The organism is Paracoccus endophyticus (assembly GCF_003286075.1).
In the GTDB taxonomy this organism is placed as follows: Bacteria; Pseudomonadota; Alphaproteobacteria; order Rhodobacterales; family Rhodobacteraceae; genus Paracoccus; species Paracoccus endophyticus.
On sequence record NZ_QLUV01000009.1, the window covers coordinates 1 to 112719 of the forward strand.

Genomic DNA, 112719 nt, shown 5'->3' on the forward strand with positions numbered 1-112719 from the left:
CCCTATTGCTTCACCTGATTGCGGCGAGGATTTGGCCCGAAAGAACCCTGCACAGGGAAGTATTAGCCGCCTGACACGGTTGTTCAGAGCCGACTAAGGAAGGGGGGCGCGGGACCTGCGCCCGCGCCCCCCTTGACGTGCGGCCCGGCGGGCGGCCTTGGATCAGGCGTCCAGACGGTTCGCCTGCGCCTCGACCGTGGTGGACGGGCCAGAGGTCTTGGCGATCTCGATCCGGCGGGGCTTCAGCGCCTCGGGGATTTCGCGCACCAGGTCGATGTGCAGCATCCCGTCGGCATGGCTCGCGCCCTCGACCCGGACGTGGTCGGCCAGGGCGAACTTGCGCTCGAACGCACGGGTGGCGATGCCGCGGTGCAGATAGGTGCGGCCCTCGTCCTCGGCCGCCTTCTGCGCGGCGACGATCACGGCGCCATCGCGCACATCGACCGACAGGTCGTCGGCGGCAAAGCCGGCCACGGCGATCGAGATGCGATACGCATTCTCGCCGGTCTTCTCGATGTTGTAGGGCGGGTAGGTCGGCGCCGACAGGTCCGAGGTCAGGGCGCGGTCCATCAGGTCCGCAATCCGGTCGAACCCGACCGAGGCGCGATAGAGCGGGGCAAGATCCATGTTACGCATGTGTCGCATCCTTTGCAGCGATGAGAGTTGTGCTGCCCCCCGATGACCGGGCGGGCTTAGGATGTCGGCGCCGGTTGGCCATCCGACGCGAAAAATGTGGTGAGGTGCCCTTGGGGTTTCAAGGGCCGCAATCGCACGATCAGACCGGATCGGGGGCCCAGATCGCAGGGTCGGCCAGCTCGATCGAGTTGCCCGCCGGGTCGCGCAGGTAGATCGACCGGGCACCGTTCGGCCAGCGGAAATCAGCCTCGATCGCGATGCCGCGCGATTCCAGATGCGCGCGCCAGTCGTCCAGCGTCTCGGGCGCGGCGGCAAGGCAGGCGTGGCCCGGACCCACCGCCCCGTGCGGCGGCACGGGCAGGCGCGCGTCGGGGGCGGGCGGGCGCACCGTGGCGTGTGCGTCAAACACCAGCAGCACCTGCGACCGCGGGCTGTCGGCGGTTCTGAAGAACACATGCCGGCCGGGGACGCGGGCGATCACGGCCAGGCCCATCACCCCGGTCCAGAACGCCTCGGCCGCCGCAAGGTCGTCGGCGTAAAGCGCGGTTTCCAGCGTGCCGAGAAGGGGCGGCGTCATGCGGCGGCCCCGGCCGGGATGTCGCCCAGGGCAGGCGGCACCGGCCCGCCGGTCGCCCAGTCCAGCAACTCGACCGTGTGAACGACAGGGATGCGCGTCCCCTGCCCGATCTGGACCATGCAGCCGATGTTGCCGGCGGCGACGGCCTGCGGACCCAGCGCCTCGATCGTGCGGACCTTGCGGTCGCGCAATTCCCCCGACAGCACCGGGTGCAGCAGGTTGTAGGTTCCGGCAGAGCCGCAGCACAGATGGCTGTCGGCCGGCGTGACCACCTGGAACCCGGCGCGCGCCAGCAGCGATTTGGGCGCGGCGACGATGCGCTGGCCGTGCTGCAGCGAACAGGCGGCGTGATAGGCCACGCGCAGCGCCCCAGGGACTGCCGGCGCGCCATGCCCTGTCGGCACCGCCGCCCCCGCGGTGCCCGTGCCGCCCGGCCGCGTCACGGGGGGCAGGCCATGGCCGTCGAGGAACTCGGTCACGTCGCGGGCCAGGCCCGCCACCCGTTCCGCGCCGGCACGGTCCGGGTCATGCGCGAACATATGTCCGTAATCCTTGACCGTCGTGCCGCATCCCGAGGCGTTGATGATGATGGCGTCCAGCGGCTCGGCCGCGTCTGCCGCCAGAAAGGCGCGGATCGCCGCCCGTGCCGTCGCCATCGCCTGCCCTTCCTTGCCCATGTGATGGGTCAGCGCCCCGCAGCAGCCAAGGTTGGCCGGGATCACCACCTGGCAGCCCGCGCGGCGCAGCAGGCGGATCGTCGCGTCGTTGATGTCGGGGTTCAGCGCCCGCTGCGCGCAACCGGTCAGCAGCGCGACCCGCGCCCGGCGCGGCCCGATGGGGTCGAAGGTTGTCCCCAGATCGTCGCGCGTCGGTCCCGCGATGCGCCTTGGCGCCATCGCGATCATCGCCCGCAGCCGGGCGTCCGGCATCAGCCGGGCAAACGGCCGGGCCAGCCGCGCGCCCAGCAGGGCCAGCCGGAACCGTCCCGGATAGGGCACCACCGCCGCCAGCAGCGCGCGCAGCGCCCGGTCGGTCCAAGGCCGGTGGTAGGTGTTCTCGACATGCACGCGGGCATGGTCGATCAGGTGCATATAGTCCACGCCCGACGGACAAGTGGTCATGCAGGCCAGGCAGGACAGGCAGCGGTCGATGTGCAGCGCCGTGCGGTCGTCGGCGGCGCGGCCCGATTCCAGCATGTCCTTGATCAGGTAGATGCGGCCGCGCGGGCTGTCCAGCTCGTCGCCCAGGACCTGATAGGTGGGGCAGGTCGCGGTGCAGAACCCGCAATGCACGCAGGTCCGCAGGATGCCGTTCGCCTCGGCGATCGCGGGATTGGCCAGCTGTTCGGGGGTGAAGGCCGTCTGCATCTAGGGTCTCCCGGAAAACAGGCCGCGCGGGTCGAACTGCGCGCGCATCTGGTCGTTCAGCCGCTGCACGGCCGGACCCGGTGCGGGAACGGTGCGCGCGGGCGCCCCGTGCACGCGGACGGCAAAGGCCCCCGCGGGCAGGTCGGGCGGCATCCAGTCGGACGGCGCCTGCGCCCAGATCAGCGCCCCGCCCCAGTCCAGCGCCACCGCGCCGGGCAGCGCGCCCACCAGCGCGGCCGCCTGCGAGGGGCGGCAGACGATCCGCCAGACCGCGCCGGTGCCCAGGCTTGCCAAGCCGCCGGGCATCTGGCGCAGGGCCGTGAAATCGGCGTTGCCCGCCTGCACCTCGACCGTGCCGAATGGCGCCAGCCGCTGCGCCAGCGTCTCGGCGCGGATGGCGACCGATCCGGCCAGCCCCTCGACCCGCAGGACGGTCCGCCCGGATGGCAGCACCCCCGCCCCTGTCACGTCCCACGGCCCGGTCAGCGCGGCGGTCATCGCGGCGACGGCGCGGGCAGGGTCAAGGTCCGAAAGGCTCAGCGTGGCGCAGGCCGGGGGCACCGGCTGGGTCTTGAACGCGACCTCGGTCAGGACGCCCAGCGTGCCGCGGCTGCCCGCCATCAGCTTGACCAGGTCATAGCCGGTGACGTTCTTCATCACGCGGCCGCCGTTGCGGACGATGTCGCCGCGCCCATCGACAAAGGTCACGCCGATCAGGCTGTCGCGGGCGGCCCCGTCCTTGACCCGGCGCGGGCCACTGGCGTTGGCGGCCGCGACGCCGCCGATGGTCGATCCCGGCGCGGCCGGCGGCTCGAAGGCAAGGCGCTGCTGCTCGGCCGCCAGCGCCGCCTCGACCTCGGCCAGCGGCGTGCCGGCGCGCACGACGATGGTCAGCGCCGCGGGTTCGTACAGCGTGATGCCGGTCAGCCCGGCGGTGGACAGCCGCGTGCCGCCCCCCTCGCCCGGCAGCAGCCTCGTGCCGCCCCCTACGACGGCCAGCGGCCCGCTTGCGCCCCGCATGATGTCGGCCAGCGCCTTTTCGGACGCGGGGACCTGCGCGCGGGCGTCGTCAGGCGGCATTGCGGCGCCCTTCGCGGCGGCTGGCCGATGTGGCCAGCGGGAAGACCTTGGCCGCGTTCAGCAGCCACAGGGGGTCGAACACGTCCTTGACGCGCATCTGCGCCTGCATGTCTGTGTCCGAGAACTGGGCGCCCATCAGGTCGCGTTTTTCGACGCCGACGCCATGCTCGCCGGTCAGGCAGCCGCCCACCTCGACGCACAGCCGCAGGATGTCGGCGCCCAGCGCCTCGACCCGCTCCAGATCGCCGGGGCGGTTGGCGTCGAAGATGATCAGCGGGTGCATGTTGCCGTCGCCCGCATGAAAGACGTTGGCGACGGGCAGGCCGGCCGCGTCCGACATCTCGGCGATGCGCCTCAGCACCTGCGGCAGGGCGCTGACCGGGATGGTGCCGTCCAGGCACATATAGTCGCCCCTCTGCCCCATCGCGCCGAAGGCCGACTTGCGGCCCAGCCAGATGCGGCGCGATTCGTCCTCGGACTTGCTCTCGCGGAACTCGACCGGGGCAAAGCGCAGGGCGATGTCGCGGATCAGCGCCAGCTGCTCGTCGATCTCGGGGGGCGTGCCCTCGACCTCGACGATCAGCAGCGCCTCGCAATCGGGGTATCCGGGGTGGGCGAAGTTTTCGGTCGCGACGATGCAGGGGCGGTCCATGAACTCGATCGCCACGGGCAGGACGCCCGCGCGGATGATGGCCGCGACGCAGGCGCCGGCGGTTTCCGACGAATCGAACCCGATCAGCACCGGGCGCGCGCCGGCGGGCTTGGGCAGGATGCGCAGCGTGGCTTCGGTGACGACCCCAAGCTGGCCTTCGGACCCGCAGATCACGCCCAGCAGGTCCAGGCCCGGCGCCTCGCCCATGGGGCCGCCCAGCTCGACCACGGTGCCGTCTATCAGCACGACGGTCGCGCCCAGCAGGTTGTTGGTCGTGACGCCGTATTTCAGGCAATGCGCCCCGCCCGAGTTCATGCCGATGTTGCCGCCGATGGCGCAGGCCAGCTGCGACGACGGGTCGGGGGCATAGAAGAACCCGGCGTCGTCCACCGCGCCCGACACCGACAGGTTCGTGCGCCCGGCCTGCACGCGGATCAGCCGGTCGCCGTAATCGACCTCGAGCACGGCGTTCAGCCGCGCCAGCCCCAGCACCACGGCGTCGGCCGTGGGCATCGAGCCGCCCGCCAGGCTGGTCCCGGCCCCGCGCGGCACCACCGGGACGCGTTCGTCATGGCAGACGCGCAGGACGGCGGCGACCTCGGCCGTCGTGGTGGGCAGGGCCACGGCCAGCGGCGGGCAGCGATAGACCGACAGCGCGTCGCATTCATAGGCCCGCGCCTCGACCGGGTCGTCGATCACGGTGCCCGCGCCGACTGCCCGGCGCAACCTTGCCACGACGGCCCCGCGGCGGGCGATGACGGCGCTGTCGGGCAAGGGCATCTGCATCGGTGCGGTCCTTGGGTCAGTGCGATCCGGCCAGCATCCGCGCGATCTCGTCCTTGAGCCGGGCGCGTTCCTTGCGCAGGTCCGTCTCGGCCTCGGCCGACATCGGCGTCTGGCGCGATTCCGCACCGGCGACGCGGTCGTTCACGCTGTCATAGTCGTCCAGCAGGCGGGCGAAGTGTCCGTTCGACAGCTTCAGCGCGTGGATGCGGTCGGCAGCGTCGGGGAATTCCTCGTGGATGGCATGAGGGGCAGCCATGGCAATCGTCCTTTCCATTGGCGCACGGTCGTGCGGTCCCCTCAAGGTCTAATCCCGGCGCGGTCCCGTGACAACCGGGCGGCGCGGCGGCCAAGCCGCTGGCCCGAGGGCACGGGCAGGGCTAGATGTCGGGCATGCGCTGGATCACCCCCCTGCCCCTTGGCCTGTCGGCCGCCGACCTTGCCGCGCTGGCGCTGCTGGCGCTGGCCTGGTTCGGCGTGTGCCGGCTGGTCGAGCGTCCGCCCGCAAGCCGGCCGTCGGTGTCGGTCCTGATGAAGCGCTATCGCCGCGAATGGATGCGCCAGTTCCTGCATCGCGACCCCCGCATCTTCGACGGCAACATCCTGTCCAGCCTGCGCGAGGGGACGTCGTTCTTCGCCTCGGCCTGCATGATCGCGCTGGGGGGCGGCATGGCGCTGATCGGCAACACCGATCCGCTGGCCGGCATCGCCCGCGACCTTGAGGCCCAGGAGATTCCGGCCCTGCTGTGGCGGCTCAAGATCCTGCTGATCATGCTGTTTCTGGCCAACGCCTTCATGAAGTTCGTCTGGGCGCACCGGCTGTTCGGCTATTGCGCGGTGATGATGGCGGCGGTGCCCAACGATCCCGGCCACCCCCGCGCGCTGGACCGCGCGATGGCCGCGGCCGAGGTCAATATCCACGCCGCCCGCAACTTCAACATCGGGCTGCGCGCGGTCTATTTCGCGCTGGGATCGGCGGGCTGGCTGGCGGGGCCGTGGGGGCTGATGCTGGGTCTGGCGATCGTCAGCGCGATGACGCTGCGGCGCGAGTTCGCGTCGGGGTCGCGGCAGGCGATCCTGAACGACATGGGCCGCGACGGCTGAACGGCCCGGGTCCGCCGCGGGGCCGCGGCGGCACGGGTCCGCGCGACGGCCATGCCTATTGGTGCCAGCGCGGCTTGCGCCTGTCGAAGAACGCCGCGATGCCCTCGGGCGCCTCGTCGTCCTCCCAGACCGCGACCAGCGCGTCGATGGACCGCTCGATGGCCTGCGGGTCGATGCGCGGACCCAGGGCGCGCGCCAGGCGCTTGGCGGCGGCGACGGCCTTGGGGGCGGTCTGCAGATAGGGGATCACCTCGTCCTCGACCGCGGCGTCCAGGTCCGCGCCATCGACGGCATAGGCCAGCAGGCCCAGCGACACCGCCTCGGCCGCGTCGAACAGGCGCGCCGACATGAAGACGCGCCGGGCGCGATCCTCGCCCATGCGGGCCAGCACATAGGGGCCGATGGTCGCGGGAATCAGGCCCAGCCGCGTCTCGGTCAGGCCGAAGGTCGCGCCGCGCGCGCCCACGGCCACGTCGCAGACCGACATCAGCCCCACGCCGCCGCCGAACGCATTGCCCTGCACGCGCCCGATCAGGGGCTTGGGCAGTTCGTTCAGGGCGTTCAGCATGCCGGCAAGCGCCTGCGCCCCCTGCCGCCGGTCGGCGGGGGCGGCGGCCATCTGCTCGCGCATCCAGTCCAGGTCGCCGCCTGCGCAGAACGACGTCCCCTCGGCCGCCAGCACGACCGCGCGCACGGCGGGATCGGCGCCCAGGCGACCCGCCGCGGCGGTCAGCTCGGCGATCATCTGGGCCGACAGGGCGTTGTGCTTGGCCGCGCGCGTCATCCACAGCGTGGCGATTCCGCGGGCGTCGGTGTCGATTCGAATGGTGTCCATCGGCCTCTCCGTCAGGGCGTGGCGCGCGTTCGGCCAGGGGGCTGCGTGCAGGGACGCGCCGCTGGCTGCCGGCGTCGCGGGGTTGTCATGGGCGCGCAGGGCTGTCGATGGGATCGGCCGGCCCCGGGGCCACCAGCGCGCGCGCCATCGCCGCCGCCTGCCCCAGCACGGCCATGTCCAGCCCGGTGTCGAACCCCCGGGCCGCCAGATGCGCGGCCGTGCGTTCCGTGGCCACGTTCCCGGCCGCGCCGGGCGCATAGGGGCAGCCGCCAAGGCCCCCCACCGCCGCGTCGAAGACCCGCAGCCCGCGTGCAAGGCTTGCGTCGATGTTGTCCAGCGCCCGCCCGGCGGTGTCATGGTAATGTCCGGCCAGCCTGTCCGCCGGCACCTCGTCCAGCACGGCGGCCAGCATCGCGTCGATCGTGTCGGGCCGGCCCTGCCCGATGGTGTCGCCCAGGCTGATTTCGTGACAGCCCAGCGCGTAAAGCCGGCCGGCAAGCCGCGCCACGGCAGCCGGCGGCACCGGCCCGTCGAACGGACAGTCGGTCACGACGCTGACATAGCCGCGCACCGGGATTCCGTCAGCCTGCGCGGCCTGCAGGACCGGGACGAACCGGGCAACGCTGTCCTCGACCGAGCAGTTCAGGTTGGCGCGGCTGAACCCCTCGGACGCGCTGGCGAAGACCGCGACCTCGTCGGCGCGGGCCGCGCGCGCGGCGTGATAGCCGCGCAGGTTCGGGGTCAGCACGCCATAGCGGACGCCGGGCGCGCGCGTGATGCCGGCCATCACCTCGGCCGCATCGGCCATCTGCGGCACCCATGCGGCGGGCACGAAGCTTGTCACCTCGATCCGGCGGAACCCCGCGCGGCCCAGCAGATCGACCAGCGCGATCTTGTCGGCGGCCGGGATCAGGCGGCGCTCGTTCTGCAACCCGTCGCGCGGGCCCATCTCGACGATCTCGACGGTCTCAGTCATCGGGCAGCTCATAGAAGTCGCGGTCGTAAAGCCAGGGCTCGCCCTCTTGCGGCAGGGCGCGCCGGAACGCCGGGCGCTGGGTGCAACGGTCCACATAGGCTTGCAGCGCGGGCGACAGGCGGACAAAGCGGCCCGCCGTCCAGACCGACCAGCCGACGGCGCAATCGACGCCCGAGAAGCCGCCCGCCATCAGCCAGTCCTGCCCCTCGACCGTCTGTTCCACCAGCCGCAGGGTGCGGGCCAGCCGCGCCGTTTCCAGCTTCATCACGGTCAGCGAGCGTGCGCCCGGATCGCGCAGCATCATGTGGCTTTGCGTAAGGTTCGCGATGTGCTGACCGATGGTTTCGGCGAAATGCAGCCAGTCAAGCCAGCCCATCCGCCCCTCGTCCCCCGGTGCCCGCCACAAATCGCGGCCGCGGGTTTCGCACAGGTATTCGATGATGGCGCCGGATTCGTGGATGACGCTGCCGTCTATCTGGATGGCCGGCACCCGGCCCACGGGATGGATCGCGGCGTATTCGGCGGCGCGCATGTCCTTGCTGCGCAGGTCCATTACCCGCAGGCTGAACGGCAGGTCCAGTTCGTTCAGCAGCCACAGGATGCGCATCGACCGCGACAGCGGCACGTGCCACAGGATGATGGCGTCGCCCGCGCCCTCGACCGGGCCGCCGCTGGCCGGGGGCTGTGCGGGAGCCGGGGTCTGGGCGGGGGCCGGGGTTGCGTCCGGTGCCAGGGGGGAATCAGGCATCGTCGTCCTCCAGCCGGATCAGGGGTGCGCCAGCCTCGACCTGGTCGCCGGCGCCCGCCAGCACCTCGGCCACGGTGCCGTCGCGGGCGGCGGTCAGGGTATGCTCCATCTTCATCGCCTCGAGGATCGCCAGCCGGTCGCCCGCCACCACCGTCTGGCCCGGGGTGACGAAGACCGCCTTGACCAGCCCCGGCATGGGCGACAGCGTCAGGCCCCCGCCCGCCGCCTCGGCCTGCCGGTCCAGCGGATCCTGGGGCACCAGCGTCAGGCTGCGGCCGCCGAAGACGCTGACGCCCGCCGGATGCGCGACGATGCGCGAGCGGCGGGGCGAGCCGTTGACCCACCAGCGTTCGCCTTCGTGCGATACGTCGTGCACGGTGCCGTCCAGCGTCACGCGGGCGCGGCCGGGTCCAAGAACCTCGATCGCGGCCTCGCCGCCCTCCCAGGTCACGGTGCGCCTGAGGGGCGACCACAGGGTGATGCCGCCGCGCACGGCGGGGTCGTGCAGCCCCGCCACGCCCAGCGCGGCCAGCGCGCGCGTTTCGGCCGGGGGTTCGGCCTGATCCAGCAGGTCGTCCAGGTCGCGCCCGATCAGGCCGGTATCGACCTCGCCCCGGCGAAAGCCCTCGTGCCGGGTCAGCGCGATCAGGAAGTCGATGTTGGTGACGGTGCCCGCGACCTCGGTATCCACCAGCGCGGTTTCCAGCGCGCGCAGGGCGATGGCGCGGGTCGGGCCGTGGGTGATGATCTTGGCGATCATCGGGTCGTACCACGGGCTGATGCTGTCGCCCTGGCGCACGCCCGTTTCGTTGCGAGCGTTCTTGGCGAACGTCAGGTGGGCGAGCTTGCCCGTCGCCGGCAGGAAGCCGGCCGGCACGTCCTCGGCGTAAAGGCGGGCCTCGAAGGCGTGGCCGGTGATGGTCAGGTCCTGCTGGCGCCTGGGCAGCGGCTCTCCGCTTGCCACGCGCAACTGCCATTCGACCAGATCGACGCCGGTGATCGCCTCGGTCACGGGATGCTCGACCTGAAGGCGGGTGTTCATCTCCATGAACCAGAAGCCGTCGGGGCGCAGGCCGTGGCTGCCGTCCACGATGAACTCGATGGTGCCCGCGCCGGCGTATCCGATGGCCTCGGCGGCGCGGACGGCGGCGGCACCCATGGCGGCGCGGACCTCGGGCGTCATGCCGGGGGCCGGGGCCTCCTCGATCACCTTCTGGTGGCGGCGCTGCAGCGAGCAGTCGCGCTCGAACAGGTGGACGGCGCGAAGGCCGTCGCCGAAGACCTGCACCTCGATATGGCGGGGGGCGGTGACGTATTTCTCGATCAGCACGGACGGGTTGCCGAAGGCGGTCCGCGCCTCGCTCTGCGCCGAGGCAAGGGCGGCGGCGAAGTCCTGCGCGCGTTCGACCAGCCGCATCCCCTTGCCACCGCCGCCCGCGACCGCCTTGATCAGCACGGGATAGCCGATGCGCCCCGCCTGCTCGCCAAGGAAATCCGCGTCCTGGTTGTCGCCGTGATAGCCGGGAACGACGGGAACGCCCGCCTTTTCCATCAGCGCCTTGGCCGCGTCCTTGAGACCCATGGCGCGGATGGCGCTGGCGGACGGCCCGATGAAGACCAGCCCTGCCTCATCGACCGCGTCCACGAACGCGGGGTTTTCCGACAGGAAGCCATAGCCCGGATGGATCGCCTGCGCGCCACTGTCCAGCGCCGCCTGGATGATGACGTCGCCGCGCAGGTAGCTGTCCCGGGGCGCTGCGCCGCCGATATGCACGGCCTCATCGGCCATCGAGACATGGCGCGCGCCCCGGTCGGCGTCGGAATAGACCGCGACGGTCCCGACCCCCAGCTTGCGGCAGGTGTCGATGACGCGGCAGGCGATCTCGCCCCGGTTGGCGATCAGGATCTTGCTGAACATGCGTTCGCCCCGTGTTGCCCGGCCGCACCGGGGGTTTTCCACCCCCGGACCCCCGGAGGATATTTGTGCAAGGAAGAAAGACCTGGGATGCAGCGCATCGTCACATCCTGAACAGGCCGAAGCGCGTGGGCTCGATCGGCGCGTTGAGGCTGGCGCGCAGGCTTAGCGACAGCACGTCGCGGGTCTTGCGCGGGTCCACGATGCCGTCATCCCACAGGCGCGCCGAGGCGTAGAGCGGGTGGGACTGGCGCTCGAACATCTCAATGGTGGGGCGCTTGAACTCGGCCTCGTCCTCGGGCGACCAGCTGCCGCCCTTGCGCTCGATCCCCTCGCGGCGGACGGTGGCCAAGACGCCCGCCGCCTGCTCGCCGCCCATGACGCTGATGCGCGAGTTGGGCCAGGTCCACAGGAAGCGCGGCGAATAGGCGCGCCCGGCCATGCCGTAGTTGCCGGCGCCGAAGCTGCCGCCGACCAGCATGGTGATCTTGGGCACTGCGGTCGTCGCCACCGCCGTCACCATCTTGGCGCCATGGCGGGCGATGCCCTCGTTTTCGTATTTTCGCCCGACCATGAAGCCGGTGATGTTCTGAAGGAAGATCAGCGGGATGCTACGCTGAGAGCACAGTTCGATGAAATGCGCGCCCTTGATGGCGGCTTCGGAAAACAGCACGCCGTTGTTGGCGACGATGCCGACGGGGCAGCCCTCGATGTGGGCAAAGCCCGTGACCAGCGTCTCGCCGAAGCGCGGCTTGAACTCGTCGAAGCGGCTTCCGTCCACGACGCGGGCGATGACCTCGCGGATGTCATAGGGGGTCCGCAGGTCGGCGGGGACGACGCCGAGGATCTCCTCGGGGTCGTAAAGGGGCGGTTCCGGCGACTGCCAGACCACCGTCTGCGGCAGGCGGCGGTTCAGGTGGCTGACGGCGCGGCGGGCGAGCGCCAGCGCGTGGCTGTCGTCCTCGGCCAGATAGTCGGCCACGCCCGACAGGCGCGTGTGCACGTCGCCCCCGCCCAGATCCTCGGCGCTGACGACCTCTCCGGTCGCCGCTTTCACCAGCGGCGGGCCGGCCAGGAAGATGGTGCCCTGGTCGCGCACGATGATCGTGACGTCCGACATGGCGGGGACATAGGCGCCGCCCGCCGTGCAGGACCCCATCACCACGGCGATCTGGGGGATGCCCTTGGCGCTCATCTGCGCCTGATTATAGAAGATGCGCCCGAAATGGTCGCGGTCGGGGAAGACCTCGTCCTGATTGGGCAGGTTCGCCCCGCCCGAGTCCACCAGATAGACGCAGGGCAGATGGCACGCCTCGGCGATCTCCTGCGCGCGCAGGTGCTTTTTCACCGTCATCGGATAATAGGTGCCGCCCTTGACGGTGGCGTCGTTGGCGACAACCATCACGTCCAGGCCATGCACCCGTCCCACGCCCGCGATGACCCCGGCGCCCGGCGCCGCGCCGTCATACAGGTCATGCGCCGCCGTGGCGCCGATCTCCAGAAAGGGCGAGCCGGGGTCGAGCAGGTTCGCCACCCGTTCGCGCGGCGGCATCTTGCCGCGCGCGGTGTGGCGGGCCAGCGCCTCGGGGCCGCCGCCAAGCGCCGCGGCCTCGGCGGCCTGCCGGACCGGGTCCAGCATCGCCAGATGCGCCTGCCGGTTGGCGCGGAAGGCGTCCGACGAGGTCAGGGCCGCCGATTTCAGTTTCATGCCGGGTGCTCCTGTGAAGGCAGGCGGGTGCGGCGTTCTGTCGCAGACGCGCCCACGCCGCCAAGGGTTTGATCTGGATCATATGACGGGCCCGTGAACGGGCGCAGGGCAGCGGCAGACGATCGAACGGGAGAACAGTGATGAAGATGATCAGCCTTGCCGCCCTTGTCGCCGTGCTGGCAATGCCCGCCCTGGCGCAACAGGCGGGTGACTGGACCATCGGCCTTGGCGCGGGCAGCGTCATGCCCAAGGACGACAACGGCACCGTCGCCGCCACCCTGGATGTCGAGGTCGACGACGACATCCGCCCGACGCTGACGGTGGAATACTTCCTGCGCGACAACATCGGGGTCGAACTGCTGGCCGCCACGCCCTTCAAGCATGACGTCAACGTCAAGGGCCTGGGCAAGGTCGGGACGGTCGAGCACCTGCCGCCGACGCTCAGCGTCAACTATCACTGGGACACCGGCTCGGCCTTCAAGCCCTATGCCGGCGTCGGCCTGAACTGGACGAACTTCTGGGGTGAATCGACCACCGGCGCACTGGCCGGCAACGACCTGGACCTGGAACACAGCTTCGGCCTGGCGCTGCAGGCGGGCGCCGACTGGTGGCTGAACGACCGCTCGGCGATCCGCGCGACCGTGCGCTGGATCGACATCGACAGCGACGCTTACCTGAACGGCGACAAGATCGGCGAGGTCGAGATCGACCCCATCGCCGTGCAGGCCGCCTATGTGATGAAGTTCTGAAACGACGGCTCTCGCCGTCAGCAGGGGGCGTCGCCCATCGCGGCGCCCCTTTGCCGTTCGCCGGCGCCGCGATTGCCGCACGGCCGCCATCAGTCCAGCGCCATCAGTTCACGCCCGATCAGCATGCGCCGGATTTCAGACGTCCCCGCCCCGATCTCCATCAGCTTGGCGTCGCGGAACAGGCGGCTGACGACCGAATCGTTCAGGAACCCCGCGCCGCCCAGCGCCTGCACGGCCTGATGGGCCTGCACCATCGCCTGTTCGCTGGCATACAGCACCGCGCCCGCCGCGTCCTGACGCGTGACCTTGCCCGCGTCGCAGGCGCGTGCGACCTCGTACACATAGGCGCGGGCGGTGTTCAGCGCGACATACATGTCGGCGATCTTGCCCTGCATCAGCTGGAACGACCCGATGGGCTGGCCGAACTGGCGGCGCTCGCGGACATAGGGCATCACCTCGTCCAGGCAGGCGGCCATGATGCCGGTGCCGATACCCGACAGGACCAGCCGCTCGTAGTCCAGCCCCGACATCAGGACGCGGACCCCCTTGCCCTCTTCGCCCAGGACGTTCTCGAACGGCACTTCGGCGTTGTCGAAGATCAGCTCGCCCGTGTTCGAGCCGCGCATCCCCAGCTTGTCGAAATGCGGCCCCTGGGTGAAGCCCCTGGTCCCCTTTTCGACGATCAGGGCGGTCATGCCGCGGCTGCCCGCCTCGGGGTCGGTCTTGGCATAGACGATCAGCGTGTCGGCGTCGGGGCCGTTGGTGATCCAGTACTTGCTGCCGTTCAGCACGTAATAGCCGTTCCGCCTGTCGGCGCGCAGCTTCATGCCGACAACGTCGCTGCCCGCCCCTTCCTCGGACATCGCAAGGGCGCCCACATGCTCGCCGCTGCACAGCCTGGGCAGGTACTTGCGCTTCTGCTCGTCGGTACCGTTCAGCTTCAGCTGGTTCACGCACAGGTTGGAATGGGCGCCATAGGACAGGCTGACCGAGGCGCTGGCGCGCGCGATTTCCTCGACGGCGATGGTATGGGCCAGATAACCCATGCCGGCGCCGCCGTATTCTTCGGGGACGGTGATGCCCAGCAGGCCCAGCTCGCCCATCTCGCGCCACAGCGCGGGCGGAAAGACGTTGCTGCGGTCGATTTCGGCGGCCATCGGCCTGACGCGATCCTGCGCCCAGCGGTGCACCATGTCGCGCAGCGCGTTCACATCCTCGCCCAGGTCGAATTCCATGCCACGCGTGAACATCCAGCCCCTCCTCAGGGTTATTGAACGTATGTTCATTTAAAAGGCTTATGCCGCAGCATCACGGCGCCGGTCAACAGAAAGCTTAGCGGCTGATGCGCGGTCTGTCTGCGGCGGCGGGGGCAAGCCCGCCGCGACCGCCCCCGTCTTGCGTGGCGGCGCAGCACTTGCCATAAGCACCGGCGCGGGCGGTTAGCTCAGTTGGTAGAGCGTTTCGTTTACACCGAAGATGTCGGGGGTTCGAGCCCCTCACCGCCCACCATCCTCATGTCAAGCAAGCACTTGGACGCCCGTTTCGCCCGGTGCGCCGAATCACGGTGACGCACCGGCACGGGGTGTCCCACGTCCGCTGGCCGCTTCCGCCTGCGCTGCACCCGTCCCGCCGTCGCAAGGCCAACCGGGTTCCAGCCATCGGGTGTCCCTGCCGGTGGCTGCCCCGGTGTGTGATGCCGGTGCGATACCCGGGCCTGCCCGCTCAGCCGCCCCAGGTGCGGTCCAGCATGGACAGCCAGTTGCGCCAGGCGATCTTCTCGACCAGCGCGGAACCATAGCCGTGGTCCTGCATGGCCCCGATCAGGCGTGGCAGGGCCGCGGCGTCCGGCAGGTCGGCAGGCATCAGGGCGCCATCGAAGTCGGAGCCCAGCGCCACGCCGTCCTCTCCCAGGATCGCCAGCAGGTGGTCGAGGTGCCGCAGCATCGTGTCGAAGCCCTGCACCGGCAGGCGCTTTCCATCCGGGCGCAGAAAGCCGCTGGCAAAGTTCAGCCCGACCAACCCGCCCGACTCGGCGATCTGGCGCAGTTGCCGGTCGGTCAGGTTGCGCGAACTGGGCGCAATGGCGTGCGCGCAGGAATGACTTGCCACCAGCGGCGCATCGCTGAGCCGCGCGACGTCGTCACAGCCCTTTTCGTTCAGGTGCGACAGGTCCAGCATGATCCGCAGCGCGTTGCATTCGCGCACCAGCGCGCGCCCGTCGGGCGTCAGTCCCTCGCCGGTGTCGGGCGAGGCGGGGAACGCGAACGGCACGCCGTGGCCATAGGCGGTCGGCCGCGACCAGACCGGCCCCAGCGACCGCAGCCCCGCCGCGTGCCACAGGTGCAGCGCGTCCATGTCGCGGATCGCCTCGGCCCCTTCCATGTGCAGGACGGCCGCGATCCTGTCCGCCACCATCGCCGCGCGGATGTCCGCGGCGCTGCGGCACAGGCGCAGCAGCCCGGCCCGATCCAGCGCCAGCAGATGCGCCGCCTGCGCAAACGCCTGCGGCAGGGCGGCCGCGTGGGGCACCTGCGGAGGCAGGTCCAGCGCAAAGGGCGGGTTCTGCATGCGCGTCAGCAGCCCGTCCAGGTCGCCGTGCTGCAGGTCGGGAATCCACAAGGCGAACAGCCCGCCGACCATGCCCCCCGCCCGTACGCGCGGCAGGTCCAGATGCCCGGTCCCGTCCCCGTCCCGCCACAGCGCCGCCGCGCGGGGGCCTGCCGCCATCAGCCGCTGGACGAAATCGTTGTGCCCGTCGAAAACCGGAATCATCGCCTGCCTCTCATGCTGCCGGGCGCGACACTGCGCCGGGGGGGCGCGCCGGCACAAGCCGCGCGGTTGCCGGCGCGCCCATGGCCGCCTTGCCCCTTGCACGCGGGGCGCGGCGTGTCATCCTGCACCCACGCTGCAGTGCAGGAGGATTGCCATGCCCCAGATCCGCGCGGATGCGCCCGTGCAGACCGTGATCTGCACCTTCGACGTGACGCCCGGCACCGCGCAGGATGTGCTGGACGCGCTGAACGATGCCTATGTCAGCGTCATCTCGCGCCAGCCGGGGTTCGTGGCGGCGGCCGTTCACCTGAACGATGCCCAGACCCGCATCGCCACCTATTCGCAGTGGCAGGCGCGCACCGACTATCAGGCGATGCTGCGCACGCCCGAGATGCGGGTCCGCAACCGCGCCATCCACGCCATGTGCCGCAGCTTCGAGCCGGTGATGTACGAGGTCGCGGCGGTGTACTGACCCCGGCAGGACTGCCCAGCCGTTCGTTCGATGCGACACCATGGGCGCAGGAGCGGTGAAGGCCCGCTGTTCATTCAGCTTTGGCGTCCTTTCCCCCAGCGCCTCTGCGTCAGAGCGGGGACGAGCGGGGCCCGCCGCGCTTTCCCCAGGATGGTTCGGCAGATCGGAAAGCCCGACCCCGCCGCTGGCCCGCGATTGCTGGACCAAGGACGGCTTGCCGTATTCGTCCGGGCTGACCCGGCATCCGCCTTGAGGGCGTTCCCGGTCATTCCGGAACATCGCAGCAGGAACGCCAAGGCTGATCGGGCCGGACCGACCTGTCTGGCGGACAGGATTCTGCGGCCTGCTGGCCGCCCGCGCCACATCTTTCCTTTGCGGGTCGCTGCCGATGGCAGGGCTTCTGCCTTGCCATGGACCGCCGATGCTGCAATGCAGCATGATCCTTGGGGCCGCAGCAACGCGGGGGGAAACAGTCGTGACCGGACGCATCATCACCGTGGCGCAGCAAAAGGGCGGGTCGGGCAAGACCACGCTGACCGTGAACCTGGCCGTGGCCATGCGCCGGCGGGGCCTGCGCGTGGCGGTGCTGGACACCGATCCGCAGGGCAGCTTGGGGCGGTGGTTCATGGAACGGCTGGACCTGGTCGGCGAGGACGAAGGGCTGGAGTTCTCGACCTCGTCGGCGTGGGGTGCAAGCTATGAAAGCGAGAAGTTGCGGCGGCGCTTCGACGTGGTGCTGATCGACACGCCCCCCAAGATCGAAAGCGACCTGCGCCCTGCCCTGCGGGTCGCCGACCTTGTGCTGGTGCCGGTCGCGTCCAGCCAGGTCGATCTTTGGGCGACCGAGGGCGTTCTGGACCTGGCTGCGCGCGAAAAGCGCCCGGTGCTGGTGGTGCTGAACCGGACGCGGTCGAACACGCGCCTGGGCGCCGAGATCGCGGCCGGCGCGGCCGAGCTGGGCGTCGCCGTCGCGCAATCGCAACTGGCCAACCGCGTCGTCTATGCCGAGACGCTGGGGCGCGGCGGCGCGGTCATCGACGTCGCCCGCTCGCCCGCGCAGGACGAGATCGCGGCATTGACCGACGAGGTTCTGGCCCACGCCGGCGGGCGCTGACGGACAGGCAACAGGGCGGCCGGACAGGCGGGGGCGTCAGGGCGACAGGAATTCGACGCCGGGCAGGGCCGCGATCTGGGCCACGTCCTCCTCATAGGCCTCGGTGATCGCATCGACCAGATCCTGCGTCCAGCCGGCCCCGACCAGCTCGGCGTGGATCGCCTCGGGCCGGGCATGACGGCCCAGCACGTCCGAAAACAGTTCGCGCCGCGCGGCGACGGTCAGGCGCCCCCCCTGGGTCAGCCGGTCGCGCAGCTCGGTCAGGCCCTCGGCCGTCAGGATGTCGCCCAGCACCGACAGCCCCGCCTTCAGCGGCACGTCGGTCGGCATGGTGGCCACGCGGCGCACCGCCTCGGGCCAGATCAGCGGCGTGTCCTCGTAGCACCAGACGATCAGCCGCCGCCCCTGCAACGCCTCGCGGATCGCCTGGACCGACGGGGCCCAGCGCATCCCCAGCGGGTCCACACCGGCCAGCGCGCGGTCGAACGACGGATCGGGCAGGCGCGACACCAGGTGCGGGATCTGCACCGCCGGGTTCTGGATCGCCAGCGACACCTCGACCTCGGCGCTGGGAAACAGGTTGACCAGCGCCCGGATGCGTCCGGCCGCCTGCCCGAAATAGCGCCCGCCCGACAGGCTGCGCGCGGGCGTGCCCAGCAGCGAGGCCTGCGAGATGATCAGCCGGCGGACATCGTCGCCGTCCAGCAGCGCGTCATAGATCACCTCCTCCATCTGCGGCGTGGCCTGTCCCCCCGACAGCGAGGAGACGGCCTCGTCCAGCACGCCCTTCAGTCGGCCGGGGGCCACGACCTCGATGCCGTGGGCCAGCAGCCAGTCGCGGTTTTCCATCAGGGTCTTGATCATCCGCTCGGGCTCGGTGCCGTGGCTGCCGAAATGAAACGCCACCTGCATGTCAGTCCCCTTGCGGTTCCAGGCCCGGTCGGCCGGCGGGCGCAACTTAGCGGCCCGGCGTGGACAGTCAAACCGCTTTGGGCTAGCCCCGGGGCATGACGGACGCACCGGCTTCTCCGCGCCACACCCCCCGCCGCGCCGTTCAGGACCTGCGTCATGGCGCCGGCCTGATGTGGTCGGTGGGCGCCCTTCTGATCGCGGCGCTGGTCATGGCGCCGGTGCTGGCGGTGGCGTGGATGGCGCTGAACCCGGCCGACAACATCTGGCCGCACCTGATCGCCACCACCCTGCCGCGCTATCTGGCCAACACCGTCGTGCTGGCGCTGGGCACGGGGCTGCTGGCCGCCAGCACCGGGGCGGGCGCGGCGTGGCTGGTCACGATGTTCGACTTTCCCGGACGGCGCGCCCTGGAATGGCTGCTGCTGCTGCCGCTGGCCGTGCCCGCCTATATCGGGGCCTATGCGCTGGCGGATTTCCTGGATTATTCGGGTCCCGTCCAGACGGCCCTGCGCGAGGCCGCAGGATGGCAGTCCGCCCGCGACTACTGGTTCCCCGAGATCCGCTCGATCGAGGCCGCGATCGTGGTCCTGGCGGCCGCGCTTTATCCTTATGTCTATCTGCTGGCCCGCACCGCCTGGACAGAGCAGTCGGCCAGCGCCTACGAGGTCGCGCGCGCCCTGGGGACCGGCGGCTGGGGCCTGTTTCGCCGCGTCGGCCTGCCGCTTGCGCGTCCCGCCATCGTCGCGGGCGCGGCCATCGCCATGATGGAGGCGGTCGCCGATTATGGCGTGGTCAGCTATTTCGGTGTCCAGACGCTGAACACCGGCATCTTCACCACCTGGCTCGAAGGGCAGAACGCCGGCGGCGCCGCGCAGATCGCGCTGGTGATCCTGGGGATCGTGGTGGCGCTGTCGCTGGTCGAGCGCATCAGCCGCCGCCGCGCCCGATACCATCAAAGCGCGCGTCATCCCCGCCCCGTGACCCGCCAGCGCCTGCGCGGCTGGCCGGCGGCGCTGGCAACGCTGGCCTGCGTCCTGCCCTTTGCGATGGGTTTCGTTCTGCCGGTGGCGGTGATCGGGCATTATGCGCTGGCCTATCCGCAGGGCTGGTTCCGGCCGGGGCTGACGCAGGCGCTGGTCCACACCCTGACCCTGGGGGGCGGCGCCGCGGTCGCCACCGTCGCGCTGGCGCTGTTCATGGTCTACGGCGTGCGGCTGTCGGGATTGCGGCTGCCGCGGCTGCTGCTGCCCGTGACGACGATCGGCTATGCCGCGCCGGGCGCGGTGCTGGCGGTCGGCATCCTTGTGCCGCTGGCCGCGCTGGACCACCGCATCGCCGATGCCGTCGAGCGGCTGACCGGCGCCGATCCCGGGCTGATCCTGACGGGCACCGGGTTTGCCATCGTGGCGGCCTATATCGTGCGGTTCTTCGCGCTGGGACAGGGGGCGCTGGACGCCGCCTTCACGCGCGTCTCGCCGTCGCTGCCGATGGCCGCGCGGTCGCTGGGGCGCGGCCCGGGGGGCGTGCTGCGCGACCTTTACGTGCCGCTGATGCGGGGGTCCGTGGCCTCGGCCCTGCTGCTGGTCTTTGTCGATTGCTCGAAAGAGCTGCCGGCCACGCTGCTGCTGCGCCCCTTCAACTACGAGACGCTGGCGACGCGGGTGCATGAGAAGGCCAGCCTGGAGGATCTGGGCAACGCCGCCCCCGCCGCCCTGCTGGTCATGGCGGTGGGCCTGGTCGCCGTGGCCCTGCTGGCGCGCACCAACCTGGGCCGGCCGGGACGCTGACGGTCTTGCCGGACGCGCGCGCAGCGCGTATCTGCTGGCCTGCGCCGGTTTAGCTCAGTGGTAGAGCGTCTGATTTGTAATCAGGGGGTCGGGGGTTCAAATCCCTCAACCGGCACCACCTGAATCAATAGCTCATGAGAGTATTGAGGCCGACGATCAGGATAGTTTTCCGGGCAGGGTAACAGGTGGGGTAACAAACAGGGTTACTGACACCCTACCCCGCACAGACTTTGGCAAGAGCGGCGTCAGACTGACAGATAGGCGTCAAGGTCGGCGTGTGCCTTGAGAAGCTCAAACAGCACTCTCATGAACTGGCGGTTCGCGGTCATCCGGGGGGCCTCGTGGTGAGTGCCGCGAGAGAAACGACTTTTGTTCCAAGCTGTGACGTGCCGCTTGAACGAGTCGTCGTCCATCATTTTGGCGGCAACGACGCGACAAACGTTGAGCGAGATAGGGCGTCCCCCTTCGCCGCAAAGGTCAGCGACGGCGGCAACATAATCCCGAACGCTCAGCACATAGGTTGCGAGTTCCAGCGTAAACGGGCCTTCAGGTGGTGCACCGAAGAACACTTCGATGGCGTGAAGCTGCGCCTCGGACGCGAGCGTGGTCATCGTTCCCTCTCTCATTTACACCAACTAGGCACGGCGGTCAGGATTCTGGTAGTCAGTCTCTCTCTTGTCACGCAGTTGCCTCGCGCAGCCGGTCAGGCAAGTCCCGTGCATCTGCAACCGCCTGCGGTCCCCGCGGCCACGTCGCCGGCGTCCCCTCGTCCAGCCACGACAGCGCCGGTCACCACGGCTTGAACGCCGTCCCCAGCGCCCGGGCTGCCTGCGCCCTCACATCCCCAGCGCTGCCTTGTACATGTCCAGGATCGCCTCTTCCTCGGCGATGTCGTCCTTGTCGCGCTTGCGCAGGGCAATGACCTTGCGCATGACCTTGGTGTCATAGCCACGCGCCTTGGCCTCGGCCATCAGCTCTTTCTGGCGCTCGGCCACGTCGCTTTTCTCGGCGTCGAGCTGTTCGTACTGTTCGATGAACTGCCGCAGCTCGCCCGCCGCGATGCCATAGGCCTGATCGTCGCTCATCCGCTGTGTCCCTCTGCTTGACCGAGGCCGTGTCCTAGGGCGTCTTGCCCCATCGCGCAATCGCCGCTAACGCGCGCCGGACCGGACAAGGGCCGGTCGGGCGTGGCCGGATGGAAAAGGAAGACCGCAATGACCGCTTTCGACCTGCTGATCTGGGGGGGTGCCGCGCTGACCGCGGCCGGGCTGATCGGCATCGTGTGGTGCATCGCAGCCGTGGTGGGGGCGCGGCGCGCGGGGGTCGACGACGCCGCCATGCGCGCCCGGATGCAACGCGTGGTCGCCGTGAACATGGCGGCGCTGGCCGCGTCGATGCTGGGGCTGATGGCCGTGGTTCTGGGCATCATGCTGGGGCGTTGACACATTCGACAACTCGAATATATTTCCCCGCAAGCCATGCGATGGGGGGGACCGCCATGCCGACGGACTGGATGCTGGGATTGCTGGGCGGGCTGATGATCGGCGCGGCGGCGGCGGCGTTCCTGTTCGGCGTCGGACAGGTCATGGGCGCCAGCGGGCTGATCGCGGGGCTGCTGTCCCCGGCTTCGGCAGGCCCCGACCGGCGCATCGAGCGGATCGCCTTTGTGGTCGGGCTGGTGGCGATGCCCGCCCTGCTGGTGCATCTTGGCCCCGCGCAGGGGTTTGCGCCGCTGGTCGGCTGGCCGGTGCTGATCCTCGCCGGGCTTCTGGTGGGCTTCGGCTCTCGGGTGGCCAACGGCTGCACCTCGGGCCACGGGGTCTGCGGCGTCTCGCGGCTGGCGCCGCGCGGGATCGCGGCGACCGCAACCTATATCGCCTTCGGCGTGGTGGGCGTGCTTGTCGCGCGCTGGGCGGGGTGGGCGTGATGGCGCGGACCCAAGGTTTGCGGGCGATCATCGCGCTGCTGTCGGGGGCGCTGTTCGGTGCCGGGCTGGTGGTGTCCGGCATGACCGATCCCGCCAAGGTCCGCGGCTTTCTGGACCTGTTCGGGGCATGGGACCCGACGCTGGTGTTCGTGATGGGCGGTGCTGTCGCGGTGATGGCGGTGGCATGGCGGCGGGCCGCGCGGATGGACCTTGCCGCCACCGGCGATCCGATGCCCGGCCCGCCCCCTGCCCGGCTTGATGCGCGACTGTTCGTCGGCTCGATGCTGTTCGGCCTGGGCTGGGGGCTTGCGGGCTATTGCCCCGGTCCGGCGGCGGCGTCCCTGCTGACCGGCGGGATCGGGATCCTGGTCTTCGTGGCCGCGATGCTGGCCGGGATGCGGGCCGCACGCTGGCTTGCATGAGGGCGCTGGTCCAGCGCGTGGCCGAGGCCGAGGTGACGGTCGCAGGCGCGTCCGTCGGGCGCATCGGGCCGGGCCTGCTGGTCCTGGTCTGCGCCATGCAGGGCGACGACGAGGGCCAGGCCGACAGGCTGGCCGCGCGCGTGGCCAGGCTGCGCATCTTCCGGGACGAGGCCGATAAGATGAACCGCTCGGTCCTGGACACGGGCGGCGGCGCGCTGGTCGTCAGCCAGTTCACGCTGGCCGCCGACACCCGCACGGGCAACCGACCCGGCTTTTCCGCCGCCGCCGCGCCAGAGACGGGCGAGGCGCTTTACCTGCGCTTTGCCGCGGCCCTGCGGGACTTGGGCGTTCCGGTGCAGACCGGCGTCTTCGGCGCGGACATGCGCGTGGCGCTGGTCAACGACGGCCCGGTGACGATCTGGCTGGACAGCGCCGTCCGGGGCTGAGCGTTCCTGCGCGCCACGGGTTGACTTTGTCCCCCGGTCAGCCCATCTGTTCCCAGTCGCCGTCCGCTGCCGCGTGAGCAGCCGCAGGTTTCCTGCCAGGGCACGACGTTTCATCTGGTTCCCATGTCACGCAAGGGTCGCCGGCGGGTTTCGTATCTGACCCGCACCCTTACGTCTGTTCCGTCACGGCCCCTGGCCGCGCGGGACCCTGCGTGCGGCCCGATACGGGGGCCGGCGCGCCAAGGAACGAATGATGACAATGACCGACACCCGCCCGGCCCGTCCGGGCAAGCCGCGCTTCGACCGTGCTCCCGCAGCCGATCGCGCGGGCAAGCCGAACTCTCCCGGTTTCATGGCCAAGCGCGGTCCGCGCAAGCGTGGCCCGGCCGAGGCCGAACCTTTTGTCCGCCGCGCCATCCCCGATATGGACACGCCGTTCACCCGCATGGGCATCGACCCGCGCGTGGCGATCAACCTGCCCGACCTGGGGCTGACCGATCCGACGCCGATCCAGGCCGAGGCGATCCCCGCCATCGTCAAGGGCCGCGACCTGCTGGGCCTGGCCCAGACCGGCACCGGCAAGACCGCGGCCTTTGCATTGCCGATGCTGACCCGGCTGCTGGTGGCCGGCAAGCGCGCCGAGCCGGGGACCTGCCGCGCGCTGATCCTGGCGCCGACACGCGAACTGGCGACCCAGATCGCCCGCAACGTCGAATCCTTTGCCCATGGCACCGGCCTGCGCGCCTTTCGCGTGGTGGGCGGCGCCTCGATCAACGTGCAGGTGGACCGGCTGTCGCGTGGCGTGGACATCCTGATCGCCACGCCCGGCCGCCTGATCGACCTGATCGAGCGCAAGGCAGTCCGCTTTGACGACACGCGCTATCTGGTGCTGGACGAGGCGGACCAGATGCTGGACATCGGCTTCATCCATGCGCTGCGCCGCATTGCCAAGCTGCTGCCGCCGGACCGCCAGACGCTGCTGTTCTCGGCCACCATGCCCAAGCTGATGGAGGAATTGGCCGACAGCTATCTGCAGGACCCGGTGCGCGTCGCGGTGAACCCGCCCGGCAAGCCGGCCGAGCGGATCGAGCAGGGCGTCCACTTCGTCAACCAGGGCGACAAGGCCGCGCTGCTGGCCGAGTACCTGGCCAAGCACCCGGGCGAGCTGGCGATCGTCTTCGGGCGCACCAAGCACGGGTCGGAAAAGCTGTACACCCTGCTGCAGAAATGGGGCTTCAAGGTCGACACCATCCACGGCAACAAGAGCCAGGGCCAGCGCGAACGCGCCCTTGCGTCGTTCCGTGCGGAACAGACCCATGTTCTGGTGGCCACGGACGTGGCGGCGCGCGGGCTGGATATCCCGCAGGTCGCGCACATCTACAACTATGACCTGCCGAACGTGCCGGAAAACTATGTCCACCGCATCGGCCGCACCGCGCGGGCGGGCCGCGATGGCCGCGCCGTCGCGTTCTGCGCCCCGGCCGAGGTGGGCGAACTGCGCGCCGTCGAAAAGGCGATGAAGGCCACGATCCCGGTCATCGGGGGCGAGCCGCCGGTCGGCCCCGTGCCTGCGGCCCGCAAGGTCGGCGGCAAGCCCGCGATGTCGGCGGGCCCCGCCCGCAAGCGCCCGGCCCGCCGCCCGTCGCGCGCGCCCAAGTCCGCGCAGCACTGATCAGGATCGGGCGGGGCCGCGTGCCCCGCCCGTTTCCTGTCCGGCAGGTCCCGTGTGAGGGGTCCACGGCCGGTCAGGGACCGGCATCGGCCGGGGGACCGTCGCCGGCAACCCTCGTCGCCGCGCAGTCCTGTTTGCCAGGACAGCGCCACCGCTTTGCCGGAACGGCGTTCAGCAAATCTTTACCTTGGGTGCGGCAGGGTGGGGGCGGCGGCGTTGCGACCGCCGAACCGCTGCGTTAACCCTTCCCAAACAGGTAAAGGACCATTGTCATGCGCGCGATCCTGTCCCGCACCCTGATTGTCGCGCTGCTGGGCCTGGCGCTGCCGCTGGCGGCGCAGACCCCCCCTTCTGCGGGGCAGCCTGACGCCCTGACGGACGCGCTGTCGCAGGCGATGGGTCCGGCAGGGACTGCGGCACCGGCGGGCGACCAGGTGCGCGCCGCCCTGCCGGGGTTCGACACCAACGCCCGGGCGGCATGGGTCTATGACATGTCCACCGGCAGCATGCTGATGGAAAAGAACGCCGATCAGCCCCTGCCCCCCGCGTCGATGTCCAAGCTGATGACCATCTACATGCTGTTCGAGGCGCTGCACGAGGGGCGCGTCGCCATGGACACGCAGTTTCCCGTCTCGACCAAGGCCCGCCAGATGAAGGGCTCGACCATGTTCCTGAACGAACGGGACCGGCCGACCGTCGAGCAGCTGATCAAGGGCATCATCGTGCTGTCGGGCAACGACGCCTGCGTGGTGGTGGCCGAGGGGCTGGCCGGCACCGAGCAGGCGTTCGCCCGCCAGATGACCGAGCGCGGCCGCGCACTGGGCCTGACGCAATCGCATTTCACCAACGCCTCGGGCTGGCCCGACCCCGAGCATCGCATGTCGGCCCATGATCTGGGGCTGCTGGCGCAGCACCTGATCACCGACTTTCCCGAACTCTACAAGAACTTCGCGATCGAGGAATATGCCTTCGACAACCGCGCCCCTGCCAACCGCAACAACCGCAACCCCCTGCTGGGGCTGGGCATCGGGGCCGACGGGCTGAAGACCGGCCACACCGCCGAGGCGGGCTTTGGCCTGGTCGGCTCGGCCGTGCAGGGCGACCGCAGGATCGTGTTCGTGCTGGCCGGACTGGACAGCGAAAAGGCCCGCGCCGAAGAGGCCGAGCGCATCGTCAACTGGGCCTTTCGGCAATTCACCATGAAGACGCTGGTGCCCAAGGGCGAAACCGTGGCCGAGGCGCCCGTCTGGCTGGGCGCATCGGGACGGGTGGCGCTGACCACGGCGGACGGCGTGCGCGTCCTGATCCCCGCCGACGCCGCGCAGGGCGTGACCGCCGAGGCGGTGTTCAACGGCCCGGTCGAGGCCCCAATCACCGCAGGCCAGCGGCTGGGCGACCTGGTCGTCACGATCCCCGGGGCGGTGGAATCGCGCCTGCCCCTGCTGGCGGCAGTCGACGTGCCCCGCGCGGGTGTGCTGGGCCGGTTGCGCGGCGCCGCGCAGCGCCTTGGCAGCCGCGCCATCGTCGCCGTCGGCAACTGAGCGCAGCCGGGCAAGCGTGGTGTTCATCAGCCTTGAGGGAATCGACGGTTCTGGCAAATCGACGCAGGCCCGCCTGCTGGCGCAGCATCTGCGCGCCAGGGGGCACGAGGTCGTGCTGACGCGCGAACCCGGCGGCTCGCCCGGCGCCGAGGAGATCCGCCGCCTGCTGGTCGAGGGGCGCGGCGAGCGCTGGTCGCCCGAAGCCGAGCTTTTGCTGTTCAACGCCGCGCGCCGCGACCACCTGGAACGCACGATCCGCCCGGCGCTGGCCCGTGGCGCTGTCGTGGTCAGCGACCGTTTTGCCGATTCCAGCCGCGTCTATCAGGGTGCAGCGCGCGGTGATCTGCGGACGCTGGTCGATTCCCTGCACGCGCTGGTGATCGGGGTCGAGCCGGACCTGACGCTGGTGATCGACCTGGACCCCGCCCAGGCGCTGGCCCGCACCTCGATGCGGGATGCAGGCGATCACGCCGGGGTGCGGCCGGCGCCGGCGGGCGCTGCTCAGTCGCCCCCCGCCAATGGCCCCGAGGATCGGTTCGAGTCGATGGGGCTGCCGTTTCAGATGCGCCTGCGCGGCGGGTTTCGCGCGCTGGCGGACGAGTTTCCCGACCGCGTGCGGCTGATTGACGGCTCGGGCGACCCGGAGGGGGTGGCGGCCCGCGTTCGCGCCGCGCTGCCCGCGGCCCTGGCATGACGGACGAGACCACGCCCGAGCCGGACCGCGTCCCCGGCGCCCCCCACCCGCGCGAGACGCCGCGCATCTTCGGACAGGACGCCGCCATCGCCGAGTTCACGGGTGCGGCGCTGGCCCACCGGCTGCATCACGGCTGGCTGATCACCGGCCCACGCGGCACTGGCAAGGCCACGCTGGCCTGGACGATCGCGCGCTGGCTGCTGTCGGACGGCACCGCCCCCGACCTGAGCGTATCCCCCGATCACCCCGTCGCACGCCGCATCCTGGCACTGTCCGAGCCGCGCCTGCACCTGGTCCGCCGTGGTGTGGACGACAAGACCGGCCGGCTGCGGTCCGAGATCACGGTGGAGGAGATCCGCCGCCTGCTGACGTTTTTCCACATGAGCGCGGCCGAGGGCGGGCGGCGCGTGGCCCTGATCGACGCTGCCGACGAGATGAACGCCTCCGCCGCGAACGCCGTCCTCAAGCTGCTGGAGGAGCCGCCGCAGGGCGCGGTGCTGCTGCTGGTCGCGCATCAGCCGGCGCGGCTGCTGCCGACGATCCGGTCGCGGTGCCGCACGCTGCGCCTGGCGCCGCTGTCGCCCGACGACATGGCGGCCGCATTGGCCCCGCTGGACGTGGCGGGCGATCCCGCGCGGCTGGCGGCGCTGGCCGCCGGGTCCGTGGGCGAGGCGCTGCGGCTGTCGGGTCAGGACGGGCTGGCGCGGTACCAGCAGATCGTCGATCTGTTCGACACCCTGCCCCGGATGGACCGGCCCCGTGCGGCTGCGCTGGCCGATGCCGCCGGCGCGCGCCCGTCGGCCGAGGGCGATCCCTTCGACCTGACGATGACGCTGCTCGACCGTTTCCTGTCCCGTGCGGCGCGGGCGGGTCTGATGGGACCACCCCTGCCCGAGGCCGCCGACCGCGAGGGGGCGGCACTGGCGCGGCTGTCGCCCGACGACCGCGCCGCGCGCGGCTGGGCCGCGGCCCAGGCGGCGCTGTCGGCCCGCGCCCGGCGCGGCCGGGCGGTCAACCTTGACCCGGCCGCGCTGGTGATGGATATGCTGATGACCCTGGCGCAGGGGTCTGACGCGGGCGACGCCGCGGCCCTAGGATGACGCGATGACCACGACCCTTCCCGCCCTTGTGGACAGCCACTGCCACCTGGACTTTCCCGACTTCGCCGGCGAGCACGGCGACCTGGTCGCCCGTGCCCGCGCGGCGGGCGTCACGCGGATGGTCACGATCTGCACCCGCCTGCGGCAGGAGCCCCAGGTCAGGGCGCTGGCCGAGGCCCACGGGGGCGTGTTCTACGCGGCCGGCACCCACCCGATGTCGGCCGCCGAGGAGCCGCTGGTCACGGTGGACCAGCTGACCGCGCTGGCCGCCCATCCCCGGTTCGTGGGCATCGGCGAGACGGGGCTGGATTACCATTACACCGCCGACGGCGCCGCCATTCAGCACGACAGCCTGCTGGTCCACATCGAGGCCGCGCGCCGCACCGGCCTGCCGCTGATCATCCATTCGCGCGATGCCGATGCGGACATGGCGCGCATCCTGTCACGGGAACACGCGGCGGGCGCGTTTTCCTGCGTGATGCACTGTTACACCTCGGGTGCCGCGCTGGCCGAGACGGCGCTGGGGCTGGGGTTCTATCTGTCGATGTCGGGCATCGCGGCCTTTCCGCGGTCCGCCGACATCCGCGCGATCTTTGCCGCAGCGCCCGTGGACCGCGTGCTGGTCGAGACGGACGCCCCCTATCTTGCGCCGCCGCCGCATCGCGGCAAGCGCAACGAACCGGCCTATGTCGCCCACACCGCCCGCGTCGGTGCCGCGCTGTACGGCCTGACGCCGGCCGAGTTCGCGGCCCGGACCACGGCCAACTTTGACCGGCTGTTCACGCGGGCGGCGGCATGATCCGCGCCACCATCCTGGGCTGCGGCTCGTCGGGGGGGGTGCCCCGGCTGGGTGGGCACTGGGGGGGCTGCGACCCGACGAACCCGAAGAACCGCCGCCGCCGCTGCGCCCTGCTGGTCGAGCGTCCGGGGGCCGAGGGCACGACGCGCCTGCTGATCGACACCGGCCCCGACCTTGTGCCGCAGTTGACGGACGCGGGCGTGGGGCTGCTGGACGCCGTGGTCTGGACGCACCCGCACGCCGACCACATCCACGGCATCGACGACCTGCGCCAGATCGTGCACAACCGCCGCAGCCTGCTGCCCGGCTGGGCCGACGCGCCGACGGCGCACGCCCTGCTGACGCGGTTCCGCTATGTCTTCGAGACGCCGCCGGGGTCGGATTATCCGCCCATCGTGGCGCTGAACGCCATCGAGGGGCCGTTTTCCGTGGATGGCGCAGGCGGCCCCGTGCGGCTGACCCCGTTCACCGTCGATCACGGCGGCGTCCCGGCGCTGGGGTTCCGCGTTCAGGGCGGCGGCGGGGCGCTGGTCTATCTGCCCGACGTGCTGACGATCCCGGAGGACGCCTGGCCGGCCATCATAGGGGCCGAGCTGTTCATCTGCGACGCGCTGCGCTATACGCCGCACCCCAGCCACGCCAATCTGGACCAGGCGCTGGCGTGGATCGAACGGTCGCGCGTGCCCCGCGGCGTAATCACCAACATGCACATCGACCTGGACTACGACGCCGTGATGGCGCGCACGCCGTCGCATGTCATTCCCGCCCATGACGGACTCGTCCTGACGGTATGAGCGCCCTGTTCACCGTCATTATGCCGGTGTTCCTGGTGATCGGCTTTGGCTATGTCGTGGCCTGGCGGCGGATGTTCAGCGCCGAGGCCGTGGACGGGCTGATGCGCTTTGCGCAGAACTTCGCGGTGCCGGTGCTGCTGTTCCGGTCCATGGCGGGCCTGGACCTTTCGGCCAACTTCGACCCGGCGCTGCTGCTGTCGTTCTATGCCGGGGCCTTCGCCTCGTTCTTCCTGGGGTGGGGGGCGGCGCGGCGGCTGTTTGACCGCCCGCCGCAGGATGCGGTTGCCATCGGATTCGTCTGCCTGTTCTCGAACTCTCTGCTGCTGGGGGTGCCGATCACGGAACGGGCTTACGGCGTCGATGCCACGGCAGGCAATTTCGCCATCATCGCGCTGCATTCGCCGCTGCTTTACACCTTTGGCATCACCTTCATGGAGTTCACGCGCGCCCATGGCTCGGGCGTCTCGGCGGGGCGGGTGGCGCTGCGCGCGCTGAAGGGCGTTGCGCGGACGCCGTTGGTGATCGGCATTCTCACTGGGCTGGCGATGAACGTGCTGACGACAGCCGGTCTGGCGATGCCCGAGGGGTTCTGGGGCGGCGTGGACATGATCGCGCGGGCCGCCCTGCCGGCCGCGTTGTTCGGCCTGGGGGGCGTTCTTGTCCGCTACAAGCCCGAGGGGGACGCAGCCACCATCGCCACCTGCTGCGCCTGTTCGCTGATCGTGCATCCGGCGATCACCTGGGGACTGGCGCAGGCGCTTGGGCTGGACACCGCCGCCCTGCGCTCGGCCGTGATGACAGCGGCGATGGCCCCGGGCGTGAACGCCTATCTGTTCGCCAGCCTTTACGGCGCGGCGATGCGGGTGGCCGCGTCCACCGTTCTGGTCGCGACCGCGCTGTCGATCCTGTCGATCTGGGTGTGGCTGGCGATCCTGCCCTGAGGATCGCCCGCAATCGTCATGCGGGCGTCAGGCCCCGCAAGCGTTCGCCGCGCCGCCGCAGCAGCTCGACCGTGGTCAGCAGCGCAATGGAAAAGATCACCAGCAGCGTCGCCACGGCCAGGATGGCGGGGCTGATCTGTTCGCGGATGCCGTTCCACATCTGGCGCGGGATGGTCTGCTGGTCGGGCCCGGCGATGAACAGCACCGCCACCACCTCGTCGAACGAGGTGACGAACGCAAACAGCGCGCCCGAGATCACCCCCGGCAGGATCAGCGGCATCGTGACCTTGAAGAACGTCGTGCGCGGGTTCGCCCCCAGTGACGCGGCCGCCCGGTTCAGCGACTGGTCGAACCCGATCAGCGTCGCCGTGACGGTGATGATGACGAAGGGAATGCCCAGCGTGGCGTGCGCCAGAACCACGCCCAGATAGGTATTGGCCAGACAGCCCGAGTTCGACAGCACCGGCGCCAGCATCCGCCCCAGCGTCGTGGTCGAATCGACGCAGGTCGAGGAGTAGAAGAAGAACATCCCCGTCGCCGTGATGATGATCGGCACGATCATGGGCGAGATCAGCACCGCCATGATGAGACGGCGGAACGGCATCTCGGGCCGCGACAGGCCCAGCGCGGCCAGCGTGCCCAGCACCGTCGCCACGATGGTCGAGAAGAACCCGATGATCAGCGAGTTCTTGGCCGCGCTGATCCATTTCGCGTTCGCCCAGGCGTCCGCCCACCAGCTGGCGTCGCGCGGCGCCTCGCTGCGGACCATGCCAAAGGTCAGCAGGCTGTCGTACCAGCGCATCGAATAGCCGTCGGGATCGAACGACAGCATCTTGTCCGTAAAGGTGAAATACGGCTCGGCGTTGAACGACAGCGGGATGACCACGATGATCGGGGCGATCAGGAAGACAAAGATCGCCACGCAGATCCCGATATAGGTCCAGTGCCAGACCTTCTCGAGCGGCGAGGCATAGGTTGGAAGCGCCATCGGTTCACCCCAGCTTGAGATTGTCGATCCCGACCAGACGGTCGTAGACCCAGTACAGCACCAGCACCCCGCCCAGCAGCAGGGCTGCCAGGGCTGCGGCCATCGACCAGTTCAGCGTCTCGGTCATGTGCATGGCGATCATGTTGGAGATCAGCTGCCCCGACGATCCGCCGACCAGCGCGGGCGTGATGTAGTAGCCGACCGCCAGGATGAACACGAGCAGCGCCCCTGCCCCCAGCCCCGGCAGCGTCTGCGGGAAATAGACCCGGCGGAACGCGGTCCAGCTTGTCGCGCCAAGGCTGCGCGCCGCGCGGACATAGCTGGGGTTGATCGTCCGCATCACCGAATAGAGCGGCAGGATCATGAACGGCAGCAGGATATGGGTCATGGCGATGACCGTGCCGATCTGGTTGTACATCATCGACAGGCGGCCCTGCTCGTCGATGGCGCCCATCCAGACCAGCAGGTCGTTGATGACCCCCTGCTGCTGCAGCAGCACCATCCACGCCGTCGTGCGCACCAGAAGCGAGGTCCAGAACGGCAGCAGGACCAGGATCATCAGCAGGTTCGACCGGCGCATCGGCAGCGTCGCCAGCAGGTGCGCGATCGGAAACCCCAGCAGGAACGTCGTCAGGGTGATCAGCAGCGACAGAACCAGCGTCCGCTGGAACAGCATGACATAGACCTGCTGCTGGGCCGGGGCCATGACGATCCGCCCCTCGTCGTCGCGGGTGCGGTCGACAGCGGCCAGGTAGAAGTTCGACGTATAGGCCGTCGAGGCGTTGCGCATCACACGCCACAGGCGCAGGTCGCCCCATTTCTCGTCGGCGTCCAGCAGGGCGGCCTTGTAGGGCGGCTCGAACCCGCCGCGGGCCTTGCGCCCTGTGGCGGTGAACAGCGACCGTGTCCCCGGCACGTCATAGTTGATGCGCGTGCCCACGATGCCGATGGTCTTGGCCTCGGCCGCGGCGGTCAGATCGGCGGCCAGCGCGGCAAAGGCGGCCTCGTCGGGCTCGGTCCCCGGCGGCGTGTCGGCGAACCATTGCGACACCTGCGGCATGTTGGCCGCAAACCCGTCGTTGTACATGGACCGGTGCAGCATCTGCCCGATCGGCACCACGAAGGTGATCAGCACGAACGCCAGCAGCGGCAGCACCAGCAGAAAGGCACGGCGCCGGGCGCGGCGCGAGCTGATCGCCAGCGCGCGGGCTAGCGGCCGCCCGTCCGCGGTGGTCAGGGCGGCCACGGGAACGGCGCCGGTGGCCCCGGTCACGACGGCGGCATGAGGGTCGAGCGCGGCCATGTCAGGCGTCCTCGCAGATCGGTCGAACAAGGGACGCGGACGGCCATGCGGCCGCCTGCGCGGGCAAGAAGGCAGCCGCCGCGACTGCGCGCCGCGGCGGCGCGTTCGATCAGCCGGACGCCAGCCAGGACCCGAACCGTTCGTTCAGTTCGGATTCGTGGTCGGCCCAGAAATCGGGATCGTCCATGACGGCCGTCTTCATGTGCTCGGAACTGGTCGGCATGTGGGGCGCCATGTCCGTGACGCCGTCCTGGTACAGCCCGATCAGCGCGGTCGAGGACTTGCGCGCCGGGCCATAGCTGATCCACTTGGCCTGGTTCGCCAGCTGCTCGGTTGCGGTGGCGAACTTCAGATACTCCATCGCGGCCTCGGGGTTCGGCGCCCCCTTGGGGATCGCGAACAGGTCCATGTCCATGTACTGGCCGTCCCAGATCACCTCGAACGGCTTTTTCTCGGACACGATCGCGTCGAAGATGCGGCCGTTGTAGGCGGTCGTCATCACCACCTCGCCGTCAGCCAGCAACTGCGGCGGCTGGGCGCCGGCGTCCCACCAGACCACGTCGTCGCGGATCGTGTCCAGCTTGGCGAAGGCCCGGTCCACGCCCTCGGGCGTCCTCAGCACGTCGAACACCTGGTCATGGGGAACGCCATCGGCGACCAGCGCCAGATACAGCGTCCGCTTGGGGTTGCTCGGCAGGCCGCGCTTGCCGGGAAACTTTTCCAGATCGAAGAAGTCGGCCGCGGTGGTCGGCGGATTGTCCGGGAACTTGGTCTTGTCATAGGCGATGACCGTGCCCCAGACGATGTTGGCGACGGCGCATTCCTGCAGGGCGCCGTCCACGAAATCCTCGCGCGCGGGCGTGCCGTCGGGCGCGGGCGGCAGGTCGTCGGGGTTGATCTCGACCAGCGCGCCCTCGTCGCACAGCCGGATCGCATCCGCGACTTCGATGTCGAACACGTCGCCGGTGACGTTGCCCGCCTCGACCTGCGCCTTCAGCGGCACGGCCGGGATGTCGGCGTCGATCATGTTGACCTTGATGCCGGTCTTGGCCTCGAACGGCTTGTTATAGGCCTCGATCTGGCTTTTCGTGTAGGCGCCGCCCCACGAGACGACGTTCAGGGTCTTGCCGTCCTGCGCAAGGGCGGCGCCCGCCAACCCGGTCAGCGCCGTGGTCAGGATCAGAAGCGATTTCATCCTAGTCTCCCTGTGTCTCGACCGTCATGCGGCCGCTTGTGGACGGCCGGGGCACGCGCGGGCACCCCGATCGTCATTCGTCTGCGCCCGCAAGCCAGGCTGCAAAGCGTTCGGTCAGCTCGGCGTCGTGGTCCACCCAGAAGCCGGTGTCGATCGCCAGCGCATTCTTCATGTTCTCGGGCGTCGTCGGCAGATGCGGCGCCATCGGGGTCTTGCCGTCCCGGGCGTAGACCCCGACCAGCGCCTGCGAGGATCGGCGCGGCGGCCCGTAGCTGAGCTGTTCGGCCGCCCGCGCCAGAGGCTCGGGCGCGGTCGTCCAGGCCACGAAGCGCAGCGCCTCCTCGGGGTTGGGCGCGCCCTTGGGGATCATCCATCCCTCGGTCTCGTAGACCTGCCCGTCCCACAGGATGCGGAACGGCCGGTCCTCGTCGATCTGCGCGGCAAAGATGCGCCCGTTATAGGCCATGGTCATCGCCACCTCGCCGTCGGCCAGCAGCTGCACGGGCTGGGACCCCGCCTCCCACCAAACGGCGTTGCGGCGGATCTGGTCCAGCTTGGCAAAGGCGCGGTCCAGCCCCTGCGGCGTGGACAGGGTGGCATAGACCTGATCGGCCGGCACCCCGTCGCCCATCAGCGCCATCTCAAGGGTAAAGCGCGGCTCTTTCAGCAGGCCGCGGCGGCCCGGAAACAGGGTGACGTCGAAGAAATCGGCGATGGTCTGGGGCGCGCCGCCGGGGCGCGAGGCGTCATAGGCGATCACGGTCGCATAGACATCCGTCGGCACAAAGCACGGGCCCAGCGTGCCGGGCAGGAAATCCTGTGCGGCCGGGCTGCCATCGGCGCCGGGCGCCAGCGCCCTGTGGTCGATCGGCAGCGCCAGCCCCTCGTCGCACAGCCGAACCGCATCGGCCAGGCCGACGCTGGCCAGGTCAAAGGTGACGTTGCCCGCCGTCACCTGCGACTTGATCAGCGCGGTCGGGCTTTCGGCATCCACGATGTCCACCGCGATGCCGGTCGCCTGCGTGAAGGGACGGGCAAAGGCCGCCTGCTGCGCCGCGCTGAACTCGCCCCCCCAGCTGAGCACCTTCAGCTCGGCCGCACGACCGGACAGCGGCAGCGCAACCAGCAAGGCGGTCAGGGCAAGGCGACGCGGCAGCGGCATTCGGTGCGGTGATCCCTTCGGGGCAAAGACGGCGGCGCGCAGGGACCCTGTCCTGCGCGCCGCCATTCGTCAGTTCGCCAGCCAGGCGTTGAAACGCTCGTTCAGCTCGCCGTCGCGGTCCACCCAGAACTCGACGTCGGTGGACAGTGCGTTGGTCAGGTTCGCCTCGGTCGTGGGCAGGTTCGGCGCCATCTCGGTCTTGCCGTCCTTGAACATGCCGACCAGCGGCTGGCTGGACTTGCGGGGCGGACCATAGCTGATCTGCTCGGCGGCGCGTGCCAGCGGCTCGGGGGCGGTGGTCCAGGCGACGTACTGCTTGGCGTTTTCCAGGTTGGGCGCGCCCTTCGGGATCACCCAGCCCTCGAATTCATAGACCTGGCCGTCCCACACGATCTTGAACGGCTTGTTCTCCTCGACCGCGGCGTTAAAGATGCGGCCGTTGTAGGCGATCGTCATCACCACCTCGCCGTCGGCCAGCAGTTGCGGCGGCTGGCTGCCGGCGTCCCACCAGACGATCTGGTCCTTGATCGTGTCCAGCTTGGCAAAGGCACGGTCCACACCCTCGGGCGTGCCCAGCGTCGCATAGACATCCGCAGGCGCCACGCCGTCGGCCAGCAGCGCCATCTCGAGGTTGACCTTGGCCCCCTTGCGCATGCCGCGCTTGCCCGGGAACGTCGCCAGGTCGAAGAAATCGCTCAGCTTGTCGGGCTTGGCGTCGGGATACCGGCTTTCGTCATAGGCCAGCACGGTGGCGAAGACGTCGGTCGCGACAAAGCATTCGCCGATGGTGCCCTCGATGAAATCGTCCATCGCGTCCTCGCCCCCGGCCCCCTTGGCCAGCATCGCGGGATCGATCCTCTCCAGCAGCCCCTCGTCGCACATGCGGATCGCGTCGGCGTGTTCGACGCTGGCCACGTCGGCGGTGACGTTGCCGGCCTCGACCATGGCCTTGATCGGGGTCGCGGGGTTGTCGGCATCCGCCACGATCACCTTGATGCCGGTCTGCTCCTCGAAGGGCTTGTTGAAGGCGACCGCGTGCGACGCCCCATAGGCCCCGCCCCAGTCCAGCACGTTCAAGACCTTGTCCTGGGCCGAGGCCGTTCCGGCCAGCCCGATCAGGGCGGTGGTCGTGATCAGAATGCGTTTCATGGACTTCTCCTTGGGAAGGTCAGACAAGATCCAGCGCGCGCGCATCCTGGGGATTCCAGCCGATGCGGATGTGCTGACCGGGGTCCAGCCGTGTCTGGCCCAGGGTGTTGCGGAATTTCATCACGAAGTCGTCGCTGCCGGCGACCTTCATCCGGGCGCGCAGGATGTCGCCCATGTAGATGACGTCACGAACCTCGGCGTCGATGGTGTGGGCGCCCGCGGGCATCATCTCGGGCTTGAACTCGACCCGTTCGGGGCGGATCGAGACCAGCGTCTGCTGCCCCACCTCGCGCACGTTGACGGGGGTCGCGTCGATCAGCTCGCCCGTGGCCAGCCGGACCAGCGCCTTGCCGCCTTCAAGCTGCTCGATGACGCCCGGCAGAGCGTTGTTTTCCCCGATGAACCCCGCAACGAAGCTGTTGTCGGGCTGTTCGTACAGCTGCGCCGGGGGGGCGAGCTGCTGGATGCGCCCGTCGTTGAACACGGCGATGCGGTCCGACATGGTCAGCGCCTCGCCCTGGTCATGGGTCACATAGACGACGGTGATTCCCAGATTGTTGTGCAGAGCCTTGATTTCATACTGCATATGCTCGCGCAGCTGCTTGTCCAGGGCGCCCAGGGGTTCGTCCATCAGGATCAGCTTGGGGTCGAAGACAAGGGCGCGCGCCAGCGCGATTCGCTGCTGCTGCCCGCCTGAAAGCTGCGCCGGACGGCGGGACTTGAAGCGGCCCATCTGCACCATGTCGAGCGCCCGCACCACGCGGCTTTCGCGCTCGGCCTTGCCGACGCCGCGCACCTCGAGCGGGAAGGCAAGGTTTTCGCCCACGGTCATGTGCGGAAACAGCGCATAGTTCTGAAAGACCATGCCGATGCCGCGCTTGTGCGGGGGCACGTCGTTGATGTTGCGCCCGTCCAGCCGGATCTCGCCGTGGGTCGCGGTCTCGAACCCGGCCAGCATCATCAGGCAGGTGGTCTTGCCCGATCCCGACGGGCCCAGCATCGTCAGGAACTCGCCCTTTGCGATGGAAAGGTTCAGGTCTTTGACGACAAGCGTCTGCCCGTCATAGCTTTTCTGCACGTGATCAAAGACGACGAACCCGTCGTTGCCCGATGGCAGTGTCAATGCGCGGCTCCCTGTCGTTTGTCATTTGTCGTTGGTTCTTGCGCGATGCCAGACTATGCGGCGGCAGCACGACGATGCAACGACGATCTGCGACAGTTTGACCGCGCGATTGCGACGACCTTACGGGAAACCCTGCGGCGTCAGCGGCGGGTCCGTGACGCGATGTCCAGGGACATGAGTTGAAACGATTGTATTTGCGCACAATCTCGGCGCGGATCAGCGGTTTCGGCCGCGACACCGGGGGGCTGCACGCTGGCAGGCCTTTTGCCCAGGGATGGGGCAAACGGAAACGGGCGCCCGGCGAGGGGCGCCCGTGTTCATGGTGCGGTCGAAAAGACTCGAACTTTCACTCCGGTTAAGGAACAGCGACCTCAACGCTGCGCGTCTACCAATTCCGCCACGACCGCGATCCGTGACGGGCGTGACATAGCCACGGATCGCGCGCTTGAAAAGGGTTATTCTGCCGCCACCGACGCGGCCGGGACATAGTTCAGCACCGGCGCCAGCCAGCGTTCCGCCTGCGCCAGGGTCATGCCCTTGCGCGCGGCGTAGTCGGCCACCTGGTCGGCCTCGACCTTGGCCACGCCGAAATAATAGGCGTCGGGGTGGGCCAGATACAGGCCGCTGACGGACGAACCGGGCCACATCGCCATCGACTCGGTCAGTTCCACCCCCGTGGCCGCCGTGGCGTCCAGCAGCGCAAACAGCGTCGCTTTCTCGGTGTGGTCGGGCTGGGCCGGATAACCGGGCGCCGGGCGGATGCCGCGATAGGGTTCGGCCGCCAGATCCTCGGGCGCGAAGGGTTCATCGGGGGCATAGCCCCACAGGTCCCGGCGAACGCGCTGGTGCAGCAGCTCGGCCAGCGCCTCGGCGAACCGGTCGGCCAGCGCCTGCAGCAGGATCGCCGAGAAATCGTCGTGGGCGTCGCGGAACGCCTGCAGCCGTGCGCTTTCGTCCCCCGCCGTCACGACGAACCCGCCCACCCAGTCGGGCTGGCCGGCGGGTGCGACGAAATCGGCCAGCGCGACGTTCGGGCGGCCGTCGCGCTTGGTCACCTGCTGGCGCAGCGTGTGCAGCGTGGCGCGCGGGGTCTGCCGCGCCTCGTCGGTCCACAGGCGGATGTCGTCGCCCACCCGGTTGGCGGGCCAGAACCCCACCACTGCGCGCGGCGACAGCCAGCGTTCCGCGATGATGCGGTCCAGCATCGCCTGCGCGTCGGCAAACAGCGCCCGCGCTGCCGCGCCCTGGCGTTCGTCGTCCAGGATGCGGGGATAGACGCCCTTCATCTCCCATGTCTGGAAGAACGGCGTCCAGTCGATATAGCGGGCAATCTCGGCCAGGTCCCAGTCGGCCAGCACCCGCGTCCCGGTAAACGACGGCTGCGGCGCGGCATAGCCGGCCCAGTCCAGCGCCACGGCATTGGCGCGGGCATCGGCAAGCGGCAACCGCGTGCGGTCCGCGTCGCCACGGGCATAGCGTTCAGCCATCGCCTGATAATCCTGCCGCACGTCGCTGACAAACGAGGGTTTTTCCTGCGACAGCAGGTTCGACACGACGCCCACGGCGCGGCTGGCGTCGGTGACATAGACGGTCTGGCCCCGGCGATAGCGGGGATCGATCTTGACCGCCGTGTGAACCTTGCTGGTGGTGGCGCCCCCGATCAGCAGCGGGATGTCGAAGCCCTCGCGCTCCATCTCGGAGGCGACATGCACCATCTCGTCCAGCGAGGGGGTGATCAGGCCCGACAGGCCGATGATGTCCACCTTTTCGGCCCGCGCGGTTTCCAGAATCCTGGCCGCCGGAACCATCACGCCCAGGTCGATGATCTCGTAGTTGTTGCAGGCAAGGACAACGCCCACGATGTTCTTGCCGATGTCGTGGACGTCGCCCTTGACGGTTGCCATCAGCACCTTGCCCGCGGAACTGGACCCGCCGCCGCTCGCAGCCTTCTCGGCCTCCATCCAGGGCAGCAGGTGGGCCACGGCCTGCTTCATCACGCGGGCCGACTTCACCACCTGCGGCAGGAACATCTTGCCCGCGCCGAACAGGTCGCCCACGACGTTCATCCCCGCCATCAGCGGTCCCTCGATCACGTGCAGCGGGCGGGCGGCGGCCAGTCGCGCCTCCTCGGTGTCCTCGGTGATGAACTCGGTGATGCCGTTGACCAGCGCGTGTTCCAGCCGCTTGTCCACGGGCCATTCGCGCCAGGACAGGTCCTTTTCGCGTGCCTTGGCCCCGCCCTCGCCCTTGAATCGTTCGGCCAGCTCCAGCAGCCGCTCGGTCGCCGAGTCGCCTGCCGCGGGGCGGCGGTTCAGGACGACATCCTCGCAGGCCTCGCGCAGCGCGGGGTCGATCTGGTCATAGACGGCCAGTTGCCCCGCGTTCACGATCCCCATGTCCATCCCGGCCTGAATGGCGTGGTACAGGAACACGGCGTGCATCGCCTCGCGCACGGGTTCGTTGCCGCGGAAGCTGAACGACAGGTTCGACACGCCGCCCGAGACATGGACATGCGGCAGCGACTGCCGGATGCGGGCGGTCGCGCCGATGAAATCGACGCCGTAGTTGTCGTGCTCCTCGATCCCCGTCGCCACGGCAAAGATGTTGGGGTCGAAGATGATGTCCTGGGGCGGAAAGCCCTCGGCCACCAGCAGGTCATAGGCGCGCGCGCAGATCTCGACCTTGCGGGTTTCGGTGTCGGCCTGCCCGGTCTCGTCGAAGGCCATGACCACCACGGCGGCGCCGTAGCGGCGGCAGAGCCGCGCCTGATGCAGGAACGCCGCCTCGCCCTCCTTCAGGCTGATCGAGTTCACGACCGGCTTGCCCTGCACGCATTTCAGCCCGGCCTCGATCACCTCCCACTTGGAGCTGTCGATCATCACCGGCACGCGGGCGATGTCGGGCTCGGCCGCGATCAGGTTCAGGAATGCGGTCATGGCGGCGGCCGAATCGATCAGCCCCTCGTCCATGTTCACGTCGATGATCTGCGCGCCGTTCTCGACCTGATCGCGCGCGACCTCGAGCGCGGCGGGATAGTCGCCCGCCGTGATCAGCTTGCGAAAGCGGGCCGATCCGGTGACGTTCGTGCGCTCGCCCACGTTGACGAAGGGGATGTCGTCGGTCTTCACGAACGGCTCCAGCCCGGACAGGCGCAGGCGGGGCTGGATGTCCGGGATCGATCGCGGCGCCTTGCCTGTCACCGCCTCGGCAATGGCGGCGATGTGTTCGGGCGTCGATCCGCAGCAGCCGCCGACGATGTTGACCAGCCTCTCCTCTGCAAAGCCCGCGATCTGGGCGGCCATCTGCGCGGCGGTCTCGTCGTACTGGCCCATCTCGTTGGGCAGGCCGGCGTTGGGATAGGCGCAGATCAGCGTGTCCGCGACCTCGGACAACTCCTTCAGGTGCGGGCGCATGGCGTTTGCCCCCAGCGCGCAGTTCAGACCCACCGTCAGGGGCGCGGCATGGGCCACCGAGTGCCAGAAGGCCGTCGGCGTCTGCCCCGACAGCGTGCGCCCCGACAGGTCGGTGATCGTCCCCGAGATCATCACCGGCAGGCGCAGGCCGGTGTCCGCAAACACCTCCTCGGCGGCAAAGATCGCGGCCTTGGCGTTCAGCGTGTCGAAGATCGTCTCGATCAGGATCAGGTCGGCGCCGCCCGCGATCAGGCCGCTGATCTGCTCGGCATAAGCCACCCGCAGCTGGTCGAACGTGACGGCGCGAAACCCCGGATCGTTCACGTCCGGGCTGATGGAGGCGGTCCGGTTCGTCGGGCCCAGCGCCCCCGCGACCCAGCGCGGCCGCCCGTCCTGCGCGGTGGCCGCGTCCAGCGCCCGGCGCACCAGCCGCGCACCCTCGCGGTTCAGGTCGAAGACCCGCGCTTCCATGCCGTAATCGGCCTGCGCGATGGTGGTCGAGGAAAACGTGTTGGTTTCCACGATATCCGCCCCCGCCAGCGCATACCGCAGGTGGATCGCCTCGATCGCCTCGGGCTGGGTCAGGTTCAGCAGGTCGTTGTTGCCCTGCTGCGGCCGGTCGCTGTGGATATGGCAGCCGCAACCCTGATGGCCGGACCCGCCCAGGAAATCGTCCTCGCCCAGGCCCAGCTGCTGGATCTGCGTGCCCATCGCACCGTCCAGGATCAGGATGCGGTCGCGGGCCGCGGCGCGGATCGCGGCAAAGGCGGGGGACAGCGGCAGGGCGGGCATGGCGGGACCTTTGGAAAAGCGCAGCATCCTGCTCTCTAGCTCGGAACGGCAGGAAAAGTGAAACGCATGATTCTCAGTCGCATCATGCACGCGGCTCATGTTGCGCCCTCTTGCATCCTGTCCGCGCCGGGGGCACGCATGGCCCCATGCTTGCCGAACCGCTTGTCCTGACTGCCAGCCCCGCCGTTGCCGGTGCAGGAGCGGTCGATCCAGAATGGCTGATCTCGCCCGGCCTGACCGCCCACCCCGACGCCGTGGCGTGGATGGAGGCGCGGGTCGCGGCGATCCACGACGGCCGCGCGCCCGAGGCGATCTGGCTGGTCGAGCACCCGCCGCTGTACACCGCCGGCACTTCGGCGCGGGTCGCCGACCTGACCGACCCGGACCGATTCCCGGTGTTCGCGACCGGACGCGGGGGGCAATACACCTATCACGGGCCGGGCCAGCGGGTCGTCTATGTCATGCTGGACCTGAACCGGCGCGGCCGCGACGTGCGGCGCTTTGTCGCGGCGCTGGAGGGCTGGGTCATCGCGGCGCTGGCCGAATTCGGCCTGAAGGGCGAGATCCGCAATGGCCGCGTGGGGGTCTGGATTGCCCGCCCCGACAAGCCCCCCCTGCCCGACGGCACGACGCGCGAGGACAAGATCGCAGCCCTGGGCATCAAGCTGCGCCGCTGGGTCAGCTTTCACGGCATTTCGATCAACGTCGAGCCTGACCTGAGCCATTATGCCGGAATCGTGCCCTGCGGCATCCAGGGCCACGGCGTCACCAGCCTTGTGGACCTGGGCCTGCCGGTCACGATGGCCGACCTGGACCTGGCGCTGCGCGAGACCTTTCCTGTTGTTGCGGCCCGCATGACCCTGCAGGCCCGCGGCTGAGCGGAAACGGGTCCCATCGTCACAATCCCGAAAGCGTGTGATGAAAACCGGGCACTTTTTGACTTTTGCAGTGTTGAGGTGCCAGAGCCCCGTGCTAGCGATGGTGCGCAGGGGGCCGCGAACCCCGACGATCATCCCTTCGCTGCAAAGGACAACGCGATGAAGATCAGCCTTTATGCCACGCTTGCCGTGCTTGCTCTGGCCGTCCCGGCCGTGGCCCAGGATGCCGCCGGCGATCCCGCCAAGGGCGAGAGCGAATTCAAGAAATGCAAGGCCTGCCATATGGTTCAGGCCCCCGATGGCACCGACATCGTCAAGGGCGGCAAGACCGGGCCGAACCTGTATGGCGTCGTCGGCCGCAAGGCCGGCAGCGAGGAAGGCTTCAAGTACTCCGAAGCCCTGATCAAACTGGGCGAGGCCGGCGAGGTCTGGACCCCCGCGGATCTGGAGCACTACATCACCGATCCGAACGCTTACACGCAGGAAAAGACCGGCGATCCCAAGCTGAAGACCAAGATGACCTTCAAGCTGAACAAGAACCAGGCCGACGTGATCGCCTTCCTGGCCCAGCACTCGCCTGACGCGGGCGGCGCTGCCGCGGCTGGCGCCGCCCCTGCGGCCGCTGCCCCGGCGGCGGGCGCTGCCCCGGCTGCCGCGGCTCCGGCTGCGGGCGCCGCTCCGGCCGCGCCTGCGACCAACTGATCGGAACAGGGCCTTTCGGCGCCTGTTAGACTTTGGGCCCCCCGGTCACATCGGCCGGGGGGCCTTTCCATGAGGAAAACCCTGCCGGGCCACATTGCCGCACCGGACTATCTCCGCTAGAACTGGGGGAAGTCCGCCGGTTCAGACGCCGGTTCGGCATCGATTCTGAGGGAGAGCATCGCATGGCTGACGCCGCCGTTCACGGCCACGGTGAGCACCATGACACCCGCGGGTTCTTCACCCGCTGGTTCATGTCCACCAACCACAAGGACATCGGGGTCCTTTACCTGTTCACTGCCGGCCTCGTGGGCCTGATCTCTGTCGCATTCACCGTCTACATGCGGATGGAGCTGCAGCACCCCGGCGTCCAGTTCATGTGCCTGGAAGGCGCGCGGCTGGTGGCCGACGCCTCGGCGGAATGCACGCCGAACGGCCATCTGTGGAACGTCCTGATCACCTATCATGGCGTCCTGATGATGTTCTTCGTCGTCATCCCGGCGCTGTTCGGCGGCTTCGGCAACTATTTCATGCCGCTGCACATCGGCGCGCCGGACATGGCGTTCCCGCGGCTGAACAACCTGTCCTATTGGCTGTTCGTCTGCGGGGTTGCGCTGGGGATCGCCTCGATTCTGTCGCCGGGGGGCAACGATCAGCTGGGGTCGGGCGTGGGCTGGGTGCTTTACCCGCCGCTGTCCACCACCGAGGGCGGCTATTCGATGGACCTGGCGATCTTTGCCGTCCACGTCTCGGGCGCCTCGTCGATCCTGGGGGCGATCAACATCATCACGACCTTCCTGAACATGCGCGCGCCCGGCATGACCCTGTTCAAGGTGCCGCTGTTCGCCTGGTCGGTGTTCGTCACCGCCTGGATGATCCTGCTGTCGCTGCCGGTGCTGGCGGGCGCGATCACCATGCTGCTGATGGACCGCAACTTCGGCACCAACTTCTTCAACCCCGCCGGCGGCGGCGACCCGGTGCTGTACCAGCACATCCTGTGGTTCTTCGGCCACCCCGAGGTCTATATCATCATCGTGCCGGGCTTTGGCATCATCAGCCACGTCATCGCGACCTTCGCCAAGAAGCCGATCTTCGGCTATCTGCCGATGGTGCTGGCCATGATCGCGATCGGCGTGCTGGGCTTTGTCGTGTGGGCGCACCACATGTACACGGCCGGGATGTCGCTGACGCAGCAGGCCTATTTCATGCTGGCGACGATGACCATCGCGGTGCCCACGGGCATCAAGGTGTTCAGCTGGATCGCCACGATGTGGGGCGGCTCGATCGAGTTCAAGACGCCGATGCTCTGGGCGTTCGGCTTCCTGTTCCTGTTCACCGTCGGCGGCGTGACCGGCGTGGTGCTGAGCCAGGCGCCGCTGGACCGGGTCTACCATGACACCTACTACGTCGTGGCGCACTTCCACTATGTGATGTCGCTGGGCGCGGTCTTCGCGATCTTTGCGGGCATCTATTACTGGATCGGCAAGATGAGCGGCCGCCAGTATCCCGAATGGGCCGGCAAGCTGCACTTCTTCATGATGTTCATCGGCTCGAACCTGACCTTCTTCCCCCAGCACTTCCTGGGCCGTCAGGGCATGCCCCGCCGCTACATCGACTATCCGGTCGAGTTTGCGTTCTGGAACAACATCAGCTCGATCGGGGCCTACCTGTCGTTCGCCTCGTTCCTGTTCTTCATCGGGATCGTGTTCTACACGCTGTTCGCCGGAAAGCGCGTGACCGAGAACAACTACTGGAACGAATACGCCGACACGCTGGAATGGACCCTGCCCTCGCCCCCGCCCGAACACACGTTCGAGCAACTGCCCAAGCGCGAGGACTGGGATCAGCGCCAGGTGCACTAAGCCCCGGCCCAGCACAGCCACCCGGCCCCGGAGCGATCCGGGGCCGTCCTTCGTTCAGGGACGCGTCCCATGCCCTATGAATGGCACGATCAGATCGACAGCGACGGCTTGCCCGTGCGCCGCCTGATCCTGTGGCGCTATCGTTCCCTGACCCCCGCGGGATTCGCCTGGGCGATCGGGGGGGCGGCGACCGCGCTGGTGCTGCCGCTGCTGGCGGTCGTGGGCTCTGCGGTCCTGTGGGGCCTGCTGCCGTTTGCCGCCGGGGCGGTCTGGGCGCTGTGGTACGCGATGCAATATGCGTGGCGGCGTGGCGGCACGGTGGAACAGCTGACGCTGCGGCCCGACCTGCTGCACGTCACGCGGCGCGATCCGGGTCGCGCGCCGCGCGACTGGCAGGGCAATCCCTATTGGGTGCGGCTGGCCCTGCGCGACCAGCCCGTCGAGGCCTATCTGACCCTGACCGACGGCGGCGGCCGCGAGATCGAACTGGGGGCCTTTCTGACCCCCGACGAACGCCGGCAGCTGCGCGCCGACCTGCAGGACGCGCTGGCCGCGGTGCGCGACCCCCGGGCTGGCTGAACCCTGCCGGCGCCCGGCCCGTCCGCATGGCGAAAGGTCAGTGCTTTCGCCCGCCGCGCGCCCGTGGCAATGAGGCGCTGCCGCCCTTCGCCGGAACGACCGTGATGCCCCGCAAGCCGCCCCGTTCCCAGCCTGCGATCCTGCCGCGCGACGCGTCCGGCCGCAGCGCGGGCAAGGCTGCGCGGCTGTTCGTCCTGCTGACGGTGCTGATCGACGCGACCGGCATGGGGCTGATCTTTCCCGTCATGCCCGACCTGCTGGAGGAGCTGACCGGGCAGGGCCTGGCCGGCGCGGCGGTCTGGGGCGGCGTGCTGGGCACATCCTACGCCGCCATGCAGTTCCTGTTCGGCCCGGTGATCGGCAACCTGTCGGACGCCATCGGCCGCCGGCCGGTGATGCTGACGGCGCTGCTGGTGATGACGCTGGATTACGTCCTGCTGGCGCTGGCGCCGACGATCACGCTGATCCTGGTCGGCCGCCTGATCGGCGGCATCATGGCCGCCACCCACGCCACCGCGGCGGCCTATATGGCCGACATTTCGCGCCCCGAGGAAAAGGGCCGCAACTTCGGCCTGATCGGGGCGGCGTTCGCGGTCGGGTTCGTGCTGGGGCCCGTGCTGGGCAGCATCATGTCTACGGTGGATCTGCGCGCGCCGTTCTGGACGGCGGCGGTGCTGGCGGGGGCGAACATGGTCTTTGGCTGGTTCGTCCTGCCCGAGACGGTGACGGACGCCATCCGCCGCCCCTTCAGCTGGCGGCGCGCCAATCCGCTGTCGGCCTTTGCCGCGATCGGGCGCCTGCCCCGCATCGGGCCGCTGCTGCTGACCTTCGGGCTGTTTCACCTGGCGGCCTATGTCTATCCCGCGGTGTGGAGCTTTTACGGCAAGGCCCGCTTCGGCTGGGACCCGCTGCACATCGGCCTGTCGCTGGCCGCCTTTGCGGTGGCGATGGCGCTGGTGCAGGGGGTTCTGGTCGGCCCCGCGATCCGTCGCTTTGGCGTGTGGCGCACAGCGACCACGGGATTCCTGCTCGAGGTGGTGGCGCTGTGCTTCTACGGCTTTGTGACCGATCCCGTTCTGGCGCTGGCGTTCACGCCGCTGGCCGCCATGGCCGGTCTGGGCGGGCCGGCCCTGCAACAGATCATGTCGAACCGCGCGCCCCCCGGCCAGCAGGGAGAGTTGCAGGGCGTGCTTGCCTCGATCGCGGCCATCGCGATGGGTCTGTCGCCGCTGCTGATGACGTCGATCTTTGCGTTCTTCACGCGCGAGGGCGCGCCGATCTACGCCCCGGGAATGCCGTTCGTCGCCGCGGCGGTGATGATGGTGGTCGCCGTCGCGATCCTGCTTGCGGCCCGCCCCCGCCGGCGGGGCTTGGGGTTGGGTCGGGACCTGCGCGACGCCCGCCGCGCGGCCCGCCAGGCCGCCCGCTCCGGCGAACGGCTTTAGCCGCCCGGGCCCTCGCCCCCTTGATGCGGTGGCTGGCACCCTCAGGCCCGGCCGCCCGGGCCTGCGCGCCCTGCGCCGCCCCGGATCTGACGGGGGGCAGTGCCGTTCAGCCCATCAGGCGCGACTTGACCACCGCGCCGACGGCGCCGAAATCCATCTGGCCGGCGTGGCGTTCGCGCAGCGCCGCCATGACGCGGCCCATGTCGCGCACCCCGGTCGCCCCCAGATCCGCGATCACGCGATCCACCGCGGCGGCGACCTCGGCGCTGTCGAGCTGGCGCGGCAGGAATTCGCGGATCAGCGCGATCTCGGCCTGTTCCTTCTCGGCAAGCTCAAGCCGGCCGCCCTCCTCATAGGCGCGCGCCGATTCCTGGCGCTGCTTGACCATGCGCGCCAGCAGGGCCATCAGGTCGTCCTCGCTCAGCGCGGCGTTCTCGTGTCCGTCGCCCCGGCGCGCGATCTCGCGGTCCTTGATGGCGGCGCCGATCAGGCGCAGCGTGGACAGCCGGTCGGCGTTCCTGGCCTTCATCGCATCCTTGGTGGCGGCGGAAATCCGGTCGCGCAGGTCCATGTCATCCCCCCTCTGGTGGTGCCACGGTTGGCAAAGCCCCGCCGCAAGGTCAAGCCGAGGACCGGGCGGCCCTGCCCTTGACCCCCCGCGTCCCCTGCCTTAGCAGTCAGCCGATTTTCCCGGGGGTGCTGCCATGGCGAACAAACCGACTGCCTGCCTTGCGCTGGGCGACGGCACGGTCTTTTACGGGCAGGGCTTCGGCGCCGCGGGCGAGGTGGTGGCCGAACTGGTCTTCAACACCGCCATGACCGGCTATCAGGAGATCATGACCGATCCCAGCTATGCCGCGCAGGTCGTGACCTTTACCTTTCCCCATATCGGCAACACCGGGGTCACGTCCCAGGATGACGAATCGGCCGACCCGGTCGCCGCCGGCATCGTGGTGCGCTGGGACCCGACGGAACCGTCGAACTGGCGCGCGTCCTCGGACCTTGTATCCTGGATGGAGCGGCGGGGCCGGATCGGCATCGGCGGCCTCGACACGCGCCGCCTGACCCGGGCGATCCGCCAGCAGGGCGCGCCGCATGTGGTGCTGTCTCATGACCCCGAGGGGCGGTTCGACGTCGCCGCCATGGTGGCGCGGGCGCGGTCCTGGCCGGGGCTGGTCGGCCTTGACCTGGCCCGCGAGGTCAGCTGCGCGCAAAGCTATCGCTGGACCGAGGGTGTCTGGGAATGGCCGGGCCATTTCGGCACCGGGCGGCCGGACAGGCCGTTCCGCGTCGTGGCGGTCGATTATGGCGCCAAGCGCAACATCCTGCGCTCGCTGGCCCATGCGGGGGCCGAGGTGACCGTCCTGCCGGCGACGGCCACGGCCGACGAGATCCTGGCCCATGAGCCGGAGGGCGTGTTCCTGTCGAACGGCCCGGGCGATCCGGCAGCGACCGGCGACTATGCCGTGCCGATGATCCAGGGGTTGCTGGGCCGCGACCTGCCGATCTTCGGCATCTGCCTGGGTCATCAGATGCTGGCGCTGGCCCTTGGCGCGCGCACGGTCAAGATGAGCCACGGCCATCACGGCGCCAACCATCCGGTCCGCAACGTCGAGACGGGCAAGGTCGAGATCACGTCGATGAACCATGGCTTCGCGGTGGACTCGCAGACGCTGCCCGAGGGTGTGCTGGAAACCCACGTCAGCCTGTTCGACGGCTCGAACTGCGGGCTGCGGGTGATGGACCGGCCGGTCTTTTCCGTGCAGTACCACCCCGAGGCAAGCCCCGGCCCCCAGGACAGCACCTATCTGTTCGACCGCTTTGCACAGGCGATGCGCGACCGCCGCGCAGGCTAGGCCGGCAAAAGGCGGCGCGTTAACCGCCGCTTAAGACCTTGTCGGGCATCAAGAGGCATCCTGCCCGCCCGAAAGGTCGCCCATGTCCGTCACACCGATTCGCCGCGCGGACGCTTCCGCGGTCGAGCCGGCAGGCAACGTGGCGCGGTTTCGCCCGCGCGCTGCGCGGTCCGACGACCGCCCGGCGCCGCCCGCCCCCTCCCGCGACCGCCGCCCGCTGGGCCAGATCCTGCTGGAGGACGGGGCCGTCGATCCGGGCAATCTGCTCAAGGCGCTGGTCATCCAGCAGCGGCAGGCGGCGCGCCTGGGGGAAATCCTGCTGGCGAACGGCTGGGTCGGCGAGGCGGCACTGGCCCGCGGACTGGCGCGACAATGGCGCACCAGCGCCGTGGACCTGTCCGGCTCTCCACCCGACGCGCGGCTGATCGACGCGGCGGGCGCCGGGTGGTGCCTGAACGCCGGCGTGGTGCCGTGGCGGCGGGTCGGCGGCGTCACCTTTGTCGCAACCTCGCGCCCGCACGACTTCGACGGCGTCAGGGACCTGCTGTCCTCGCGCTTCGGAACGCTTCGGATGGTGCTGTGCGCCCCGACGGCCGCCCGCGACGCCATCCTGGACAGCCGCCGCACCCGGCTGATCCGTGCCGCGGAAACCTGCGTGGACCCCGCGTTGAGCTGCCGGACCCGCGACGAGATGCGCCTGGGCCAGATCATGCTGGCCGTCATCGCCGCGCTGGCTGTCGGGCTGTGGTTCGCGCCCGCCGCAGTCCTTGCGCTGGGGATGGCGCTGGTCGTCCTGACGCTGGCCGCCACCACGCTGGTCAAGGCGCTGGCCTTCCGCGCGACGGTCTCGGCCGAGGCCGAGGCGCGCCGGGCCGCGCTGCGTCCGCAGCCCGAGATCACGGCCGAGCTGCCTGTCATCTCGGTCATGGTCCCCATGTTCCGCGAGGAGGACATCATCGACCGCCTGATCGGACGCCTTTCGGGCCTGACCTATCCGCGCGAGCTGACCGACTGCCTGCTGGTGGTCGAGGAAAGCGATCGCGTGACGCGCGAGGCGCTGGCCGCGGCCCGGCTGCCGTTCTGGATGAGGGTCATCACCGTCCCGGACGGGCCGATCCGCACCAAGCCGCGGGCGATGAACTATGCGCTGAACTTCTGCCGGGGCAGCATCATCGGCGTCTGGGACGCCGAGGACCGGCCCGAGCCCGACCAGCTGCACCGCGTGGCGCGGCACCTGCATCTGGCAGGCCCAAAGGTCGCCTGCGTTCAGGGGGCGCTGGATTTCTACAACCCGCGCACCAACTGGCTGGCGCGCTGCTTCACGGTGGAATACTCGGCCTGGTTTCGCGGCGTCCTGCCGGGGCTGGCGCGGATGGGACTGGTCGTCCCCCTGGGCGGCACCACGTTCTTCATCCGCCGCGCGGCGCTGGACCATGCCGGTGGTTGGGACGGCTGGAACGTGACCGAGGACGCCGACCTGGGCGTCCGGCTGGCGCGCATGGGCTATCGGACCGAGATCGTGGACACCACCACCCACGAGGAGGCGAACTGCCGGACCGTCCCCTGGGTCCGGCAGCGGTCCCGCTGGCTCAAGGGGTTTGCGATGACATGGGGGGTGCACATGCGCGCGCCGGTCCGGCTCTGGCGGGATCTGGGGCCGGCGGCGTTCCTGGGGTTTCACCTTCAGATGTTCGCCACCGTGCAGCAATTCCTGCTGGCGCCCGTCCTGTGGAGCTGCTGGCTGATGTGTGTGGGCGTCCCCCACCCGCTGGACGAGACCTTCGGGCGCGCGGCGACCATCGCCGCGATTGCCCTGTTCATCGGGTCCGAGGCACTGAACCTCGTCGTCGGCCTCTGGTCGGTCCGTCGCACCCACCGGCACCTGATCCCCTGGGTGGTGACCTTGCCGCTGTACTTTCCGCTCGCCTGCCTTTCCGCGTGGAAGGCGGCCTACGAGATCGTGGTCAAGCCGTTCTACTGGGACAAGACCGCACACGGCGTCTTTGACGTGTCGCCCGACACGGCGATTGCGCAGACCGAACCCGCGACTGTCCTGGTGCCGTTCGGCGATCCGCACACGACGGGCCAGTCGGACCGGCCCGCATCGGCAGCCGCGGCCCTTGCGCCCCGTGACGGCGAGCGTCCCCTGCCGATCATCGGGCAGATCGGCTGAAGCCCGCGTGACGCAGCCATGGACAGGCCGTCCACCGTCACGGCGGACCGTCTGGTCTCGTGACAGCCTGCGGGCCCGCGGCGCCGGTGCCGATGCCGGTGCCGGTGCTGGTGCCGGTGCTGAGCGCGTCGGGCTGCGCCGCCCGGCCGGCCAGCGCGCGGTCGATCACGGCGCCCGCCCGCGCCACCGTGTCGGCCAGTCGCCCGGCCAGCGCGTCAAGGCTGTCCGACCCCGTCTCGCGCAGCAGCATCTCCTGCCCGCCGCGGCCCAGGGTCGCCATGTCCAAAGGCTGGTCGGTCAGCAGCCGGGTCCCGCATTGCAGCCGCCACAGAAAGCGGTGCGCCTCGGTCAGCGTGGCCGCGTCGGCCGGGGCGATCAGCCCGGCGCGCTGGCCTGCCCGCAGCTGCATCGTCGCGCTGCGGGCAGGGGCACCGGCGCGCAGCGCCAGCGACTGCGCGTAAAGCTCGATGTCCTGCAACCGGCCACGGCCGATCTTGGCCTCCCACGCGCTGTCGGGGGCCTTCGCGGCAAAGATGCGCCAGCGCATCTGGGCCAGATCGGGCAGCACCCGCGGGTCGCGGCCGCGGGCGGTCAGCACGGCAACGCGCATCGCCTCGATCTCGGCCGCCAGGGACAGCCCGGGCGCCGCGTGCTGCAAGGACTGTGCCGCACCGACCGGCGCCCCGGACGACGCGCTGTCTGCCGCGCCCCCATCGGACCCGGGCTCCGGCGCGGCCGAAGGGGTGGCGGCGACAGGGCCCTCCTCCAGCGCGGCGCCCGTGACCATCGCCACGACGCGGGCGCGGGTCAGGGCCAGATGTTCCCACGTCCAGGCCTCGTCCATCTGGTAGGCGCGAAAGGCGTCGAGCGAGGTCGCCACGGGTCCCTGCCGCCCCGAGGGGCGCAGCCGCATGTCGACCTCGTAGAGCCGCCCCGCCGCGGTCGGTGCCGACAGCGCCGTCACCAGCGACTGGGTCAGCCGCGCGTAATAGGGCCGGATCGCCAGCGGCCGCGGCCCGTCCGAGGCGTCCGCCCCCGCCGGGTCGTAGATCACGATCAGGTCTAGATCGGACCCGGCGTTCAACTGGCGCGCGCCCAGCGACCCCATGCCCAGCACCGCCGCGCCGCGTCCCGGCGCGCGCCCATGGCGGCGTGCGAAATCCTGCGCGACCAGCGGGATCAGCGCGCCGACCGCCGCATCGGCCACGTCGGCATAGTGCTGGCCCGCCTCCTCGGCCTCGATCAGGCCGCGCAGGTGATGGACGCCGATGCGGAACTGCCATTCGTGCGCCCAGCGACGTGCGGCATCCAGGCAGCGCTCATAGCCGCCATCGGGGGCGGCCATCGTCGCCGCCAGCAGATCGGCCAGCCCCTGCCGCAGCGCAACGCCCCCCGGCCAGGGCGCGAAGAAGCCGCCCCCCAGCACGGCGTCCAGCACCTCGGGGTGGCGCGCCAGATGCGCCGCCAGCCGCGGCGAGGTGGCGCAGATGTCGCCCAGCAGGTCGATCAGGGGCGGGTTCGATTCGAACAGCGAGAACAGCTGCACGCCCGCCGGCAGGCCGCGCAGGAAGCTGTCGAAGCGGCGCAGCGCCTCGTCGGGCCGGGCGGCCCGATAAAGGCTGGTCAGGATCTTGGGCTCGATGCGCGAGAACACCTCCTGCGCGCGGCCCGACCGCAGCGCGGGATAGCCGCGCCAGGCCTCGACCGTCGCGGCCGCCTCGGGCGTCAGGGGGGGACGTTCGGCCTCGCCCTCGTCGGTGGAAAACAGCGTGCCGGTCAGGGCCTCGACGCGGTGCAACCGCGCCACCAGCCGCTCGGACCAGGCGGCAGGGTCGTCCGACCCGTCCAGTGCCGCAACCACCGCGACCCCTTCGGCCGTCGAGGGCAGGCTGTGGGTCTGCGCGTCGTTCACCATCTGGACACGGTGCTCGATCTCGCGGTGGCGGCGGTAATGGCTGGTCAGCTCGTCTGCCACCGCCTGCGGAATCCATCCCTTGGCGGCCAGCGCGGCCAGTCCGGCCACGGTGCCACGCGGGCGCAGGTCGGGGTCGCGCCCGCCGGCGATCAGCTGGCGCGTCTGGGTGAAGAACTCGATGTCGCGGATGCCCCCCAGCCCCAGCTTGAGATTGTGCCCCGCCGCCACGATCGGCCCGTGCAGCCCCTTGTGGTCGCGGATGCGGCGGCGCATGTCCTCGGTGTCCTGCACGGTGGCAAAGTCGAGGTGCCGGCGCCAGACGAAGGGCCGCAGGTCGCGCAGGAAACGCTCGCCTGCCGCCCGGTCGCCCGCGCAGACCCGCGCCTTGATATAGGCGGCGCGTTCCCAGCTGCGCCCCTCGGCCTCGTAATAGGCCAGCGCGGATGCGGCCGAGATGCAGACCGGCGTCACCGATGCGTCGGGGCGCAGTCGCAGGTCGGTGCGAAAGACATAGCCGTGTTCGGTCAGGTCCGACAGCGTGGCGGTCGCCTTTCGCGTGGCGCGGATCAGGGCGGCGCGCGCCTCGTGCTGGTCCTCGGGCGCATAGGCGGCGTCGTCATACAGCACGATCAGGTCGATGTCGGACGAATAGTTCAGCTCGCCCGCGCCCATCTTGCCCATCGCCAGCGCAAAAAGCCCGCCCGCCACCGGGTCCGCGCCGGGACGGGCGCGCGGCAGCTTGCCGCGCCGCGCCTCGTCGCCGACATGGGCCCGCAGGGCAAGATCGGTTGCCCGGTCGGCCAGGTCGGTCAGCGCGCCGGTGACCTGCTCGAGCGTCCAGACCCCGCCCAGGTCCGCCAGCGCCGTCCACAGGGCCACGCGCCGCTTGGCGCGGCGCAGCGCCGGGCCCAGATCGCCCGAGCCCAAAGCCTCCAGCCCCTCGGTTTCGCGGCGCACGACATCGCCCCTGTCCAGCGCATCCGCCAGCCAGCCGGCCTCATGTGCGATCAGCCCGGCCAGATAGGGGCTCGACCCCGCCGCTCCGGCCACCAGGCGGCGCAAGGGGTCGGGCAGCGGCGGCAGGGCGGCGACGGCGGCGGCCCCGCGCGCGGGGTCTGCGGCCAGAGGAAAGCGGGTGATGGCGCGGGCGAAATCCATGGCGCGACCCTTAGCGACAGGGCGGCCGCGGTCAACGGCACGCGGGGTTCGCGCGCGCTTGTGAACGCGGGTGTTGCCGCCGGCAATCACCGGAAATCTGCGGCGCCTCTTTGGTATTGCCAGCTTGGCGGGGCGGGCTTCTTTTGCTAGGGTCTGTCAAATCGACCTCAACGGCGTTCGACACCTGTGCCCCTGCCTGCGCCCGCCGACTCGCTGCCGTCTCCGAACCCGTTGGCCGCAGCGACGGGCATTCGGGCAGACCGGCTGTGGGCAGGACGTGCGTGATGCGCCATTCCCTTCCCAACGCGCCGCAGTTCTATGTCACCGCGCCGCAACCCTGCCCGTATCTGCACGGCCGGGCCGAACGCAAGCTGTTCACCGCCCTGACCGGCGAGGGCGCGCGCGAGCTGAACAACACGCTGTCGCGGCAGGGGTTCCGGCGGTCGCAGAACGTCGTCTATCGGCCCAGTTGCGAAAGCTGCGTGGCCTGCATGTCGGCGCGCATCCGGGTGCGGGACTTCCAGCCCTCGCGCACCCAGCGCCGCATCCAGCGCCGCAACGCGGGGCTGGTCCGGGTCGCGACCAGCGCCTGGGCCACGGACGAGCAGTTCGACCTGTTCCGCCGCTATCTGGACACGCGTCACGCCGACGGCGGCATGGCCGACATGGACATCTTCGAGTTCGCGTCCATGATCGAGGAGACACCGGTCCGCACCCGCGTCATCGAATACCGCGAGCCTGCCCCGGATGGATCGGCCATCGGAACAGGATCGCGCCTGATCGCAGTCTGCCTGACCGACCTGCTGGATGACGGGCTGAGCCTCGTCTACAGCTTCTATGACCCTTCGTGGCGCGTCCACAGCCTGGGCACCAACGTGATCCTGGACCATGTGGCGATCGCGCAGGACGCCGGGCTGCCGTATGTCTATCTGGGATACTGGGTGCCCGGCAGCCGCAAGATGGCCTACAAGGCGCAGTTCGGCGCGCTGGAAATCTACAAGGGCGGGGCCTGGCAGGATCTGGGCGATCCCACCCGCCACGAGACCGACACCCATCCGCTTTCGGTCGACCCGATCGTTGAACAGGTGGCCCGGATCCACCTGCCGGAACGATGATTTCTCGTTGACGCCCCTGCGCGACATAATGTTGCGCAGAAAGACCCTGCCTGCGTCATTTTTCTTTCCTGGGGCCGTTGACCCTGCCAGCCGCGCTGCGTAGTTTGCGGCGGCGCAGCAGGCGTATGCCGCCCTGCCGCATTTTCTGGCGATGGAGATCTGGCGATGTCCCGAAGCATGACGGGTGCAAGAATGGTGGTCGAGGCGCTGCGCGATCAGGGCGTCGATACCGTATTCGGCTATCCCGGCGGCGCGGTCCTGCCGATCTATGACGAGATTTTCCAGCAGAACGACATCCGTCATATCCTGGTCCGCCACGAACAGGGCGCCGTCCACATGGCCGAGGGCTATGCCCGCTCTACCGGCAAGCCGGGCGTCGTGCTGGTGACATCGGGCCCCGGCGCCACGAACGCCGTGACGGGGCTGACCGACGCACTGATGGATTCCATCCCGCTGGTCGTCCTGACCGGGCAGGTGCCGACCTTCATGATCGGAACGGACGGCTTTCAGGAGGCCGACACCGTCGGCATCACCCGCCCCTGCACCAAGCACAACTGGCTGGTGAAGGACACCGACAGCCTGGCCGCGACGATCCACCGCGCCTTCCACGTGGCGACCTGCGGCCGGCCGGGGCCGGTGCTGATCGACATCCCCAAGGATGTGCAATTCGCAACCGGCACCTATCTGGGGCCGAAGCAGATCGAGCGGGCGCGATATCAGCCCCCGCGCAAGGGGGACACCGGCGCGATCACGCGTCTGGCCGAGCTGATCGAGCGCGCCGAGCGCCCGGTCTTCTATACCGGCGGCGGCGTCATCAACTCGGGCCCCGCGGCAAGTCAGTTGCTGACCGAACTGGTCGAGGCGACGGGGTTTCCCATCACCTCGACCCTGATGGGCCTGGGCGCCTATCCCGGCAGCGGCAAGAACTGGCTGGGGATGCTGGGGATGCACGGGCTGTACGAGGCCAACATGGCCATGCACGGCTGTGACCTGATGATCAACATCGGCGCGCGGTTCGACGACCGAATCACCGGCCGCGTGGCGGATTTCTCGCCCGGATCGGTCAAGGTCCATGTCGATATCGACCCCAGCAGCATCAACAAGGTGATCCGGGCGGACGTGCCGATCGTGGGCGACGTGGGCCATGTGCTGGAAGACCTGCTGAAGATCTGGAAGGCGCGGGGCCGCAAGACCAACCCCGCCGTCCGGCAATGGTGGGCGCAGATCGAACAATGGCGCGCCAGGAACTGCCTGAGCTATCGGAACTCGGACAAGCTGATCAAGCCGCAATACGCCGTGGAACGGCTTGAGGCGCTGACCAAGAACCATGACCGCTATATCACGACCGAGGTGGGCCAGCACCAGATGTGGGCCGCGCAATACCTGCATTTCGAGGGGCCGAACCGCTGGATGACCTCGGGCGGGCTGGGGACGATGGGCTATGGCCTGCCCGCGTCCATCGGCGTGCAGGTGGCCCACCCGGACGCGCTGGTCATCAACGTCGCCGGGGATGCGTCCTGGCTGATGAACATGCAGGAAATGGGCACGGCGGTGCAGTTCCGCACCCCGGTCAAGCAGTTCATCCTGAACAACGAACGCTTGGGCATGGTGCGCCAGTGGCAGCAGCTGCTGCACGGCGAACGCTATAGCCAGTCGTGGTCCGACAGCCTGCCGGACTTCGTCAAGCTGGCCGAGGCCTTCGGCTGCAAGGGCCGTCAGGTCAGCGACCCGGCCGAACTGGACGATGCGATCCGCGAGATGATCGCCTATGACGGGCCGTTCATCCTGGACGTGCTGGTCGAAAAGCACGAGAACTGCTTCCCGATGATCCCGTCGGGCAAGCCGCACAACGAAATGCTGCTGGGCGACATGGAGGCGGCCGAGGACATCGGCACTGCCATCCAGTCCGACGGCGCGGTCCTGGTGTAAGGGGGCAACCATGTCGGCACTGAAACTGGACCGCGGCGCGTCAAGCCATTCCGCCTACGACCTGCGCGACTATCACGCGGCGGGCGAGGAGCGCCACACGCTGGCCGTCATCGTGGACAACGAGGCCGGCGTTCTGGCCCGCGTGATCGGCCTCTTTTCGGGGCGCGGCTACAACATCGACAGCCTGACCGTGGCCGAGGTGGACCACACAGGCCACCGGTCGCGCATCACGCTGGTCACGCGCGGCACGCCCGCCGTGATCGAGCAGATCAAGGCGCAACTGGGCCGGATCATCCCGGTCCACGAGGTCCACGACCTGACTGTCGAGGGGCCGTCGGTCGAGCGCGAACTGGGCCTGTTCAAGGTGGCCGGCAGCGGCGACAAGCGCGTCGAGGCGCTGCGGATCAGCGACATCTTCCGCGCCAAGGTCGTCGATTCGACGCTGCAAAGCTTTGTGTTCGAGATCACCGGCACGCCAGAGAAGCTGGACGCCTTTGCCGAGATGATGCGCCCGCTGGGGCTGGCAGAGGTCGCACGGACGGGGGTGGCGGCACTGGCCCGCGGCGCCTGACCGGCGACCACGGGTCCGTCACTTGGCTTGCGCGCCGGGCGCACGCCGCCGGTTTACCCGGCGGTTGCGCACTCGCCAAGCGCCGGTGCGGCAGAGCGGCCCCGCACCCGTGCGGCTGCGCCGCCTGTCACCGCCGTCAGGCGCACGGGGCGTCCCGGTGCGCGCGGGGCCAATCGGGTATGCAGATCGCAATGCCCCGGCATCTGCTGAACCTCGCGTGCCAAGCGCAGCTCTCCGTCGGCTTCCGGGCGGAAGGCGACGATATCGCCCGTTTCCGGCCATTTCGCTTCCCGAAAATCGACGCTGTCGCGCAAATATGCCAGTGCGCCATTGTCCTCGCACCAGATCACAGCCTTCAGGCGGGAGCGGTCGCTCCACAAGACCACGCCAATCAATTTCCAATCCCCTCTGGGCAACGTGCCAGCCTTACCAGGCCCGAGCCCTAAAAAACGATTCGCCTTGAAAACCTTGAGTGCTCAACTTCGAGAGGTGAAGGTTACTGGTGCAGATTATTCGTCCCGCCCCCAGTCTGTCAAACTCGCGTGATGACCTCGGCAGAATCCAGGGAACCGTGGCATCCTTGCATCATATGGGCAGGACGGGGCTTTTTGACGCACCCCCCGGTCTTGTATGCCGACGTGCGCAGACGTTAGCCTGCGCGGCCGCTTCGGACATCGGATACCGCACGGGACACGACCGCCTGACGCTGCGCCCGTGATGGATGCGTGCCCAGCACCCGGTCGCCGGGGTCGGGGATGCGGGCAAAGAACAAGGCGCCATTCTCGGGATCGAAACCGGCGTTCAGCGCAACGATGGCGCCCAGATAGTCGGCCTCAAGCTCCCAATCCTTGGAGTAATAGCGCGCCCCCATCTGCGCGCCCAGTTGCTGGGCAGACCGGATGGCGCCCAGGTCGGCACCCGACGCCGCAGCGATTCCCGACAGGATGACCGCGCCTGCACTGGCCGCGCTGGCCTTCTGGTCGATGTGGCCAAGGATGTGGTGGGATGCCTCGTGGCCCACAACAAAGGCCAGTTCATCGGCGTTCCGCGACGCTGCCAGCAGCGCCAGCGTAAACCCGATGATCGGTCGCCCGGCCGAATCGATGGTCTGGAATGCGTTCGGCTCCAGCCCCACGCGGTCGTCCACGACGAACTGGAAATCGCAGTTGATGGGGGTCTGGCGGCGCTGGACGCACTCGCGCTCGATCGCGGGTTCCAGGGTGCGGATCACCTGCGCGAAAGCCATCGCGGATTCGCGCGCCGTGTTGGGCGTCGTCGGCGCCGGCTTGGGCAGGGGGACGCCCAGGATGATCGGCTCGACCGGCGCCTGCGCGGCCGGCCCCACCTGAACCGCACAGCCAGACAGCGCCACGACGGCCGCGAGGGCCAGTCCGCGCAGGCCCGTCCCGAACAGGGGTGCGGTTGCGGCGTCTGGTGTCTTTCGGCCTTGGCTGTCCCGCATTCCTGTTCCCCGTCTTTCGCGCCGCTGCACCCTAGCGACAAAGCCGGGCGTGGGCCAAGCCCTGCCCCTTGCAACCCGCCCGCGGATCACGCGAAAGTTGCCAGCGGAAATCAACAGGCGGGGTCCGGGATGTTCACCATCGAACACGAGTTCGACGCCACCGTCATCACCCTGATCGACGAGGCCGAACCGGGCGAACGCCCGCTGATGGACGATGTGACGATCCTGACGTTCGACGATCGCATCGTGGTCGAACAGGCCGACGAGGACGGTGCCGTCGCCCGCATTACGCTGAGCCTGGTGCAGGTCGAGGAGTTGCGCGCGGCACTGAACCTGCCCGAGGGAAATTACCGGCTGGACCGCTGATCGGGGTCAGTCCAGCAGGAACAGCTTGTCGCGCGCGGCAGCGCCCCGCAGCAGCGTCAGACGCGACGGCGCCACCCCCAGCGCCGCGGCAAGGACACGCCGCACCGCATCGTTTGCCTTGCCGTCCGTCGGGGCGGCAGCCACGCGGATCAGGATGCGCCCGTCCTGATCGACCGTCAGCGCGTCGCGCCCCCCGCGTGGGGTCACGCGCACCGCGATCCGGGCGCCGGGCTGCGCCAGCGCCCTCAGGTCGGCCCTGTCCATGCCCGCAGCATCGCCACGCGGCCTGCCCCGGTCAAGCGGCCGGCCGTGCGCTTTACGACGTGCGCCCCCCGTGGCATGGCGGCGCAGATGCCCGCTGCTTGCCCGAAGGACCGACGATGAACCACATCCTGCCCGAGGCGCTGTATTTCCTGCGCCATCGCCGATCGCACCCGCCCAAAACGCTGACCGGCCCCGGGCCCGACCGCCACGAGCTGATGAACTTGCTGACCTTGGCTGCGCGGGTGCCCGATCACGGCAAGCTGGAACCCTGGCGTTTTGTGGTGCTGGAACGTGCGACGCTGGACCGCCTTGCCCCGGAACTGGCGCGGTCCGTCGCCGATCAGGGCGGCGACGCCGCGGCGGTCGAAAAGGCGCGGTCGGCGTTCGCCTCACCCCTCATCGTGGCGGTCGTGTCCTCGCCCGTGCGCGACGCCAAGGTGCCGGAATGGGAACAGTTCCTGTCGGCCGGCAACGTCTGCCTGTCGCTGGTGAATGCGGCGCTGGCCGCCGGTTTCGGCGCGGCCTGGCTGACCGGGCCCGCCGCCCAGCCCGACTTTGCCCGCGCCCATCTGGGCGTGACCGGGGAGGAACGGATCGTCGGGCTGATCCACATCGGAACGCGCAGCGCGGCCGAGATCCCGGACCGGCCCCGCCCGGACGTCGCTGCCAAGACGGTGTTCCTGTGACGGCCGCGGTTCGCGCGCTGGTCCTGGGCTGGCTGGACCTGCTGCGGCCGCGCGTGTTCGGCGTGGTGGCGCTGGGGGTAGGGCTGACGCTGGCGCTGTTCGTGGCGCTGCAGGTGGCGCTGTTCTGGGCCTTGCGCGCCTGGGGACCCGAGACCTTGTCCCTGCCCTGGATCGGCGCCGTGCCCCTTGGCCCGGCGCTGTCGTGGGGCTCGCTGGCGCTGCTGCCGCTGATGGGCCTGTTCCTGGCCATCCCGGTCGCCGCCGCTTTCGCGGGGCTTTTCGCGGAACGGGTGGCCGACACGGTCGAGGCGACGCACGGCTATCCGGCCGGCCGCCCGCTGGATTTCACCGACGGGCTGCTTGATTCGGCCGTCATCCTGGGGGCGGTCGTGGCCGTGGGCATCGGGGTGATGATCCTGACGCCGCTGGTCGGTCCCTTGGCCCCCGTCGTGTTCTACGGGGCGAACGGCTGGCTGCTGGGGCGAGAGTTCTTTTCGCTTGCCGCCAAGCGGCATCTGGACGGCCCGCGCGCCGACGCCCTGCGCCGCGCGCGGACCGGCAGCGTCACCGCCCTGGGCGTGGGCATCGCGCTGCTGCTGACGGTTCCGGTTCTGAACATCCTGGTCCCGGTGCTTGCGGCGGCCGCGTTCACCCATCTGTTCCACGCCCTCAACCGGGGCGGCCGAACTCCATAATGTCGGCGCGGGTGATCCAGCCCGACCAGATCACCGCCGCGATCACCGCAAAGATCGCGGCAGACAGCAGCGTGGCCAGCACCGCCAGTCGCCCGACGCGCAGCTGATGGGGGGCGCCCCGGGGCGTGCCGGGCACGATGTCGCCGGCGTCGGCCTGGCTGCGCTGCCCGAACGGGATCAGCAGGAACAGCGACAGAAACCACAGCGTCGCGTACAGGACCAGGCCGCCGGTCAGCGACATCAGACCTGCTCCAGCTCGATCAGGCAGCCGTTGAAGTCCTTGGGATGCAGGAACAGGACCGGCTTGCCATGGGCGCCGATCTTCGGCTCTCCGGTGCCCAGGACGCGGGCGCCCTGGGCCTTCAGCGCGTCACGGGCCGTCAGGATGTCGTCCACCTCAAAGCACATGTGGTGGATGCCGCCGGACGGGTTCTTGTCCAGAAAGCCCTGGATCGGACTGTTTTCGCCCAGCGGGTACAGCAGTTCCAGCTTGGTGTTGGGCAGTTCGATGAAAACGACCGTCACCCCGTGGTCGGGTTCGTCCTGCGGCGCGCCGACGCGCGCGCCCAGCGTGTCACGGTACTGCGCGGCTGCCGCGTCCAGATCCGGGACGGCGATGGCGACATGGTTCAGGCGACCGATCATGGCATTCCCCCTTTTGCATCGCGCCGATCCTTAAGGCTGCGTGGCTTGCAGGGAAAGCCCCCGCAGGCGGGACGCCGTTAACCCGCCGTTAGCAACCCACCCCTACCCTGGGACAAGCGCGATTCGAGGAGGAACGCCATGCCCCGACCTGAGCCAACCATCCGCGACGATGCCCTTCCGCTGTGGCGCGCGGCGCTGCCGGGCAGGCCGCTGACCGGCCTCACGGTGCTTGTGGTCGAGGATTCGCGGTTCGCGTCCGAGGCGGTACGGCTGCTCTGCCTTCGGTCCGGGGCGCGGATCAGGCGTGCCGACAGCCTCAGGGCCGCCGCGCGGCATCTGCAAAGCTATCGGCCCGCGGTGCTTATCATCGACATGGGCCTGCCCGACGGCAACGGCGCCGACCTGATCGCCCGGATGGCGGCGCTGGACCCGCGCGTCCCGGTCCTGCTGGGCATGTCGGGCGATCCGGGGAACGAGGCCGCGGCCCTGGCGGCCGGCGCGGACGGCTTTATCGGCAAGCCCATCGAAAGCCTGGCGCTGTTTCAGCACATCATCCTGAACGCCTTGCCGACCGGGGCGCGTCCGCTGGGGCCGCGCCTTTTGCCCGACGACGTCGTGTGCCCCGATCAGGGCGCGCTGCGCGACGATCTGGCGCATGTCGCCATGGTGCTGGCGGCAGCCGAGGACACCGGCGCCATCGACTATATCGCGCGGTTCCTGGCGGGGGTCGCGCGTTCGTCCCGCGACCGCCCGCTCGAGGATGCCGCCACCGCGCTCGCGCGCGATCACTCCGCGGGGCGCGCACTGGCGGCTGATCTGGCGCGCATCAGCGGCCTGGTCCAGGACCGCCTTGCGACCACGGCGGCGATCTAGGGCGGCCCACGGACAGCGGCCCCAAGCGCAGATCGACCCATGTGGCGGCCGGCCCGCAGGGTGCAGGCACGCTCACCCCAGCAGCCAGCGGCGACAGGGCTTCCTCGCGGTCGTGGTGGTGATACGCGGCCCGTTGGTCAAAGGGCTGCGGCGGAACAGGAAGCCGGTGCAGACAGGGGGCCCGAACTGCCGAGCACTTGCGGACCGCCAACGGGGCAGCCCGTGATACCGTCAGATCGCCTCCTGCCCGGACAGCCCGACGCCAGTCGTCCACCGGCTGAAGTCGAAGCCGTCACAGGACCCCTGAACCGAGGGGCAGGCTTGTCGCCCTCCGCCGAAGCGTCCCGGCGCCAAGCCTTGGGCTGCGAGACCCTCGCGTATGCGCAAGCGGGTCATCGCCCTGACCGCCTTTTGTCCCTTGACGCCCGGATGAGCCGACCGCCCTTTGACGCCTGAATTCCAGAGGCCAGGCGGGCGATCGCTTCCCTGGGGATTACGCCAAAGCGGCTTAGACCAGGGTCCACACTGGCATCCTGGCCCACTTCAGCAGAGACATCCGCCGCAACCCCGTCACCATCGGACCCCACATGACATCTGCCCTGCACGACGCGGCTCTGGAACGTGGTGCAATGCCTATCGCCGCACTAGAGGGGAACTGGGCAGGCGACGACCAGCACCCACCCCGCAGGCGAAACGCCCGCGTCCGCATTTGCCAATCGCCGCCACAAGACCGGACGGACCGGCCGCAATCGCGGCCAGTCCGCACCGGCGGGGAATCCGCGCGTCACACTGCCTACGCGGCGGACGCCGATCACTCTTCGGTCAGGTCATCGCCCTCATCGGGGCCCGTGCCGAACTCCAGCCCATGGCTGGCGCGGATCTTGTCCTCGATGGCCATGGCGATGTCGGTGTGCTCGCGCAGGAACTGCTTGGCATTTTCACGCCCCTGCCCGATCCGTTCGTCGCCATAGGAATACCAGGCGCCGGATTTCTCGACCACGCCCGCCTTGACGCCCAGGTCGATCAGCTCGCCCACCTTGGAGATGCCCTCGCCGTACATGATGTCGAACTCGACCTGCTTGAAGGGCGGGGCCACCTTGTTCTTGACGACCTTGACCTTGGTCGAGTTGCCCACGACCTCGTCGCGATCCTTGATCGAGCCGGTGCGGCGGATGTCCAGCCGGACCGAGGCATAGAACTTGAGCGCGTTGCCGCCCGTGGTCGTTTCCGGGTTGCCGAACATCACGCCGATCTTCATGCGGATCTGGTTGATGAAGATCACCATGCAGTTGCTGCGCCCGATGCTGGCGGTCAGCTTGCGCATCGCCTGGCTCATCAGGCGGGCCTGGCTGCCCATCTGCATGTCGCCCATGTCGCCCTCGATCTCGGACTTGGGCGTCAGCGCCGCCACCGAATCGATCACGACCAGGCTGACCGCACCGGACCGCACCAGCGTGTCCACGATCTCCAGCGCCTGCTCGCCCGTGTCCGGCTGGCTGATCAGCAGCTCGTCTAGATTGACGCCCAGCTTCTTGGCGTATTGCGGGTCCAGCGCGTGTTCCGCGTCGACAAAGGCGCACACCCCGCCCTTTTTCTGCTCTTCGGCGACGACATGCAGGGTCAGCGTGGTCTTGCCCGAGCTTTCCGGCCCGAAGACCTCGATGATCCGCCCCTTGGGCAGGCCGCCGATGCCCAGCGCGATGTCCAGACCCAGCGAGCCGGTCGAGGTCGACTCGATCTCGGCCACGGGATTGTCCACCCCCAGCTTCATGATCGAACCCTTGCCGAACTGACGTTCGATCTGCGCCAGCGCGCTGTCCAGCGCCTTCTGCCGGTCGGCGCTGCGCTTGTCGTCCATTTTCAAGATGCTCGCCCCTGCCATGTTCCTGCCTTTCGCAACCTTATGCCAGTGCGGCCCGCCGCACAATCGCGCGCCCGAGCCTGCGTTCCTGTTATGTTCTAAGCACTTCCGGCGATTTTTACAAGTGAACCCCCTGCACAAATCCGACCTTGGCACCCCGCAGGTTAATAAATCGTTGACGGCGTCCGCCTTGTCCCTTGCCCGCCCCGCTGGCATCAGACGACCATGCGAAATCGAGAAGGTTCCCCATGACACCCGCTGCCCGCGCGCAGGCCGCCATCGAGGTCCTGGACAGCGTCCTGGCCGGCACCGCGGCCGAAGCGGCCCTGATCCGCTGGGCCAGGGCCAGCCGGTTTGCGGGCTCGGGCGACCGGGCTGCGGTTCGCGATCACGTCTTTTCCGCGCTGCGCCAGCGCCGGTCACGGGCGGCGCGCGGGGGCGCGGACACGGGGCGCGGGCTGATCCTGGGCGGGTTGCGCGCCCAGGACCGCGATGCCGACGAGGTGTTCACGGGTCAGGGCCACGCGCCCGCCCCGCTGACCACGGCCGAGCGCGCGGCCGGCCGCGCGCCCACGCCCGCCGAGGCCCTCGATCTGCCCGACTGGGTGGCGGATCGTCTGGCCGTGGACCTGGGCCCCAGCCAACCCGCGGTGGCCGAGGCGCTGCGCCACCGCGCGCCCCTTTGGTTGCGGGTCAACGGCGCGCGCGCCACCCTCGGCGAGGCCGCCGCACGTCTTGAGGCCGAGGGGGTCCGGTCCGAACCGGACGGGCGCTGCCCGACCGCCCTGCGCGTCACGGACGGAGAGCGGCGGGTCCAGTCCTGCCGGGCCTACGGCGGCGGGCTTGTGGAATTGCAGGACCTTGCCCCGCAGATCGCCTGCGCGGCCGTCCCGCTGACAGGGGGCGAGACGGTTCTGGATTACTGCGCGGGCGGGGGCGGAAAGGCGCTGGCGCTGGCTGCCCGCGGCGCGCGGGTGACTGCCTGGGACGCCGATCCGGCGCGGATGCGCGACCTGCCCGCGCGCGCGGGTCGTGCCGGCGTGGCGATCGAACTTGCGCCGCCGGGCGGTCCCGAAGGGCGGTTCGACGTGGTGCTGGCCGATGTTCCCTGTTCCGGGTCGGGGACGTGGCGGCGGACGCCGGACGCGAAATGGCGGCTGACACCGGGGCAGCTGGATGCGTTCCCTGACGTTCAGCACCGCATTCTTCACCGCGCATCGCGGCACCTGCGGCCGGGCGGGCGGCTGGTCTACATGACCTGTTCCCTGTTCATGTCCGAGAACGAGGCTGTCATCAGCCGCTTTCTGGACGATCACCCCACCCTGACGCTGGACGGCACGCTTGCCCAGCGGCCCGGTCCGGGGGACGCCTCGCCGGACGGATTTTTCCATGCCGTCCTGCGTGATTTAACGGCCGGTTAACCCATGAGCCGCTAGGGTGCCGGGAATGGGACAGTCGGGAACGCATCGGGAATGACGGATCGCAACAACCAGTCGGCGCAGGGCATGGTGCTGCTGCCTGTGCTGATGCTGCCGGTGGCGATCGGGGCGGGCGCGCTGGCCTTGTGGCCCGGCCATCCGCCGGCGCGCTGGCTGGTGGTTGGCGGTGCGGCAGCGTCGGGATGGTATCTGCTGGGCGGGATGATCTCGCTGCGCCATCTGGCGTCGAGGGTGCAGCAACGGCGCGACCTGAACCGGGCGACGCGGTCCCTGCCGGCAAACGGGCTCGCGTGGATCGTGACGCCCGAGGGGCGCATCCATGCCCAGACCGAGGCCGCTGGTGCGTGGCACGATGTGCTGGGCTGCCCCGTGGCGGCCCTTGCGGGGCGGCTCTGCGCGTCGCCTGAAAAGACCGCGGCGACGATGCTGACACGAGCGGCCGAAGGGCGTGCCGCGGGGATCGACCTGCCCGCCGGCGGACGCCTGACGGCCCGGCGCATCGTCGGCTCTGCGGCGCAGCTCTGGCAGCTTGTGCCTGTCGAGGCGCCCGCCCCGACGCCGACAGCGCCCCCGGACAAGAGCGCCGACCTGGCGCGACTGCCCGTCGCCCTGATCGAGCTGGACGCGCGCGGCCTGGTCACATCCGCAAACGACGCCGCGGTCACGCTGCTCGGCCCGATGGCGCCCGGCACGCCGCTGGGCGATCTTCTGGACGGCCCCGGCCGGCCGCTGGCGGACTGGGTGGCCGAGGCGCGCGAGGGGCGCGACACGGGACGGGGCGAGGTCCTGCGCTGCAAGGCGGACGGCCGGGACGGGCACGTCCAGGTCTCGCTGGCCCCCGACACGCGCACCGGGGGGGCCGTTGCGGTGCTGACCGACGCCAGCGCGATCAAGACGCTTGAGGCGCAGTTCGTCCAGAGCCAGAAGATGCAGGCGATCGGCCAGCTTGCGGGCGGGATCGCGCATGATTTCAACAACCTGCTGACGGCGATCACCGGGCACTGCGACCTGCTGATGCTGCGACGCGACAAGACCGACCCGGATTATGCCGACCTGCACCAGATCTCGCAGAACGCCAATCGCGCGGCGGCGCTGGTGGAACAACTGCTGGCGTTCTCGCGCAAGCAGACGCTGAAGCCGCAGATCCTGGATCTGCGCGACACGCTGTCGGACCTGACCCATCTGCTGAACAGGCTGGTGGGGGAACGGGTCCTGCTGACGTTCACCAACGATCCCGCCCTGCGGCCGATCCGCGCCGACCGGCGGCAACTGGAGCAGGTGCTGATGAACCTTGTCGTGAATGCCCGTGACGCCATGCCCCAGGGGGGCGAGATCACGATCCGCACGGACAATGTCCGCCTGGGTGCCGCGCAGGCGATGGACCGTGCCAGCCTGCCGCGCGGCGACTATGTGTGCGTTACCGTGGCGGACGAGGGCTGCGGAATCGCAGCAGACCAGATCGACAAGATCTTCGATCCGTTCTTTACCACCAAGCGCCAGGGCGAGGGGACGGGACTGGGCCTTTCGACGGTCTACGGCATCGTCAAGCAGACCGGCGGCTATGTCTTTTGCGACAGCACGGTGGGAAAGGGCACGACCTTCACCCTGTATTTCCCGGCGCAAAAGGCCCACGTCCACGCCGCGCCGCTGCCCCCGCCCGCACCAGCGCCGGTCGCGGAGGACCCGACGTTGCACGATCGCCAGCACACCGTCCTGCTGGTCGAGGACGAGGCGCCGGTCCGCGCCTTTGCGGCCCGCGCGCTGCGGCTTCGCGGGTTCGAGGTGATCGAGGCCGACTGCGCAGAGCGGGCGCTGGATCTGCTGGCCGACGACCGGCTGACGGTGGACCTGTTCGTGACCGACGTGGTGATGCCCGGCATGGACGGCCCGACCTGGGTCAGGGCGGCGCTGCGCGACCGACCGGGCACCAAGGTCATCTTCGTGTCGGGCTACAGCGAGGTCACGCTGTCGGATGCCTCGGCGCCGATCCCCGGCGCGTTGTTCCTGCCCAAGCCCTTCTCTCTGTCGGAACTGACCGCCACGGTCGAGAACCACCTTGCCGGTCGTCCCGGCCCCGCCGTCTCGGCCGAGGCGGCATCGGTTCACTGATCGGCGGATCGACCGGCCCCCAAGGGCCGGTCCTGCGGCGGCAGCGCCGCCCGCCAGACCCCGGCCCCCCCCCGCGCGCGGCTTCTTGCCCCGCCTCTGTCCGCTCAGGCGCGCAGTCGCTGGGCCTGCATCCAGCCGTCCGCAACCTCGGGCGGCAGGTGCAACGGCGCCAGCATGCCCCGGCCCAGCACGTGGTCGGCCGCCTTTTCGCCCGTCATCAGGCTGGGGGCGTTCAGGTTGCCGTTGGTGATCCGGGGAAAGACGCTGCTGTCCGCGACGCGCAGGTTCTGCACGCCGATCACCCGCAGCGCCGGATCGACGACCGCCAGCGGGTCGTCGGCGCGGCCCATGCGCGCGGTCCCGCAGGGGTGATAGGCGGACTCGGCGTGCTCGCGGATGAACGCGTCGATCTGGGCGTCGCTGGCGGTGGCGTGGCCGGGCTGGATCTCGTCGCCGCGATAGCGGGCAAAGGCGGGCTGCGCGAACAGTTCGCGGGTCAGCCGCACGCAGGCCCGGAAATTGGCCCAGTCCTGGTCCGTCGACATGTAGTTGAAGCGGATCTCGGGCGATTCGGCCGGGTCCGCCGACCGCAGGCGCACGGACCCGCGGGACGGCGAGCGCATCGGCCCCACATGGGCCTGGAACCCGTGCCCCTCGATCCCGGCCTTGCCGTCATAGCGGACGGCAAGCGGCAGGAAGTGATACTGGATGTCGGGATAGTCGACGCCTGCGCGCGACCGGATGAACCCGCAGCTTTCGAACTGGTTGGACGCGCCAAGCCCCTTGCCCGTCGCCATCCATTGCGCGCCGATGGTGCCCTTGCCCCACAGGTTCCAGTGCTTGTACAGCGTCACCGGCAGGATCGCCCGGTACTGCATGTAGATTTCCAGATGGTCCTGAAGGTTTGCGCCGACGCCGGGGCGGTCTGCCAGAACCTCGATGCCGCGGTCGCGCAGATGCCCGGCCGGGCCGATGCCCGACAGCATCAGCAGCTTGGGCGTGTTGATGGAGCTGGCCGACAGGATGACCTCGCGTCCTGCGGCGACCGTCCAGCGCACGCCGCCGCGGCGCACGGCGACGCCGGTCGCGCGGGTGCCGTCGAACACCACCCGCTCGGCCAGGGCGCGCACGATCCGCAGCCGGCCCGTCGCCATGGCCGGGCGCAGATAGGCGTTGGCGGCCGACCAGCGCCGCCCCTGCCAGATCGTCGCGTCCATCGGGCCGAAGCCTTCCTGCCGGGCGCCGTTGTAGTCGGGCGTGACGGCGTAGCCTGCCTGCGCGCCCGCCTCGATGAAGGCGTTGAACAGCGGGTTCGCCCGCGGCCCGCGGGTGACATGGACCGGCCCGTCGGTGCCGCGATAGGGGCTGGCCGCGCCATCCTCAGCCCCGTGCCAGGTTTCCATGCGCTTGAAATAGGGCAGCACGTCGGCATAGCCCCAGCCCTCCGCCCCCTGGTCCGCCCAATGGTCGAAATCGTGGGCGTGGCCGCGCACGAACACCATCCCGTTGATCGAGGACGATCCGCCCAGCACCTTGCCGCGCGGCGTGGCCAGCCGACGCCCGCCCAGATGCGGCTCGGGTTCCGACTGGAACCCCCAGTCATAGCGGCGCATGTTCATCGGATAGGACAGCGCCGCGGGCATCTGGATGAACGGCCCCGCGTCGCTGCCGCCGTATTCGACCAGATCGACCCGCCGCCCCGCCATCACCAGCCGGTAAGCCAGCGCGCAGCCGGCCGACCCCGCGCCCACGACGACGTAATCGGCCGCATCCGGTGCAGGGCCGCCGCGTCTTGCGTCAATACGGGGCATCGACCGCCCCCATGCCGACATAGACGGTCTTGACCTGCGAATAGGCCTCGATCGCGGCGGCCGAGTTCTCTCGGCCCAACCCCGACATCTTGGTCGCGCCGAACGGCATTTCCACGGGTGTCAGGTTATAGGCGTTGATCCAGCAGGTGCCCGCCTGCAAGGCCGCCACGACACGGTGGGCGCGCGCCAGGTCGCGCGTGAACACCCCGGCCGCAAGGCCATAGATCGTGGCGTTGGCGCGCGCGATCGCCTCCGCCTCGGTGTCGAAGGCCAGCACCGTCATCACCGGGCCGAAGATCTCGTCGGTGGCCACCGTCATCGCATCCGTGGCATCCGCCAGCACTGTCGGCGGGACGAACGCCCCCTGCCCCGGCCCGCCGCAGACCAGCCGCGCGCCCTCGGCCTGTCCGGCGGCGATGGCCGCCCGGATCCTGCCCGCCTGGGCGGGCGAGACGATGGGCCCGAACTGCGTCCGCTCGTCCAGCGGATCGCCCGACACGATGGTCGAGACCCGCTCGGCCAGCCGCGCCAGAAAGGCGTCGTGCAGCCCGCGCTGGACAAAGACGCGGGTGCCGTTGGAACAGACCTGCCCCGACGAATAGAAATTGCCCAGCATCGCGGCGCCCACCGCGTCGTCCAGGCTGGCGTCGTCGAAGACGATCAGCGGCGACTTGCCGCCCAGTTCCATGGTGACATGGCGCATCCCCTCGGCCGCGGCGGCATAGACGCGCCGCCCCGTGGGCACCGACCCGGTCAGCGAGACCTTGGCCACGCGCGCATCCCCCACCAGCGCCGCGCCGACCGCACCGCCGCCCTGCACGACGTTGAACAGGCCCGGCGGCAGGCCGGCCTCGGCCAGGATCGCGGCCAGTTGCAACGCGCCCAGCGGCGTTTCCTCGCTGGGCTTGAAGACGACGGCATTGCCCATGATCAGCGCGGGCGCGGCCTTCCAGCAGGCGATCTGGCTGGGATAGTTCCACGCGCCGATGGCCGCGACCACGCCCAGCGCCTCGCGCCGGGTATAGGCCCAGTCGTCGCCCAGCGGGATCATCTGCCCCGTCAGCGTGGGACCAAGGCCCGCGAAATACTCCAGCGCATCCGCGCCGGACGGCCAGTCGGCGACTCGGGTTTCCTGGATGGGCTTGCCGGTGTCCAGCGTCTCGAGCCGCGCCAGATCCTCGGCGCGGTCGCGGATGATGGCGGCGGCGCGCGACAGGACGCGGGCGCGGTCCACGGGCCTTAGCGCGGCCCAGGCGGGCTGGGCGGCGGCGGCGGCGGCGCAGGCCTGCGCGACCTGCGCGGGCGTCGCCTCAAGCAGGGTGGCGATGACCTCGCCGGTATAGGGATAGCGGACGGCCAGCACGGCGCCCTGCCCCTCGGTCGGGGCGCCGTCGATCCACAGCGAGGCGGCGGGCTGGGCGGACAGGGTCATGACAGCACCTCGTGCAGGTAATCGGACACCAGCGCGGCGGCGTGGTCGGGGTTCGGCCCGTCGCGCCGTTCCAGCACCGCGCGCAGATAGACGCCGTCGATCAGCGCCCCCATCGTGTCGGCCACCTGTCCCGCGCGATCCCCCAGCCGAGGGCGCAGCGCATGGACAAGGTTCGACCGCAGCCGGCGGTGATAGACCGCCAGCAGCCGCGCGGCCTGCGGGTCGGTCAGCGCAAGCGCGTAGAAGTTCAGCCACGCCGCCGTCGTGTCGCGGTCGAAGTTGTCGCCCGAAAAGCTGGCCTTCAGGATCGCGGCGGCCCGCGCCTCCGGGTCCGCGACACCCGACAGCCCTGCCCGGACGGCCGCGCCATAGCGCGACAGGATGTGGCGCATGGCGGCCAGGAACATCTGCGTCTTCGAGCCGAAATAGTGGTGCGCCAGCGCCGGCGACATGCCCGCGTGCCGGGCAATCTGGGCCACCGTGACGTCCAGCGAGCCCGCCTGCCCGACGACAGCGATTGCGGCGTTGATCAGCGCCGCCTTTCGGATAGGCTCTGCGCCAGATTTGTGCATGGGATCACCGGCAGGAAAATGATTGCCAATCCCGCCTAGCGCATCGTTAATTGACTCGTCAATCAAGAACACGGGGAGACCACCAGATGACAATCCGCCGCACCCTGACCGCACTGGTCCTGACCAGCGCGCTGGCCGGCCCCGCGCTGGCCGCCGACCCGGAATCCTGCAAGACAGTGCGCTTTTCGGACGTGGGCTGGTCCGACATCACCGCCACCACCGCCCTGGCGACGACGGTTCTGCAGGCGCTGGGGTACGAGACCGAGATCAAGGTGCTGTCGGTGCCGGTGACCTACACGGCCCTGTCCACCGACGATGTGGACGTGTTCCTGGGCAACTGGATGCCCACGATGGAGGCCGACATCAAACCCTATGCCGAGGCTGGGACGGTGGACACGGTCCGCACCAACCTGACGGGGGCGAAGTACACGCTGGCCACAAACAAGATCGGGGCTGACCTGGGAATCAGGGATTTCCCCTCGATCGCGGCGCACAAGGATGCGCTGGAGGGCAAGATCTACGGCATCGAGCCGGGCAACGACGGCAACCGGTTGCTGCTGGACATGGTGGCGCAGGACAAGTTCGGCCTGGGCGCCTGGGAGGTCGTCGAAAGCTCGGAACAGGGGATGCTGGCGCAGGTCCAGCGCGCGGACGCCGCCGGCGAGCCGATCGTCTTTCTGGGGTGGGAGCCGCATCCGATGAACACCCAGTTCACCCTGACCTATCTTGAGGGCGGCGACGAGGTGTTCGGCCCGAACCTGGGCGGGGCCGAGGTGCGGACCAACACCCGCGCGGGCTATGTCGCGGAGTGCCCCAACGTCGGCAGGTTCCTACAGAACCTGGTCTTTACGCTGCCGATGGAAAACGAGGTCATGGCCGCGATCCTGAACGACGGCCAGCAGCCCGGCGATGCCGCAATGGCCTGGCTGAAGGCCCATCCCGACGCGGCCGCGCCCTGGCTGGACGGCGTCACGACGTTCGACGGGGGCGATGGCGCCGCCGCGCTGACCGCGGCGCTGGGCGACTGACGCGATGGAATGGCTGATGGCGCTGCTGACCGACCACAAGCTGCCGGTCGGCAGGACGGCCAAGATCGTCTTCGACTGGCTCAAGGCCAATGCCGCCCCGTTCTTCGACGCGGTCGCGGCGGGGCTGGAAGGGCTGATCGCCGCCTTTGAACGCGCGCTGGAGTTTCCGCATCCGCTGGTCTTCACGGCGCTGGCCGCCGCCCTGACCTGGGCGATCCGGCGCAACCTTGCGACCTGCCTGCTGGTCGCGGCCGGGTTCCTGTTCATCCTGAACCAGGGATACTGGGACGAGACGATGCAGTCGCTGACGCTCGTGCTGGCCGCGGGCGTGGTCTGCATGGCACTGGGCGTGCCGCTTGGCATCGCCGCCGCGCACCGTCCCCGGCTTTACGACTGGATGCAGCCGGTGCTGGACCTGATGCAGACGCTGCCGACCTTTGTCTATCTGATCCCGGCCATCGTGTTCTTCGGCATCGGGTCGGTGCCCGGCCTGATCGCGACCGTGATCTTCGTGCTGCCCGCGCCGATCCGGCTGACGCATCTGGGCATCGCCTCGACCCCCACCGAGTTGGTCGAGGCCGCGCGATCGTTCGGCGCCACCCCCCGGCAACTGTTGTGGAAGGTCGAGTTGCCCAGCGCGCTGCCGCAGATCATGACCGGGTTGAACCAGACCATCATGCTGTCGCTGTCGATGGTCGTCATCGCGGCGCTGGTCGGCGCGTCCGGGCTGGGCGTGCCGGTGGTCCGCGCGCTCAACAGCGTCAACACGGCGATGGGGTTCGAAAGCGGCTTCGTCATCGTCGTCGTGGCCGTCATCCTGGACCGGATGCTGAAGTTCGGGGGACGCACATGAACGCGGTCGAGTTCGACAACGTCAGCATCGTCTTTGGCGACCGGCCGCAGGCCGCGCTGCCGCTGATGGACCAGGGGCTGGACCGCGGCGCGATCCGGGCCGAGACCGGGCAGGTTCTGGGCGTGCACGACTGCCGGCTGGACGTGGCGCAGGGCGAGATCGTGGTGCTGATGGGCCTCAGCGGATCGGGGAAATCGACGCTGCTGCGGGCCGTGAACGCGCTGAACCCGGTGTGCCGGGGCGAGGTGCGCCTGCTGGCCGGGGACCGCATGGTCAGCGTGACCCACGCCGATCCCAAGTCCCTGCGCGAGATCCGCCTGCGCCATGTGGCGATGGTGTTCCAGCAATTCGGCCTGCTGCCATGGCGGACGGTGCGCGAGAACGTCGGCCTGGGGCTGGAGCTGGCCGGCATGGCCAAGGCCGAACGCCGCGCGCGGGTGAACGAGCAGCTGGCGACGGTGGGGCTGGCCGACTGGGCCGACCGGCGGGTGGGCGATCTGTCGGGCGGCATGCAGCAGCGCGTGGGACTGGCGCGGGCCTTTGCCACCGAGGCCCCGATCCTGCTGATGGACGAGCCGTTCTCGGCCCTCGATCCCCTGATCCGCGCCCGTCTTCAGGACGAACTGCTGGAGTTGCAGCAGAAATTCCGCCGCACCATCATCTTCGTCAGCCACGATCTGGACGAGGCGTTCAAGCTGGGCAACCGCATCGCCCTGATGGAGGGCGGGCATATCGTGCAGGTCGGCACCGCCCGCCAGATCATCCAGAACCCGATCAGCGAATATGTCGAGCAGTTCGTGGCCCACATGAACCCGATGGCGGTGCTGACCGCCGCCGACCTGGCCGAACCCGGCGAGGCGGCGGGCGCGCCCCTGCCGCGCGAACTGCCCGCGCGGCAGGTCATGGCCGCGCTGGCGGACAGCGACGCGCGGCCTGTGACGGGGGGCGGGCGAGTGACGCGCGAGTCGGTCCTGGAACGGCTGCTCGACCCGCGCCGCTAAGCGCCCCTACGGGGCGGTGAATTGCAGGCTGTCCACCGGCAGTTCCATCACCGCCTGCATCGGCTGGTCGCCGTCCTCGGAAAAGGCGAAGACGTGCAGCGCCTCGCCGTGCAGGACCAGCCGGCAGAACCGCCCCGGCTGCGCCATCGCGGGCGGGCATTCGGCCAGGTCGGCGTGATTGACCGTCGCCTCGAACGTGGCATAGCTCATCACCGCCATGGGCACGGGCCGCGCCGGCGCCAGGTTGATGGGGGCCGCGACATGCTCGGTCTGCGGGCCGGTCTTGTATTCCCCCGGCTGCGAGGCCGCCGCGGGCAGCACCGTCGCGGGCAGCGCCATCAGGCACAGGGCAAGGGTCAGTCTATGGGTCATGCCGGACACTCCATGGCATTGCGTGCGGGTTGTTTACAGAAAGACTTGGTTTCTGGAAAGCGACATTTTGGCAGCGCCCCGCCGCGGTGTGCGTCGCGCCCGGACACGCCCGCTTTACCACTCGCCTTCGTTCGGGCATGAGATCGGCCCTGCCCCCAGACACCAGCCGCCAGGACATCCCATGACCCGCTTTGCCGCCCCCATCGCCGAGCAGATCTGGGACATGAAATATCGCCTTCGCGATTCCGACGGCACGGCGCTGGACGCCTCGGTCGAGGAGACATGGCGCCGTGTCGCCCGCGACCTGGCCCGCCCCGAGGCCGACCCCGCCGCATGGGAGGAACGGTTCTACGCCGCACTGGTCGATTTCCGGTTCCTGCCCGCAGGGCGCATCCTGGCCGGTGCCGGGACGGGCCGGTCGGTCACACTGTTCAACTGCTTCGTCATGGGCACCATCCCCGACAGCATGGGCGGCATCTTCGAGGCGCTGCGCGAGGCCGCGCTGACCATGCAGCAGGGCGGCGGCATCGGCTATGACTTCAGCACCATCCGCCCCCGCGGGGCCGAGGTGAAGGGCGTCGCCGCCGACGCGTCCGGCCCGCTGTCGTTCATGGACGTGTGGGACGCGATGTGCCGCACGATCATGTCGGCCGGATCGCGGCGCGGCGCGATGATGGCCACGATGCGCTGCGACCATCCCGACATCGAGGCGTTCATCGCCGCCAAGCAGGACAGCGCCCGGCTGCGGATGTTCAACCTGTCGGTGCTGGTCACGGATGCCTTCATGGCCGCGCTCAGGGCCGACGGCGACTGGCCGCTGATGTTCGAGGGCACCGTTTACCGCACCGTCCGTGCCCGCGACCTGTGGGACCGGATCATGCGCGCGACCTATGACTATGCCGAGCCGGGGGTGATCTTCATCGACCGGATCAACGCGGCCAACAACCTGCACTATGTCGAAAGGATCGCCGCGACGAATCCCTGCGGCGAACAGCCCCTGCCCCCCTATGGCGCGTGCCTGCTGGGGTCGATCAACCTGGCGCGGCTGGTGACGGACCCGTTCGGCCCCGAGGCCGCGCTGGACCTGGACGCGCTGGACGACCTGGTGGCGACCGCCGTACGGATGATGGACAATGTCGTGGACGCCAGCCGCTTTCCCCTGCCCCAGCAGGCGGCCGAGGCGCGTGCCAAGCGCCGCATCGGCCTGGGCGTGACGGGGCTCGCCGACGCGCTGATGATGGTCGGCCTGCGCTATGGCGCGCCCGAGGCGGTGGCCGCGACCGGCGACTGGATGCGGCGCATCGCCCGCGCGGCCTATCTGACCAGCGCCGCGCTGGCCCGCGACAAGGGACCGTTTCCGCTGTTCGACGCCGAGGCCTATCTGGCGTCGGGCTTCATGCAGGGCATGGACGAGGACGTGCGCGAGGCGGTCCGCACCCACGGCATCCGCAACGCGCTGCTGACCAGCGTGGCGCCCACCGGCACCATCAGCCTTTACGCCGGCAACGTCAGTTCCGGGATCGAGCCGGTGTTCGCCCACGCCTATACGCGCAAGGTGCTGCAAAAGGACGGCACCCGGACCGAGGAGGAGGTCGTCGATTACGCCGTCGCGCTGTGGCGCGAACGGATGGGGGACGCGCCGGTTCCCGCGCATTTCGTGGACGCGCAGACGCTGTCGCCGCTGGATCACGTCGCCATGCAGGCAGCGGCGCAACGCTGGGTGGACAGCTCGATCTCCAAGACGATCAACTGCCCCGAGGACATCTCGTTCCAGGATTTCAAGGACGTGTACCTTGCCGCCTGGGACGGGGGCTGCAAGGGCTGCACCACCTATCGCCCCAACGACGTCACCGGGTCGGTGCTGTCGGTGGCCTCCGACAAGCCCGCGCCGGTCCCCCGCGCCTATCTGGACACCCCGATGGACCGCCCGCAGGCGCTGGAGGGGGCGACCTACAAGCTCAAGTTCCCCGGCAGCGAGCATGCCATCTACATCACCCTGAACGATATCGTGGACGGCGGGCAGCGCCGGCCGTTCGAGGTGTTCATCAACTCGAAGAACATGGAGCATTACGCCTGGACAGTGGCGTTGACGCGAATGATCTCGGCGGTGTTCCGGCGCGGCGGCGACGTGTCCTTTGTCGTCGAGGAGCTGAAGGCGGTCTTTGATCCCCGCGGCGGCGCCTGGATGGAGGGGCGCTATGTCCCGTCGATCCTGGCTGCGATCGGGGGCGTGATCGAGCGCCACATGGTCGCCATCGGGTTCCTGGCGGCCGAGGGCGCGGGCCTGAAGTCAGACCCCACCGCCGACGACGCGGCCGACCGCCCACGCGGCCCCGCCTGCCCCGCCTGCGGCGCACCGGGAATGCGGATGGTCGAGGGCTGCATGACCTGCCCGACCTGCGGGCACAGCAAGTGCGGCTAGGATGACGGCGTCCTTCAGCCCGCGTTTCGCCCAGACCTCGGACCGGGCGGTGATCGTCGCGTGCGACGCGAATTACCTGCCCTATGCGGGCGTGGTGGCGCGGCAGCTGGCCGCGGTGCCCGGCCGCGACTTCGACGTGCTGATCGGCGGGCCCGAGGCGCTGGACCTGCCGGGCGCGCTGCACGCCGCGGGGATCGGCCATGTCGCGGCCCGCGACGCCGGGCTGATCGAGGCGCTGCCCACGGACGCCCGGCGGTCGGTCGCGACCTACATGGAAATCTTTCTGGCCCGCGCACTGGCCGGGCGGTGGCGGCGCATCCTGGTTCTTGACGCCGACATCCTGTTCGAGCGTGGCGATCCGGGGCGGCTGCTGTCGGCGGACATGCGCGGGCGCGCGGTCGCGGCGGTGCGCGACAACCGCCAGTGGCGCCAGCCGCGCAAGAAGACACCCGAGTTCCGGGCGCTGGGCTGGCCTGCCGCGCCCTATTTCAACGCGGGCGTGGTGATGATCGACACCGACGCCTGGGCCGCGCAGGACATGCCCGCCCGCAGCGCTGCCTTTGCCCGCCGGCATCTGGCCGGGCTGGGCCGTGACCAGGCGCTGATCAACGGCGTCCTGCACGGCGACTGGACCGAGATCAGCCCGTTGTGGAACTGGCAGTTCACATGGGCCTCGGCCCATCTGACGGCCATGGCGGACCCGTGCCTGGTGCATTTCATCGGGCCGGAAAAGCCCTGGCTGGCGCGGTCCGCGGGCATCGTCCCGATGCGCTGGCGCAGCCTTTATGCGGGCGTATCGGACGCGCCCGACCTGACCGCGCGGCACTGGCCGGACCGGCGGCGGCTGGGGCGGGCGTTGCTGCGCCAGTGGCGCGCGTCCGGCGTGATGCTGGATTACCTCGGCCGGTTCGCGGACGAGTATACGCTGCTCGACCCGCGCTAGGGGCAGCGGCCCCCCTCGATCGCGCGCACCTGGGCGGCCAGGGTTTCCAGCGCCGGGTCGGGGATGCCCATTTCGGCCAGATGCGCCACCGTGTTGTAGAGATAGTCCGTGTTCGGTCCCCGCCCGCCGCGCGCCCCCGCGATGATCGCAGCCTGCTCGGCGGGCGTCAGGTGGCCGGCATACTGCCAGTGTTCGCGTCGCATCACATAGCCCAGCGCCTCGACCCGCCGGCCGTCGGCCAGGGCCAGCGGCAGCATCGCCTCGGCATAGGCCTGGGTCACAAGCTCTCGGGTGCGCAAGCCCGCCACGACCTCGGGCCAGATCGCCTCGTCCACGCGCAGCGCGACGCCGGTGCAGACGCGTCTGGGGTCGGCGTCCAGCCCCAGCACCAGCCCGGGCCGCTGTTCGGTGCCGCGGTGGCAGATGGACAGCAGGCAAAAGCTGCGCCGCCAGCCCTCTGCCTGCGCGATCACCCGCTCGGCCACCGGGAAATCCGGCGCCCACATCAGCGAGCCATAGCCAAACACCCAGCGCCCTGCGTCCATCCCCTGTCCTTTCACCGGACCGCAGGGTACGTCTGTCCCGGCCATCCTGCCAAGAGGGGCGAAAACACGAATGCGGACCCTGTTGCTGATCGTGATCCTGCTGGGCGGGGGCCTTGCGACCGCATGGGTGGGGGGCGAGACCTGGCTGTCGCGCGCGGTCGCGCAGCGCATCGCCGACGATCCGCAGATCGCCGCCGCGGGCGTCGAGCCCCTGCGCGAGCTGCTCCGCGTGGGCCTGTCGCTGACCGATGTCGCCGTCGAGACGCCGCAGGGCCCGGTCCAGCTGCCGGCGCTGGAGCTGTGGGCCGCGCCGACCGCGCCGACCCAGTTCCACGCCGCCCTGCCCGCGCGCATGACGCTGCCGCTGGCGGGCGTGCCGCGCGAGGTCGCGGCGGACAATGCGGTGCTGACCCTGCGGGTGGTGCCGACCAGCGGCATGGCGATCGGCCGGGCGGCGGTGGAGAGCGGTCCCGTGGCGCTGGACGGCGCGCCGCTGGCCGACACTGTGCAGGTCGACGCGCGCCTGACCCCCATGGGCGCAGGCGCCCCGCCCGGCGCGGCCGCGGCCTATGATGTGGCGGTGGCGCTTAGCGGTCTGACGCCTGCGGCGCTGCCCGGCCTGCCCGCGCCCGCCACCGCCGCCCTGGCCGCGCTGGGGCGGCTTTCGGCAGACGGCACCACGCGGCTGTTCCTGACCGGCCCGCTGGTCGCAGGCGGCCGGCAGGGCGCGGCGGACCCGGCGCTGCGCGGGCTGGCCAGCGACGGCGTGTCGCTGGGGCTGGGCGGGCTGTCGCTGCGGCTGGCCGGGCATCTGTCCATCCGCGACGACGGCCGCCCCGAGGGGGCGGTGTTTGTCGATACCGCCGACGCCCCGAGGTTCCTGCGGCTGGCGGCCGATCTTGGGATCATCCCCCGGCCGGTCGTGCCGCTGGCCATTGCGGCGCTGGCCACGGCCGCCGCGGCCGAGGTGCCGTTGCCCTTGGGCGTCACGCCGCCCCCGCCCCTTGCAAAGGGCGCGCTGCGCCTGCCCCTGGTCTTCCGCAACGGCCGCATGACCCTGGGCCCGGTGCCGCTGGGCAACGCGCCGGTGCTGTCAGTCCGCTGAGGCCGCGCCCGGCACGGGCACCGCCGGCGTGCGGCCGAAATCCGGCTGCGCGGTGTCCTGCCCGGCCTCGATGATGCCGCGGCGGATGGCGCGCGTGCGGGTGAAATAATCGTGCAGCTGCTGGCCGTCGCCCATGCGGATGGCGCGCTGCAGGACGAACAGTTCCTCGGCAAAGCGGCCCAGGATGTCCAGGGTCGCGTCCTTGTTGTGCAGGAACACGTCGCGCCACATCGTCGGGTCCGACGCCGCAATCCGGGTGAAATCCCGGAACCCCGCGGCGGAATAGCGGATCACCTCGGATTCGGTGACGCGGCGAAGGTGGTCGGCCACGCCCACCATCGTATAGGCGATCAGGTGCGGCGCGTGGCTGGTCACGGCCAGCACCAGGTCGTGATGCGCAGGCTCCATCAGATCGACGTTGGCGCCCATGGCGCGGACCAGCCCGGACAACCGCTCGACTGCGGCGGCATCCCCGCCGGGCGGCGGGGTCAGCAGCCACCAGCGATTGCGGAACAGTCCGGCAAAGCCCGACCGGGGGCCGGAATGCTCGGTGCCCGCCAGCGGATGGCCGGGAACGAAATGGACGCCCGCCGGAACATGCGGGGCGACGGCGTCGATCACCGCCTGCTTGACCGAGCCGACATCGGTCAGGATCGCGCCCGGTTCCAGATAGGGCGCGATCTCGGCCGCGACAGCGCCCATGGCGCCGACCGGCACGGCCAGCACCACCAGGTCGGCCCCCGCCACCGCCTCGGCCGCGCTGTCGTGGACGCTGTCCACCAGGCCGATCTCGGCGGCGACGGCGCGCGTTTCCGCGGACCGGGCGTGGCCTGCGATGTGATGCGCCAGCCCGCCCTGCCGCATGGCATGGGCCATGGACCCGGCGATCAGCCCCAGGCCGATCAGCGCCACGCGGCGGAACGGCACGAAGGCAGCGGGCGCGGGCGCGGCGGTCATGGCGCCGGGACCTGGATCTGGGCCCGCGCGGCGGTGAACTGGCCGATGACATGGGCCACGCGGCGGCAGGACGCCTCGTCCCCCACGGTGATGCGAAGGCAATGCGGCAGGCCATAGCCGGCGACCCGGCGCACGATGATCCCCGCCTCGCGCAGGGCCGCGTCGCACGCCTCGGCCGTCGCCCCGTCGGCAAAGCGCGCCAGCACGAAATTGGCGAACGACGCGTCCGAGGGCACCCCGCGGTCGGCCAGCGCCCGGGCCAGCCAGACGCGAAGCCGGGCGTTTTCCGACCGCGAATGCTCGACATGGGCGCGATCGCGGACGGCGGCCTCGGCCCCCTCCAGCGCGGGGCCCGACAGGTTGAACGGGCCGCGGATGCGGTTCAGGACGTCGATGATCTCGCGCGGGCCATAGGCCCAGCCGACGCGCAGCCCGCCAAGGCCGTAGATCTTGGAAAACGTCCGCGTCATCACGACGTTGGGCAGGCGCGTCGCAAGATCGGCGCCCCCGTCATAGTCGCCGCCGACATATTCCGCATAGGCCGCGTCGATCACCAGGATCGCCTGCGGCACGGCAAGGGCCAGCCGCTCCAGCTCGTCCAGCGGCACCATCGTCCCGGTCGGGTTGTTGGGGTTGGCGACAAAGATCAGCCGCGTGGCGGGCGTGGCGCCTGCGATCAGCGCGTCGATGTCGGTCGTGCGGTCACGCTCGCCCACCGCCACCGGGGTCGCCCCCGCTGCCATGGCGCTGATGCGGTACATCAGAAAGCCGTGTTCGGTGAACAGGACCTCGGTGTCCGGGCCGGCATAGGCCTGGCAGAGGAAATGGATGATCTCGTCGGACCCCACGCCGCAGATGATGCGGTCGCGGTCAAGCCCGTGCGCCTCGCCGATCGCGTGGCGCAGGGCCGCGTGGTCGGTCGAGGGATAGCGGTGCATCTGATGGACCGACCGCGCCACCGCCTCGCGCGCCTTGTGCGACGGCCCGAAGGGGTTCTCGTTCGAGCTGAGCTTCAACGCGTCGGTGCGCCCGGCCAGATGCGACGTCCCCGCCTCGTACAGCGCGATCTGCAGGATGCCGGGCTGGGGGGGGACGGTGTGGCTCATCGCGGACTCCTCGGGCTGCGAGGGTTCATAGGCGGCCCCGCGCGGGTTGGGAAGGGGCGGCGGCCTGCGCGCAGCGTCAGCCCCCGCTCAGCGCGGCCAGTTCCGCCCGCAGGGCTGCGTCGTCAACCGGGTCGGGCGGGCCGCGACGGGCCAGCGCAGCCGCCGCGCGGCGGGCCGCGGCGGGGACCAGCGGCCCTGCGGCGGCGGTGACGGCGGCAAGTTCGGCGCGCGTCATGTTGCAGGCAAGCACCACGTCGCATCCAGCCGCGATGGCGGCCGCGGTGCGTTCGGCCGGCGTGCCGGTCAGGGCGTTCATGCCGATGTCATCGCTCATCAGCAGGCCCGAAAAGCCGATGCGGTCACGGATCAGCGCGATCGCGGCGGCCGAGGCGGTGGCGGGCCGGTCGTCCAGGCGCGTCAGCCGGATATGGGCGGTCATGCCCAGCGGCAGGTCGGCCAGCGCGCGAAAGGGCGCAAAGTCGGTGGCGTCCAGGTCATCCAGCGCCGCATCCAGGACCGGCAGGTCGTGGTGGCTGTCCACCCGCGTGCGCCCATGACCCGGCATGTGCTTGACGATAGGCAGCACGCCCGCGGCCAGCAGGCCGTCGGCCGCGGCCCGTCCCATCGCCGTGACGGTGGCCGCATCGGTGCCAAAGCAGCGGTTGCGCAGAAACGGATGGGTCGCGCCGTCCGCGATGTCCAGGCAGGGGGCGGCGTCCGCGTCGATGCCGACAGCGCGCAGTTCGCGCCCCATCAGCCGATGGCGCAGCGCGACCGCACGCGCGCCGTCGGCGGCGCTGTCCATCGCGGCGGGCCAGTCGGTCCAGTGGGGGGCGCGCAGGCGCTGGACGCGCCCGCCCTCCTGGTCGGTGATCACCAGCGCGTCGCGGCCCACGGCCTCGCGCAACGCGGCGGTCAGCCGAGCCAGTTGCGATGGCGTCTCGACGTTGCGGGCAAACAGGATGAAGCCCCAGGGGTCGGCATCGCGCAGAAAGGCGCGCTCGTCCCGGCCCAGCGTCGGCCCCTCGACCCCCAGGATCGTGGCCGAAGGGATGGCCCCGGTCCTTGGCGCCTCGCCCTTCGGGCGGCCCTGCGCCGGGATCACTTGGCCGCGGCGGGGATGCAGTCGGTCCCGGCCTCGATCAGCGCGGCGCAGAAGCGGCGCGCGTCCTCGCGGCTGTCGAACCCGGCCACGCGCAGCCGATAGAAGGTGCGGCCGTTGACGCGGTGTTCCTGCACGACCGGGGCCTTGCCCGAGAACAGCGCCCCGAAGCGGCCCGACACGCGGGTGAATTCCGACTGCGCGATCGCGTTGCTGTCAAAGGCCCCGATCTGGACCAGCGGCGCGCCGGCGGCCGGGCGCGCGGCGGCGACGGGTTCGGGTGCTGCGACCGGCGCAAGGGCGGGGGCCGTCGCCGGCGCCGCGTCGGACGCGGGCGCTGCGGCCGCCAGGCGGCGCGGGCGGGGCGCGGGGCGGCCGGCGGACACGACCGACGGGATTGCGCCGGCCTCGGCCAGGGCGGCGGTGATTGCGGTGTCCTGCGTCGGCTTGCCGTCGGCCGTGGTCACGGCGGCGCCCACGGGTTCGGCATCGGTGTCGGCCGGGGCCACGGCCGGAACCTGCGCCAGCGCGACGGTCTGCGTCTGCGCGGCCTGTTCGGCGGTGGCCTGTTCGGCGGCGATCCGGGCGGCCTCGGCGTCCGTCAGGGCGACGGTGTCCACCGTGTCGTCGGCCAGCGGCTGGTCGCTGGGGGCGGGCTCGTGCGCGGTGGCGCCCAGTTCACCCATCGCCACATCCTGCCCCGACAGCGCCGTCGGCGCGGGCGCAATGGCGACGCGTTCGACCGGTGCGGTCCTCGATCCGGCGGCGACCGCGTTGACGGCCAGGCCGGTGCGGTCGGTCAGTTCGCCGCCGGGATGTTCGGGCGCCACGCGGGCGTCCCCCTCGACGGCGCGGATGACGGGCACGCCAGACACGTCGCGCACCACAAGGCGATAGCCCCAGACCGCCAGCGCGCACATCAGAAGGACCGAGACCAGCGCCCCCAGGTAATGCGTCAGGCGCGCCACGCGACCCAGGACGCTGTCGCGGTCCGTCAGGCGCGCCGGCATCCCGTCGGTGCCCTGGCGCGCGTCGTCCCAGGTGTCGATCGGCCAGTCATGCGCCAGATCATCGTCATGAAAATCGTCGCGAGTCCCGTGACCGGTTCGACCGCGCACGCCATCATACCCGCCCGAGCGGAAATCCACCACCGTCATCGCTCTGTTCCCGCCTGTCCGCCGGGTTGGCCCGGCTTTTCGTTGACTGCCCTCGCTGCCCGGGAAGGCCACGCCTTGGTCAGCGCATTTCCTTGACCGGTGCGACGCCCAAGATACCCAAGCCGGCCGAAATGACAACGCCGACGGCGCGGACCAGCGCAATTTTCGGCGCTGTTGCAGCAGGGTCACCATCCTGAACAAATCGCAGTGCGCTGTCCTCGTTGCCCCGGTTCCACAGCGCGTGCAGGTCCGACGCCAGGTCATAAAGGTAGAACGCGATGCGGTGCGGCTCGTGCGCGCGGGCCGCGATCTCGACCTGGCGGGGCCATTCGGCGATCTTGCGCGCCAGCGCCAGTTCGGCCGGATGGTCCAGCCCCGACAGGTCCGCCCCCGCCAGGGCCGCGTCCGAGATGTCCACGCCCATGTCGGCCGCACGGCGCAGGACCGAATGGGTCCGGGCGCTGGCATACTGGACATACCAGACCGGATTGTCCTTGGACTGTTCCAGAACCCTGTCGAAGTCGAAATCCAGTGGCGCGTCGTTCTTGCGCGTCAGCATGTGGAACCGCGTCACGTCGCGTCCCGCCTGTTCCACCACGTCGCGCAGGGTGACAAACGTGCCCGCGCGCTTGGACATCTTGAACGGCTCGCCGTTCTTCCACAGCTTGACCAGCTGGATCAGCTTGACGTCCAGCGGCACGCGCCCGCCCGACAGCGCCGCGACCGCCGCCTGCATCCGCTTGACATAGCCGCCGTGATCGGCGCCGAAGATGTCGATCAGCTGGTCGAAGCCGCGGTCGATCTTGTCCATGTGATAGGCGATGTCGGGCGCGAAATAGGTCCAGGCCCCGTCCGACTTCTTCACCGGGCGGTCCACGTCGTCGCCATGCGCGGTGGACCGGAACAGCGTCTGCTCGCGCGCCTCCCAGTCGTCGGGCAGCTTGCCTTTCGGGGCCTCCAGCACGCCTTCATAGATCAGGCCCGCCTGCGCCAGCCGCTCGATCGCGGCCTCGATCCGGCCGGTGCCGTACAGCGCCTTTTCCGACGAATAGACGTCCATCGTGACGCCCAGCAGGGCAAGATCCTCGCGGATCATGGCCATCATGCGGGCGCTGGCAAAGTCGCGCACCTCGGCCAGCCAGTCGGATTCGGGCCGGTCCAGCAGGCTGTCGCCATACTGCGCCTTCAGCGCCTCGCCCACGGGGATCAGATAGTCGCCGGGATACAGGCCCTCGGCGATCTGGGGGTCCAGTCCATGCGCCTCGCGGTAGCGCTCATAGGCCGACCGCGCCAGCACGTCCACCTGCGCGCCGCCGTCGTTGATGTAGTATTCGCGCGTGACGTCGTGGCCGGCAAAGGCCAGCAGGTTGGCCAGCGCGTCGCCGAAGACCGCGCCCCGCATGTGGCCCACGTGCATCGGGCCGGTGGGGTTGGCGCTGACGAACTCGACGTTGATGCGCTCGCCCGATCCCGGTGCGGCGCGGCCGAAATCGGCGCCCTGGCGCAGGGCCGCGGTCAGCACGCGCTGCCACTGGCCGGGGGCCAGGCGCAGGTTCAGGAAGCCGGGTCCCGCAACCTCGGCCGCGGCGATGCGGGGGTCGGCGGTCAGTTCCTCGGCCAGGGCGGCCGCGATGTCGCGCGGCTTCATCCCGGCGGGCTTGGCCAGCACCATGGCAGCGTTCGTCGCCATGTCGCCGTGGGCGGGGTCGCGCGGCGGTTCGACCGCGACGGCGGACAGGTCCAGCCCGGCGGGCAGCAGCCCTTTCGCGCTGAGCGCATCCAGCGCCCCCAACACCAGCGCGCGGATGTCGGCAAACAGGTTCATGCGAAAAATCCCTTCGTCGCCGGCCCGGATAGCGAACTGGACGGCGCGCCGCAACATCGGCGCGCGTCTTCGCCCCGAGGGGTCTGCGCCGGGACCCTGCCCCCCCTTAGCCAGCCGGCGCGCCCGCCTGCGTCAGGGCGCGCGCTTGCGCAGGCGCCGGCGCGGCCGTCGGGCGCGGGGCGGCCGCTGCCCTGTCCGGCTCGGCCCCGCCCTTGGGTTCGGGCGCGATCAGGGCCATGATCTGCATTCCGGGCTTGTGGGTCAGCGCCGCCGGATCGCTGACGAAGTCCAGCCTGTCGTCGGTCAGGGTGGCCAGGGGCACGGCATCGGGGCGCTTGGCGCGCCAGTCGTCCAGGGTGTATTCCTCGGTCAGGCGGGTGGTGCGGACCGTCCACCCCGCGGCCACCAGCGCGACCAGCTGCGCCAGCGTGCGCCCGCCGCCGAAGCCCTGCCCGCCCAGCTGCGCGGGCAGCGCATGGCGACGCTGTTCGTCCCGTTCGCGCGTGACCTGCCAGATCGACTCGCGTCCGAAATCGGGCGCCAGGTCGGTGGCGACCAGGGTGTTGTAGGCATCGTTGTCGGAGGCGGCCAGGATGCGGTCATAGGCCAGGAACTCGACGTTCGACTCGGCCGCCTCGGCCAGGATGTCGCCGTAATAGGTGGGCAGGCCTGCGCTGCGGGCCCCGCGCAGATGGTCGCGGTTGGGATCGGCGATCAGCACCTCGACCCCCGCCGCCGCCAGCGCCTGCCCCATCGCGGTGGCAAAGGGCGATCCGCCCACGATCAGCAGCCCCGCGCTGTCGCCCGTCGTCAGCCCCACCCGCCGGGCCAGCGGCGCCAGCGTGAAGCCGTGCAGCAGCACCGTCGCCAGCACCAGCGCGAAGGCCAGCGGCGCGACCAGCGCGCCGTCAGGCACGCCCTGGGCCACCAGCCGTTCGGCAAAGATGCCCGAGACGGCGACCAGCACGACGCCGCGCGGGCCGGTGAAGGCGACCAGCAGGCGTTCGCGCATGGGCAGGTTGGTCCCGATCAGCGAGATCAGCACCGTCGCCGGACGCACGATCAGGATGATCGCCGCGATCAGGACGAAGGCGCGCCAGTTCAGCTGCGCCAGCAGCCCGAAATCGACCCCCGCGGCCAGGATGATGAACACCCCCGACACCAGCAGGATCGTCGCGTGCTCCTTGAAGCGGTAGAGCTCGGTATAGGACGGCAGGTTGGCGTTGGCGATCAGCAGCCCCATCACCGTCACCGCCAGCAGGCCGGATTCGTGCAGCACCGTGTCGGCCAGCGCGAATGTGGCGATCACGGCCACGAACAGGACGGGCACCTTCATGTATTCGGGCACGGCATTGCGGCGGAACGCCGCCACCACGGCCCAGCCCGAGCCGAGCCCGACCAGGGTGGCAAACAGCACGCCCGGCGCCACATGGGCCAGCGCCTGCCCCCAGAACGCCCCGCTGGCCGTCACCACGACCAGTTGCAGCGCCAGCACCGCGGCCAGCGCCCCGATCGGGTCGTTGACGATCCCTTCCCATTGCAGCACCTGCGCCGGGCGCGTGACCAGCCGCGCCTGCCGCAGCAGGGGTGCGATCACGGTGGGGCCGGTGACGATCAGGATGCCCCCGAAGACCAGCGACGACTGCCAGCTGAGGCCGCCGATCAGCATCAGCGCCAGCGTGTTCAGCGCCCAGCCGACCGGCGCGCCGACCCAGACCAGCCGATGCACGGCCGGGCGCGCGTCGGCCAGCTTGCGAAAATTCAGCGTCAGCCCACCCTCGAACAGGATCACCGACACGGCCAGCGACACCATCGGCCCGACCAGTGCCCCGATGTCGCGGGCCGGGATCAGGATGCCCGTGACCGGCCCCAGCAGCAGGCCCGCCGCCAGCATCAGCACGATGGCCGGCAGCCGCAGCCGCCAGGCCAGCCATTGCGCGCCCACGCCCGCCGCCCCGATCAGGGCGAACGCCTCGATGACCCCCAGTTCCGCCGTCCCTGTCGCCATGCTGCCCCACGCCGTGCTGATCGCCATTGCTGCGCACGAACGCGGCGCCGTGCCGCCTGTTCCCTGTCGTCCCAGCCCGCCTGCCCCCGCCGCCTGCCCCGCCCGCCTGCCGGCGCGTCCGAGGGCGCAATATTGACGGCACGGGCGATCTGCGCTAAGGGCGGCAAGCCCGCATCCGGCGGGCAACCGAGGGGCGCATGAGGTTGGCCGCGTCCCGCAACCGCGCCGTTCAACGGCGCGTCGGATCGCGACCCTTCCCAGACGAAAGCTTCCCTATGACGAAATTCTCCGATCTCAAGCTTGACCCCAAGGTGCTGCAGGCTGTGGCCGAGGCAGGCTATGAGACGCCGACCCCCATCCAGGCGGGCGCGATCCCGCCCGCGCTGGAAGGTCGGGACGTGCTGGGCATCGCCCAGACCGGAACCGGAAAGACCGCCGGATTCGTGCTGCCCATGATCACCCTGCTGGGCCGGGGCCGCGCGCGCGCGCGGATGCCGCGCAGCCTGGTGCTGTGCCCCACCCGCGAACTGGCGGCCCAGGTCGCCGAAAACTTCGACACCTATGCCAAGCACACCCGCCTGACCAAGGCGCTGCTGATCGGCGGCGTGTCGTTCGGTGAACAGGACAAGCTGATCGACCGCGGCGTCGATGTGCTGATCGCCACCCCGGGCCGGCTGCTGGACCATTTCGAACGCGGCAAGCTGCTGCTGACCGGCGTTCAGATCATGGTCGTGGACGAGGCCGACCGGATGCTGGACATGGGCTTCATCCCCGACATCGAGCGCATCTTCCAGCTGACGCCGCCGCTGACCCGCCAGACGCTGTTCTTCAGCGCCACCATGGCGCCCGAGATCGAGCGCATCACCAACACATTCCTGCACAACCCCGAGCGGATCGAGGTTGCCCGCCAGGCCACCGCCAGCGAGACGATCGTGCAGAAGCTGGTCGAGATCGTGCCCACCCGCAAGGACCAGACCGCCAAGCAGAAGCGCGAGCTGCTGCGCGCGCTGATCGACGCCGAGGGCCCCGAGTCCGAGGGCGGCAGCCTGAAGAACGCCATCATCTTCTGCAACCGCAAGACCGAGGTGGATGTCGTCGCCAAGTCGCTGAAGGCGCATGGCTATGACGCGGCCCCCATCCACGGCGACCTGGACCAGAGCCAGCGGACCCGCACCCTGGAAGGGTTCCGCGAGGGGTCGCTGCGGTTCCTGATCGCATCCGACGTGGCGGCCCGCGGCCTCGACATCCCGGCGGTCAGCCATGTCTTCAACTTCGACCTGCCCAGCCACGCCGAGGATTACGTCCACCGCATCGGCCGGACGGGTCGTGCGGGGCGTACCGGCACCGCGATCTCCATCGCGACACCGTCGGATGACAAGTACCTTGCGGCCATCGAGAACCTGGTCAAGCAGACGCTGCCCCGCGCCCCCGTCCCCGAGGGATTCTCGCTGAGCGAGGCCGCCGGCGAGGCCGCCCGTCCAGTCTCGGACCGCGGCGGCCGCGCGGCCACCAGCCGCACCCGCAGCCGGGTCCGTGGCGAGCGGACGGCCGAGCGCCCCGATCGCGAGGCCGCGGCGGATGCCGTGCCGCTGGCCGAGGCCGCGACAGCCACGCCCGATCTGGCCGACCAGCCCGAGATGCGCGCCGAACCCCGGTCCGAGGCGCGTCCCGAACCCCGCCGCCGCGACGAGGAGGGCCGCGACCGCACCGCCGATCGGACGACCGCCGAGCGTCCGGCCGAGCGTGGCGACGAGCGCCGGGATCGCGGCACCGAGCGTCGCGCCGAGCGGGCCGAGCGCGCCGAGGACCGCAGAGACGACCGCCGCGGCGAGCGCGGCCTGGACCGCCGCAGCGAGCGTGGCGACGAGCGTCGCAGCGAGCGTGGCGACGAGCGTCGCGGAGAGCGTGGCGACGACCGCAGGGGCCGCGACCGTGACCGTGGTCCGGCGCTGCTGGGGATGGGCGAGCATGTGCCCGACTTCCTGCTGACCAGTTTCGCCCCGTCGATCGCCGCCACCGCAGCACGGATGAGCGCGGCGGACGCTGCCGCCGAACCCGGCGCGGCCGAGCCGCCGCAGGACAGCCCGCAGCCGCACGAGAACGCGGCGGCCGCACCGGTGACCCAGGAGGCGCCGGACGAGCGCGCCAAGGACAACGAGCGCGCGAAGGACAACGCCGCCCAGGACACGCCCGAGACCGGGCCGCAGGACGCACCGGCGAAAGCCGAAAAGCCCAAGCGGACCCGGACGCGCGCCCGCAAGAAACCGGCCGCCGAGGCGGCATCGGCTGACGAAGCGACCGCGGCGCAGGACGGGACGGCGGACACCGCCACACCGGACCGCGCCTCGCAGCAGGACCAAGACACCCCCCCGCCTGGCCAGTCCGACGGGGGCCACGTCCCAGAGGAAGCGGCAGCCACGCCGCCCCACGCTCTCTCCGAGGAACGTGAGGCCACCGCGCCCGATGCCGCGCAGGCCGAGGCCGCACCCGCGGTCCCGGCAGACCTGCCGTCCGACGCCCTGCCCGAGGAACGCGAGGCGGTCGCCGTCGCGTCGGTCCCGACCGAGGCCGATACGGCCGTGCCGCACCACGTGCCACCGATGACGCAGGACGGCCTGGACGCGCACGACAGCGGACCGCTGCCGGCCGCGCCCCCGCCGTCCGGCGAGGGGCCGCAGGCCGCGGCTGCCGACCGCCCGGCTGGCGATCCGTCGATGACCGAGCCCGGTCTGGACGCGCACGCCGACGCGGAGGACTCGCCCGGCGCGGCCGGTCCCTGACCCGGCCGCCGACCGCCAGCCGCCATGCCGCCGCGCGATCCTGACGCCGCGCCTGCGCGCCCGGCCTGGGCGTGGTTGGCGCTGGACCTGCTGACCGGCGCGGCCGCGGCGCTGGGCCAGGCGCCGTGGGATCTGTGGCCCGTCACGCTGGCCGCGATGGCGGTGATGCTGTGGCGCGTGGGCTCGGCCCCCGGCGCACGCGCGGCCCTCTGGCGGGGGCTTGCCATCGGCACCGGGCATTTCGCGGTCGCCATGCTGTGGATCGCCCAGCCGTTCCTGGTCGAGCCCGAGATCTACGGCTGGATGGCCCCCTTTGCGCTGACGCTGACCGCGCTGGGGGGCGGGCTGTTCTGGGCCGCGCCCGCGTGGCTGGGCCACCGCCTGGGCCATGACCGGGCCAGCCGGGCGGCGGCCGTGGCGCTGCTGCTGGTGGGGTCGGACTGGTTGCGGGGCTGGTTGTTCACCGGCCTGCCCTGGGCGCTGACCGGGCATGTCTGGATCGACACGCCCGCGGGCCAGATTGCCGCCTGGGGGGGTGCGCTGGCGCTGTCGGCCCTGACGCTGGCCGCGGCGGCCCTGCCGGTGACGCAAGGGCTGCGGCGCGGGACGGTGCTGGCCGCGATGCTGGTGGGCGCAGCGTGGTTTGCCGGGCTGGCGCGGCTGGCGCAACCCCTGCCCCCCGACACGCCGCATGTGATCCGGCTGGTTCAGCCGAATGCCGACCAGACGCTGAAATGGGACCCGGCCTGGGCCCCGCAGTTCTATCAGCGCCTGATCGACCTGTCCGCGGCCCCGCCTGGCGGGGGTCCCGACGGCCGGCGGCCCGACGCGGTGGTCTGGCCCGAAACCTCGGTGCCCTTCCTGCTGGATCAGGCGGAACCCGCGCTGGCCGACATCGCGGCGGCATCGGGCGCGCCGACGCTGGTCGGCATCCAGCGCTCGCAGGGCATGGCGTGGTACAACAGCCTGGCCGAGTTCACCGCCGACGCCCGCATCGGGCAGGTCTACGACAAGTTCCACCTTGTGCCCTTTGGCGAATACGTGCCCTGGGGCGACGCGCTGGCGCGGGTGGGCATCACCGCCTTTGCCGCACAGTCCGGCAACGGCTATGCGGCGGGGCCCGGCCCGCAGGTGCTGGACCTTGCCGGCCTGCCCCCGGTGCAGCCGCTGATCTGCTATGAGGCGATCTTTCCCCAGGACCTTGCCCGCAACGCCGGGCGACGCCCGGACTGGCTGCTGCAGATCACCAACGACGCGTGGTTCGGCACGCTGTCGGGACCCTATCAGCATCTGGCGCAGGCCCGGCTGCGGGCGATCCAGTCGGGCCTGCCGCTGCTGCGCTCGGCCAATACGGGCGTGTCGGCGGTGGTGGACGCGCGCGGCACGCTGCGCGCCAGCCTCGGCCTGGGCCTGTCGGGCGCGCTGGACGCGGTGCTGCCCGGTCCGCTTCCGCCCACGCCGTGGTGGCGCTGGGGCGACGCGCCGATGCTGGCGGCGCTGGCGGCCGGGCTGGCCGCACTGATCTGGCGCAGGCGGCGCATGCGGTCGGCCTGACCCCGGTCGTTGACGCTGCCTGCGCTGTCGCGTAGGTGCCGGTGGCGACCGTCACAACGGCTTCCTGGCGTGGCGGCGACATTGTCCAATGGAGCAACCCCATGCCGCGGCAGAACTATGTCTTCACCTCCGAGTCCGTCTCGGAAGGGCATCCCGACAAATTGTGCGACCAGATCTCGGACGCCGTGCTGGACGCCCTGCTCACCGAGGAACCGACCGCGCGTGTCGCCTGCGAGGTCTTTGCCACCAGCGACCTGGTGGTGATCGGGGGCGAGATCGGGCTGAGCGATCCCGCGGCGCGCGCGGCCCACATGGAGCGCGTGCCCGAGATCGCGCGCGCGGTGATCCGCGACATCGGCTATGACCAGGACAAGTTCAGCTGGCGGACCTGCGCGGTCCAGAACGTGCTGCACGAGCAGTCCCCGCAGATCTGGGACGGGGTCGGGACGGGGGGCGCGGGCGATCAGGGCATCATGTTCGGCTATGCCGTGGACGACACGTCCGAGCTGATGCCCGCGCCGATCCAGTACGCCCACGCGATCCTGCGCCGCCTGGCCGAGGTGCGCCACTCGGGCGAGCAGCCGTCCTTGGGTCCCGACGCCAAGTCGCAGCTGTCGGTGCGCTACGAGGGGGGCGTGCCGGTCGGCGTGACGCAGATCGTCGTCAGCCACCAGCACAAGGACGAGGGCCAGACCAGCGACGACATCCGCGCCATCGTGGAACCCTATGTGCGCGAGGTGCTGCCGCCGGGCTGGCTGACCGACGAGACGGTCTGGCACGTCAACCCGACCGGCAAGTTCGTGATCGGTGGCCCCGACGGGGACGCCGGGCTGACCGGGCGCAAGATCATCGTGGACACCTATGGTGGCGCGGCGCCCCACGGGGGCGGCGCGTTTTCCGGCAAGGACCCGACCAAGGTGGACCGCTCGGCGGCCTATGCGGCGCGCTACCTGGCCAAGAACGTCGTGGCCGCCGGGCTGGCGAAACGCTGCGTCATCCAGTTGAGCTATGCCATCGGCGTGTCCGAGCCCCTGTCGATCTATGCCGACACCTTCGGCACCGGCACCGTCAGGGACGCCGAGATCGAGCGGGCGGTCGCCCAGGCGATGGACCTGACCCCCAAGGGCATCCGCGACCATCTGGACCTGTGCCGTCCCATCTATCGGCGCACTGCGGCCTATGGGCATTTCGGCCGCGCCCCGGAGGCGGACGGCGGCTTCAGCTGGGAACGCACCGACCTGACCGCGGCCCTGACCCGCGGGCTGTAGGGCGCAGGCTGCCCCTTTGGCCTGTCCCCCCAAGGGGGCGGGCCGTCTTCCCAGCTCAGTCGGCGGGGACCAGGCGGGTCACGCCCTCGGCCGCGGCGCGGGCCAGCGCGGGGTCCAGCGACATGCCGATGTATTCCCCCCGGCGCCACAGGTCCGCTAGGTCGTCGTAATGGCGCGACAGCGGGTGCCCGGACTGGCCGGTCGAGATGATGAACACCGAGCTGTCCGGGTCCGCCAGGTCATAGACCCCACGATAGCCCGCGCCCGTGACATGGGCATAGGGGTTGGCCGCGCCCGGCCCGTTCAGCGTGCCCGCGCGCGCGACGGTAAAGCTGTCGCCGGCGGTGGACTGGACCAGGCTGACGACCCAGCCCAGCACCGGCACCCGCCCCAGTCCGGGATGTTCGTGCCGTGCCGCGTGCAGGTCGCCCCAGCGCCAGCTGGTCACGTCCTGCCCAAAGCGCGCCGTCAGGTCCACAAGGGCCGCGTCAAGCGACTGGCGCGCGATGGTCACGCAGTCCTCGGTCGGGGCCGACTGGATCACGTCGCACCAGGCCGCGGCGCCGTCGGTGTTGCGGAACACGCGGTCGATGAACGCCGGGCGCAGCCGCGCGCCGATGCGGTCGCCGATGGGGCCAAGCTCGTCCTGGATCAGGCGGCGCTGCAACTCGGCCATCCAGGCCGCGTGGATCAGCGGCTCGGGCCGGTGCTCGCCCATGGCGCCGTCCCATTCGGCCAGAAGGCCCAGCGCCTCTTGCCGCTGACGCTCGGGCGTGCCGGGGGCGGCCGGCTCGTCGGTGAACCACAGGTCCGCGCCGACCAGCGGCAGCAAGGCGCGCGCCGCCGGGCTGACGCTGTCAAGCTGCGCGTCGATGAAGCTGTCGCGGGAATGGACCTCGCGCCCGGCCAGCAGCCGGTTCAGCCGCGCCAGCCGCAGCGCGCTGTCCCGGTCATACCCCAGCGGCCAGACGGCCGTTGCCGGGGGAACGGCCGGGGCCGCGGCGGTGCCTGGCGGTCCCGTGGCGGGCACGGCCACGCCGGCCGGCACGACGGCGGGGGTGGCCGCGACCGGGGCGGCCTGACCGGAGGCGGGCGCCGCGCCCCCCGGGCCCAGCGGCCCCAGCGGCGCGGCGGCCCCCGTCACAAGGGGCGCGGCCCCCTCGGCCTCCTGCCCTGCGGCGTTGGCAAATCCCGCCGCCTCGGCCCCGGTCGCCACGACAAGGCCGATCACCGACGGGCTGAGCCGCTGCGCGTCGTCAGCGGCCACTGGGTCCAGCCAGCGCACGGACCCCAGCCGCATGGGCGCAGGCAGGCGGCCCAGCGTGGGGTGATCGTCCGGGCGGCGTGGGATCGTTCCGGCCAGCACCTGCGCCACGCCGCCTGCATCGGCCAGCGTCACCTGCACCGCCGGGGCCACGATGCCTGCGGCGGCGCGCTGGCCCGCGGCCCGGTCGGGCGCGCGCATCAGCCCGACAAGCGCGCTCATCGTGGTGTCCTGCGACGACAGCCCGGTCCAGCGCAGCGCCGCGACATGGCCGCCCGGCGTGACCGAGGCCAGCCCCGCGTGCGCCCCCGGGATGACCGGCCCGGCGACGGTGTCGCGCAGGATGATCTCCTGGTCCGCCGCGCCGTTGATGCGGATCACCTCGCGCCGGGTGGTGAAATCCGTCCAGCCCTGCGGGCCGAGATAGCGGTCCGCGTCGCCCGGCTGCGCCTCGACCATGAGGACATCCTGGTCGTCGATCGCGGCCGGGGTCAGCCCCCAGGCAAGGCCGGGATTGCGCCCCGACAGCACCGCCGGGATGCCGGGGATCGTGCCGCCGATGACCCCGCCCGAGGACAGCTCGATCCGCGCCAGGTACCACAGCGACGGCGCGGTCAGCGCCACCTGGGGGTCGTTGGCCAGGATCGGCGCGCCCGCCGCCGTGCGCGCGCCGTCCGCCGCCCAGCCGTTGCCCCCGGTGCCAAGGCCCGTCACCACGAACCCCGCCAGGCGGTCGAACCAGTCCGGGTCCGGGTCCTCCTGCGGGGGGGCGAAGCGCGCATCCCCGAACAGCGCCTGATAGTCGGGCAGCGGCGGCTCGCCCGGGGCCGAGACGAGGTCGGCGGCGCGTTCCGGCACGGCCAGCGCCACCTGCGCGCGCGTCACCTCGGCCCGCAGTTGCGACGTGGCCCCCGCCGCCACCAGCTTGAGGATCGCCAGCGAGTCCGCCGGCTGCCAATAGGCGATGTCGTCGGGGTACAGGAAGAACTCGGGCGCGCCCCGGCCCCGCGCGCCCGCGTTGATCTGTTCGATCCAGGCATTGACGCCCGCGGCATAGGCGGTCAGCGCGGCCTGCGTGGCGTCGTCCTGCGCGGCGACGGACGCCTGCGCCGCCCGCCACAGCCCCAGCCGGCGCGCCATGTCGTCGGCGGCGAACGCCCGTGCGCCGTGGATCTCGGCCAGCCGCCCCTGGGCCGCGCGGCGCAGCACGACCATCTGGAACAGCCGATCCTGCGCATGCGCCAGCCCCAGCGCAAAGAACGCATCCGTGTCGGTCGCGGCAAAGACATGGGGGACGTTTTCCGTCGTGCGCACGATCTCGACCGGAGCGCCGATCCCGCTGACGCGCAGCTCGGCGTTGTAGTCGGGCAGCGAGCGGACGGCGAAATACCACGCCAGCGCCGTCGTCGCGACCAGGCCCACGATCAGGCCGACAGTCACCCGCACCAGCCAGCGAAACAGCGTCAGCATGGGGGCGGTCCTTTGGCAAGCAGCGCCGCAGGCGGGACGTTGACCGGGGCGCGGGGCAGTGGAAGGGTTGTCGAGTGCGGCTGATAGGCCAGCCGGCACCGCAGATCAACGAGGCTGAGGGGCGTGCATGGCGAACGTGGCATTTCTGGGACTGGGCGTGATGGGGTTTCCGATGGCGGGCCACCTTGCTGCCGCGGGTCATCGCGTGACGGTCTTCAACCGCACCCCCGCCAAGGCCGAGGCCTGGGTCGCCCGCCATGGCGGCGGCCACGCCCCGACGCCCCGTCAGGCGGCGCAGGGCGCGGACTTCGTCATGGCCTGCGTGGGCAACGACGACGACCTGCGCGCCGTCTGCACCGGCCCCGATGGCGCCTTTGCGGCCATGGCGCCGGGCGCGGTGCTCGTGGACCACACCACCGTCTCGGCGGCCGTCACCCGCGAGCTGGCCGCGGTGGCGGCGGGACTGGGTGCGGGCTTTGTCGATGCGCCGGTGTCGGGGGGCCAGGCGGGCGCGGAAGGCGGGCAGCTGTCCATCATGTGCGGCGGGACCCAGGCCGACTATGATGCGGCCGAGCCGGTCATGGCGGCCTATGCCCGCATCTGCCGCCGCATGGGCGACAGCGGCGCGGGCCAGCTGACCAAGATGTGCAACCAGATCGCCATCGCAGGTCTGGTGCAGGGGCTGGCCGAGTCGCTGAACTTTGCCGAGCGGGCGGGTCTGTCGATCCCCCAAGTGGTCGAGGTCATCAGCCAGGGCGCCGCCGGCAGCTGGCAGATGCAGAACCGCCACGCCACCATGGCCGAGGGGCGATACGACTTCGGCTTTGCGGTGGACTGGATGCGCAAGGACCTGGGCATCTGCCTGGCCACGGCCAACGAGACCGGGGCCAGCCTGCCCGTCACGGCGCTGGTGGATCAGCTTTACAAGGAGGTGCAGGCCATGGGCGGCGGACGCTGGGACACGTCCTCGCTGATCGCCCGCCTGCGGCGATAAGGCGCGACAGGTCCGCCGATCCCGCGCCCAGCCCTGCCTGCGGCGGCACGCCGGGCGGGCGTCTGGTCAGGATGCGCGCGTCAGGGGCGCGCCGATCCGGCCCACGGTGTGCCCGGGGCACGCGCGGTCAGGCGGGACCGACGCCTCAGGACCCCGGCACACTGGCCGGCGCGCCGCAAAAGCCGCCCACGGGCGCTGCGCCCGAGCCCAGCGCCAGCAGCGCCGGCGCGTCATAGGGATTGGGCCGCACCGCCGCCAGGTCAAGGGCGATCAGGCCCGCGACCATCGCGCAGGCCACAGCCGCGATCGTGCGCCGGGTCATTGACGCGGCTCCATCCCGAACCAGGGCCGCAGGCGCAGACCCAGGACCGAGCCGGCGAAGGCGGCGGCGAACCAGACCCAGCCATGCAGGCTGCCGGTGGCGATGCCCGAATAGAACGCACCCACGTTGCAGCCGAAGGCCAGTCGCGACGAATAGCCCAGCACCAGGCCCGACAGCGCCGCCGCGACCCAAGCGCGCGCGGGCAGGCGCGCCACCGGCTGGTCCAGCGCGCCGGGCCGCCGCAGGCTGATCCACGCGGCCCCCAGGATCATCCCGATGTTGGTCAGCGAGGTGTAGTCGGTCAGGATGCTGGCGCCCAGCCGCTCGGCATTGATCGGCGCGGCCCAGAACGCGGACGCCGACAGATCGACGCCCACCGCCGACGCCCCCTTTGCCGCCCACAGGCCCAGCCCGTAGACGACCCCCCAAGGCTGGCCCGCGACGACCAGGTTCGCGATGGCGAGCGCCGCCAGCAGCACCGCCGCCAGCACATAGCGCCCTGGAATGCGCCGCGTGCCCGGCGCGGCCCGGGCCAGGACGATGGCCGCGGTTCCTGCCAGCAGCGCCAGCGTGACGGCCAGTCCCGTGCCCCCCGACAGGACGATGGGCGGCAGCGCGCCCAAGCCCGTCCACCAGTCGAGGTGCAGCGTGCCCAGCAGGCTGCCGATGCAGAACAGCGGCAGCGCGACCAGCGCGACCGCGTTGCCCGACCCGGCGTTGACCAGCGTGCCCGACCCGCAGCCCAGCACGACCTGCATGGCGGTGCCGAAGACGAACGCGCCGCCGATCATCGCCCAGCCGATCCGGCCCTGCGATCCGACCAGCTCGTCCGCGCCGGAGCCAAGCAGCGGGATGGCCGCCAGCGCCACCAGAGCGATCGAAAGCAGCTGCGCCAGCACCCCGCCCGGATCGCGCCGCAGGATCATCGCCCGCCACGGCCCGGCAAAGCCGAAGCGCAGCCCTTCCAGCACCAGCCCGAAGCCGAGGCCAAGGACCAGCATCAGGCCAAAGCGTGCGCCCGCAAGGGTCGTCGTGGCGGCGACGGCCGCCAGCACCAGGAGGGCAAAGGGCAGCCCCACGCCCCGGCGGGCCAGGGGCTGGGCTGCGGATGCGAGGGTCGTGTCGGCCATGTCAGTCCCCGAAGATCTGCCGGCTCAGGTTGGCAAGCAGGCCGGGCACGTTCTCCATCGGCAGGTCGGCCTGCGAGTATTCCACCATCGAGCCGGGATACAGCTTGACGTTGTCCAGCCCCGCAAGCTCGGACAGGGCGAACCACTGGGTCGCGGCCCAGTGCCCGGTGTTGCAGAAGGAGACGACCTCGTCGCCGTCCTTGATGCCCAAGGCCTGCTTCAGCCCGGCCACGTCCGTCGAGGACGACAGGGTCGGCGTGCCGGGGGTGAAGAAGGTGGAATGGGGCAGGCTCTGGGCGCCGGGCAGCGTGCCGGGCCGCTCGGCGACGTCGTGCTTGGTGCGGCCCTCGTAGAACTCGGTCGGGCGCGCGTCCAGCAGCACGGCGTCATGCGTCCCCTCGACCACCTGCGTGACGCCTTCGGTCGAGGCGAGCCAGGTGTCCGAGAAGGTCAGATCAAGCTCGGTCGGTTGGGGCGTGACCGGCGCGGTGTCCACCGGCAGGCCGGCCGCCGTCCAGGCCTGGGTGCCGCCGTTCAGGATCGACAAATCGGTGAAGCCGGCGGACTTCAGCGTCCAATAGGCGCGCGCGGCGGCGCCGAAATCGGTGTCCGTCTTGCCCTCGGGCACGATCACGATGGGCGCGTCCAGGCGCAGGCCAAGCCGTTCCAGATCGGCCTCCAGGGCCTCGACATCGGGGACGGCGCCCGGGTTGGCCTTGCCCCCGCGGAAGGTCGCATAGGGCGCGGGGATCGCACCGGGCAGATGGCCCTTGTCGTAGCTGGCATCGCGCAGGTCCAGGATGATCGGCTGGACCGCCTGTCCCCTGGCCGCCAGCTCGGTCGGCGTGACCAGCGGCGCGAAACTCGCCGCGAACGCCCCGGTACCGAAAAGCGCCGCCGCGCAGGTCGCAAGAATGATCCGGCCCATCACATCTCTCCCATGGCAATGCGCACGATGTAGGAATAGCGGCGAGGGCCCGCCAGAGCGGGCGGCCCCGCAGCGGCCGCACGGCGTTCCGCCCGGACGGGGCAGGACGCGATTTTCTTCCCGCATCGGCGCTCTCAGGCGTCAGCCAGACCACGTAGGGGCGCGCGGGACGGACGCTTGTCCTTATTTTGGCCGTGGCTGGCCGTCCCTTGGCCTTGCCCGACGCCGCCACGCGCCGGACGGGCTTGATCTGCGCGCCCGGTGCGGCAATCCTGCAAAGCCGGCGCGGCCCTGAACGGGCACGCCCGCGCAGGGCGCGCCAGCGGGGACGGGATGAACAGCAGGGATGCCGAAGTCGTCAGCGCCCGGGGGATCACCAAGGCGTTCGGGACGGCAGGCGGGACGGTCGCCGTCCTCAACGGGGTCGATCTGTCGCTGCGGGGGGGCGAAAGCGTGGCCGTCACCGGCGAGTCGGGCAGCGGCAAAAGCACGCTGCTGCACCTGATCGGCGGGCTGGACGTGCCGGATGCCGGTGCGCTGACGGTGCTTGGGACCGACCTTCGCACAGCGGCCGACCGCGCGCGCGCGGCGCTGCGGCGCGACCGCATCGGCATGGTGTTCCAGCAGTTCAACCTGATCCCGTCCCTGACGGTCGCCGCGAACCTGGCCTTTCAGGCGCGCCTGGCCGGTCGCCACGATCCCGCCCGCGTCAAGGCTCTTGCGGCCGCGCTGGGTCTGTCGGACCTGATGGGACGCTATCCCGAGCAGCTGTCGGGCGGCCAGCAGCAGCGCGTCGCCATCGGGCGCGCGCTGGCGGGTCAGCCGCCGCTGGTGCTGGCGGACGAGCCGACGGGCAACCTGGACGAGGCGACCGGCGACGCCGTGGCCGCGCTGATGCTGTCGCTGGTGCGCCAGCAGGGCACGACGCTGGTGCTGGTCACGCATTCGCTGCGGCTGGCGGCCCTGTGCGACCGCCGGGTTCACCTGAGCGCGGGGCGCCTTGCGTGACCCGGCGCGCGCGCCTCGTGCTGTCGGCGCTGCTGTCGCACTGGCGCAGGCGGCCATGGCAGCTTGTCATGCTGCTGGCGGGCATCATGCTGGCGACCGCGCTGTGGTCGGGGGTGCAGGCGGTGAACGCCGAGGCGCGGGCCAGCTATGCCAGGGCCGCCGATCAGCTTGGCACCGGCGCGCTGGAGCGGCTGGAGCCACGCCCCGGCACCGAGCTGACGACCGCGGATCATGTCGCGCTCAGGCGCGCGGGCTGGCTTGTCTCGCCCGTGGTCGAGGGGCGGCTGCGGGCGGGCGAAGGCCGCGTCGCCGTCCTGGGGATCGAACCGGCGACGCGCACGACGCTGGGCACGGCGCAGGGGGCGGCGGTCCCTTCGGGCGACCTGCTGGCGTTCATCACCCCGCCGGGGCAGGGCCATGCCGACCAGGCGACGGCCGCAGCCCTGGCCGGCGTCGATCTGGGCGGGCTGACGATCGTGCCGGGGACCGACGTGCCGCCGAACACGCTGGTCGTGGACGTGGGGATCGCGCAGCGGCTGCTGGCCCGCGGCGACCGGCTGAGCGCGCTGGTCCTGGCGCCCGATCAGCCCGCGGGGCTGCCGCCGGTCGAGGGGATCGTCCCCCAAGCGGTCCGCGCCCAGCCGCAGGGCCGCGCGGACCCCGCGGCGCTGACGGCCAGCTTTCACCTGAACCTGACCGCCTTTGCGCTGCTGTCCTTCATTGTCGGGCTGTTCATCACCCAGTCCGCCGTGGGCCTGGCGTTCGAGCAGCGCCGGCAGGTCGTCCGCACGCTGCGCGCTCTGGGCGTGCCGCTGGCCGAGGTGCTGGGCGTCCTCGCGGCCGAGCTGGCGCTGCTGGCGCTGATCGCAGGCACGGCGGGGGTCGTTCTGGGCTGGGCGGTGGCGGCGGCGCTGATGCCAGGCGTCGCCGCCACGCTGTCGGGGCTTTACGGCACCGACGTCAGCGGCGGGCTGGCGCTGCGGCCCGGATGGGTTCTGTCGGGCCTTGCCATGGCCCTGGCGGGCGCGGGCGTCGCGGGCGCGCGGGGGCTGGTGCGGACCGCCCGGATGCCCCTGCTGGCGGCGGGACAGGGGCGGCCCTGGGCGCTGGCCGCCGCGCGGGGGCTGCGGGGGCAGGCGCTGGCGGCGGTGGCCTTGATGGCGGCGCTGCCGCTCTGCCTTGCTGCGGGCGGGCTGGTCGGGGGATTTGCCGCCATGGCGTGCGGGCTGCTGGCGGCGGCGCTGCTGCTGCCGGTCGTGCTGGACGCGGTGCTGCGCGCCCTCGCGGCGCGGGTGCGGGGCGTGCTGACGCAATGGTTCGTCGCCGATACGCGCCAGCAGCTCAGCGGCCTGTCGCTGGCGCTGATGGCGCTGATGCTGGCGCTGGCGGCCAACATCGGCGTGGGCACCATGGTCGGCAGCTTTCGCACCACCTTCACCGGCTGGCTGGACCAGCGCCTTGTGGCCGAGCTTTACGTCAACGCCCGCACCGAGGACGAGGCCGCCGCGATCCGCGACTGGCTGGCCCCGCAGGTGGACGCGATCCTTCCGATCTGGAGCGCCGAGGCCAGCTTGCGCGGCCAGCCCGGCCGCATCTTCGGCGTGGTGGACCACCCGACCTATCGCGATCACTGGCCGATCCTGTCGGCGCAGCCCGGCGCATGGGACGCCGTAGCCCAGGGAACGGGCGTGCTGGTGAACGAGCAGCTTTACCGGCGCGCGCGGCTGGCGCTGGGCGACAGCCTCGATCTGCCCGGCGGCGCGCTGCCGGTCGCGGGCGTCTATTCCGACTATGGCAATCCCAGCCCGCAAGCCATCCTGGGGATGGACAGCTTTACCCGCCGCTTTCCCGACGCGCCGCGGCTGAACCATGCGGTCCGCGTCCCGTCCGACCGCGCACCCGCCCTGGCAGACGCGCTGAGGGTGCGGTTCGCCCTGCCCGACAGCGCCGTCAGCAACCAGGCCGAGGTCAAGGCGCTGTCGCTGCGCATCTTCGAGCGGACCTTTGCCGTCACCGCGGCGCTGAACGTGCTGACGCTGGGCGTGGCGGGGATCGCGCTGCTGACCGGGCTGCTGACGCTCGCCTCGATGCGGCTGCCGCAACTGGCGCCGGTCTGGGCCGCCGGGCTGACACGGCGGCGGCTGGCGCGGCTGGAGCTGGCGCGCACGCTGGTGCTGGCGGGGGCGACGGCGGTCTATGCCGTGCCGGTGGGGCTTGGGCTGGCCTGGATGCTGCTGGTCGTCGTCAACGTCGAGGCGTTCGGATGGCGGTTGCCGATGCGGATCTCGGCCGACCTGATCGTGCGCCTGGGGCTGGCGGCGCTGGCGACCGCGCTGGCGGCGGGCGCGCTGCCGGCGCTGCGGCTGGCGCGCATCACGCCCGCCCAACTGCTGAGGGTCTTTGCCGATGAACGCTAGGTGGCTGCTGATCGCCCTGCTGTGGGGCCCGCTGCCCGCGGCGGGGCAGCAGGACGGCTTTGCGGGCCTGGGCAGCGATGTCGAGGGGTTCGCCCTGCCCGACCCGGCCCGTCCCCTTGCCTTCCCGCGCGACCATGGGCCCCATGACGCGTTCCGGATCGAATGGTGGTATCTGACGGCCAACCTGCGCGGCGACGACGGGCGCGACTATGGGGCGCAGTGGACGCTGTTCCGCTCGGCCCTGTCGCCCACGGGGGCGCAGTCCGGGTGGTCCACGCCGCAGGTTTGGATGGCCCATGCGGCCGTCACCACGCCCGATGCCCACCACGTGGCCGAGCGGTTCGGCCGGGGCGGCATCGGGCAGGCGGGCGTCGTCGCGCAGCCGTTCGCGGCCTGGATCGACGACTGGTCCCTGGGCGCCGAGGGCGGGGCCGACGGCCTCGACCGGCTTGCCATCAAGGCGCGGGGCAGCGATTTCGCCTATGCGCTGACGGCGGTGGCGGAGGGGCCCCCGGTCGCGCATGGCAAGGACGGCTATTCGGTCAAGGGTCCGGGCGGGCAGGCCAGCCATTACTATAGCCAGCCGTTTTACCGCGTGACGGGCCAGTTGTCCCTGCCGGATGGCGCGGTTCATGTGTCCGGCCTGGCGTGGCTGGACCGCGAATGGTCGTCGCAGCCGCTGGACCGCAGCCAGACCGGCTGGGACTGGTTCGCCCTGCATCTGGATGACGGCCGCAAGCTGATGGCGGCGCAGGTCCGGGGGGCCGAGCCTTTCGTCTTCGGCAGCCTGATCGACGCGAATGGCCGCGTGCGTCCGTTGGAGGGTGCCGATATCGCCCTGCGCCCCGGCCGGGGGACGCCGCCGGTGTCCTGGTCGGTGGACCTGCCCGGCGAGGGGCTGGAACTGACCGTCGAGGCGGTCAATCCCGACAGCGCCATGACGACCTCGGTGCCCTATTGGGAAGGCCCGGTCCGGGTGGGGGGGAGCGTCGGCGGGCGCGGCTATCTGGAGATGACGGGCTATCCCCTCGACTGACGCGCGCGGGGGCTTTCCCCGCGCGCCCCGGGCGGCGCGGCAAGGCGCTGCGCGCTGACCCCGATCGGCAGCACCGTTCAGGGGATGACGACCGGGACGGGATGGCGCCGCGTGGACCCCGCCCGTCAGGCGATCGTGAAGACGCCCGTCGGGGCGGCGCGGCCCCGCACGTTCACCTCGCCCAGCCAGCGCAGCCCGTTTTCGGCCGGGACGACGCCTGCCCTGTCAGGACCTCGACGCTGCGTCAGCGGCGGTCAGACCCGCCCTCGGCGGCGTCTGCATCAAGCCCGGCCGTGATCGAGGCCGGGTTTGCTGCCCGCGGGCGCGCTCCGCCGTTGCGGGACAAGGCCGCGCGGCCCAGGATCATAAGGGTCACGGGCGTGGTGGTCATCATCAGCGCGCCGATGACGATTTCATGGATGACCAGCCGGTCCCCGGTCAGCGTGAACAGCAGGGCAGACCCCAGCATCACCCCCGCCGTGCCCCAGCTGGTGCCCAGCGTCGGCGCGTGGATGCGGTCGAAAAAGCTGGACAGCCGCACCAGGCCCAGGGCGCCCAGCAGGGTCAGGCCGCTGCCCAGGACGACGAGGACCGCGATCACGATCGCCGCCCACAGGGGAACCTGTGCCAGGTGGCTGGTCATTCGATGACCTCGCCACGCAGCAGGAACTTGGACAGGGCGACCGTCGAGACAAAGCCCAAGGCGCCGATGATCAGCGCCCCCTCGAACAGATAGGAACTGCCCAGCCGCATCCCTGTCACCACCAGCAGCAGCATGCCGCAGACATAAAGCGCATCGAGGCTGAGCACCCGGTCCTGCGCCCGCGGCCCGCGCAGCAGCCGCAGGGTCGCCAGCAGCATCGCGAGGACAAGGCACAGCTGCGAAAGGGTCAGAGCGACGGTCAGGATGGTCTCGCTCATTGAAAGATCTCCAGCAGCAGCGCCTCGTAGCGGTTCTTCACCAGGTCGATCCAGCCGGCCTCGTCCACCAGATCGAAGACGTGCAGCAGCAACTCGCCGCTGTCGGGGTCATAGTCGAGCCACGCCGTCCCCGGCGTTGCCGTGACGATGAGGGCCAGCGTGGCCAGCCCGTTCGGCTCTCGCAGGTCCAGGGGAATGTGAACGAAGCCCGAGTGACGCTGCCCATGCCGCCCGCCGGTCAGGATCAGCCGCGCGACGGCGACGTTCGACCGTGCGATGTCGGCCGCGACGATCAGCACCAGCCGCAGGATCAGGTCCGGCCGGCGCAGGCGGGTGCGGTCGGGCGTCAACGCCGCAAAGGCGCGCCCGGCAAAGATGGCGACCACCGAGCCCAGGATCAGCTGTCCCGGCGAAAAGCTGGTCAGCACCATCCAGACCAGCACCAGCAGCAGCGTCAGCAGGGCATGGGGCAGAATCCTCATCCGCCGTTCCCCGCCCGCGCATCCACGGGCGGCGCGGTGACGACGCCGTGGATATAGATCTCGGGGCGCAGCAGCGCGTCGGCGGTCCGCGTCATGTAGCGCATGACCGGCTCGGCCTCGACCGTCAGCACCAGGCCGCCGGCGATGACCAGCGCCATGATCGGCAGCAGCTCCATCGTGGGGACGGCGGGCAGGTCCTCCTCGGCCGCCCAGAAGGTCTGCATCCCGATCCGCCCCAGCGCGATCATCGCCGCAAGGCCCGACACCAGCAGCAGCGTGACGAAGACCCAGCGCGCGGGCGACGACGTCGCATCGCCCATGCCCGCAATCGCACCGGCAAGGACCCCGAACTTGCCCAGGAACCCCGCCAGCGGCGGCAGGCCCGCCAGCATCAGCGTGCAGGCCGCAAAGCACAGGCCCAGCACGGTCAGCGATCCCGGCAGGAACACGCCCGTGACCTGCGGTTCGGGGTCGGGCTCGTCCTCGGACAGGTCCACGCCATAGAGCTCGGCGCTGAGCGCGAGGACCGCGGCGGCGCCCTGCTCGCGCGACATCGGCTCGGCCAGCAGGAACAGCGTCGCCAGCGCCGTGGTCGAGGCGAGCATGTAGAAGAGCCCCGCCCCCAGCATCTGCGCGTCCCCCTGCCCCAGCGCAAAGCCCGCGATGGTCAGCATCGTGCCCGAGGACACCAGCGTCAGGTTTGCCGCCATCCGCCCCAGCGCCTGCGCGGCCAGCGCGCCGGTCATGCCGAACACCACCGTCGCCATGCCGCCCCAGATCAGCACGTCCGCACCGAACCCGGCCGAGACGCCCGCCCCCGCGCCGAAGACCAGCAGCGAAAGCCGCAGGATGACATAGACGCCCAGCTTGGTCAGCAGCGCGAACACCGCCGCGACCGGGGCCGAGGCCGCCATATAGGTTCCCGGCAGCCACAACGACAGCGGCCAGGCGCCGGCCTTGACCAGGAACACCATGCCCAGGATCGCGCAGGCGCCATGGATCAGCGGCCGGTCCGCCTCGCTCAGCTGCGGGATGCGGGTGGCCAGGTCGGCCATGTTCAGCGTCCCGGTCACGCCATAGATGATGGCCACGCCCAGCAGGAACATCAGCGACGCGGTCAGGTTGACGGCGATGTAGTGCAGCCCCGCGCCCACCCGCTCGCGCCCCGAGCCGTGCAGCAGCAGCGCATAGGACGCGGCCAGCATGACCTCGAAGAACACGAACAGGTTGAACAGGTCGCCGGTCAGGAAGGCGCCGTTCAGCCCCATCAGCAGGAACTGGAACAGCGCATGAAACCGCTGGCCGCGCTGGTGCCAGCCGGCCCCCGCATACAGAATCGCCGGCAGCGCGAGGATGCCCGTGATGACCAGCATCATCGCCGACAGCCGATCGAGAACCAGAACGATCCCATAGGGCGAGGGCCAGTTGCCCAGCAGGTATAGCCCGATGGCGTTGCCGCCGGTGGCGGCGGTGCCCTCGGCCCGCAGCAGCAGCAGGCAGGCGATGACCAGCTGCACGCCACAGGACGCAAGGCCCAGGCCCAGCTTGGTCCGGCGCTGCCGCTCGTCGTAAAGCATCATGACGGCGCCGGTGATCAACGGGATCAGGATCGGCGCGACGATCAGATGCTCGGGCCCGCCGTTCACTGGTCACGCTCCTTTCCGTTCACGTGGTCGGTGCCGGTCAACCCGCGCGAGGCCATGATGACGACCAGGAAAAGCGCCGTGGTGGCAAAGCTGATGACGATCGCGGTCAGCACCAGCGCCTGCGGCACCGGGTCGGCATAGGCCGCCGGATCGACGAAGCCGCCCTTGGGCATGATCGGCGCCGCGCCCGACACCAGCCGCCCCATGCCGAAGATGAACAGGTTCACGCCATAGGACAGCAGGCACAGGCCGATGATGACCTGAAAGCTGCGCGGCCGCAGGATCAGCCAGACCCCGGACCCGACCAGCACCCCGATCGCCAGCGACAGGATCAGCTCCATCAGCGCGCCTCTCTGTGCAGGGCGGCGGCGGCGGTGTCCGTGGCCTCGCGCGCGCGCAGCCGGGCCGAGCGCAGCGACTGGTGGGCGATGGCGATCTGGATCAGCACCGAGGCGCCGACGACCGTGGCAAAGACCCCAAGGTCGAACACCATCGCGGTGGCCGCGGGGACCGGGCCGACCAGCGGCACGTCGACATAGCGGGCGCTGGCGGTCAGGAACGGATAGCCGAACAGGAACCCGCCGATCCCGGTGCCCGCGGCGATCAGCAGCCCGATCCCCATCCAGGTGGTCGGCCGGATGGTGATCCGGCTTTCGAGCCAGCGGACGTTCGTGGCCAGATATTGCAGCAGCAGCCCGATGGCGAAGGCCACGCCCCCCGCAAAGCCGCCGCCCGGCAGGTCGTGGCCGCGGAAGAACAGATAGGCCGCCAGCATGATCGACAGCGGAAACATCCACTGCATGATGACCGAGGGCACCGCCATCAGCACGTCGTGCGGCGTGGGCGACGTGCCATCCTCGGGCCCGGCGGCGGGAACGGGGCGCTGCTGTTCCGGCAGGGCGATGCTTTCGGGCGCAGGGCGAAAGCGGCGCAGCAGCGCAAAGCAGGTCAGCGCCACGATGGTCAGGACGGTGATCTCGCCGAAGGTGTCGAACGCGCGGAAATCGACCAGGATCACGTTGACGGCGTTGGTGCCACCGCCCTCGGAATAGGCGTTGCGGCGGAACCAGTCGCCGATGGAAAGCCCCGGCGCCGTCGACATGACTGCAAAGGCCAGGGCCGCGACCCCGGTTCCGCAGGCTGCGGCCAGGACGGCATCGCGCCCGCGGCGCAGCCGGGCCGGCAGCAGCACGTCCTCGGCGATCTTCTCGACACGCCTGGGCAGCCAGCGCAGGCCCAGCAGCAGCAGGACCGTGGTCAGGATCTCGACCAGAAGCTGCGTGACGGCAAGGTCGGGGGCCGAGAACCAGGCAAAGGTAAGGCAGGTGGCAAGCCCCGCCCCCCCCAGCATGACCAGCGCGGCAAAGCGGTGGTACTTGGCCTGCCAGGCGGCCCCCAGCGCGCAGGTCGCGCCCACGGCCCAGAGCAGCGCAAAGACCGGGTTTACGCCCTCGAACACCTGCCGGGGGACCAGCCGGGTGGCGCCCCACAGCACGAAGGCCGCCGCAAGCCACGTCAGGACGACGATCAGCCGCAGCTGCGGTTGCAGCGCGTCGGACCCCATGGCGCGATGCAGGACGCGCGGCCATTTCCACCCCAGTCGCAGCATGAGCGCGTCGAAGATGCGCTGCCCGCGGATTCGGTCCAGCAGCGGCGGCGCCTCGGCCTCGCCCGAGAAACGGCGCGCGCCCAGCGCATAGACGGCAAGGCCCGCGACCAGCGCCACCAGGCTCATCTTCAGCGGCGTGTTCCAGCCGTGCCACAGCGCCAGGCTGTAATACGGGGTGCGGTCGCCCAGCACCGCCACGGCGGCCACGTCCAGCACCCAGCGGGCGGCAAGGCCCGGAAAGATCCCCACCAGCAGGCACAGCAGCACCAGCGCCTCGACCGGGCGGCGCATCCAGCTGGGCGGCTCGTGCGGGGTCCTGGGCAGGTCGGTGGCGGGCGGGCCGAAGAACACGCTCATGATGAAGCGCAGCGAATAGGCGACCGAAAAGACGCTGGCGAAGACGGCGATATAGGGCAGCGCGTTGTCCAGCGCGCTGCCGTTGTGCCAGTCGGCGGCCTCGGCGAAGAACATCTCCTTCGACAGGAACCCGTTCGCCAGCGGCACCCCGGCCATCGACGCGGCGGCGACGATCGCAAGGATGCCGGTGCGTGGCATCGGTCCGAACAGCCCGCTCAGCCTGCGCATGTCGCGGGTGCCGGTCTCGTGGTCGATGATGCCCGCGGCCATGAACAGCGACGCCTTGAACAGGGCGTGGTTCAGGATGTGAAAGATCGCGGCGATGATCGCCAGTTCGCTGCCGATGCCGACCAGCGCGGTGATCAGGCCAAGGTGGCTGATGGTGGAATAGGCCAGCAGCCCCTTCAGGTCATTGCGCCACAGCGCGATCATCGCGCCGATCACCAGCGTCGTCATGCCGGCCCCCGCGACGATCCAGAACCAGGCCGGGGTCTGCCCCAGCGCGGGCGAAAAGCGCACCAGCAGGAACACCCCCGCCTTTACCATCGTCGCGCTGTGCAGATAGGCCGACACCGGCGTCGGCGCCGCCATCGCGTTGGGCAGCCAGAAATGGAACGGGAACTGCGCCGACTTGGTGAAGGCGCCGATCAGGAACAGGATCAGGACCGGCAGGTACAGCGGATGCGCCCGGATGACATCGCCCGACGCCAGCACGGTGTCGAGGTCGTAGCTGCCCACGATCTGCCCCAGCATCAGCATCGCCGCCAGCAGGCAGAACCCGCCGCTGGCCGTCACCGTCAGCGCCATCCGGGCACCGTCCCGCGCCGCTTGGCTGCGCTGCCAGTAGCCGATCAGCAGAAACGACACGACGCTGGTCAGTTCCCAGAACACCACCAGCCCGATGATGTTGCCCGAGATCAGGATGCCCGCCATCGCGCCGGAAAACGCCAGCAGCAGCGCGTAGAATCGCGGCACCGGGTCGGTCGGCGCCATGTAGTAGCGGGCGTAGATCACCACCAGCAGGCCGATGCCGAAGACCAGCAGCAGCATCAGCCAGGCCAGCCCGTCGAGCCGCAGGTCCAGGTTCAGGCCCAGGCTGGGCAGCCATTCGATCTGCGCCCGCAGCACCTCGCCCGTGGCGATCAGGGGAAACAGAAGCGCGAGGATCACCACCCCCGCCGCCATCACGGCGCCCGAGAGCCACGCCTCGGCATTGCGCGCCTGACGCGGCAGCGTCGAGGCGATGGCCGCCGCCCCGAAAGGCAGCCCCGTCAGGAGGAGAAGGGCGTTCTGTTCGATCATTCCGGCGCTTGATTTGATGGTGGACGGTCTAGGACAAGCCTTTGCGAATTGCCACCCTCGCGAACCGCGATCTGCACCGGCCCGCGCGCGGGTAGCCGCACCGGGGGCGAGGGATCGCCCCGTCCCCGACCCGTGGCGGGTCGGCACCGATCACTGTCGCGACGACGGCAGGGTCACGCTTTCAACCTTCGGCCGGCCGGGGGGCCACCGAGTCAGGGACTCATCCGCTGATCGGCGCCAGGGAGAAAGGCCGGAGATCCATTCATTATCCTTACCAAGATCAGACCATTATGAGGCAAAGTGGCGAAACTGATGCAGGATGGCGGAGATGAACCCCGTCATCCTGAAGCCTTTCCACCCGCAGTCTTTCAAGGATCTTCGCGCCTTCCGAGGATCACGCCGTATCCGCACAGCGCGCCGTGCAGCCGCTCTGCCGGCCTCTACTTCTCCATGACATAGCTTCCGGGCGCGTCCTGAAGGGGAGGATGCTTTTCGCTGCCCATCGACGGCGGCGCAACCTTCCTGCCCGAGCGCGCGGACAGCCAGGCCGTCCAGTCGCTCCACCAGCTGCCGTCGTGCCGGGTCGCGCCTTGCAGCCACTGGTCCGGGCTGGTCGCCGTGCTGCCACTGTCCCGGGTCCAGTGGGCGCCCTTGCCGCCCGGCGGATTGATGATCCCGGCGATATGGCCGCTGGAGGCGCGGACGAACCGCACGTCGCCGCCGAAAAGCTGCGTGATGCGCCACGCCGCATCCCAGGGCACGATGTGGTCCTTTTCGGCGCCGACCGCATAGCAGTCCAGCTTGATCCGTCCCAGATCGAGGGGCACGCCTTTCAGCGTGACCTTGCCCGGCTCGATCAGGTTGTTTTCGGCATAGGTGTTGCGCAGGTACCAGCTGTGGGCGGCGCGCGTCATGCGGGTGCCGTCGCTGTTCCAGTAGAGCAGATCGAAGGCGGGCGGCTTGTTGCCCAGCAGGTAGTTGTTGACCACGTTCGCCCAGATGAGATCATTCGAACGCAACAGGCTGAACATGTTCGACATCTCGCGGCTGTCGAGATAGCCGCGGTCCATCATCTGCTGCTCGACAAGGTCGAGCCCCGGCTCGTCCATGAAGACCGCGGTCTCGCCCACGCGCGAGAAGTCCTGGAGCGAAACCATGAAGCTGGCCGAGTTGATGCGCTTGTCGCCCTCGTCCTTGGCCGCCAGCATCGCAAGCGTCATCGTCAGAAGCGTCCCGCCGATGCAGTAGCCCATGACGTTGACCGTGTCAGCGCCGGTGATGTCCCGCGCCACATCGACGGCCTCGAGCAGGCCCAGGTCCATGTAATCCTCGATGCCGATCGCGTCCATCGAGGCGTCCGGGTTCTTCCACGAGACGACGAACACGGTAAAGCCCTGTTCCACAAGGTATTTCACCATGCTGTTCTTGGGCTGCATGTCGAGGATGTAGAACTTGTTGATCCACGGAGGCACGATCAGCAGCGGCACCTGATGGACCTGCCTGGTCGTCGGCTCATACTGGATGAGTTCGATCAGCTTGTTGCGATGGACCACCTTGCCGGGGGTCAGCGCAAGGTTGCGCCCCGGCGCGAAGGCGTCCGCATCGACCATGCTGAGCCGCCCGGCCGCCAGGTCGGCCATCAGGTTTCTCGCCCCGGCCGCAAGGCTGGTCCCGCCCGTCTCGATCGCCTTGCGCAGCGCGGCGGGGTTCGACAGCAGCATCAACGTCGGGCTCATCGCGTCGACGAACTGCCGAAGATGGAAA

98 protein-coding genes, 3 tRNA genes and 1 riboswitch (1 of these 102 only partly in view) are annotated in these 112719 nt (G+C 70.4%); of the genes, 47 read left to right on the forward strand and 54 right to left on the reverse strand.

From position 1 onward, the window contains the following. Positions 1-162: 162 nt before the first annotated feature. From DPQ23_RS10860 to DPQ23_RS10885, 6 genes are all read right to left on the reverse strand, one after another. A complete protein-coding gene (locus DPQ23_RS10860; protein WP_112874740.1) occupies positions 163-636 on the reverse strand; it encodes an Hsp20 family protein in 474 nt (157 codons plus the stop codon). Between the two features lie 139 nt (positions 637-775). Continuing rightward, a complete protein-coding gene (locus tag DPQ23_RS10865) occupies positions 776-1213 on the reverse strand; it encodes a VOC family protein (RefSeq protein ID WP_112874742.1) in 438 nt (145 codons plus the stop codon). Beyond that, a complete protein-coding gene (glcF, locus tag DPQ23_RS10870) occupies positions 1210-2580 on the reverse strand; it encodes a glycolate oxidase subunit GlcF (RefSeq protein ID WP_112874743.1) in 1371 nt (456 codons plus the stop codon). Before glcF ends, DPQ23_RS10865 begins: the two co-directional genes overlap by 4 nt. Continuing rightward, positions 2581-3660 carry an FAD-binding protein gene (locus DPQ23_RS10875; RefSeq protein WP_112874745.1) on the reverse strand — a complete coding sequence of 360 codons (1080 nt, stop codon included), beginning with the start codon at positions 3658-3660 and terminating at the stop codon, positions 2581-2583. Continuing rightward, positions 3650-5098, reverse strand: coding sequence for an FAD-linked oxidase C-terminal domain-containing protein (locus DPQ23_RS10880; protein WP_112874747.1), 1449 nt, complete (start codon positions 5096-5098; stop codon positions 3650-3652). The genes DPQ23_RS10875 and DPQ23_RS10880 overlap by 11 nt, the downstream gene beginning before the upstream one ends. Positions 5099-5114: 16 nt before the next feature. Continuing rightward, positions 5115-5354 carry an HP1242/YdcH family protein gene (locus DPQ23_RS10885; RefSeq protein ID WP_112874748.1) on the reverse strand — a complete coding sequence of 80 codons (240 nt, stop codon included), beginning with the start codon at positions 5352-5354 and terminating at the stop codon, positions 5115-5117. A gap of 134 nt (positions 5355-5488) precedes the next feature. Here DPQ23_RS10885 and DPQ23_RS10890 point away from each other — a divergent pair, with 134 nt between their 5' ends. Continuing rightward, the gene (locus DPQ23_RS10890) at positions 5489-6199 is read left to right on the forward strand and encodes a DUF599 domain-containing protein (protein WP_112874912.1); all 711 of its coding nucleotides are present in this window, start codon (positions 5489-5491) and stop codon (positions 6197-6199) included. Positions 6200-6254: 55 nt separating this feature from the next. Here the strand turns inward: DPQ23_RS10890 and DPQ23_RS10895 are convergent, their stop codons facing one another. The 5 genes from DPQ23_RS10895 to DPQ23_RS10915 all read right to left on the reverse strand — a co-directional run bounded on the left by DPQ23_RS10895 (position 6255) and on the right by DPQ23_RS10915 (position 12381). Further along, positions 6255-7034 (reverse strand): crotonase/enoyl-CoA hydratase family protein, encoded by a 780-nt coding sequence (locus DPQ23_RS10895; RefSeq protein ID WP_112874750.1) that lies wholly within the window; start codon positions 7032-7034, stop codon positions 6255-6257. A gap of 85 nt (positions 7035-7119) precedes the next feature. Next, complete coding sequence (locus DPQ23_RS10900; RefSeq protein WP_112874913.1) at positions 7120-8010, reverse strand: hydroxymethylglutaryl-CoA lyase; 891 nt, start codon at positions 8008-8010, stop codon at positions 7120-7122. Continuing rightward, complete coding sequence (locus tag DPQ23_RS10905; protein WP_112874752.1) at positions 8003-8758, reverse strand: glutathione S-transferase family protein; 756 nt, start codon at positions 8756-8758, stop codon at positions 8003-8005. Before DPQ23_RS10905 ends, DPQ23_RS10900 begins: the two co-directional genes overlap by 8 nt. Further along, positions 8751-10676: an acetyl-CoA carboxylase biotin carboxylase subunit gene (locus tag DPQ23_RS10910; protein WP_112874753.1), complete on the reverse strand. Its 1926-nt coding sequence runs from the start codon at positions 10674-10676 to the stop codon at positions 8751-8753. The genes DPQ23_RS10905 and DPQ23_RS10910 overlap by 8 nt, the downstream gene beginning before the upstream one ends. A 100-nt stretch (positions 10677-10776) precedes the next feature. Next, positions 10777-12381: a carboxyl transferase domain-containing protein gene (locus DPQ23_RS10915; RefSeq protein ID WP_112874754.1), complete on the reverse strand. Its 1605-nt coding sequence runs from the start codon at positions 12379-12381 to the stop codon at positions 10777-10779. Between the two features lie 140 nt (positions 12382-12521). Here DPQ23_RS10915 and DPQ23_RS10920 point away from each other — a divergent pair, with 140 nt between their 5' ends. Further along, positions 12522-13130, forward strand: a complete 609-nt coding sequence (locus DPQ23_RS10920; RefSeq protein WP_112874756.1) for an OmpW/AlkL family protein — start codon at positions 12522-12524, stop codon at positions 13128-13130. Positions 13131-13219: 89 nt separating this feature from the next. Here DPQ23_RS10920 and DPQ23_RS10925 read toward each other — a convergent pair whose 3' ends face one another. Further along, positions 13220-14380 carry an isovaleryl-CoA dehydrogenase gene (locus tag DPQ23_RS10925; RefSeq protein ID WP_112874758.1) on the reverse strand — a complete coding sequence of 387 codons (1161 nt, stop codon included), beginning with the start codon at positions 14378-14380 and terminating at the stop codon, positions 13220-13222. 183 nt (positions 14381-14563) lie between these two features. Between DPQ23_RS10925 and DPQ23_RS10930 the strand changes: the two genes are divergently transcribed. Further along, positions 14564-14639 (forward strand) — tRNA-Val (locus DPQ23_RS10930). Between the two features lie 213 nt (positions 14640-14852). Here the strand turns inward: DPQ23_RS10930 and DPQ23_RS10935 are convergent. Then, a complete protein-coding gene (locus DPQ23_RS10935; RefSeq protein WP_112874759.1) occupies positions 14853-15902 on the reverse strand; it encodes a dipeptidase in 1050 nt (349 codons plus the stop codon). Positions 15903-16056: 154 nt separating this feature from the next. On the opposite strand from DPQ23_RS10935, the gene DPQ23_RS10940 reads away from it, so the two are divergent. Continuing rightward, positions 16057-16374, forward strand: a complete 318-nt coding sequence (locus DPQ23_RS10940) for an antibiotic biosynthesis monooxygenase family protein (protein ID WP_112874761.1) — start codon at positions 16057-16059, stop codon at positions 16372-16374. Between the two features lie 475 nt (positions 16375-16849). After that, positions 16850-17488, forward strand: coding sequence for a ParA family partition ATPase (gene parA / locus DPQ23_RS10945; protein ID WP_112874915.1), 639 nt, complete (start codon positions 16850-16852; stop codon positions 17486-17488). 36 nt (positions 17489-17524) lie between these two features. On the opposite strand, the gene DPQ23_RS10950 is transcribed toward parA, so the two are convergent. Then, complete coding sequence (locus DPQ23_RS10950; protein ID WP_112874763.1) at positions 17525-18400, reverse strand: hypothetical protein; 876 nt, start codon at positions 18398-18400, stop codon at positions 17525-17527. A 170-nt stretch (positions 18401-18570) separates the two neighbouring features. Here DPQ23_RS10950 and DPQ23_RS10955 point away from each other — a divergent pair, with 170 nt between their 5' ends. Together DPQ23_RS10955 and DPQ23_RS10960 are read left to right on the forward strand one after the other, a co-directional pair. Continuing rightward, positions 18571-20187, forward strand: a complete 1617-nt coding sequence (locus tag DPQ23_RS10955) for an ABC transporter permease (protein ID WP_112874765.1) — start codon at positions 18571-18573, stop codon at positions 20185-20187. A 43-nt stretch (positions 20188-20230) separates the two neighbouring features. Beyond that, a tRNA-Thr gene (locus DPQ23_RS10960) sits at positions 20231-20305 on the forward strand. 127 nt (positions 20306-20432) lie between these two features. Here the strand turns inward: DPQ23_RS10960 and DPQ23_RS10965 are convergent. Together DPQ23_RS10965 and DPQ23_RS10970 are read right to left on the reverse strand one after the other, a co-directional pair. Then, complete coding sequence (locus DPQ23_RS10965; RefSeq protein ID WP_112874767.1) at positions 20433-20798, reverse strand: hypothetical protein; 366 nt, start codon at positions 20796-20798, stop codon at positions 20433-20435. A 225-nt stretch (positions 20799-21023) separates the two neighbouring features. After that, positions 21024-21272: a DUF2312 domain-containing protein gene (locus DPQ23_RS10970; RefSeq protein ID WP_112874769.1), complete on the reverse strand. Its 249-nt coding sequence runs from the start codon at positions 21270-21272 to the stop codon at positions 21024-21026. 129 nt (positions 21273-21401) lie between these two features. Between DPQ23_RS10970 and DPQ23_RS10975 the strand changes: the two genes are divergently transcribed. From DPQ23_RS10975 to DPQ23_RS11025, 11 genes are all read left to right on the forward strand, one after another. Next, positions 21402-21629 (forward strand): hypothetical protein, encoded by a 228-nt coding sequence (locus DPQ23_RS10975; RefSeq protein WP_112874770.1) that lies wholly within the window; start codon positions 21402-21404, stop codon positions 21627-21629. Positions 21630-21685: 56 nt separating this feature from the next. Further along, positions 21686-22114, forward strand: coding sequence for a YeeE/YedE family protein (locus tag DPQ23_RS10980; protein WP_112874917.1), 429 nt, complete (start codon positions 21686-21688; stop codon positions 22112-22114). After that, the gene (locus DPQ23_RS10985) at positions 22114-22536 is read left to right on the forward strand and encodes a DUF6691 family protein (RefSeq protein ID WP_112874772.1); all 423 of its coding nucleotides are present in this window, start codon (positions 22114-22116) and stop codon (positions 22534-22536) included. The genes DPQ23_RS10980 and DPQ23_RS10985 overlap by 1 nt, the downstream gene beginning before the upstream one ends. Beyond that, on the forward strand, positions 22533-22982 hold the full coding sequence (gene dtd / locus DPQ23_RS10990) for a D-aminoacyl-tRNA deacylase (RefSeq protein ID WP_112874773.1): 450 nt from the start codon (positions 22533-22535) through the stop codon (positions 22980-22982). Before DPQ23_RS10985 ends, dtd begins: the two co-directional genes overlap by 4 nt. 253 nt (positions 22983-23235) lie before the next feature. Next, positions 23236-24654: a DEAD/DEAH box helicase gene (locus tag DPQ23_RS10995; protein ID WP_112874919.1), complete on the forward strand. Its 1419-nt coding sequence runs from the start codon at positions 23236-23238 to the stop codon at positions 24652-24654. 395 nt (positions 24655-25049) lie between these two features. Beyond that, on the forward strand, positions 25050-26195 hold the full coding sequence (locus DPQ23_RS11000; RefSeq protein WP_112874920.1) for a D-alanyl-D-alanine carboxypeptidase family protein: 1146 nt from the start codon (positions 25050-25052) through the stop codon (positions 26193-26195). A 19-nt stretch (positions 26196-26214) separates the two neighbouring features. After that, a complete protein-coding gene (tmk, locus tag DPQ23_RS11005) occupies positions 26215-26889 on the forward strand; it encodes a dTMP kinase (RefSeq protein WP_112874774.1) in 675 nt (224 codons plus the stop codon). Beyond that, positions 26886-27989 carry a DNA polymerase III subunit delta' gene (locus tag DPQ23_RS11010; RefSeq protein ID WP_112874776.1) on the forward strand — a complete coding sequence of 368 codons (1104 nt, stop codon included), beginning with the start codon at positions 26886-26888 and terminating at the stop codon, positions 27987-27989. Before tmk ends, DPQ23_RS11010 begins: the two co-directional genes overlap by 4 nt. A gap of 4 nt (positions 27990-27993) precedes the next feature. Then, on the forward strand, positions 27994-28788 hold the full coding sequence (locus DPQ23_RS11015; protein ID WP_112874777.1) for a TatD family hydrolase: 795 nt from the start codon (positions 27994-27996) through the stop codon (positions 28786-28788). Beyond that, entirely contained in the window at positions 28785-29582 is a 798-nt protein-coding gene (locus DPQ23_RS11020) for an MBL fold metallo-hydrolase (protein ID WP_112874779.1), read from the forward strand. Before DPQ23_RS11015 ends, DPQ23_RS11020 begins: the two co-directional genes overlap by 4 nt. After that, on the forward strand, positions 29579-30523 hold the full coding sequence (locus DPQ23_RS11025) for an AEC family transporter (protein ID WP_112874781.1): 945 nt from the start codon (positions 29579-29581) through the stop codon (positions 30521-30523). Before DPQ23_RS11020 ends, DPQ23_RS11025 begins: the two co-directional genes overlap by 4 nt. A gap of 16 nt (positions 30524-30539) precedes the next feature. Here the strand turns inward: DPQ23_RS11025 and DPQ23_RS11030 are convergent, their stop codons facing one another. From DPQ23_RS11030 to metH, 8 genes are all read right to left on the reverse strand, one after another. After that, positions 30540-31511, reverse strand: coding sequence for an ABC transporter permease (locus DPQ23_RS11030; protein WP_112874783.1), 972 nt, complete (start codon positions 31509-31511; stop codon positions 30540-30542). Positions 31512-31515: 4 nt separating this feature from the next. Further along, on the reverse strand, positions 31516-32814 hold the full coding sequence (locus tag DPQ23_RS11035) for an ABC transporter permease (RefSeq protein ID WP_112874785.1): 1299 nt from the start codon (positions 32812-32814) through the stop codon (positions 31516-31518). 109 nt (positions 32815-32923) lie between these two features. Then, positions 32924-34009 (reverse strand): ABC transporter substrate-binding protein, encoded by a 1086-nt coding sequence (locus DPQ23_RS11040; protein ID WP_112874787.1) that lies wholly within the window; start codon positions 34007-34009, stop codon positions 32924-32926. Positions 34010-34082: 73 nt separating this feature from the next. Continuing rightward, complete coding sequence (locus DPQ23_RS11045; RefSeq protein ID WP_112874788.1) at positions 34083-35171, reverse strand: ABC transporter substrate-binding protein; 1089 nt, start codon at positions 35169-35171, stop codon at positions 34083-34085. 69 nt (positions 35172-35240) lie between these two features. Continuing rightward, entirely contained in the window at positions 35241-36320 is a 1080-nt protein-coding gene (locus tag DPQ23_RS11050; RefSeq protein ID WP_112874922.1) for an ABC transporter substrate-binding protein, read from the reverse strand. A 19-nt stretch (positions 36321-36339) separates the two neighbouring features. Next, the gene (locus DPQ23_RS11055; RefSeq protein ID WP_112874790.1) at positions 36340-37443 is read right to left on the reverse strand and encodes an ABC transporter ATP-binding protein; all 1104 of its coding nucleotides are present in this window, start codon (positions 37441-37443) and stop codon (positions 36340-36342) included. Between the two features lie 320 nt (positions 37444-37763). Further along, positions 37764-37850: transfer RNA gene (locus tag DPQ23_RS11060), tRNA-Leu, on the reverse strand. 48 nt (positions 37851-37898) lie between these two features. Beyond that, positions 37899-41648 (reverse strand): methionine synthase, encoded by a 3750-nt coding sequence (metH, locus tag DPQ23_RS11065; protein WP_112874792.1) that lies wholly within the window; start codon positions 41646-41648, stop codon positions 37899-37901. Positions 41649-41794: 146 nt separating this feature from the next. On the opposite strand from metH, the gene lipB reads away from it, so the two are divergent. The 5 genes from lipB (at position 41795) to DPQ23_RS11090 (ending at position 47111) form a co-directional block, all read left to right on the forward strand. Further along, positions 41795-42526 carry a lipoyl(octanoyl) transferase LipB gene (lipB, locus tag DPQ23_RS11070; protein ID WP_112874793.1) on the forward strand — a complete coding sequence of 244 codons (732 nt, stop codon included), beginning with the start codon at positions 41795-41797 and terminating at the stop codon, positions 42524-42526. Positions 42527-42685: 159 nt separating this feature from the next. After that, positions 42686-43228 carry a c-type cytochrome gene (locus DPQ23_RS11075; protein ID WP_205961445.1) on the forward strand — a complete coding sequence of 181 codons (543 nt, stop codon included), beginning with the start codon at positions 42686-42688 and terminating at the stop codon, positions 43226-43228. Between the two features lie 182 nt (positions 43229-43410). Then, positions 43411-45087 (forward strand): cytochrome c oxidase subunit I, encoded by a 1677-nt coding sequence (gene ctaD, locus DPQ23_RS11080; RefSeq protein ID WP_112874795.1) that lies wholly within the window; start codon positions 43411-43413, stop codon positions 45085-45087. 69 nt (positions 45088-45156) lie between these two features. Beyond that, positions 45157-45666, forward strand: coding sequence for a DUF2244 domain-containing protein (locus DPQ23_RS11085; RefSeq protein ID WP_112874797.1), 510 nt, complete (start codon positions 45157-45159; stop codon positions 45664-45666). Positions 45667-45770: 104 nt separating this feature from the next. Continuing rightward, the gene (locus DPQ23_RS11090; protein WP_112874799.1) at positions 45771-47111 is read left to right on the forward strand and encodes an MFS transporter; all 1341 of its coding nucleotides are present in this window, start codon (positions 45771-45773) and stop codon (positions 47109-47111) included. 106 nt (positions 47112-47217) lie between these two features. Here the strand turns inward: DPQ23_RS11090 and DPQ23_RS11095 are convergent, their stop codons facing one another. Next, complete coding sequence (locus DPQ23_RS11095) at positions 47218-47682, reverse strand: GatB/YqeY domain-containing protein (RefSeq protein WP_112874800.1); 465 nt, start codon at positions 47680-47682, stop codon at positions 47218-47220. A gap of 133 nt (positions 47683-47815) precedes the next feature. On the opposite strand from DPQ23_RS11095, the gene carA reads away from it, so the two are divergent. Together carA and DPQ23_RS11105 are read left to right on the forward strand one after the other, a co-directional pair. Beyond that, positions 47816-48967: a glutamine-hydrolyzing carbamoyl-phosphate synthase small subunit gene (carA, locus tag DPQ23_RS11100; RefSeq protein ID WP_112874801.1), complete on the forward strand. Its 1152-nt coding sequence runs from the start codon at positions 47816-47818 to the stop codon at positions 48965-48967. 82 nt (positions 48968-49049) lie between these two features. Further along, on the forward strand, positions 49050-51140 hold the full coding sequence (locus DPQ23_RS11105) for a glycosyltransferase family 2 protein (RefSeq protein ID WP_112874803.1): 2091 nt from the start codon (positions 49050-49052) through the stop codon (positions 51138-51140). 37 nt (positions 51141-51177) lie between these two features. Here DPQ23_RS11105 and DPQ23_RS11110 read toward each other — a convergent pair whose 3' ends face one another. Then, positions 51178-54213 (reverse strand): [protein-PII] uridylyltransferase family protein, encoded by a 3036-nt coding sequence (locus DPQ23_RS11110; RefSeq protein WP_162630721.1) that lies wholly within the window; start codon positions 54211-54213, stop codon positions 51178-51180. A gap of 284 nt (positions 54214-54497) precedes the next feature. On the opposite strand from DPQ23_RS11110, the gene DPQ23_RS11115 reads away from it, so the two are divergent. From DPQ23_RS11115 to ilvN, 3 genes are all read left to right on the forward strand, one after another. Next, entirely contained in the window at positions 54498-55328 is an 831-nt protein-coding gene (locus DPQ23_RS11115; protein WP_112874805.1) for an arginyltransferase, read from the forward strand. Positions 55329-55493: 165 nt separating this feature from the next. Continuing rightward, positions 55494-57257, forward strand: coding sequence for an acetolactate synthase 3 large subunit (locus DPQ23_RS11120; protein ID WP_112874806.1), 1764 nt, complete (start codon positions 55494-55496; stop codon positions 57255-57257). A gap of 10 nt (positions 57258-57267) precedes the next feature. Beyond that, on the forward strand, positions 57268-57828 hold the full coding sequence (gene ilvN / locus DPQ23_RS11125) for an acetolactate synthase small subunit (protein ID WP_112874807.1): 561 nt from the start codon (positions 57268-57270) through the stop codon (positions 57826-57828). A gap of 53 nt (positions 57829-57881) precedes the next feature. Here the strand turns inward: ilvN and DPQ23_RS11130 are convergent, their stop codons facing one another. Beyond that, a complete protein-coding gene (locus DPQ23_RS11130) occupies positions 57882-58223 on the reverse strand; it encodes a hypothetical protein (RefSeq protein ID WP_112874808.1) in 342 nt (113 codons plus the stop codon). A 254-nt stretch (positions 58224-58477) separates the two neighbouring features. Next, positions 58478-59290, reverse strand: coding sequence for a M48 family metalloprotease (locus tag DPQ23_RS11135; RefSeq protein WP_112874810.1), 813 nt, complete (start codon positions 59288-59290; stop codon positions 58478-58480). 129 nt (positions 59291-59419) lie between these two features. Here DPQ23_RS11135 and DPQ23_RS11140 point away from each other — a divergent pair, with 129 nt between their 5' ends. Beyond that, entirely contained in the window at positions 59420-59656 is a 237-nt protein-coding gene (locus DPQ23_RS11140; RefSeq protein ID WP_112874811.1) for a hypothetical protein, read from the forward strand. A gap of 6 nt (positions 59657-59662) precedes the next feature. Here DPQ23_RS11140 and DPQ23_RS11145 read toward each other — a convergent pair whose 3' ends face one another. Beyond that, on the reverse strand, positions 59663-59920 hold the full coding sequence (locus tag DPQ23_RS11145; RefSeq protein WP_112874813.1) for a DUF167 domain-containing protein: 258 nt from the start codon (positions 59918-59920) through the stop codon (positions 59663-59665). 116 nt (positions 59921-60036) lie between these two features. Here DPQ23_RS11145 and DPQ23_RS11150 point away from each other — a divergent pair, with 116 nt between their 5' ends. Beyond that, a complete protein-coding gene (locus tag DPQ23_RS11150) occupies positions 60037-60606 on the forward strand; it encodes a nitroreductase family protein (protein ID WP_112874815.1) in 570 nt (189 codons plus the stop codon). Further along, complete coding sequence (locus tag DPQ23_RS11155) at positions 60603-61301, forward strand: EI24 domain-containing protein (RefSeq protein ID WP_112874817.1); 699 nt, start codon at positions 60603-60605, stop codon at positions 61299-61301. The genes DPQ23_RS11150 and DPQ23_RS11155 overlap by 4 nt, the downstream gene beginning before the upstream one ends. On the opposite strand, the gene DPQ23_RS11160 is transcribed toward DPQ23_RS11155, so the two are convergent. Both DPQ23_RS11160 and mce read right to left on the reverse strand, forming a co-directional pair. Continuing rightward, positions 61276-61542 carry a DUF1467 family protein gene (locus tag DPQ23_RS11160; RefSeq protein WP_112874818.1) on the reverse strand — a complete coding sequence of 89 codons (267 nt, stop codon included), beginning with the start codon at positions 61540-61542 and terminating at the stop codon, positions 61276-61278. The two genes, DPQ23_RS11155 and DPQ23_RS11160, sit on opposite strands and share 26 nt — an antisense overlap. After that, positions 61542-61946: a methylmalonyl-CoA epimerase gene (gene mce, locus DPQ23_RS11165; RefSeq protein ID WP_112874819.1), complete on the reverse strand. Its 405-nt coding sequence runs from the start codon at positions 61944-61946 to the stop codon at positions 61542-61544. Before mce ends, DPQ23_RS11160 begins: the two co-directional genes overlap by 1 nt. Before the next feature lie 138 nt (positions 61947-62084). On the opposite strand from mce, the gene DPQ23_RS11170 reads away from it, so the two are divergent. Beyond that, the gene (locus DPQ23_RS11170) at positions 62085-62819 is read left to right on the forward strand and encodes a response regulator (protein WP_112874821.1); all 735 of its coding nucleotides are present in this window, start codon (positions 62085-62087) and stop codon (positions 62817-62819) included. A gap of 811 nt (positions 62820-63630) precedes the next feature. On the opposite strand, the gene recA is transcribed toward DPQ23_RS11170, so the two are convergent. Then, a complete protein-coding gene (gene recA / locus DPQ23_RS11175; RefSeq protein WP_112874823.1) occupies positions 63631-64701 on the reverse strand; it encodes a recombinase RecA in 1071 nt (356 codons plus the stop codon). A gap of 227 nt (positions 64702-64928) precedes the next feature. On the opposite strand from recA, the gene DPQ23_RS11180 reads away from it, so the two are divergent. Next, positions 64929-66101 carry an RsmB/NOP family class I SAM-dependent RNA methyltransferase gene (locus tag DPQ23_RS11180; protein ID WP_112874825.1) on the forward strand — a complete coding sequence of 391 codons (1173 nt, stop codon included), beginning with the start codon at positions 64929-64931 and terminating at the stop codon, positions 66099-66101. 51 nt (positions 66102-66152) lie between these two features. Next, positions 66153-68228 carry an ATP-binding protein gene (locus DPQ23_RS11185; RefSeq protein ID WP_112874827.1) on the forward strand — a complete coding sequence of 692 codons (2076 nt, stop codon included), beginning with the start codon at positions 66153-66155 and terminating at the stop codon, positions 68226-68228. A gap of 104 nt (positions 68229-68332) precedes the next feature. Here DPQ23_RS11185 and betA read toward each other — a convergent pair whose 3' ends face one another. Genes betA through betI form a run of 3 tightly spaced genes read right to left on the reverse strand, consistent with a single transcriptional unit; the run spans position 68333 to position 72043 of the window. Continuing rightward, positions 68333-70039, reverse strand: a complete 1707-nt coding sequence (gene betA, locus DPQ23_RS11190; protein WP_112874924.1) for a choline dehydrogenase — start codon at positions 70037-70039, stop codon at positions 68333-68335. Beyond that, entirely contained in the window at positions 70026-71465 is a 1440-nt protein-coding gene (betB, locus tag DPQ23_RS11195; RefSeq protein WP_170310785.1) for a betaine-aldehyde dehydrogenase, read from the reverse strand. The genes betA and betB overlap by 14 nt, the downstream gene beginning before the upstream one ends. 2 nt (positions 71466-71467) lie before the next feature. Next, entirely contained in the window at positions 71468-72043 is a 576-nt protein-coding gene (gene betI, locus DPQ23_RS11200; protein ID WP_112874831.1) for a choline-binding transcriptional repressor BetI, read from the reverse strand. Positions 72044-72129: 86 nt separating this feature from the next. On the opposite strand from betI, the gene choX reads away from it, so the two are divergent. Genes choX through choV form a run of 3 tightly spaced genes read left to right on the forward strand, consistent with a single transcriptional unit; the run spans position 72130 to position 74925 of the window. Further along, on the forward strand, positions 72130-73071 hold the full coding sequence (gene choX, locus DPQ23_RS11205) for a choline ABC transporter substrate-binding protein (RefSeq protein WP_112874833.1): 942 nt from the start codon (positions 72130-72132) through the stop codon (positions 73069-73071). Positions 73072-73087: 16 nt separating this feature from the next. After that, positions 73088-73924, forward strand: a complete 837-nt coding sequence (choW, locus tag DPQ23_RS11210) for a choline ABC transporter permease subunit (protein ID WP_420818582.1) — start codon at positions 73088-73090, stop codon at positions 73922-73924. Next, positions 73921-74925, forward strand: coding sequence for a choline ABC transporter ATP-binding protein (gene choV, locus DPQ23_RS11215; RefSeq protein WP_112874837.1), 1005 nt, complete (start codon positions 73921-73923; stop codon positions 74923-74925). Before choW ends, choV begins: the two co-directional genes overlap by 4 nt. Positions 74926-74931: 6 nt before the next feature. On the opposite strand, the gene DPQ23_RS11220 is transcribed toward choV, so the two are convergent. After that, on the reverse strand, positions 74932-75297 hold the full coding sequence (locus DPQ23_RS11220; protein WP_162630722.1) for a hypothetical protein: 366 nt from the start codon (positions 75295-75297) through the stop codon (positions 74932-74934). A gap of 181 nt (positions 75298-75478) precedes the next feature. Between DPQ23_RS11220 and DPQ23_RS11225 the strand changes: the two genes are divergently transcribed. Then, positions 75479-77719 carry an adenosylcobalamin-dependent ribonucleoside-diphosphate reductase gene (locus DPQ23_RS11225; protein WP_112874840.1) on the forward strand — a complete coding sequence of 747 codons (2241 nt, stop codon included), beginning with the start codon at positions 75479-75481 and terminating at the stop codon, positions 77717-77719. Between the two features lies 1 nt (position 77720). Beyond that, a complete protein-coding gene (locus tag DPQ23_RS11230) occupies positions 77721-78662 on the forward strand; it encodes a glycosyltransferase family 8 protein (RefSeq protein WP_112874842.1) in 942 nt (313 codons plus the stop codon). Here DPQ23_RS11230 and DPQ23_RS11235 read toward each other — a convergent pair. After that, on the reverse strand, positions 78659-79207 hold the full coding sequence (locus DPQ23_RS11235; RefSeq protein WP_112874844.1) for a gamma-glutamylcyclotransferase: 549 nt from the start codon (positions 79205-79207) through the stop codon (positions 78659-78661). The two genes, DPQ23_RS11230 and DPQ23_RS11235, sit on opposite strands and share 4 nt — an antisense overlap. Before the next feature lie 70 nt (positions 79208-79277). Between DPQ23_RS11235 and DPQ23_RS11240 the strand changes: the two genes are divergently transcribed. Beyond that, a complete protein-coding gene (locus DPQ23_RS11240; RefSeq protein WP_112874846.1) occupies positions 79278-80312 on the forward strand; it encodes a DUF2125 domain-containing protein in 1035 nt (344 codons plus the stop codon). Here the strand turns inward: DPQ23_RS11240 and DPQ23_RS11245 are convergent. The 6 genes from DPQ23_RS11245 to DPQ23_RS11270 all read right to left on the reverse strand — a co-directional run bounded on the left by DPQ23_RS11245 (position 80301) and on the right by DPQ23_RS11270 (position 88494). Further along, complete coding sequence (locus tag DPQ23_RS11245) at positions 80301-81269, reverse strand: prephenate/arogenate dehydrogenase family protein (RefSeq protein ID WP_112874847.1); 969 nt, start codon at positions 81267-81269, stop codon at positions 80301-80303. The genes DPQ23_RS11240 and DPQ23_RS11245 overlap by 12 nt on opposite strands. Next, positions 81266-82375, reverse strand: a complete 1110-nt coding sequence (gene hisC, locus DPQ23_RS11250) for a histidinol-phosphate transaminase (protein ID WP_112874849.1) — start codon at positions 82373-82375, stop codon at positions 81266-81268. The genes DPQ23_RS11245 and hisC overlap by 4 nt, the downstream gene beginning before the upstream one ends. Before the next feature lie 76 nt (positions 82376-82451). Continuing rightward, entirely contained in the window at positions 82452-83480 is a 1029-nt protein-coding gene (gene nagZ, locus DPQ23_RS11255; RefSeq protein ID WP_240602640.1) for a beta-N-acetylhexosaminidase, read from the reverse strand. Further along, positions 83477-84634, reverse strand: a complete 1158-nt coding sequence (locus tag DPQ23_RS11260; protein WP_112874851.1) for an SPOR domain-containing protein — start codon at positions 84632-84634, stop codon at positions 83477-83479. Before DPQ23_RS11260 ends, nagZ begins: the two co-directional genes overlap by 4 nt. Before the next feature lie 79 nt (positions 84635-84713). After that, entirely contained in the window at positions 84714-86459 is a 1746-nt protein-coding gene (gene argS / locus DPQ23_RS11265; RefSeq protein ID WP_112874853.1) for an arginine--tRNA ligase, read from the reverse strand. 106 nt (positions 86460-86565) lie between these two features. After that, a complete protein-coding gene (locus tag DPQ23_RS11270; protein WP_240602642.1) occupies positions 86566-88494 on the reverse strand; it encodes a cation:proton antiporter in 1929 nt (642 codons plus the stop codon). 248 nt (positions 88495-88742) lie between these two features. Here DPQ23_RS11270 and DPQ23_RS16195 point away from each other — a divergent pair, with 248 nt between their 5' ends. The 3 genes from DPQ23_RS16195 (at position 88743) to metK (ending at position 94069) form a co-directional block, all read left to right on the forward strand. Next, positions 88743-91247, forward strand: a complete 2505-nt coding sequence (locus tag DPQ23_RS16195; RefSeq protein WP_420818583.1) for a DEAD/DEAH box helicase — start codon at positions 88743-88745, stop codon at positions 91245-91247. A gap of 24 nt (positions 91248-91271) precedes the next feature. Next, positions 91272-92801 (forward strand): apolipoprotein N-acyltransferase, encoded by a 1530-nt coding sequence (gene lnt / locus DPQ23_RS11280; protein WP_112874854.1) that lies wholly within the window; start codon positions 91272-91274, stop codon positions 92799-92801. 45 nt (positions 92802-92846) lie between these two features. After that, positions 92847-92897, forward strand: a riboswitch (SAM-SAH riboswitch). A 5-nt stretch (positions 92898-92902) separates the two neighbouring features. Next, positions 92903-94069, forward strand: a complete 1167-nt coding sequence (gene metK / locus DPQ23_RS11285; RefSeq protein ID WP_112874856.1) for a methionine adenosyltransferase — start codon at positions 92903-92905, stop codon at positions 94067-94069. 55 nt (positions 94070-94124) lie between these two features. Here metK and DPQ23_RS11290 read toward each other — a convergent pair whose 3' ends face one another. Next, a complete protein-coding gene (locus DPQ23_RS11290) occupies positions 94125-96803 on the reverse strand; it encodes a penicillin acylase family protein (protein ID WP_112874857.1) in 2679 nt (892 codons plus the stop codon). A gap of 127 nt (positions 96804-96930) precedes the next feature. On the opposite strand from DPQ23_RS11290, the gene DPQ23_RS11295 reads away from it, so the two are divergent. Then, positions 96931-97797, forward strand: a complete 867-nt coding sequence (locus DPQ23_RS11295; protein WP_112874859.1) for an NAD(P)-dependent oxidoreductase — start codon at positions 96931-96933, stop codon at positions 97795-97797. Positions 97798-97942: 145 nt separating this feature from the next. On the opposite strand, the gene DPQ23_RS15445 is transcribed toward DPQ23_RS11295, so the two are convergent. Genes DPQ23_RS15445 through DPQ23_RS11305 form a run of 3 tightly spaced genes read right to left on the reverse strand, consistent with a single transcriptional unit; the run spans position 97943 to position 100177 of the window. Further along, complete coding sequence (locus DPQ23_RS15445; protein WP_162630723.1) at positions 97943-98119, reverse strand: hypothetical protein; 177 nt, start codon at positions 98117-98119, stop codon at positions 97943-97945. Next, positions 98116-99249 carry a YeeE/YedE thiosulfate transporter family protein gene (locus tag DPQ23_RS11300; protein ID WP_112874861.1) on the reverse strand — a complete coding sequence of 378 codons (1134 nt, stop codon included), beginning with the start codon at positions 99247-99249 and terminating at the stop codon, positions 98116-98118. Before DPQ23_RS11300 ends, DPQ23_RS15445 begins: the two co-directional genes overlap by 4 nt. A 1-nt stretch (position 99250) precedes the next feature. Then, on the reverse strand, positions 99251-100177 hold the full coding sequence (locus DPQ23_RS11305) for a sulfurtransferase (protein ID WP_112874862.1): 927 nt from the start codon (positions 100175-100177) through the stop codon (positions 99251-99253). A 333-nt stretch (positions 100178-100510) separates the two neighbouring features. Between DPQ23_RS11305 and DPQ23_RS11310 the strand changes: the two genes are divergently transcribed. The 3 genes from DPQ23_RS11310 to DPQ23_RS11320 all read left to right on the forward strand — a co-directional run bounded on the left by DPQ23_RS11310 (position 100511) and on the right by DPQ23_RS11320 (position 104638). Continuing rightward, complete coding sequence (locus tag DPQ23_RS11310; protein WP_112874864.1) at positions 100511-101185, forward strand: ABC transporter ATP-binding protein; 675 nt, start codon at positions 100511-100513, stop codon at positions 101183-101185. Between the two features lie 68 nt (positions 101186-101253). Continuing rightward, the gene (locus DPQ23_RS11315; RefSeq protein WP_112874929.1) at positions 101254-103602 is read left to right on the forward strand and encodes an FtsX-like permease family protein; all 2349 of its coding nucleotides are present in this window, start codon (positions 101254-101256) and stop codon (positions 103600-103602) included. Further along, on the forward strand, positions 103592-104638 hold the full coding sequence (locus DPQ23_RS11320) for a lipocalin-like domain-containing protein (RefSeq protein ID WP_112874865.1): 1047 nt from the start codon (positions 103592-103594) through the stop codon (positions 104636-104638). The genes DPQ23_RS11315 and DPQ23_RS11320 overlap by 11 nt, the downstream gene beginning before the upstream one ends. Before the next feature lie 244 nt (positions 104639-104882). On the opposite strand, the gene mnhG is transcribed toward DPQ23_RS11320, so the two are convergent. The 7 genes from mnhG to DPQ23_RS11355 form a co-directional block, all read right to left on the reverse strand. After that, entirely contained in the window at positions 104883-105281 is a 399-nt protein-coding gene (gene mnhG, locus DPQ23_RS11325; RefSeq protein WP_112874867.1) for a monovalent cation/H(+) antiporter subunit G, read from the reverse strand. Continuing rightward, positions 105278-105559, reverse strand: a complete 282-nt coding sequence (locus DPQ23_RS11330; RefSeq protein WP_112874869.1) for a K+/H+ antiporter subunit F — start codon at positions 105557-105559, stop codon at positions 105278-105280. Before DPQ23_RS11330 ends, mnhG begins: the two co-directional genes overlap by 4 nt. Continuing rightward, complete coding sequence (locus tag DPQ23_RS11335; RefSeq protein WP_112874871.1) at positions 105556-106041, reverse strand: Na+/H+ antiporter subunit E; 486 nt, start codon at positions 106039-106041, stop codon at positions 105556-105558. The genes DPQ23_RS11330 and DPQ23_RS11335 overlap by 4 nt, the downstream gene beginning before the upstream one ends. After that, positions 106038-107687, reverse strand: coding sequence for a monovalent cation/H+ antiporter subunit D (locus DPQ23_RS11340; RefSeq protein WP_112874872.1), 1650 nt, complete (start codon positions 107685-107687; stop codon positions 106038-106040). Before DPQ23_RS11340 ends, DPQ23_RS11335 begins: the two co-directional genes overlap by 4 nt. Beyond that, complete coding sequence (locus tag DPQ23_RS11345; protein WP_112874874.1) at positions 107684-108028, reverse strand: Na+/H+ antiporter subunit C; 345 nt, start codon at positions 108026-108028, stop codon at positions 107684-107686. Before DPQ23_RS11345 ends, DPQ23_RS11340 begins: the two co-directional genes overlap by 4 nt. Further along, positions 108028-110955, reverse strand: a complete 2928-nt coding sequence (locus DPQ23_RS11350) for a monovalent cation/H+ antiporter subunit A (protein ID WP_112874876.1) — start codon at positions 110953-110955, stop codon at positions 108028-108030. The genes DPQ23_RS11345 and DPQ23_RS11350 overlap by 1 nt, the downstream gene beginning before the upstream one ends. Before the next feature lie 440 nt (positions 110956-111395). After that, positions 111396-112719, reverse strand: partial view of a PHA/PHB synthase family protein gene (locus DPQ23_RS11355; protein WP_205961446.1) — the 3' portion only. The gene runs 407 nt beyond the window's last position; only the last 1324 of its 1731 coding nucleotides appear in the window; its start codon lies off the right edge, out of view — the gene reads right to left on this strand; it ends in the stop codon at positions 111396-111398.

What these genes read in the sequence shown, in the direction of transcription:
- DPQ23_RS10860 (WP_112874740.1), bottom strand. Translation starts at nt 636, where the DNA reads ATGCGTAACATGGATCTTGCCCCGCTCTATCGCGCCTCGGTCGGGTTC.
- DPQ23_RS10865 (WP_112874742.1), bottom strand. Translation starts at nt 1,213, where the DNA reads ATGACGCCGCCCCTTCTCGGCACGCTGGAAACCGCGCTTTACGCCGAC.
- glcF (WP_112874743.1), bottom strand. Translation starts at nt 2,580, where the DNA reads ATGCAGACGGCCTTCACCCCCGAACAGCTGGCCAATCCCGCGATCGCC.
- DPQ23_RS10875 (WP_112874745.1), bottom strand. Translation starts at nt 3,660, where the DNA reads ATGCCGCCTGACGACGCCCGCGCGCAGGTCCCCGCGTCCGAAAAGGCG.
- DPQ23_RS10880 (WP_112874747.1), bottom strand. Translation starts at nt 5,098, where the DNA reads ATGCAGATGCCCTTGCCCGACAGCGCCGTCATCGCCCGCCGCGGGGCC.
- DPQ23_RS10885 (WP_112874748.1), bottom strand. Translation starts at nt 5,354, where the DNA reads ATGGCTGCCCCTCATGCCATCCACGAGGAATTCCCCGACGCTGCCGAC.
- DPQ23_RS10890 (WP_112874912.1), top strand. Translation starts at nt 5,489, where the DNA reads ATGCGCTGGATCACCCCCCTGCCCCTTGGCCTGTCGGCCGCCGACCTT.
- DPQ23_RS10895 (WP_112874750.1), bottom strand. Translation starts at nt 7,034, where the DNA reads ATGGACACCATTCGAATCGACACCGACGCCCGCGGAATCGCCACGCTG.
- DPQ23_RS10900 (WP_112874913.1), bottom strand. Translation starts at nt 8,010, where the DNA reads ATGACTGAGACCGTCGAGATCGTCGAGATGGGCCCGCGCGACGGGTTG.
- DPQ23_RS10905 (WP_112874752.1), bottom strand. Translation starts at nt 8,758, where the DNA reads ATGCCTGATTCCCCCCTGGCACCGGACGCAACCCCGGCCCCCGCCCAG.
- DPQ23_RS10910 (WP_112874753.1), bottom strand. Translation starts at nt 10,676, where the DNA reads ATGTTCAGCAAGATCCTGATCGCCAACCGGGGCGAGATCGCCTGCCGC.
- DPQ23_RS10915 (WP_112874754.1), bottom strand. Translation starts at nt 12,381, where the DNA reads ATGAAACTGAAATCGGCGGCCCTGACCTCGTCGGACGCCTTCCGCGCC.
- DPQ23_RS10920 (WP_112874756.1), top strand. Translation starts at nt 12,522, where the DNA reads ATGAAGATGATCAGCCTTGCCGCCCTTGTCGCCGTGCTGGCAATGCCC.
- DPQ23_RS10925 (WP_112874758.1), bottom strand. Translation starts at nt 14,380, where the DNA reads ATGTTCACGCGTGGCATGGAATTCGACCTGGGCGAGGATGTGAACGCG.
- DPQ23_RS10935 (WP_112874759.1), bottom strand. Translation starts at nt 15,902, where the DNA reads ATGATTCCGGTTTTCGACGGGCACAACGATTTCGTCCAGCGGCTGATG.
- DPQ23_RS10940 (WP_112874761.1), top strand. Translation starts at nt 16,057, where the DNA reads ATGCCCCAGATCCGCGCGGATGCGCCCGTGCAGACCGTGATCTGCACC.
- DPQ23_RS10950 (WP_112874763.1), bottom strand. Translation starts at nt 18,400, where the DNA reads ATGCAGGTGGCGTTTCATTTCGGCAGCCACGGCACCGAGCCCGAGCGG.
- DPQ23_RS10955 (WP_112874765.1), top strand. Translation starts at nt 18,571, where the DNA reads ATGTGGTCGGTGGGCGCCCTTCTGATCGCGGCGCTGGTCATGGCGCCG.
- DPQ23_RS10965 (WP_112874767.1), bottom strand. Translation starts at nt 20,798, where the DNA reads ATGACCACGCTCGCGTCCGAGGCGCAGCTTCACGCCATCGAAGTGTTC.
- DPQ23_RS10970 (WP_112874769.1), bottom strand. Translation starts at nt 21,272, where the DNA reads ATGAGCGACGATCAGGCCTATGGCATCGCGGCGGGCGAGCTGCGGCAG.
- DPQ23_RS10975 (WP_112874770.1), top strand. Translation starts at nt 21,402, where the DNA reads ATGACCGCTTTCGACCTGCTGATCTGGGGGGGTGCCGCGCTGACCGCG.
- DPQ23_RS10980 (WP_112874917.1), top strand. Translation starts at nt 21,686, where the DNA reads ATGCCGACGGACTGGATGCTGGGATTGCTGGGCGGGCTGATGATCGGC.
- DPQ23_RS10985 (WP_112874772.1), top strand. Translation starts at nt 22,114, where the DNA reads ATGGCGCGGACCCAAGGTTTGCGGGCGATCATCGCGCTGCTGTCGGGG.
- dtd (WP_112874773.1), top strand. Translation starts at nt 22,533, where the DNA reads ATGAGGGCGCTGGTCCAGCGCGTGGCCGAGGCCGAGGTGACGGTCGCA.
- DPQ23_RS10995 (WP_112874919.1), top strand. Translation starts at nt 23,236, where the DNA reads ATGACAATGACCGACACCCGCCCGGCCCGTCCGGGCAAGCCGCGCTTC.
- DPQ23_RS11000 (WP_112874920.1), top strand. Translation starts at nt 25,050, where the DNA reads ATGGGTCCGGCAGGGACTGCGGCACCGGCGGGCGACCAGGTGCGCGCC.
- DPQ23_RS11010 (WP_112874776.1), top strand. Translation starts at nt 26,886, where the DNA reads ATGACGGACGAGACCACGCCCGAGCCGGACCGCGTCCCCGGCGCCCCC.
- DPQ23_RS11015 (WP_112874777.1), top strand. Translation starts at nt 27,994, where the DNA reads ATGACCACGACCCTTCCCGCCCTTGTGGACAGCCACTGCCACCTGGAC.
- DPQ23_RS11020 (WP_112874779.1), top strand. Translation starts at nt 28,785, where the DNA reads ATGATCCGCGCCACCATCCTGGGCTGCGGCTCGTCGGGGGGGGTGCCC.
- DPQ23_RS11025 (WP_112874781.1), top strand. Translation starts at nt 29,579, where the DNA reads ATGAGCGCCCTGTTCACCGTCATTATGCCGGTGTTCCTGGTGATCGGC.
- DPQ23_RS11030 (WP_112874783.1), bottom strand. Translation starts at nt 31,511, where the DNA reads ATGGCGCTTCCAACCTATGCCTCGCCGCTCGAGAAGGTCTGGCACTGG.
- DPQ23_RS11035 (WP_112874785.1), bottom strand. Translation starts at nt 32,814, where the DNA reads ATGGCCGCGCTCGACCCTCATGCCGCCGTCGTGACCGGGGCCACCGGC.
- DPQ23_RS11040 (WP_112874787.1), bottom strand. Translation starts at nt 34,009, where the DNA reads ATGAAATCGCTTCTGATCCTGACCACGGCGCTGACCGGGTTGGCGGGC.
- DPQ23_RS11045 (WP_112874788.1), bottom strand. Translation starts at nt 35,171, where the DNA reads ATGCCGCTGCCGCGTCGCCTTGCCCTGACCGCCTTGCTGGTTGCGCTG.
- DPQ23_RS11050 (WP_112874922.1), bottom strand. Translation starts at nt 36,320, where the DNA reads ATGAAACGCATTCTGATCACGACCACCGCCCTGATCGGGCTGGCCGGA.
- metH (WP_112874792.1), bottom strand. Translation starts at nt 41,648, where the DNA reads ATGCCCGCCCTGCCGCTGTCCCCCGCCTTTGCCGCGATCCGCGCCGCG.
- lipB (WP_112874793.1), top strand. Translation starts at nt 41,795, where the DNA reads ATGCTTGCCGAACCGCTTGTCCTGACTGCCAGCCCCGCCGTTGCCGGT.
- DPQ23_RS11075 (WP_205961445.1), top strand. Translation starts at nt 42,686, where the DNA reads ATGAAGATCAGCCTTTATGCCACGCTTGCCGTGCTTGCTCTGGCCGTC.
- ctaD (WP_112874795.1), top strand. Translation starts at nt 43,411, where the DNA reads ATGGCTGACGCCGCCGTTCACGGCCACGGTGAGCACCATGACACCCGC.
- DPQ23_RS11085 (WP_112874797.1), top strand. Translation starts at nt 45,157, where the DNA reads ATGCCCTATGAATGGCACGATCAGATCGACAGCGACGGCTTGCCCGTG.
- DPQ23_RS11090 (WP_112874799.1), top strand. Translation starts at nt 45,771, where the DNA reads ATGCCCCGCAAGCCGCCCCGTTCCCAGCCTGCGATCCTGCCGCGCGAC.
- DPQ23_RS11095 (WP_112874800.1), bottom strand. Translation starts at nt 47,682, where the DNA reads ATGGACCTGCGCGACCGGATTTCCGCCGCCACCAAGGATGCGATGAAG.
- carA (WP_112874801.1), top strand. Translation starts at nt 47,816, where the DNA reads ATGGCGAACAAACCGACTGCCTGCCTTGCGCTGGGCGACGGCACGGTC.
- DPQ23_RS11105 (WP_112874803.1), top strand. Translation starts at nt 49,050, where the DNA reads ATGTCCGTCACACCGATTCGCCGCGCGGACGCTTCCGCGGTCGAGCCG.
- DPQ23_RS11110 (WP_162630721.1), bottom strand. Translation starts at nt 54,213, where the DNA reads ATGGATTTCGCCCGCGCCATCACCCGCTTTCCTCTGGCCGCAGACCCC.
- DPQ23_RS11115 (WP_112874805.1), top strand. Translation starts at nt 54,498, where the DNA reads ATGCGCCATTCCCTTCCCAACGCGCCGCAGTTCTATGTCACCGCGCCG.
- DPQ23_RS11120 (WP_112874806.1), top strand. Translation starts at nt 55,494, where the DNA reads ATGTCCCGAAGCATGACGGGTGCAAGAATGGTGGTCGAGGCGCTGCGC.
- ilvN (WP_112874807.1), top strand. Translation starts at nt 57,268, where the DNA reads ATGTCGGCACTGAAACTGGACCGCGGCGCGTCAAGCCATTCCGCCTAC.
- DPQ23_RS11135 (WP_112874810.1), bottom strand. Translation starts at nt 59,290, where the DNA reads ATGCGGGACAGCCAAGGCCGAAAGACACCAGACGCCGCAACCGCACCC.
- DPQ23_RS11140 (WP_112874811.1), top strand. Translation starts at nt 59,420, where the DNA reads ATGTTCACCATCGAACACGAGTTCGACGCCACCGTCATCACCCTGATC.
- DPQ23_RS11145 (WP_112874813.1), bottom strand. Translation starts at nt 59,920, where the DNA reads ATGGACAGGGCCGACCTGAGGGCGCTGGCGCAGCCCGGCGCCCGGATC.
- DPQ23_RS11150 (WP_112874815.1), top strand. Translation starts at nt 60,037, where the DNA reads ATGAACCACATCCTGCCCGAGGCGCTGTATTTCCTGCGCCATCGCCGA.
- DPQ23_RS11160 (WP_112874818.1), bottom strand. Translation starts at nt 61,542, where the DNA reads ATGTCGCTGACCGGCGGCCTGGTCCTGTACGCGACGCTGTGGTTTCTG.
- mce (WP_112874819.1), bottom strand. Translation starts at nt 61,946, where the DNA reads ATGATCGGTCGCCTGAACCATGTCGCCATCGCCGTCCCGGATCTGGAC.
- DPQ23_RS11170 (WP_112874821.1), top strand. Translation starts at nt 62,085, where the DNA reads ATGCCCCGACCTGAGCCAACCATCCGCGACGATGCCCTTCCGCTGTGG.
- recA (WP_112874823.1), bottom strand. Translation starts at nt 64,701, where the DNA reads ATGGCAGGGGCGAGCATCTTGAAAATGGACGACAAGCGCAGCGCCGAC.
- DPQ23_RS11180 (WP_112874825.1), top strand. Translation starts at nt 64,929, where the DNA reads ATGACACCCGCTGCCCGCGCGCAGGCCGCCATCGAGGTCCTGGACAGC.
- DPQ23_RS11185 (WP_112874827.1), top strand. Translation starts at nt 66,153, where the DNA reads ATGACGGATCGCAACAACCAGTCGGCGCAGGGCATGGTGCTGCTGCCT.
- betA (WP_112874924.1), bottom strand. Translation starts at nt 70,039, where the DNA reads ATGCCCCGTATTGACGCAAGACGCGGCGGCCCTGCACCGGATGCGGCC.
- betI (WP_112874831.1), bottom strand. Translation starts at nt 72,043, where the DNA reads ATGCACAAATCTGGCGCAGAGCCTATCCGAAAGGCGGCGCTGATCAAC.
- choX (WP_112874833.1), top strand. Translation starts at nt 72,130, where the DNA reads ATGACAATCCGCCGCACCCTGACCGCACTGGTCCTGACCAGCGCGCTG.
- choW (WP_420818582.1), top strand. Translation starts at nt 73,088, where the DNA reads ATGGCGCTGCTGACCGACCACAAGCTGCCGGTCGGCAGGACGGCCAAG.
- choV (WP_112874837.1), top strand. Translation starts at nt 73,921, where the DNA reads ATGAACGCGGTCGAGTTCGACAACGTCAGCATCGTCTTTGGCGACCGG.
- DPQ23_RS11220 (WP_162630722.1), bottom strand. Translation starts at nt 75,297, where the DNA reads ATGACCCATAGACTGACCCTTGCCCTGTGCCTGATGGCGCTGCCCGCG.
- DPQ23_RS11225 (WP_112874840.1), top strand. Translation starts at nt 75,479, where the DNA reads ATGACCCGCTTTGCCGCCCCCATCGCCGAGCAGATCTGGGACATGAAA.
- DPQ23_RS11230 (WP_112874842.1), top strand. Translation starts at nt 77,721, where the DNA reads ATGACGGCGTCCTTCAGCCCGCGTTTCGCCCAGACCTCGGACCGGGCG.
- DPQ23_RS11235 (WP_112874844.1), bottom strand. Translation starts at nt 79,207, where the DNA reads ATGGACGCAGGGCGCTGGGTGTTTGGCTATGGCTCGCTGATGTGGGCG.
- DPQ23_RS11240 (WP_112874846.1), top strand. Translation starts at nt 79,278, where the DNA reads ATGCGGACCCTGTTGCTGATCGTGATCCTGCTGGGCGGGGGCCTTGCG.
- DPQ23_RS11245 (WP_112874847.1), bottom strand. Translation starts at nt 81,269, where the DNA reads ATGACCGCCGCGCCCGCGCCCGCTGCCTTCGTGCCGTTCCGCCGCGTG.
- hisC (WP_112874849.1), bottom strand. Translation starts at nt 82,375, where the DNA reads ATGAGCCACACCGTCCCCCCCCAGCCCGGCATCCTGCAGATCGCGCTG.
- DPQ23_RS11260 (WP_112874851.1), bottom strand. Translation starts at nt 84,634, where the DNA reads ATGACGGTGGTGGATTTCCGCTCGGGCGGGTATGATGGCGTGCGCGGT.
- argS (WP_112874853.1), bottom strand. Translation starts at nt 86,459, where the DNA reads ATGAACCTGTTTGCCGACATCCGCGCGCTGGTGTTGGGGGCGCTGGAT.
- DPQ23_RS11270 (WP_240602642.1), bottom strand. Translation starts at nt 88,494, where the DNA reads ATGGCGATCAGCACGGCGTGGGGCAGCATGGCGACAGGGACGGCGGAA.
- DPQ23_RS16195 (WP_420818583.1), top strand. Translation starts at nt 88,743, where the DNA reads ATGACGAAATTCTCCGATCTCAAGCTTGACCCCAAGGTGCTGCAGGCT.
- lnt (WP_112874854.1), top strand. Translation starts at nt 91,272, where the DNA reads ATGCCGCCGCGCGATCCTGACGCCGCGCCTGCGCGCCCGGCCTGGGCG.
- metK (WP_112874856.1), top strand. Translation starts at nt 92,903, where the DNA reads ATGCCGCGGCAGAACTATGTCTTCACCTCCGAGTCCGTCTCGGAAGGG.
- DPQ23_RS11290 (WP_112874857.1), bottom strand. Translation starts at nt 96,803, where the DNA reads ATGCTGACGCTGTTTCGCTGGCTGGTGCGGGTGACTGTCGGCCTGATC.
- DPQ23_RS11295 (WP_112874859.1), top strand. Translation starts at nt 96,931, where the DNA reads ATGGCGAACGTGGCATTTCTGGGACTGGGCGTGATGGGGTTTCCGATG.
- DPQ23_RS15445 (WP_162630723.1), bottom strand. Translation starts at nt 98,119, where the DNA reads ATGACCCGGCGCACGATCGCGGCTGTGGCCTGCGCGATGGTCGCGGGC.
- DPQ23_RS11300 (WP_112874861.1), bottom strand. Translation starts at nt 99,249, where the DNA reads ATGGCCGACACGACCCTCGCATCCGCAGCCCAGCCCCTGGCCCGCCGG.
- DPQ23_RS11305 (WP_112874862.1), bottom strand. Translation starts at nt 100,177, where the DNA reads ATGGGCCGGATCATTCTTGCGACCTGCGCGGCGGCGCTTTTCGGTACC.
- DPQ23_RS11310 (WP_112874864.1), top strand. Translation starts at nt 100,511, where the DNA reads ATGAACAGCAGGGATGCCGAAGTCGTCAGCGCCCGGGGGATCACCAAG.
- DPQ23_RS11315 (WP_112874929.1), top strand. Translation starts at nt 101,254, where the DNA reads ATGCTGCTGGCGGGCATCATGCTGGCGACCGCGCTGTGGTCGGGGGTG.
- DPQ23_RS11320 (WP_112874865.1), top strand. Translation starts at nt 103,592, where the DNA reads ATGAACGCTAGGTGGCTGCTGATCGCCCTGCTGTGGGGCCCGCTGCCC.
- mnhG (WP_112874867.1), bottom strand. Translation starts at nt 105,281, where the DNA reads ATGACCAGCCACCTGGCACAGGTTCCCCTGTGGGCGGCGATCGTGATC.
- DPQ23_RS11330 (WP_112874869.1), bottom strand. Translation starts at nt 105,559, where the DNA reads ATGAGCGAGACCATCCTGACCGTCGCTCTGACCCTTTCGCAGCTGTGC.
- DPQ23_RS11335 (WP_112874871.1), bottom strand. Translation starts at nt 106,041, where the DNA reads ATGAGGATTCTGCCCCATGCCCTGCTGACGCTGCTGCTGGTGCTGGTC.
- DPQ23_RS11345 (WP_112874874.1), bottom strand. Translation starts at nt 108,028, where the DNA reads ATGGAGCTGATCCTGTCGCTGGCGATCGGGGTGCTGGTCGGGTCCGGG.
- DPQ23_RS11350 (WP_112874876.1), bottom strand. Translation starts at nt 110,955, where the DNA reads ATGATCGAACAGAACGCCCTTCTCCTCCTGACGGGGCTGCCTTTCGGG.